This window comes from Gordonia sp. ALPHA1B1, assembly GCF_005502615.1.
Taxonomy (GTDB): Bacteria; Actinomycetota; Actinomycetes; order Mycobacteriales; family Mycobacteriaceae; genus Gordonia; species Gordonia hongkongensis.
The window spans coordinates 1-115343 of sequence record NZ_SCOC01000006.1 but is presented as its reverse complement, the minus strand read 5'-3'; the positions used below and the strand labels follow the sequence as shown (position 1 = coordinate 115343).

The 115343-nt window shown below is 65.9% G+C and carries 100 protein-coding genes, 3 tRNA genes and 3 pseudogenes (1 of these 106 running past the window's edge); 55 read left to right on the top strand and 51 right to left on the bottom strand.

Translation table 11 applies throughout. The features are described 5' to 3' along the window. A protein-coding gene (locus FFS52_RS05925) for an N-acetylmuramoyl-L-alanine amidase (RefSeq protein WP_137809139.1) crosses the window boundary here: on the top strand, positions 1 to 344 show its 3' portion. It extends 835 nt beyond the left edge of the window; the window shows 344 of its 1179 coding nt (coding positions 836–1179); the start codon falls outside the window, past its left edge; its stop codon occupies positions 342 to 344. On the opposite strand, the gene FFS52_RS05920 is transcribed toward FFS52_RS05925, so the two are convergent. The 10 genes from FFS52_RS05920 to rpmH form a co-directional block, all read right to left on the bottom strand. After that, positions 289 to 1143 (bottom strand): hypothetical protein, encoded by an 855-nt coding sequence (locus tag FFS52_RS05920; protein ID WP_137809138.1) that lies wholly within the window; start codon positions 1141 to 1143, stop codon positions 289 to 291. The genes FFS52_RS05925 and FFS52_RS05920 overlap by 56 nt on opposite strands. Before the next feature lie 148 nt (positions 1144 to 1291). Continuing rightward, positions 1292 to 2344 (bottom strand): ParB/RepB/Spo0J family partition protein, encoded by a 1053-nt coding sequence (locus tag FFS52_RS05915; protein WP_058252987.1) that lies wholly within the window; start codon positions 2342 to 2344, stop codon positions 1292 to 1294. A gap of 64 nt (positions 2345 to 2408) precedes the next feature. After that, the gene (locus tag FFS52_RS05910) at positions 2409 to 3362 is read right to left on the bottom strand and encodes a ParA family protein (RefSeq protein ID WP_065630845.1); all 954 of its coding nucleotides are present in this window, start codon (positions 3360 to 3362) and stop codon (positions 2409 to 2411) included. 169 nt (positions 3363 to 3531) lie between these two features. Further along, complete coding sequence (gene rsmG / locus FFS52_RS05905) at positions 3532 to 4239, bottom strand: 16S rRNA (guanine(527)-N(7))-methyltransferase RsmG (RefSeq protein WP_065630844.1); 708 nt, start codon at positions 4237 to 4239, stop codon at positions 3532 to 3534. Positions 4240 to 4603: 364 nt separating this feature from the next. Continuing rightward, positions 4604 to 4861 (bottom strand): hypothetical protein, encoded by a 258-nt coding sequence (locus FFS52_RS05900; RefSeq protein ID WP_137809137.1) that lies wholly within the window; start codon positions 4859 to 4861, stop codon positions 4604 to 4606. A 1123-nt stretch (positions 4862 to 5984) separates the two neighbouring features. After that, entirely contained in the window at positions 5985 to 6674 is a 690-nt protein-coding gene (locus tag FFS52_RS05895; protein ID WP_137809136.1) for a R3H domain-containing nucleic acid-binding protein, read from the bottom strand. A 45-nt stretch (positions 6675 to 6719) separates the two neighbouring features. Then, positions 6720 to 7925 carry a membrane protein insertase YidC gene (gene yidC, locus FFS52_RS05890; RefSeq protein ID WP_058252991.1) on the bottom strand — a complete coding sequence of 402 codons (1206 nt, stop codon included), beginning with the start codon at positions 7923 to 7925 and terminating at the stop codon, positions 6720 to 6722. Positions 7926 to 7952: 27 nt separating this feature from the next. After that, the gene (yidD, locus tag FFS52_RS05885; protein ID WP_240199374.1) at positions 7953 to 8375 is read right to left on the bottom strand and encodes a membrane protein insertion efficiency factor YidD; all 423 of its coding nucleotides are present in this window, start codon (positions 8373 to 8375) and stop codon (positions 7953 to 7955) included. After that, positions 8375 to 8803 (bottom strand): ribonuclease P protein component, encoded by a 429-nt coding sequence (gene rnpA, locus FFS52_RS05880; RefSeq protein WP_065630840.1) that lies wholly within the window; start codon positions 8801 to 8803, stop codon positions 8375 to 8377. Before rnpA ends, yidD begins: the two co-directional genes overlap by 1 nt. 46 nt (positions 8804 to 8849) lie before the next feature. Then, positions 8850 to 8993: a 50S ribosomal protein L34 gene (rpmH, locus tag FFS52_RS05875; RefSeq protein WP_004020968.1), complete on the bottom strand. Its 144-nt coding sequence runs from the start codon at positions 8991 to 8993 to the stop codon at positions 8850 to 8852. A gap of 498 nt (positions 8994 to 9491) precedes the next feature. Between rpmH and dnaA the strand changes: the two genes are divergently transcribed. The 9 genes from dnaA to FFS52_RS05830 all read left to right on the top strand — a co-directional run bounded on the left by dnaA (position 9492) and on the right by FFS52_RS05830 (position 20898). After that, complete coding sequence (dnaA, locus tag FFS52_RS05870) at positions 9492 to 11000, top strand: chromosomal replication initiator protein DnaA (protein ID WP_137809135.1); 1509 nt, start codon at positions 9492 to 9494, stop codon at positions 10998 to 11000. Between the two features lie 654 nt (positions 11001 to 11654). Next, entirely contained in the window at positions 11655 to 12824 is a 1170-nt protein-coding gene (dnaN, locus tag FFS52_RS05865) for a DNA polymerase III subunit beta (protein ID WP_058252995.1), read from the top strand. A 42-nt stretch (positions 12825 to 12866) separates the two neighbouring features. Continuing rightward, a complete protein-coding gene (gene recF, locus FFS52_RS05860; protein WP_137809134.1) occupies positions 12867 to 14063 on the top strand; it encodes a DNA replication/repair protein RecF in 1197 nt (398 codons plus the stop codon). Then, positions 14060 to 14644 carry a DUF721 family protein gene (locus FFS52_RS05855; RefSeq protein ID WP_065630837.1) on the top strand — a complete coding sequence of 195 codons (585 nt, stop codon included), beginning with the start codon at positions 14060 to 14062 and terminating at the stop codon, positions 14642 to 14644. The genes recF and FFS52_RS05855 overlap by 4 nt, the downstream gene beginning before the upstream one ends. A 343-nt stretch (positions 14645 to 14987) precedes the next feature. Beyond that, positions 14988 to 17054 carry a DNA topoisomerase (ATP-hydrolyzing) subunit B gene (gene gyrB, locus FFS52_RS05850; protein ID WP_058252998.1) on the top strand — a complete coding sequence of 689 codons (2067 nt, stop codon included), beginning with the start codon at positions 14988 to 14990 and terminating at the stop codon, positions 17052 to 17054. Between the two features lie 44 nt (positions 17055 to 17098). Continuing rightward, positions 17099 to 19588 carry a DNA gyrase subunit A gene (gene gyrA, locus FFS52_RS05845; RefSeq protein ID WP_058252999.1) on the top strand — a complete coding sequence of 830 codons (2490 nt, stop codon included), beginning with the start codon at positions 17099 to 17101 and terminating at the stop codon, positions 19586 to 19588. 118 nt (positions 19589 to 19706) lie between these two features. Beyond that, positions 19707 to 20621: a DUF3566 domain-containing protein gene (locus tag FFS52_RS05840; RefSeq protein ID WP_137809133.1), complete on the top strand. Its 915-nt coding sequence runs from the start codon at positions 19707 to 19709 to the stop codon at positions 20619 to 20621. A 66-nt stretch (positions 20622 to 20687) separates the two neighbouring features. Continuing rightward, positions 20688 to 20761, top strand: a tRNA-Ile gene (locus FFS52_RS05835). Positions 20762 to 20822: 61 nt separating this feature from the next. Then, positions 20823 to 20898, top strand: a tRNA-Ala gene (locus tag FFS52_RS05830). A gap of 130 nt (positions 20899 to 21028) precedes the next feature. Here FFS52_RS05830 and FFS52_RS05825 read toward each other — a convergent pair. After that, on the bottom strand, positions 21029 to 21607 hold the full coding sequence (locus FFS52_RS05825; protein WP_137809132.1) for a helix-turn-helix transcriptional regulator: 579 nt from the start codon (positions 21605 to 21607) through the stop codon (positions 21029 to 21031). A 98-nt stretch (positions 21608 to 21705) separates the two neighbouring features. Here FFS52_RS05825 and FFS52_RS05820 point away from each other — a divergent pair, with 98 nt between their 5' ends. Then, the gene (locus tag FFS52_RS05820) at positions 21706 to 22638 is read left to right on the top strand and encodes a saccharopine dehydrogenase (RefSeq protein WP_137809131.1); all 933 of its coding nucleotides are present in this window, start codon (positions 21706 to 21708) and stop codon (positions 22636 to 22638) included. Positions 22639 to 22646: 8 nt separating this feature from the next. Here FFS52_RS05820 and FFS52_RS05815 read toward each other — a convergent pair whose 3' ends face one another. After that, positions 22647 to 23213, bottom strand: a complete 567-nt coding sequence (locus FFS52_RS05815; protein WP_137809130.1) for a dihydrofolate reductase family protein — start codon at positions 23211 to 23213, stop codon at positions 22647 to 22649. 74 nt (positions 23214 to 23287) lie between these two features. Between FFS52_RS05815 and FFS52_RS05810 the strand changes: the two genes are divergently transcribed. Beyond that, complete coding sequence (locus FFS52_RS05810; RefSeq protein WP_137809129.1) at positions 23288 to 23857, top strand: TetR/AcrR family transcriptional regulator; 570 nt, start codon at positions 23288 to 23290, stop codon at positions 23855 to 23857. A gap of 67 nt (positions 23858 to 23924) precedes the next feature. Further along, positions 23925 to 25205: a serine/threonine-protein kinase gene (locus FFS52_RS05805; RefSeq protein WP_137809128.1), complete on the top strand. Its 1281-nt coding sequence runs from the start codon at positions 23925 to 23927 to the stop codon at positions 25203 to 25205. Positions 25206 to 25224: 19 nt separating this feature from the next. On the opposite strand, the pseudogene FFS52_RS05800 reads toward FFS52_RS05805, so the two are convergent. Together FFS52_RS05800 and FFS52_RS05795 are read right to left on the bottom strand one after the other, a co-directional pair. Then, positions 25225 to 25483, bottom strand: a pseudogene (locus FFS52_RS05800) (type B 50S ribosomal protein L31). Between the two features lie 36 nt (positions 25484 to 25519). Further along, entirely contained in the window at positions 25520 to 26869 is a 1350-nt protein-coding gene (locus FFS52_RS05795) for a GTP-binding protein (RefSeq protein WP_137809127.1), read from the bottom strand. A gap of 104 nt (positions 26870 to 26973) precedes the next feature. On the opposite strand from FFS52_RS05795, the gene rpmB reads away from it, so the two are divergent. From rpmB to rpsR, 4 genes are read left to right on the top strand one after another with little or no spacing between them, the layout of a single operon-like run. Then, positions 26974 to 27210 (top strand): 50S ribosomal protein L28, encoded by a 237-nt coding sequence (rpmB, locus tag FFS52_RS05790; RefSeq protein ID WP_004020952.1) that lies wholly within the window; start codon positions 26974 to 26976, stop codon positions 27208 to 27210. Next, positions 27210 to 27374, top strand: a complete 165-nt coding sequence (gene rpmG / locus FFS52_RS05785) for a 50S ribosomal protein L33 (protein ID WP_058253004.1) — start codon at positions 27210 to 27212, stop codon at positions 27372 to 27374. The genes rpmB and rpmG overlap by 1 nt, the downstream gene beginning before the upstream one ends. Then, on the top strand, positions 27374 to 27679 hold the full coding sequence (gene rpsN / locus FFS52_RS05780) for a 30S ribosomal protein S14 (RefSeq protein WP_058253005.1): 306 nt from the start codon (positions 27374 to 27376) through the stop codon (positions 27677 to 27679). Before rpmG ends, rpsN begins: the two co-directional genes overlap by 1 nt. 28 nt (positions 27680 to 27707) lie before the next feature. Beyond that, positions 27708 to 27971, top strand: a complete 264-nt coding sequence (gene rpsR / locus FFS52_RS05775; RefSeq protein ID WP_137809126.1) for a 30S ribosomal protein S18 — start codon at positions 27708 to 27710, stop codon at positions 27969 to 27971. A 233-nt stretch (positions 27972 to 28204) separates the two neighbouring features. On the opposite strand, the gene FFS52_RS05770 is transcribed toward rpsR, so the two are convergent. The 3 genes from FFS52_RS05770 to FFS52_RS05760 all read right to left on the bottom strand — a co-directional run bounded on the left by FFS52_RS05770 (position 28205) and on the right by FFS52_RS05760 (position 30121). Then, a complete protein-coding gene (locus FFS52_RS05770) occupies positions 28205 to 28924 on the bottom strand; it encodes a type 1 glutamine amidotransferase domain-containing protein (RefSeq protein ID WP_058253007.1) in 720 nt (239 codons plus the stop codon). Between the two features lie 107 nt (positions 28925 to 29031). Beyond that, positions 29032 to 29880 (bottom strand): SDR family NAD(P)-dependent oxidoreductase, encoded by an 849-nt coding sequence (locus FFS52_RS05765; RefSeq protein ID WP_137809125.1) that lies wholly within the window; start codon positions 29878 to 29880, stop codon positions 29032 to 29034. Next, on the bottom strand, positions 29870 to 30121 hold the full coding sequence (locus FFS52_RS05760; RefSeq protein ID WP_137809124.1) for a hypothetical protein: 252 nt from the start codon (positions 30119 to 30121) through the stop codon (positions 29870 to 29872). Before FFS52_RS05760 ends, FFS52_RS05765 begins: the two co-directional genes overlap by 11 nt. A 78-nt stretch (positions 30122 to 30199) precedes the next feature. Here FFS52_RS05760 and FFS52_RS05755 point away from each other — a divergent pair, with 78 nt between their 5' ends. Beyond that, positions 30200 to 31684 (top strand): DHA2 family efflux MFS transporter permease subunit, encoded by a 1485-nt coding sequence (locus FFS52_RS05755; protein WP_137809123.1) that lies wholly within the window; start codon positions 30200 to 30202, stop codon positions 31682 to 31684. 169 nt (positions 31685 to 31853) lie between these two features. On the opposite strand, the gene FFS52_RS05750 is transcribed toward FFS52_RS05755, so the two are convergent. Both FFS52_RS05750 and FFS52_RS23635 read right to left on the bottom strand, forming a co-directional pair. Beyond that, entirely contained in the window at positions 31854 to 32099 is a 246-nt protein-coding gene (locus FFS52_RS05750; RefSeq protein ID WP_137809197.1) for a DUF4190 domain-containing protein, read from the bottom strand. Between the two features lie 920 nt (positions 32100 to 33019). Next, on the bottom strand, positions 33020 to 33199 hold the full coding sequence (locus tag FFS52_RS23635) for a hypothetical protein (protein ID WP_171011560.1): 180 nt from the start codon (positions 33197 to 33199) through the stop codon (positions 33020 to 33022). Between the two features lie 110 nt (positions 33200 to 33309). Between FFS52_RS23635 and FFS52_RS05740 the strand changes: the two genes are divergently transcribed. After that, positions 33310 to 33831, top strand: a complete 522-nt coding sequence (locus FFS52_RS05740; RefSeq protein ID WP_058253011.1) for a peptidylprolyl isomerase — start codon at positions 33310 to 33312, stop codon at positions 33829 to 33831. 209 nt (positions 33832 to 34040) lie between these two features. Further along, positions 34041 to 34754 carry a rhomboid family intramembrane serine protease gene (locus tag FFS52_RS05735; RefSeq protein ID WP_137809122.1) on the top strand — a complete coding sequence of 238 codons (714 nt, stop codon included), beginning with the start codon at positions 34041 to 34043 and terminating at the stop codon, positions 34752 to 34754. A gap of 13 nt (positions 34755 to 34767) precedes the next feature. On the opposite strand, the gene FFS52_RS05730 is transcribed toward FFS52_RS05735, so the two are convergent. Together FFS52_RS05730 and crgA are read right to left on the bottom strand one after the other, a co-directional pair. Beyond that, entirely contained in the window at positions 34768 to 35271 is a 504-nt protein-coding gene (locus FFS52_RS05730) for a PH domain-containing protein (protein WP_137809121.1), read from the bottom strand. A gap of 115 nt (positions 35272 to 35386) precedes the next feature. Then, entirely contained in the window at positions 35387 to 35677 is a 291-nt protein-coding gene (gene crgA / locus FFS52_RS05725; RefSeq protein ID WP_010843022.1) for a cell division protein CrgA, read from the bottom strand. A 149-nt stretch (positions 35678 to 35826) separates the two neighbouring features. On the opposite strand from crgA, the gene FFS52_RS05720 reads away from it, so the two are divergent. Continuing rightward, complete coding sequence (locus tag FFS52_RS05720; RefSeq protein ID WP_078114064.1) at positions 35827 to 36486, top strand: aminodeoxychorismate/anthranilate synthase component II; 660 nt, start codon at positions 35827 to 35829, stop codon at positions 36484 to 36486. A 160-nt stretch (positions 36487 to 36646) separates the two neighbouring features. On the opposite strand, the gene pknB is transcribed toward FFS52_RS05720, so the two are convergent. The 7 genes from pknB to FFS52_RS05685 all read right to left on the bottom strand — a co-directional run bounded on the left by pknB (position 36647) and on the right by FFS52_RS05685 (position 46493). After that, positions 36647 to 38593 carry a Stk1 family PASTA domain-containing Ser/Thr kinase gene (gene pknB, locus FFS52_RS05715; protein ID WP_137809120.1) on the bottom strand — a complete coding sequence of 649 codons (1947 nt, stop codon included), beginning with the start codon at positions 38591 to 38593 and terminating at the stop codon, positions 36647 to 36649. A 92-nt stretch (positions 38594 to 38685) separates the two neighbouring features. Then, the gene (locus tag FFS52_RS05710; RefSeq protein ID WP_137809119.1) at positions 38686 to 40053 is read right to left on the bottom strand and encodes a protein kinase; all 1368 of its coding nucleotides are present in this window, start codon (positions 40051 to 40053) and stop codon (positions 38686 to 38688) included. Continuing rightward, positions 40050 to 41549, bottom strand: a complete 1500-nt coding sequence (locus FFS52_RS05705) for a penicillin-binding protein 2 (RefSeq protein ID WP_137809118.1) — start codon at positions 41547 to 41549, stop codon at positions 40050 to 40052. Before FFS52_RS05705 ends, FFS52_RS05710 begins: the two co-directional genes overlap by 4 nt. Continuing rightward, entirely contained in the window at positions 41546 to 42979 is a 1434-nt protein-coding gene (locus FFS52_RS05700; RefSeq protein WP_065630650.1) for an FtsW/RodA/SpoVE family cell cycle protein, read from the bottom strand. Before FFS52_RS05700 ends, FFS52_RS05705 begins: the two co-directional genes overlap by 4 nt. After that, positions 42976 to 44490 (bottom strand): PP2C family serine/threonine-protein phosphatase, encoded by a 1515-nt coding sequence (locus FFS52_RS05695; protein ID WP_137809117.1) that lies wholly within the window; start codon positions 44488 to 44490, stop codon positions 42976 to 42978. The genes FFS52_RS05700 and FFS52_RS05695 overlap by 4 nt, the downstream gene beginning before the upstream one ends. Beyond that, a complete protein-coding gene (locus FFS52_RS05690; protein ID WP_058253019.1) occupies positions 44487 to 44951 on the bottom strand; it encodes an FHA domain-containing protein in 465 nt (154 codons plus the stop codon). Before FFS52_RS05690 ends, FFS52_RS05695 begins: the two co-directional genes overlap by 4 nt. 222 nt (positions 44952 to 45173) lie before the next feature. Further along, entirely contained in the window at positions 45174 to 46493 is a 1320-nt protein-coding gene (locus FFS52_RS05685) for a DUF3662 and FHA domain-containing protein (protein WP_137809116.1), read from the bottom strand. 277 nt (positions 46494 to 46770) lie between these two features. Between FFS52_RS05685 and FFS52_RS05680 the strand changes: the two genes are divergently transcribed. From FFS52_RS05680 to FFS52_RS05655, 6 genes are all read left to right on the top strand, one after another. Beyond that, positions 46771 to 46856 (top strand) — tRNA-Leu (locus FFS52_RS05680). Positions 46857 to 47072: 216 nt separating this feature from the next. After that, complete coding sequence (locus FFS52_RS05675) at positions 47073 to 49508, top strand: class I SAM-dependent DNA methyltransferase (protein ID WP_137809115.1); 2436 nt, start codon at positions 47073 to 47075, stop codon at positions 49506 to 49508. Further along, positions 49505 to 50749, top strand: coding sequence for a restriction endonuclease subunit S (locus FFS52_RS05670; protein WP_137809114.1), 1245 nt, complete (start codon positions 49505 to 49507; stop codon positions 50747 to 50749). Before FFS52_RS05675 ends, FFS52_RS05670 begins: the two co-directional genes overlap by 4 nt. Then, positions 50746 to 51687: a GIY-YIG nuclease family protein gene (locus FFS52_RS05665; protein WP_137809113.1), complete on the top strand. Its 942-nt coding sequence runs from the start codon at positions 50746 to 50748 to the stop codon at positions 51685 to 51687. Before FFS52_RS05670 ends, FFS52_RS05665 begins: the two co-directional genes overlap by 4 nt. Next, the gene (locus FFS52_RS05660; RefSeq protein WP_137809112.1) at positions 51684 to 54758 is read left to right on the top strand and encodes an HsdR family type I site-specific deoxyribonuclease; all 3075 of its coding nucleotides are present in this window, start codon (positions 51684 to 51686) and stop codon (positions 54756 to 54758) included. The genes FFS52_RS05665 and FFS52_RS05660 overlap by 4 nt, the downstream gene beginning before the upstream one ends. After that, positions 54745 to 55518 (top strand): SprT family zinc-dependent metalloprotease, encoded by a 774-nt coding sequence (locus tag FFS52_RS05655; protein ID WP_137809111.1) that lies wholly within the window; start codon positions 54745 to 54747, stop codon positions 55516 to 55518. Before FFS52_RS05660 ends, FFS52_RS05655 begins: the two co-directional genes overlap by 14 nt. Positions 55519 to 55598: 80 nt before the next feature. Here the strand turns inward: FFS52_RS05655 and FFS52_RS05650 are convergent, their stop codons facing one another. Together FFS52_RS05650 and FFS52_RS05645 are read right to left on the bottom strand one after the other, a co-directional pair. Continuing rightward, positions 55599 to 57764 (bottom strand): AAA family ATPase, encoded by a 2166-nt coding sequence (locus tag FFS52_RS05650; RefSeq protein WP_137809110.1) that lies wholly within the window; start codon positions 57762 to 57764, stop codon positions 55599 to 55601. 89 nt (positions 57765 to 57853) lie between these two features. Then, the gene (locus FFS52_RS05645) at positions 57854 to 61672 is read right to left on the bottom strand and encodes an AAA family ATPase (protein ID WP_137809109.1); all 3819 of its coding nucleotides are present in this window, start codon (positions 61670 to 61672) and stop codon (positions 57854 to 57856) included. A 268-nt stretch (positions 61673 to 61940) separates the two neighbouring features. Between FFS52_RS05645 and FFS52_RS05640 the strand changes: the two genes are divergently transcribed. From FFS52_RS05640 to FFS52_RS05625, 4 genes are all read left to right on the top strand, one after another. Next, positions 61941 to 63857, top strand: coding sequence for an AAA family ATPase (locus FFS52_RS05640; protein WP_137809108.1), 1917 nt, complete (start codon positions 61941 to 61943; stop codon positions 63855 to 63857). A 1003-nt stretch (positions 63858 to 64860) separates the two neighbouring features. Continuing rightward, on the top strand, positions 64861 to 65922 hold the full coding sequence (locus FFS52_RS05635) for a hypothetical protein (RefSeq protein ID WP_137809107.1): 1062 nt from the start codon (positions 64861 to 64863) through the stop codon (positions 65920 to 65922). Next, positions 65919 to 67706, top strand: coding sequence for a hypothetical protein (locus tag FFS52_RS05630; protein WP_137809106.1), 1788 nt, complete (start codon positions 65919 to 65921; stop codon positions 67704 to 67706). The genes FFS52_RS05635 and FFS52_RS05630 overlap by 4 nt, the downstream gene beginning before the upstream one ends. A gap of 482 nt (positions 67707 to 68188) precedes the next feature. Further along, the gene (locus FFS52_RS05625; protein WP_137809105.1) at positions 68189 to 68623 is read left to right on the top strand and encodes a DUF309 domain-containing protein; all 435 of its coding nucleotides are present in this window, start codon (positions 68189 to 68191) and stop codon (positions 68621 to 68623) included. Between the two features lie 6 nt (positions 68624 to 68629). Here the strand turns inward: FFS52_RS05625 and FFS52_RS05620 are convergent, their stop codons facing one another. Beyond that, complete coding sequence (locus tag FFS52_RS05620; RefSeq protein WP_137809104.1) at positions 68630 to 69178, bottom strand: dihydrofolate reductase family protein; 549 nt, start codon at positions 69176 to 69178, stop codon at positions 68630 to 68632. A gap of 72 nt (positions 69179 to 69250) precedes the next feature. Continuing rightward, on the bottom strand, positions 69251 to 69808 hold the full coding sequence (locus FFS52_RS05615; RefSeq protein WP_349291721.1) for a TetR/AcrR family transcriptional regulator: 558 nt from the start codon (positions 69806 to 69808) through the stop codon (positions 69251 to 69253). 37 nt (positions 69809 to 69845) lie between these two features. Between FFS52_RS05615 and FFS52_RS05610 the strand changes: the two genes are divergently transcribed. Beyond that, positions 69846 to 70538, top strand: coding sequence for a lysophospholipid acyltransferase family protein (locus FFS52_RS05610; protein WP_137809102.1), 693 nt, complete (start codon positions 69846 to 69848; stop codon positions 70536 to 70538). 22 nt (positions 70539 to 70560) lie between these two features. Here the strand turns inward: FFS52_RS05610 and FFS52_RS05605 are convergent, their stop codons facing one another. The 3 genes from FFS52_RS05605 to wrbA form a co-directional block, all read right to left on the bottom strand. After that, complete coding sequence (locus tag FFS52_RS05605) at positions 70561 to 70989, bottom strand: nitroreductase family deazaflavin-dependent oxidoreductase (protein ID WP_137809101.1); 429 nt, start codon at positions 70987 to 70989, stop codon at positions 70561 to 70563. A gap of 68 nt (positions 70990 to 71057) precedes the next feature. Next, on the bottom strand, positions 71058 to 71552 hold the full coding sequence (locus tag FFS52_RS05600; protein WP_137809100.1) for an FBP domain-containing protein: 495 nt from the start codon (positions 71550 to 71552) through the stop codon (positions 71058 to 71060). A 214-nt stretch (positions 71553 to 71766) separates the two neighbouring features. Continuing rightward, on the bottom strand, positions 71767 to 72366 hold the full coding sequence (wrbA, locus tag FFS52_RS05595; protein WP_064572107.1) for an NAD(P)H:quinone oxidoreductase: 600 nt from the start codon (positions 72364 to 72366) through the stop codon (positions 71767 to 71769). A 135-nt stretch (positions 72367 to 72501) separates the two neighbouring features. On the opposite strand from wrbA, the gene FFS52_RS05590 reads away from it, so the two are divergent. The 5 genes from FFS52_RS05590 to FFS52_RS05570 all read left to right on the top strand — a co-directional run bounded on the left by FFS52_RS05590 (position 72502) and on the right by FFS52_RS05570 (position 75871). Beyond that, the gene (locus tag FFS52_RS05590) at positions 72502 to 73254 is read left to right on the top strand and encodes a DUF72 domain-containing protein (RefSeq protein ID WP_137809099.1); all 753 of its coding nucleotides are present in this window, start codon (positions 72502 to 72504) and stop codon (positions 73252 to 73254) included. A gap of 119 nt (positions 73255 to 73373) precedes the next feature. Continuing rightward, positions 73374 to 73607 carry a DUF2510 domain-containing protein gene (locus FFS52_RS05585; protein WP_137809098.1) on the top strand — a complete coding sequence of 78 codons (234 nt, stop codon included), beginning with the start codon at positions 73374 to 73376 and terminating at the stop codon, positions 73605 to 73607. Positions 73608 to 73686: 79 nt separating this feature from the next. After that, entirely contained in the window at positions 73687 to 74181 is a 495-nt protein-coding gene (locus FFS52_RS05580) for an Rrf2 family transcriptional regulator (protein WP_137809097.1), read from the top strand. 77 nt (positions 74182 to 74258) lie between these two features. Further along, positions 74259 to 75440 carry an FAD-binding oxidoreductase gene (locus tag FFS52_RS05575; RefSeq protein ID WP_137809096.1) on the top strand — a complete coding sequence of 394 codons (1182 nt, stop codon included), beginning with the start codon at positions 74259 to 74261 and terminating at the stop codon, positions 75438 to 75440. Beyond that, positions 75437 to 75871: a hypothetical protein gene (locus FFS52_RS05570; protein ID WP_137809095.1), complete on the top strand. Its 435-nt coding sequence runs from the start codon at positions 75437 to 75439 to the stop codon at positions 75869 to 75871. Before FFS52_RS05575 ends, FFS52_RS05570 begins: the two co-directional genes overlap by 4 nt. Positions 75872 to 76264: 393 nt before the next feature. Here FFS52_RS05570 and FFS52_RS05565 read toward each other — a convergent pair. Continuing rightward, a pseudogene (locus FFS52_RS05565) lies at positions 76265 to 76477 on the bottom strand (transposase); the annotation flags it as partial. An 18-nt stretch (positions 76478 to 76495) separates the two neighbouring features. Here FFS52_RS05565 and FFS52_RS05560 point away from each other — a divergent pair. The 5 genes from FFS52_RS05560 (at position 76496) to FFS52_RS05540 (ending at position 82672) form a co-directional block, all read left to right on the top strand. Beyond that, on the top strand, positions 76496 to 76816 hold the full coding sequence (locus FFS52_RS05560; protein ID WP_249356543.1) for a hypothetical protein: 321 nt from the start codon (positions 76496 to 76498) through the stop codon (positions 76814 to 76816). A gap of 573 nt (positions 76817 to 77389) precedes the next feature. After that, the gene (locus FFS52_RS05555) at positions 77390 to 78958 is read left to right on the top strand and encodes a hypothetical protein (RefSeq protein ID WP_137809094.1); all 1569 of its coding nucleotides are present in this window, start codon (positions 77390 to 77392) and stop codon (positions 78956 to 78958) included. 50 nt (positions 78959 to 79008) lie between these two features. Next, positions 79009 to 79911, top strand: coding sequence for a prolyl oligopeptidase family serine peptidase (locus FFS52_RS05550; RefSeq protein WP_137809196.1), 903 nt, complete (start codon positions 79009 to 79011; stop codon positions 79909 to 79911). 234 nt (positions 79912 to 80145) lie between these two features. Beyond that, on the top strand, positions 80146 to 81585 hold the full coding sequence (locus tag FFS52_RS05545; protein ID WP_137809093.1) for a cytosine permease: 1440 nt from the start codon (positions 80146 to 80148) through the stop codon (positions 81583 to 81585). Between the two features lie 127 nt (positions 81586 to 81712). Beyond that, a complete protein-coding gene (locus tag FFS52_RS05540; protein ID WP_137809092.1) occupies positions 81713 to 82672 on the top strand; it encodes a phosphotriesterase in 960 nt (319 codons plus the stop codon). Here FFS52_RS05540 and FFS52_RS05535 read toward each other — a convergent pair. Next, on the bottom strand, positions 82660 to 83892 hold the full coding sequence (locus FFS52_RS05535; RefSeq protein WP_277244823.1) for a TetR/AcrR family transcriptional regulator: 1233 nt from the start codon (positions 83890 to 83892) through the stop codon (positions 82660 to 82662). The genes FFS52_RS05540 and FFS52_RS05535 overlap by 13 nt on opposite strands. Before the next feature lie 773 nt (positions 83893 to 84665). Between FFS52_RS05535 and FFS52_RS05530 the strand changes: the two genes are divergently transcribed. From FFS52_RS05530 to FFS52_RS05490, 9 genes are all read left to right on the top strand, one after another. Then, positions 84666 to 85514 carry a glycosyltransferase family 2 protein gene (locus tag FFS52_RS05530; RefSeq protein ID WP_137809090.1) on the top strand — a complete coding sequence of 283 codons (849 nt, stop codon included), beginning with the start codon at positions 84666 to 84668 and terminating at the stop codon, positions 85512 to 85514. Between the two features lie 3 nt (positions 85515 to 85517). After that, positions 85518 to 86624: a glycosyltransferase family 4 protein gene (locus FFS52_RS05525; protein ID WP_065631352.1), complete on the top strand. Its 1107-nt coding sequence runs from the start codon at positions 85518 to 85520 to the stop codon at positions 86622 to 86624. Next, positions 86621 to 87655: an SDR family oxidoreductase gene (locus FFS52_RS05520; RefSeq protein ID WP_065631351.1), complete on the top strand. Its 1035-nt coding sequence runs from the start codon at positions 86621 to 86623 to the stop codon at positions 87653 to 87655. Before FFS52_RS05525 ends, FFS52_RS05520 begins: the two co-directional genes overlap by 4 nt. Next, positions 87652 to 88419 (top strand): glucose-1-phosphate cytidylyltransferase, encoded by a 768-nt coding sequence (gene rfbF / locus FFS52_RS05515; RefSeq protein ID WP_065631350.1) that lies wholly within the window; start codon positions 87652 to 87654, stop codon positions 88417 to 88419. Before FFS52_RS05520 ends, rfbF begins: the two co-directional genes overlap by 4 nt. Continuing rightward, a complete protein-coding gene (locus FFS52_RS05510) occupies positions 88416 to 89600 on the top strand; it encodes a DegT/DnrJ/EryC1/StrS family aminotransferase (RefSeq protein ID WP_137809089.1) in 1185 nt (394 codons plus the stop codon). Before rfbF ends, FFS52_RS05510 begins: the two co-directional genes overlap by 4 nt. 2 nt (positions 89601 to 89602) lie before the next feature. Further along, positions 89603 to 91816 (top strand): hypothetical protein, encoded by a 2214-nt coding sequence (locus tag FFS52_RS05505; RefSeq protein WP_137809088.1) that lies wholly within the window; start codon positions 89603 to 89605, stop codon positions 91814 to 91816. Positions 91817 to 92003: 187 nt separating this feature from the next. Next, positions 92004 to 92834, top strand: a complete 831-nt coding sequence (locus FFS52_RS05500; protein ID WP_240199041.1) for a glycoside hydrolase family 16 protein — start codon at positions 92004 to 92006, stop codon at positions 92832 to 92834. A 42-nt stretch (positions 92835 to 92876) separates the two neighbouring features. After that, entirely contained in the window at positions 92877 to 93863 is a 987-nt protein-coding gene (locus FFS52_RS05495; RefSeq protein WP_137809087.1) for a glycosyltransferase, read from the top strand. 5 nt (positions 93864 to 93868) lie between these two features. Next, positions 93869 to 95143, top strand: a complete 1275-nt coding sequence (locus tag FFS52_RS05490) for a hypothetical protein (RefSeq protein ID WP_137809086.1) — start codon at positions 93869 to 93871, stop codon at positions 95141 to 95143. Here the strand turns inward: FFS52_RS05490 and FFS52_RS05485 are convergent. Beyond that, on the bottom strand, positions 95122 to 95919 hold the full coding sequence (locus FFS52_RS05485; RefSeq protein WP_137809085.1) for an SDR family oxidoreductase: 798 nt from the start codon (positions 95917 to 95919) through the stop codon (positions 95122 to 95124). The genes FFS52_RS05490 and FFS52_RS05485 overlap by 22 nt on opposite strands. 99 nt (positions 95920 to 96018) lie before the next feature. Then, positions 96019 to 97083, bottom strand: a complete 1065-nt coding sequence (locus tag FFS52_RS05480; protein ID WP_212743643.1) for an IS110 family transposase — start codon at positions 97081 to 97083, stop codon at positions 96019 to 96021. A gap of 353 nt (positions 97084 to 97436) precedes the next feature. On the opposite strand from FFS52_RS05480, the pseudogene FFS52_RS05475 reads away from it, so the two are divergent. Beyond that, a pseudogene (locus FFS52_RS05475) lies at positions 97437 to 97978 on the top strand (dihydrofolate reductase family protein). 68 nt (positions 97979 to 98046) lie between these two features. Here FFS52_RS05475 and FFS52_RS05470 read toward each other — a convergent pair. The 6 genes from FFS52_RS05470 to FFS52_RS05445 form a co-directional block, all read right to left on the bottom strand. Beyond that, a complete protein-coding gene (locus FFS52_RS05470) occupies positions 98047 to 99339 on the bottom strand; it encodes a hypothetical protein (protein WP_137809084.1) in 1293 nt (430 codons plus the stop codon). A gap of 87 nt (positions 99340 to 99426) precedes the next feature. Continuing rightward, on the bottom strand, positions 99427 to 100224 hold the full coding sequence (locus FFS52_RS05465) for a hypothetical protein (RefSeq protein WP_137809083.1): 798 nt from the start codon (positions 100222 to 100224) through the stop codon (positions 99427 to 99429). Between the two features lie 143 nt (positions 100225 to 100367). Next, on the bottom strand, positions 100368 to 101537 hold the full coding sequence (locus FFS52_RS05460) for a hypothetical protein (RefSeq protein ID WP_137809082.1): 1170 nt from the start codon (positions 101535 to 101537) through the stop codon (positions 100368 to 100370). Positions 101538 to 101822: 285 nt separating this feature from the next. After that, positions 101823 to 102284: an ATP-binding protein gene (locus tag FFS52_RS05455; RefSeq protein ID WP_137809081.1), complete on the bottom strand. Its 462-nt coding sequence runs from the start codon at positions 102282 to 102284 to the stop codon at positions 101823 to 101825. Positions 102285 to 102290: 6 nt separating this feature from the next. Continuing rightward, positions 102291 to 102722, bottom strand: a complete 432-nt coding sequence (locus FFS52_RS05450) for an STAS domain-containing protein (RefSeq protein ID WP_065631340.1) — start codon at positions 102720 to 102722, stop codon at positions 102291 to 102293. Between the two features lie 147 nt (positions 102723 to 102869). Beyond that, on the bottom strand, positions 102870 to 104069 hold the full coding sequence (locus tag FFS52_RS05445; RefSeq protein WP_137809080.1) for a lipase family protein: 1200 nt from the start codon (positions 104067 to 104069) through the stop codon (positions 102870 to 102872). 137 nt (positions 104070 to 104206) lie between these two features. Here FFS52_RS05445 and FFS52_RS05440 point away from each other — a divergent pair, with 137 nt between their 5' ends. Continuing rightward, complete coding sequence (locus tag FFS52_RS05440; protein WP_137809079.1) at positions 104207 to 104857, top strand: hypothetical protein; 651 nt, start codon at positions 104207 to 104209, stop codon at positions 104855 to 104857. Between the two features lie 30 nt (positions 104858 to 104887). Here the strand turns inward: FFS52_RS05440 and FFS52_RS05435 are convergent, their stop codons facing one another. The 4 genes from FFS52_RS05435 to FFS52_RS05420 form a co-directional block, all read right to left on the bottom strand. Continuing rightward, positions 104888 to 106408: an acyl-CoA synthetase gene (locus FFS52_RS05435; protein ID WP_137809078.1), complete on the bottom strand. Its 1521-nt coding sequence runs from the start codon at positions 106406 to 106408 to the stop codon at positions 104888 to 104890. 69 nt (positions 106409 to 106477) lie between these two features. Next, complete coding sequence (locus tag FFS52_RS05430; RefSeq protein WP_137809194.1) at positions 106478 to 107002, bottom strand: lysozyme; 525 nt, start codon at positions 107000 to 107002, stop codon at positions 106478 to 106480. Positions 107003 to 107181: 179 nt separating this feature from the next. Next, positions 107182 to 108957 (bottom strand): DUF6777 domain-containing protein, encoded by a 1776-nt coding sequence (locus FFS52_RS05425; RefSeq protein ID WP_137809077.1) that lies wholly within the window; start codon positions 108955 to 108957, stop codon positions 107182 to 107184. 203 nt (positions 108958 to 109160) lie between these two features. Continuing rightward, on the bottom strand, positions 109161 to 110639 hold the full coding sequence (locus FFS52_RS05420; protein ID WP_137809076.1) for an NAD(P)/FAD-dependent oxidoreductase: 1479 nt from the start codon (positions 110637 to 110639) through the stop codon (positions 109161 to 109163). Between the two features lie 132 nt (positions 110640 to 110771). On the opposite strand from FFS52_RS05420, the gene FFS52_RS05415 reads away from it, so the two are divergent. Then, on the top strand, positions 110772 to 113012 hold the full coding sequence (locus FFS52_RS05415) for a molybdopterin-dependent oxidoreductase (RefSeq protein WP_137809075.1): 2241 nt from the start codon (positions 110772 to 110774) through the stop codon (positions 113010 to 113012). 230 nt (positions 113013 to 113242) lie between these two features. Here the strand turns inward: FFS52_RS05415 and FFS52_RS05410 are convergent, their stop codons facing one another. Then, entirely contained in the window at positions 113243 to 113908 is a 666-nt protein-coding gene (locus FFS52_RS05410; protein WP_171011559.1) for a fasciclin domain-containing protein, read from the bottom strand. Between the two features lie 136 nt (positions 113909 to 114044). After that, a complete protein-coding gene (locus FFS52_RS05405; protein WP_137809074.1) occupies positions 114045 to 114626 on the bottom strand; it encodes a DinB family protein in 582 nt (193 codons plus the stop codon). Positions 114627 to 114816: 190 nt separating this feature from the next. Here FFS52_RS05405 and FFS52_RS05400 point away from each other — a divergent pair. Next, a partial coding sequence (locus tag FFS52_RS05400; RefSeq protein ID WP_137809073.1) for a pyridoxamine 5'-phosphate oxidase family protein occupies positions 114817 to 115343 on the top strand: 527 nt, incomplete at its 3' end.

Genomic DNA, 115343 nt, shown 5'->3' with positions numbered 1-115343 from the left:
CGTTCTACTTCGGCAACAACGACTCGTACTCGACGATCGGGCGCAACCTTGCCGGCTTCATCCAGCGGGAGATCGCGGCACGCACGCCGTTGTCGGACTGCCGGACCCACGAGCGCACATGGGACGTTCTCCGGCTCACCAAGATGCCCGTGGCCCTCATCGACGTCGGTTACATCACGAACCCGAACGACGCTGCAGTGCTTGCGGATTCGGATTGGCGCAACGTCATCGCCGACGCCATCGTGGTGGCGGTGAAGCGACTGTACCTGCTCGATCAGGACGATCGTCCTACGGGCACTTATACTTTCGCGGATCTGCTGGCCGCGGAGAACAGCTCCCGCTGATCCGCTGCGGCCCGGTTCCCACCGGGACCGCCGTCCGCTGCCGACCGGCCAGATCCATCTCGGCCATCACCACCAGTTTCTGCAGCGCACTTTCGACCTCGACCTTCCAGCCGAGTCCTTCGTCGAGCTCCAGTCGGAAACGCGGGAACCTCTGGTGCGACGACACGACGTCGAACCCGGAATCTTTCAGAAACGACGCGTCATTCATACAGTTCGTGCAGAGATCGGCCTGTGGGTCGTCGAGGATCTCACGCGCGACTTCGACGATCGCCTCATCCGACCAGAGCTCGAGATCGTCGGCCACCCCACCCGCGCTCCCGGCGAGCACAAAGGGATCCGCGCCGGACCCGTTCCGTACCAGACCGAACGATTCGACCGCCCGGACGCCTCGTCGGATCAGGTCGCCCAGCACCGCGTCCAGCAGGATGGTGGCGACTTCGTCGTGGCCGGGCTCGGTACGGATGCTGGTGAGCAGCACGGCGTCGTGGCTGACCGGCGACGTAGGGAAGTGCTGCGACCGCGGAACACGATTGGGCGGCGCGTAGAAGGCTGTACCGATGACAGTGTTCGTGCTCGACTCGATCGCGACCTGCCCGCACGCACCCCAATCGAGGAGAAGACCCGAGATCCACGCCTCCTTGTCGAACTCGCTCTCGTAGGGTTCGAGATCGCCGGGGCCCGGTGCCGTGCCGCGGCTTGTCTGCGCCACGGGCTCGACTTCCCAGAAGACGCAATTGCGGGTGTGGCGGGGGAGCGACGCGAAGGATCCCAGTTCCAACCGAGTGACGGACACACTCATGTCGATGCGCCCCGGTCGAGAATTCCACGGATGCCGAATGTAGCAGCGCAACAACAGCTTTCGCTGTACAAGCGCCCGCTGGCTACGTCAATCGTCACTGTGACATTACTTCCGCGTCTAGGTGGTACCGGAAATCCCGCGTCGAAATTCACTTCTTCGGATCGATGAACTGGACAATGCGTTCCAGGTCGTCGACCGAGCCGAACTCCACCACGATCTTGCCTTTTCTTTTCCCTAGACTGACTGTAACCCTGGTGTCCAGACTGTCGGACAGTCTCTCCGCGAGATCCTGGAGGCCTGGCATCTGCATCGGACGGCGTTTCGGTGCCGACGGAGATTTCGCTTCCGGACCGTCGCCACGATTGGCGAGCGTGACAGCTTCTTCAGTCGCCCGCACCGACAACCCTTCGGCGACGATCCGCGCCGCGAGAGCTTCCTGAGCGTCGCTTCCGGTCTCGAGGGACAGGAGAGCGCGGGCATGGCCGGCCGACAGCACCCCCGCCGCGACCCGGCGTTGCACCGGAATCGGGAGTTTGAGCAACCGGATCATGTTGCTGATCAGCGGGCGAGAACGGCCGAGGCGAGAGGCGAGCTCCTCGTGCGTCACACCGAACTCCTCGAGCAGCTGCTGATAGGCCGCCGCTTCTTCGAGTGGGTTGAGCTGCGCACGGTGGATGTTCTCCAACAACGCATCGCGCAGCATGTCACCGTCAGGCGTCTCCCGCACGATCGCGGGGATGGCCTCGAGCCCTGCCTCCTGGCTTGCCCGCCACCGGCGCTCACCCATGACGATCTGATAGGCGATCCCATCCGCGGTGGGCTGCTTGAGTCGGCGCACCACGATGGGCTGCATCAGCCCGAACTCTCGAATCGAGTGCACGAGCTCCGCCATCGCCTCGTCATCGAAGACGGTTCTGGGCTGACTGGGATTCGGCTGGATCTCCTTCGGGGGCAACTCGCGGTACACCGCGCCCGCCTCTTCCGGGCTGAGAGGTTGCGTCCCGGTCGCCTGCGTAGCGGCAGTCGACGAGGTCTTGACGCCATCATCAGCTGTCGTCGGACCCTTGCCGATGACGACATCCGCTGCGGCGTTGCCGAGGCGCGGGGCGCCCGATTGGTCGTCGGCAGGCCCCGTCGGAATCAGCGCCGCGAGCCCTCGTCCGAGTCCACCCCGGCGCTGAGCGGCGTCTCGTTGACTCATTGGTGCTCCCTTTCGCGATGATGGTCGTGAGTCGGCGTGTCACGTGAACCGAGGCGATACCGGATCACGCCGGCGCCCCCTCGGCAGCCCGCAACGCCAGTTCGCGTGCGGCATCGAGGTAACTCATTGCGCCGCGAGAGCCGGGGTCATACTCGATGATCGTCATCCCGTAGCCGGGGGCCTCGGACACCTTGACGCTCCGCGGGATGATCGTGCTCAGCACCTTGTCGCCGAAGTGACGCCGCACTTCTTCGGCCACCTGGTCGGCCAGTTTCGTCCTGCCGTCGTACATCGTCAGCACGATCGTGGAGACGTGGAGCTCACGGTTGAGGTGCGCCTGTACGAGTTCGATATTGCGCAGCAGCTGTCCGACGCCCTCGAGTGCGTAATACTCGCACTGGATCGGGATGAGAACCTCACGGGCTGCCACCATCGCGTTGACGGTCAGCAGACCCAGTGATGGGGGACAGTCGATGAACACGTAGTCGATCTGGTACTTGGCAAGCACATCGTCGGCGAGCGCATTACGCAACCGATTCTCGCGGGCCACCAGCGACACGAGTTCGATCTCGGCGCCGGCCAGATCGAGAGTCGCAGGCACGCAGAACAGGCCGCGCTGGCTGGGCGACTCCTGGATCGCTTCCTCGAGGGTCACTTCACCGAGCAACAACTCGTACACCGATGCGATGTCCTCTGCGCGATGATCGATGCCGAGCGCGGTACTGGCGTTGCCCTGGGGGTCGAGATCGACAACCAGAACGCGAAGACCGCGCAGCGCGAGTCCCGCCGCAAGGTTGACGGTCGTCGTGGTCTTCCCGACGCCGCCCTTCTGATTGGCGACGGTCATGATCCGTGTATGCGGCGGTTTGGGTAGTTGCCCCGCACCCCCGGGAGTCAGTACCTGACTCGCGCGCTCGGCGGCCATGGCTATTGGGGTGTCGGCGAAGGGCTGGCCGTCAACTCCGGGGTGACCCCCTGCCGCAGTTTCACGTGAAACATTCGGGTCTTGATCGACCACGCGTGGACTCCTTTGACCGACCTCGTACGGACTCGCGTCCGTACCGCCGGCGGCTGTAGCTGCCGACCCTACGGTCGCGGAAGCGTCCATTGCAGCACCTTCGGGGGTGCCGACAGAACGCTTCCTATTCTGCGCCCTCCGCGGACTCCACACCAATCCGATCGCCTCCTCAGCGCCGTCCGGAACGGCCACCGCGCGACCGCTCGGTCTTCGTTCCCACGATCACGGTCGTCGGCGTCTCGAGAACGCGATCGCCACACGTGTGAACCGTCAGTTCTGTGATCCCAGAGCGCCCGACCACCGCCCGATCGCGTTCGATCTCTTCGGCGGCTGACGACCCCTTGATCGCGATCATCTGGCCTCCGGGACGGACCAGGGGAGCGGACCATTTCGCCAACCGTTCGAGCGGCGCGACTGCTCGCGACGTCACCACATCGGCGGGCTCGACGACGGCGCGTACCGCCTTCTCTTCCGCTCGCCCTCGGATCACGATCACGTTGTCCAACGAGAGCGCGGCAGCAGCACGGTCCAGGAAGGTACTGCGCCGGAGTAGCGGTTCGATGAGCGTGATCGAGAGATCCGGACGTGCAATGGCGAGGGGGATGCCGGGGAGGCCGGCACCGCTGCCGATGTCGATCACGCGCGATCCGTCGGAGATGAGCTCACCGAGTACGCCGCAGTTGAGGATGTGACGATCCCACAGTCGCGGGACCTCTCGCGGCCCCATGAGTCCGTGGTCGATCCCGTCGGTGGCGAGGACGCGCCAGTAGTCCACCGCCAGCGCCACCCGCTCACCGAAGACATCAGTCGCGATGTCTGGCGGAACCGCCAACGCATCAAGATCGTGCTCGTGCCCGGGTTGTGCGTCAGACGGCACTTCGCCTCCGTTCGAGTGGGATACCTAGACAGTGTTTCACGTGAAACCCAACCCTCTGGCAGGTCGGTGCACATCGGGTCCTAGCGCGATGTTTCACGTGAAACACATCGATGTGATTCGACGACAAACCGGCGGAACTGAGCGCAACGTCCCGTCGAACCCGCGATCGACATCTGCGTCGCTTTCGCCCCCTCCCGCTCCCTGGTCCGAGAGATCCGCTAGATCTCTGGCCCTGGGGCCAGAAGCACATGCCGCCAGGCCCAACAAGCGACGAAGAAGCGCGGTCGAGATCGACGAGCCTCGATAGATTCGCGACGCATCTCGCCAGGACCCTTCGTGACGGCCTCCGCAAGCTCCGGCCTCCTCAGGGAGCGGTGGTTCCCTCGTAGCCCACGACGGCCGCCAGGCCGCAGATACCGAGGAGCGAGCTCGGGAGCGATACCACCTGCTCCCTGAGGAGCGACCTGGCGAGCGGCACCACCCGCTCCCTGAGGAGCGACCTGGCGAGCGGCACCACCCGCTCCCTGAGGAGCGACCTGGCGAGCGGCACCACCTGCTCCCTGAGGAGCGAGCTTGCGAGCGGCACCACCCGCTCCCTGAGGAGCGAGCTTGCGAGCGGCACGAAGGGTCTTGGTGGGCCGGGTTGCGAAGACCCTTCGTGACGGCCTCCGCAAGCTCCGGCCTCCTCAGGGAGCAGGGGGTGACGCGCCCTCCGCAAGCTCCGGACGCTCCTCAGGGCACGGGAGGCGACGCGCCCTCCGCAAGCTCCGGGCCCTCCTCAAGGAGCGCAGGTTTGCCGCGCCCTCCGCAAGCTCCGGACACTCCGTAGGGGCGGAACTAGACGCGCCCTCCGCAAGCTCCGGACGCCCTCAGGGAGCAGGTCGTTCATTCGGACCAGGGGAGCACGGACTCGGATGTTCACGAGTGTTCTTCCATGGTCCACAACAGTCGCCAGGCTGAAGATAGTGACGTGCGAGCCCTGCGCCACCCAGCTCCCTGAGGTGCGAGCGAAGCGAGCCTCGAAGGGTCTGATGACGACCGTTTCGATTGACACTCCGGTCCCGGAAGGAAGCGTCACGTGACAATTCGACCAGTTTGCGTCCCGGACCGAGCAGCGAGCGGTGTCGTTGGCCAGTGGCGACGCGTGGCGCGGGTATCCCAACCCGCCGGAGAGTCACTGCCGCGGTCCGCGCTGCCAACACCCGGAACTGCCCTGGCGTCACAGCGGCCGCCGAGACTGCAACTCGGCAGCCGCTCGACCGAACGGGCCTCGACCCGGTCCGGGCAATGAACGGCTTTGGGCTCTCTCGTCGCGTCCGGCACACGTGGCCATCCACCGCGCTACGAGGACGTCCATGGTGCGAGTTGGCGCTACCGCCATGTGCACCAACGTCGCCGACTGAGTCGGCCACCGGGCGCGGGGGATCGAGGCATCCGAAGGTGACGGTTACGCATTCCGTCGGCGACATCCCGGGACGTTTGACCGCAACCCGAGTTGCAAGGGGCGCCGACCGTCGACTCGATCGTGCACATCAACGCCCCGCGCGCATCCGTTCTGTGCGCCGCCTCAGCGGACGAGTCGTGTTTCACGTGAAACAACAACCGTGTAAGTAGCCCACAGCGCGCAACGCCGTCGAAACGCCACCCGCTATCGCGGCACACAACCAAGCACTACCCGGAGACGAAGCAGGCCCCGACCGAGACGGTCGGGGCCTGTTCACCTCCGTGGGGGAGGGGAGTACTTGCTACGAGGGGAGGACCACCACGCGACGTTTCGGCTCTGCACCCTCGCTCTCGCTGACGACGCCGTCGACGACCGCGACCGCATCGTGCACGATCTTCCGCTCGAACGGAGTCATCGGATCCAGCGCTTCGCGCTCGCCGGACGACAGGACTCGCTCGGCGACCTCACGACCGAGGCGAGCCAGTCGATCGCGGCGATCAGCCCGCCAACGGGCGATGTCGAGCATCAGGCGGCTGCGTTCACCTGTCGCCTGCTGGACCGCAAGGCGGGTCAGCTCCTGGAGCGCGTCGAGGACCTCACCCTTGCGCCCGACGAGCTTCGTCAGGTCGTCGCCGCCATCGATGCTGACGACTGCTCGGTCGCCATCCACATCCAGGTCGATGTCACCATCGAAGTCGAGGACGTCGAGCAGCTGCTCGAGGTAGTCGCCGGCGATCTCGCCTTCTTCGACCAGACGGTCTTCGTCGTCTTCGTCCTCATCCGAGTCGTCGTCATCGGAGTCGTCGTCGACGTCGGTCTCGTCCGCGGCGTCATCATCGGCGTCGCTATGCACCGCTTCCGTGACGGCGTTCTCCGCCACCGCACCGTCGTCGCCGGCGGCCGACGAAGACGTGTCGGCCTGGTCCTCGGTCTGGGATCCCGCCGTGGTCTCGGCGTCCGTACCGGCTTGAGTTGCAGTCTCTGCTGTCATCTCATTCACCTAACTTCTGTGCTTCATCGAACAAGTCTGGGGCGGTCATCGTTTGCCACCGCGTTTGTTTCCGCGTTTGGCCGTCGAACGGCTTCCGCGGTTGTGGTTCTGCTTCTTGCCCGGTGCGGCGCCGGCACCGGGGCGTGTGGGCTTCTGACCCGGCTTGGGTTTGGCTCCCGCCCCGGTGTCCGCTGCGGCGGTCGTCGACTCGTCGGGCGATGCATCTGCGTCGACACCGTCGGTCCCGGCCTTGTCCGACGATCCGTCCTTCGAGAGGGAGACGTTCGTCGAGTCGGCGCCGTTGGTGTTCGTCGCCGCGGGCTTCTTCTTCCGGTCGGGTCGCGCGCCCGGCTTCGGCGCATTGGCCTTCAGCTTCTCCTGCTTGAGGAGCTTGGCCTCTTCCTCTTCCTTGGCGATGTGCCCGAAGACGATGTGCTGCTGACCGTAGGTCCAGATGTTGTTGCTCATCCAGTACAGGAGGATGGCGACCGGGAAGAACGGACCGGTCACGAGGATGCCGATCGGGAAGACGTACAGCGCGAGGTTGTTCATCATCCGGGTCTGCGGATTCTCCAGCGCCGCTTCGGGCTGACGGGCAACCGACGCACGCGAGTTCAGGTGCGTCGCGATGGAGGCGACGATCATCATGGGGATGACGACGAACGCGATCTGCGGGCGCGTGAAGTCGATGGGGGAGCCGGGCTCGACGAAGGCCTGGAACTCGGTCGCCGGCTCGACGAGGTAGGACGACAGCGGGACACCGAAGAGGCGGGCGTCGAGGAAGTTCTGCACCTGTTCGGCGCTGAACACGTAGTTGCCCTGGGACCGGGTCTCTGCCGCACTCATGCCGAGCTGACCCATGCCGGTGCCCATACGGTTGAACGAGCGCAGCACGTGGAACAGACCGATGAAGACCGGGATCTGGAGCAGCATCGGCAGGCAGCCGAGCATCGGGTTGAACCCGTGCTCCTTCTGCAGCTTCTGCATCTCCTCGGTCATCTTGACCCGATCCTTGGCGTACTTCTTACGGATCGCCTGGAGCTGCGGGTTGATCTCCTGCATCTTCTTCGTGGTGCGGATCTGCTTCACGAAGGGCTTGTAGAGAATCGCACGCAGGGTGAACACGAGGAACACCACCGACAGGGCCCAGGCGATGCCGTCGCCACCGGGGGAGTTCGGTGTGACATGGCTGAAGAGCCAATGCCAGACCCACATGATCCCGGAGACCGGGTAATAGATGAAGTCGAGCACGGGTCAGTTACCCCTCACTTGTTGTACTCACAGAGCACGCGTCTCGCCGGACGCGTGCTGATGGTTTCGAGGTCGGTGTGTGCCGGTCGCCGAGCGCCACAGGTCGCGGCACAGTTCGCCGAAGCCGCGTTCGGGAACCGGGTCGTAACCGGGTTTGTGCCAGGGCCCGCACTTCGCGAGCCGGATGACCGACAGCACCGAGCCGTAGAGGAAGCCGTGCCGGTCCAGTGCCTCGACCGCATATCCCGAGCAGGTGGGTTCGAACCGGCAGGACGGCAGACGCATCGGCGACACCCAGGTGCGGTACAGCTCGATGAGGAAGATGACGGTGCGGCGGGGGAGGAGGCGGAGTCCGCGCCACAGGCGCGCGCCGGTTCCGCTCGAGGCCGCGTGCGGAGTCGTCGAATCCGCCTCGGTCTCAAGTGACGGCGTGGTGTCGGTGTTGCCCATCACCGCGGTCCCGCTCCGTCGGCCGACGCCGCGACGGCCTCGGACAGGGCGAGGACACGACGACTGGTGAACGCGTCGCGGAGCTGGTCGGCGAGCTCGTCGCTGGATCGCTCGGCCGCGCTTCGGCGGGCACGGACGACCACATAGGTCTCGTCGGGAAGCAGATGCGATGCGCCGGCGAATGCCGCGCGCAGTCGGCGGGCGACGAGATGGCGCGTCACCGCATTGCCGACGGATTTGCTGACCACGAGACCGAACCAGGGACCACCGGACATCGCCACGTCCCGTCGAAGGCTGCGGGGGTCGGGCCATTCACGACCGACCATCGCGAGATGGACGACGAAGTCACGACTGTTCACCCGCGCACCGGACTTGAGGGTGCGAGAGAAGTCGGATCCCCGTGAGATCCGATGAAGGGGCGCAGTCATCGAACAGCTGACCGGGCCCCGTACGGGACCCGGTGAGAGCCGACGATCAGGCGGTGAGCTTCGCGCGGCCCTTGGAACGACGGCCGCTGACGATCGCACGTCCGGCGCGGGTCCGCATGCGCAGACGGAATCCGTGCACGCGCGCGCGACGACGATTGTTCGGCTGGAAAGTACGCTTGCCCTTGGCCACGGTGACTCCTTGTGCTCCCTGTGGGCACGCCGGTTACCCGGGCATGACCCACATGTTGTCGTTGGTCTGTTGATCCAGGACGGTGCCGAACTGGTGTCGGTGATGACTCGGCGAACACGGAAGTTCGCCGCGCAAATCCGCAACCTGGATGACCAGTCGAGACTACTGACACCGGGCGTCCAAATCAAACGGCGACGTCCGTTCTCGGTGACCGTTCGCGACCAGTGTGTTCTGGGCCACGAACGCAAGATTGTCAGCAGAATCGAGTCAAACGTCCCGATCGCTTTGTGGCCCTCCCCGACCTCTGTTACGTTCACTCACAGCGTCGGCCACCCCTCCCGTCGAGGTAGATCCTCGAGGACCTGGCTCCGACCGAAGTCCCCAGTTCGTCACCTTTGTACACAGGTGTGGATAACCCTGTGGAGAGACGGGGACTCCGGCGCAGATGCCACCGCGCTCGTGAACGCTGGTAGTTTTCCGGACCAGGAGGCCAGCCCCGTGACTTCAGACCGAGACACTTTCGGCGAAGTGTGGCAACAGGTCGTCGCCGAACTCAACGACGACGAAGCCGCACGCGACCACGAACCACTGACACGCCAGCAGAAGGCGTGGCTGTCACTGGTTCGACCCCTGACCCTCACCGAAGGCTTCGCCCTGCTGACCGTGCCGACGGCGCTGGTCCAGGAACAGATCGAACGCAATCTCCGCGAGACCATCCGCTCGGTTCTCAGCCGTCACCTCGACGAACCCGTCGATCTCGGCGTCCGTATCGCCACCCCGCGCAACGACGAGCCGGTGGCGGAAACATCGGTTCCCGACGTACGGCCCATCGCCGGAGCGGCCGCAGCAGTCGACTACACGGCCGCCCCCGTGGGCGCGGGCCGCGCGCCGTCCCACATGCCGGAGTCGACGCGCCCGTCCGGCGACTGGGCGTCGTACTTCGCCGAGCGGCCCACCTCGACGCCGCCGGCCACCGGCGCAAACCTCAACCCCAAGTACACCTTTGACACCTTCGTCATCGGCGCGTCGAACCGGTTCGCGCACGCATCGGCGGTGGCGGTCTCGGAAGCCCCCGCCCGGGCCTACAACCCACTGTTCATCTGGGGAGAGTCCGGACTCGGCAAGACGCACCTGCTGCACGCCGCGGGCCATTACGCGCAGCGCCTCTTCCCGGGCATGCGGGTCAAGTACGTGTCCACCGAGGAATTCACCAACGACTTCATCAACTCGCTCCGCGACGACCGGCGGGTGGCGTTCAAGCGCCGGTATCGCGACGTCGATGTGCTGCTGGTCGATGACATCCAGTTCCTCGTGGGCAAAGAAGGTATCCAGGAAGAGTTCTTCCACACCTTCAACACCCTGCACAACGCGAGCAAGCAGATCGTCATCTCCTCTGATCGACCGCCGAAACAGCTTGCGACACTGGAAGATCGGCTTCGTACACGGTTCGAGTGGGGCTTGATCACCGATGTCCAGCCGCCCGATCTGGAGACCCGGATCGCGATTCTGCGCAAGAAGGCGCAGATGGACAACATCGCGGTTCCCGACGATGTACTCGAACTCATCGCGTCGAAGATCGAGCGCAACATCCGCGAACTCGAGGGTGCACTCATCCGCGTGACGGCGTTCGCGTCGCTCAACGACGCTGCTCTCGACAAGTCCCTGGCCGACGTCGTCCTGCAGGCCCTGCTGCCCAACTCGGGGACCCTGGAGGTCAGCGCGGCGAGCATCCTCGCGATCACCGCCGAGTACTTCGACATCTCTGTCGAGGAACTACGAGGTCCCGGTAAGACACGGTCGATCGCCCAGGCCCGCCAGATCTCCATGTACCTGTGTCGTGAGCTCACCGACCTCTCGCTGCCGAAGATCGGCGAGACCTTCGACCGCGATCACACGACGGTCATGTACGCCGAGCGGAAGATCCGCAAGGAGATGGCCGAGCGCCGCCGGGTGTACGACCACGTCCAGGAACTCACCGCCCGCATCAAGCAGCGCGCCGTGGGCTGACACGCGCACACCTATAGCTCTCCGCACCCCCGAGGCCACGACGGCCCGGGGGTGCGGTCGTCCGGGGGTGTTCCGCCGCCCGCAGTGGCATCCGATGGCGACTGCGATGGCCCCTCCGAATGCCAAGTCTGGTCCTCGGGTCGAGAGTCTTCGACACCGTGGACCGCCTTCCCGCAGTCGGATTCGGCCGACATCGACCCTGCTCACGATCGATCACCAGCTGTGCACAATCCTTGGGATAAGCGGGGTCGGCATGTGCATCGCCGGTGGACGCCGCGCGAACAACATGAGAACTCCACATCCCCGGACGGATCCGCTCGACGTTGCTCCACCGGTCATGCACACGTCCACACCCGCCCGGACTGGCCCGATGTCATGGTTGTCCACAGATTGCACAACTCCTATTACTGAGATGGATCCCTCTAGAAAGAGATTCTTTTGTAAGAAGGTCTGTACACAGACCGTCGCCGATCGGGTCGCCCGCAGCCGGCTCCGACGACGGTGTGACTTGGCCCCAACCACTCCGGCTCGGGCGGCGGCGTTCTACAGTGGGATTCCCGGATGCGGGATCCCACTCCAGGCCGGCCGACCCACTGCGGCGCCGACCCGGCGATCCAGGCGGGAACGAGAACGAGAGAAGGGCAACCTCCCAGCATGAAGTTTCGTGTCGCGCGTGACGAGTTCGCTGATTCCGTCGCCTGGGTGGCCCGCAGTCTCCCGTCTCGTCCGCCCGTCCCGGTTCTCGGCTGTGTGGTGCTCAACGTCGGCGAAACCGGCCTGACCGTCTCGGGTTTCGACTACGAAGTCTCGGCCCAGGAAAATCTGGGCGCGGAGGTCGCCGAGCCCGGACAGGTCCTGGTCTCCGGCCGGCTCCTCGCCGACATCACCAAGGCCCTGCCGAACAAGCCGGTCGACGTGACCCTCGACGGTGCACGCGTCGCGATCACCTGCGGCAGCGCGAAGTTCTCGCTCCCGACGATGCCGGTCGAGGACTACCCGCAGTTGCCCGACGTGCCCTCCGTCACCGGAACGATCCCGTCGCAGCTCTTCGCCGAGGCGATCTCGCAGGTGGCCGTGGCGGCCGGCAAGGACGACACCCTGCCCATGCTCACCGGTGTCCGCGTCGAGATCGAGGGCAACTCCGTCGTCCTCGCCGCGACCGACCGTTTCCGCCTCGCGGTGCGTGAATTGCAGTGGGAGCCTTCCGATCCCGACACCAAGGGGGCCGTCCTGGTGCCCGCGAAGACGCTCTCGGAGAGCGCCAAGACCGCAGGTGCCGAGGGCACCGGCGTCGTCTCACTGGCGTTCGGTGGTGGCGCGGCCATCGGATCCGACGGCATTCTCGGCATCCTCGGCGAGACCAAGAAGACCACCACCCGCCTTCTCGACGCGGAGTTCCCGAAGTTCCGTCAGCTGCTCCCGGCCAGCCACACCGCCGTCGCCACCATCGACAGCGGCCCGCTGATCGAGGCGATCCGGCGTGTGGCCCTGGTCGCCGAGCGCGGCGCGCAGGTCCGGATGGAGTTCTCCGAGGGATCCGTGCTACTCACCGCGGGCGGCGACGAGGCCGGCAAGGCCGAGGAAGAGCTGCCCGTGTCGTTCCAGGGTGAGCCCCTCACGATCGCGTTCAACCCCGGGTACCTGCAGGACGGATTGTCGGCGATCAACGCCGACGCGGTGGACTTCGGATTCACCACCCCCAGCCGGCCTGCCGTCCTCCGCCCGGCCAGCGGAGAGGATCCGGTCGCGGACGAGTCCGGCGCCTTCGTCGCTCCCGAGAGCGCATTCAGCTACCTGTTGATGCCCGTCCGCCTCCCGGGCTGACGGCCGCCACGGCCTCACCGTCCTCAGGATCGACGCCGACTCGTGTTCGTCCGTGAGCTGCATCTGCGCGATTTCCGATCGTGGCGGTCCGTCGACCTCGATCTGGCACCCGGGCCGACGGTCTTCACTGGCCGCAACGGCTTCGGCAAGACCAATCTGCTCGAGGCGCTGTTCTATCTCTCGACGCTGCGCTCACACCGGGTGAGTTCCGATGCACCGCTCGTACACGCGGGCTCCGCGTCGGCGTCGGTCACCGCGACGGTTGAGAACGACGGCCGTGAGCTGACCGCCGAGCTGCGGATCAATGCCGAGGGCGCCAACAAGGCGACCATCAACCGGAGCCCGGCGCGGCGGCCCCGCGACCTGCTCGGCATCCTCCGTACGGTGCTGTTCGCGCCCGAGGACCTGTCCCTGGTGCGTGGTGACCCGAGCGACCGCCGACGCTTCGTCGACGAACTGGTCGCCCAGCGGGGTCCCCGTTACGCCGCCGCCCGCGCGGACTACGACCGGGTCCTGCGTCAGCGGTCGGCCTTGCTCAAGACTGCCGCCGCGGCGCTGAGACGCGGTGGGCAACAGGCAGATTCGGTGGTCAGCACACTTGATGTCTGGGATGGTCAGCTCGCGGATCTCGGCGGTCAGGTGATCGCCGCACGGTTGTCGGTGCTCGCCGAGCTCGAGCCGCACTTCACCGGCTCATACGCCTCGATCGCGCCGCATTCACGGCCGGCCGTGCTCCGGTATCGTCCCGCCGGCGGTGTCGAGATCGAGGAGCACACACCCGAGGCGATCGCCGACGTGCTGGCACTACGCCTGACGGAGTTGCGCGACAAGGAGATCGAGCGGGGCCTGTGTCTCGTCGGTCCGCATCGCGACGACATCGACATCGTGCTCGGCAGCGATATCGCGAAAGGCTTTGCTTCACACGGGGAATCCTGGTCGTTGGCACTGGCTCTGCGCCTCGGCTCCGTCGAGCTCACCCGCGCCGAAGGTGTCGAGCCGGTGATCATGCTCGATGACGTGTTCGCCGAACTCGACGCCAAGCGGCGCGCGCAACTCGTCGATTTCACCGCCGACGCCGAGCAACTCCTCATCACCGCCGCCGTCGCCGAGGACATCCCCGGGCGGATTGGTGGCCGGCGGATCGGCGTCGATGTGGTCGACGACGACGCGGGCCGGCGGTCGCACATCGTCGACGAAGCGCTCGACGATGTGACGGCAGCGGGGGGAGGACACCCATGAGTGACGATCGCCCGTCCGGGTCCCCGGATCCCGCCGACCCCGCACCACGGCCGACACCGCCCGGCGAACTCGGCGGGTACGAGCGTGCCCGCAAGGCGCTCGAGGAGGCCCGGGCACAGGCCCGTGCCGCGGGTAAGTCGGTCGGCCGGGGCCGGGCGTCGCCCGTCCGTCGGGTCCCGCGCGGATCCCAGGGGCGTCGACGCTGGTCCGGCTCCGGTCCGGATCCGCGGGATCCGCAGCCGTTCGGCCGGCTCGTCGGAGGTCTGGCGAAGGATCGCGGGTGGCAGGAGAAGATCGGCGAAGGCACGCTGTTCGGGATGTGGGAGCAGATCGTGGGTTCGGACATCGCCGCTCATGCGAAGCCGGTTGCGTTGCGCGACAACGTCCTCCACGTGCAGGCCGAGTCGACGGCGTGGGCGACGCAACTTCGCTACATCCAGTCCCAGATCCTCGCCAAGATCGCGGCCGCCATCGGCAACGGCCAGGTCACCTCGTTGCGGATCAGTGGTCCGAAGGGCCCGTCGTGGCGTAAGGGTGAACGGCATGTGCGCGGGCGCGGCCCACGCGACACCTACGGCTGACGCGCCGCTAGCAGACTCGACCGCACTTTACTAGTTGCAGAGCCTCGTGGGCCGTTTTACATCCCCAAGCCACGATCGAACCGGGATCGAGGCAAAAAAATCGTTCTGAGGGCCTGTTAGCGGCCCTGGATGCGCGTTCCAGGGCGAGTCAGGCAGTACACTGTGGAGAGTTGTCCCGACAGGGGTGCACAACAGCAGACAGACAGCGCCTCCAGGCTACCCGGATGTACCCACCGGGTATTCCTGTGCGCGCAACCGCCGTGTGCCCCCGTCGAGAAGGATCGACGACGGATCCGGAGACCACCTGATCCGTCGATGAGCAGAACAGGAGCGGACGCACCTCGTGGCCGACACCAACGACACCGGACCGAAGAAGAACAAGAAGAAGCCGTCAGAGTATGGCGCCGATTCGATCAACATCCTCGAAGGTCTGGAAGCCGTCCGCAAACGGCCCGGCATGTACATCGGATCCACCGGTGAGCGAGGGCTGCACCACCTGATCTGGGAGGTCGTCGACAACTCGGTCGACGAGGCGATGGCCGGCTTCGCCTCGCGCGTCGACGTGACCTTACTGGCCGACGGGGGTGTCCAGGTCGTCGACGACGGCCGCGGCATCCCCACCGGCATGCACCGCACGGGCGTGCCGACCGTCGAGGTCGTCATGACCCAGCTGCACGCCGGCGGCAAGTTCGACTCCGACGCCTACGCGGTGTCCGGTGGCCTGCATGGCGTCGGCATCTCGGTGGTCAACGCGTTGTCCACCAAGGTGGAGCTGGAGATCCAGAACGACGGATTCAACTGGGAGCAGACCTACACCTACGCGACACCCGGCGCCCTCGAGAAGGGGACCCCGACGCGCAAGACCGGCACCACGGTGCGGTTCTGGCCGGACCCCGAGATCTTCACCGAGACCACACGATTCAACGCCGAAACCGTGGCGCGTCGTCTGCAGGAGATGGCCTTCCTGAACAAGGGCCTCACCATCACGCTGACCGATCAGCGACCGCAGGCCATCGAGCCGCCGGGTGACGCCGACGGTGACGAGGAGAGCGGCACCACCGAGGCCGCCGAGGCGGTGAAGTCCGAGGAAGAGAAGGCCGCCGCCGCGGCCAAGCCGAAGACCCGGACCTATCACTACCCCGACGGGCTCGTCGACTACATCAAACACCTCAACCGGACCAAGCAGTCGATCCACACGACGGTCGTCGGCTTCACCGGCCAGGGCACCGGCCACGAGGTCGAGGTCGCGATGCAGTGGAACGCAGGCTATTCCGAATCGGTCCACACCTTCGCCAACACCATCAACACTCACGAGGGCGGTACCCACGAAGAGGGTTTCCGCGCCGCGCTGACCCTCACCGTGAACAAGTACGCGGTGGACAAGAAGCTCATCAAGGACAAGAAGGAAGACCGCCTCTCGGGTGACGACATCCGCGAGGGCCTCGCCGCGGTGATCTCGGTGAAGGTCGGGGATCCGCAGTTCGAGGGTCAGACCAAGACGAAGCTGGGCAACACCGAGGTCAAGGGATTCGTCCAGCGGGTCTGCAGTGAGCACCTCGGACACTGGCTGGAGGCCAACCCGGCCGAGGCGAAGACGATCATCAAGAAGATCGTCGAGTCGCAGCGGGCCCGGATGGCAGCGCGCAACGCCCGCGATCTGGTGCGCCGCAAGACCGCCACCGACATCGGTGGTCTCCCCGGCAAGCTCGCCGACTGCCGCAGCAACGACCCGAGCAAGTGCGAGGTCTACATCGTGGAGGGCGACTCGGCCGGCGGCAGCGCCAAGTCGGGCCGCGACTCGATGTACCAGGCGATCCTGCCGCTGCGCGGCAAGATCATCAACGTCGAGAAGGCGCGCATCGACCGTGTGCTCAAGAACACCGAGGTCCAGTCGATCATCACCGCCTTCGGCACGGGCATCCACGACGAGTTCGACATCAGCAAGCTCCGCTATCACAAGATCGTGCTGATGGCCGACGCCGACGTCGACGGTCAGCACATCTCGACCCTCCTGCTCACCCTGCTGTTCCGCTTCATGCGGCCGCTCATCGAGCACGGTCACGTGTTCCTCGCGATGCCGCCGCTGTACAAGCTCAAGTGGCAGAAGTCGGCTCCAGAGTTCGCCTATTCCGACCGCGAGCGGGACGGACTGCTCGAGGCCGGTCGTGCGGCGGGCAAGAAGATCAACACCGACGACGGCATCCAGCGGTACAAGGGCCTCGGCGAGATGAACGCCAAGGAATTGTGGGAGACCACGATGGACCCGGCCGTGCGTGTCCTGCGCCAGGTCACCCTCGACGATGCCGCGGCCGCCGACGAACTGTTCTCCATCCTGATGGGTGAGGACGTCGCCGCCCGACGCAGCTTCATCGCCCGCAACGCGAAAGACGTTCGCTTCCTCGATGTCTGATCGCGGGTTCCTGCGATTCCGCTCCGATCGGAGAAAGTACACACATGACTGACACCACCCTGCCGCCCGCCGGCGGTGAAGGCGATCGCATCGAGCCCGTCGATCTCGGGCAGGAGATGCAGAAGAGCTACATCGACTACGCGATGAGCGTCATCGTGGGCCGTGCGCTCCCCGAGGTCCGCGACGGTCTCAAGCCGGTGCACCGCCGCCTCCTCTACGCGTCCTTCGACGCCGGGTTCCGCCCGGACCGCAGCTACGTCAAATCGGCGAAACCCGTTGCGGAGACGATGGGTAACTACCATCCGCACGGCGACACCGCGATCTACGACGCCCTGGTGCGCCTCGCCCAGCCGTGGTCGATGCGGTACCCGCTCATCGACGGTCAGGGCAACTTCGGCTCGCGAGGCAACGACGGTGCCGCGGCGATGCGTTACACCGAGGCCCGGCTCACCCCGCTGGCCATGGAGATGCTGCGCGACATCGGCGAGGAGACAGTCGATTTCGTCCCCAACTACGACGGCAAGACGAATGAACCGACGGTCCTGCCGTCGCGTATCCCGAACCTGCTGATCAATGGTTCCGGCGGTATCGCCGTCGGTATGGCGACGAACATGCCCCCGCACAACCTCAACGAGGTTGCCGATGCGGTGTTCTGGGCGCTGGAGAACCACGACGCCGACGACGAGACCACCCTCGCCGCGTGCATGGAGTGCATCAAGGGACCCGACTTCCCCACGGCCGGACTGATCGTCGGCAGCCAGGGGATCAAGGACGCCTACACCACCGGGCGCGGCAGCATCCGGATGCGCAGTGTCGTCGACATCGAGGAGAACAAGGGATCCACCACGCTGGTGGTCACCGAGTTGCCCTACCAGGTCAACCCGGACAACCTGATCCAATCGATCGCCGAGCAGGTCAACGAGGGAAAGCTGAAGGGCATCAGCCGGATCGAGGATCAGTCCTCGGACCGCGTCGGCATGCGGATCGTGGTGACGCTGCGTCGCGACGCCGTCGCGAAGGTCGTCCTGAACAACCTGTACAAGCACAGCCAGTTGCAGACCAGCTTCGGTGCGAACATGCTGTCCATCGTCGACGGCGTGCCCCGCACGCTGCGTCTGGACCAGATGATCCGCTACTACGTGGCGCATCAGATCGACGTCATCGTGCGACGGACGCGGTACCGGTTGCGCAAGGCCGAGGAGCGCGCACACATTCTGCGCGGTCTGGTGAAAGCCCTTGACGCGCTTGACGAAGTGATCGCGCTGATCCGCCGCTCGGCCAACACCGAGACCGCGCGTACCGGCCTGATCGACCTCCTCGACATCGACGAGATCCAGGCCGATGCCATCCTCGCGATGCAGTTGCGCCGTCTGTCGGCCCTGGAACGCCAGAAGATCGTCGACGAACTCGCCGAGATCGAACTCGAGATCGCCGATTACAAGGACATCCTCGACCGGCCCGAGCGTCAGCGCGCCATCGTGCGCGACGAGCTCAAGGAGGTCGTCGAGAAGTACGGTGACGAGCGTCGGACCAAGATCATCGCGGCCGACGGCGATGTCAGCGACGAGGATCTGATCGCCCGCGAGGACGTCGTCGTCACGATCACCGAGACCGGATACGCCAAGCGCACGAAAACCGACCTGTACCGCAGTCAGCGTCGCGGCGGCAAGGGTGTGCAGGGTGCCGGGCTCAAGCAGGACGACATCGTCAAACACTTCTTCGTGTGCTCGACCCACGACTGGATCCTGTTCTTCACCACCAAGGGTCGCGTCTACCGCGCCAAGGCCTACGAGCTGCCCGAGGCGAACCGCACCGCCCGTGGTCAGCATGTCGCTAACCTCCTGGCCTTCCAGCCGGAGGAGCGGATCGCCCAGGTCATCCAGCTGAAGACCTACGAGGATGCGCCGTATCTGGTGCTCGCCACCCGCAACGGCCTGGTGAAGAAGTCGCGACTGGTCGACTTCGACTCCAACCGCTCCGGCGGCATCGCGGCGATCAACCTGCGTGGCGAGGACGAGTTGGTCGGCGCCCAATTGTGCAGCGCCGACGACGATCTGCTCCTGGTGTCGCAGAAGGGACAGTCGATCCGGTTCCACGCCGACGACGAAGCCCTGCGGCCGATGGGCCGGCAGACCTCCGGCGTCCAGGGCATGCGGTTCAACACCGACGACACGCTGTTGTCACTGAACGTCGTCCGCGAGGGCACCTACCTGCTGGTCGCCACGTCCGGCGGGTACGCCAAGCGGACCGGTATGGACGACTACCCGGTGCAGGGTCGCGGCGGCAAGGGTGTGCTGACGATCGCCCACGATCGTCGACGCGGTGAACTGATCGGCGCGCTCATCGTCGACGACGACTCCGAGCTCTACGCCATCACCTCGGGGGGCGGCGTCATCCGCACCACGGCGAAATCGGTGCGCAAGGCCGGACGCCAGACCAAGGGTGTCCGTCTGATGAACATCGACGAGGGCACCACGGTCATCGCCATCGCCCGCAACGCCGACGAGCCGGACGAGACAGAGGTCTCTTCCTAGGCGTTAGGGTGAAGGCCACTGTTGCTCGACCCGTCGCGAGTCGACGGGTCGGGGAACGGCGGGCTCGGACCCGGCGCCGAGCGAGCAACGTCAGGAACGCCTGAGTGAGGGAATGTCTGTGAGCACACCGAACGAGCCGCATCAGGACCAGAACGGGCGCCCCGCCGGGGGACCGGCGGGACCCGGAACGGGAACCCCGACCGGGGGACTGGTGCCGCCGTGGCAGCGGGGGCCGGCCGACGATCCGTCAGCCGCCCCGACCGAGACGTTCAACCGCGACGCCGCCCAGCGTTCGAGCACCGGCGAGGGCCCAGCCGGCCCGCCGCTGAACAACCCGGGCGGCCCGCCGCTGAGTAACCCGGGCGGCCCGCCGCCGCGTGGCGTCGTGACGAACAGCGGCACCGCTGCCGCCAGCATGAGCGGCCAGCAGGCCCCGGTGACCAAGCTGGAGAGTCCGCGCCGATCGGGTACGGCGACGGCGACCGAGGAACCCGGCTTCGTCGAGTCACCCACCAGCACGATCGACCGCGGACACCTTCCGGATAACGATCTGCCCGACCTCGATCAGATCCACCACACGGCGGACCTGAAGCGACCCGAGACGGCACAGACGCCGGGATCCAAGCCCTCCGCACCGCGGTCGGCGCCTCGCCAGGTACTCGCCGCCGGGACCGCGCTGCGCGCCTCGGTGCAGGTGCGTCGGATCGACCCGTGGGCGACGTTCAAGGTCGCGGCCGTGCTGTCGGTGGTCGGGTTCTTCATCTGGATGATCTCCGTCGCCGTGCTGTACCTCATCCTCGACGGCATGGGCGTGTGGGATCAGGTGAACAACAGCTTCGGAACGCTCATGGCGGAGGAATCGGCCGCGAGTAACGACGTGATCGGGGCGGGCACCGTCTTCGGCGCCGCGGCGCTCCTGGGCGCCATCAACGCGATCCTGCTGACCGCGCTCGCGACGATCGGCAGCTACATCTACAACATCTGTGCCGACCTCGTCGGCGGCGCCGAGGTGACTCTCGCCGACCTCGATTGAGCGAGCCCCTGACCAGCCGTTTTGTTTGTTGGGGCATCGGTCGGGTAATCTCACTCCTCGGTTCAAGGGCCTATAGCTCAGGCGGTTAGAGCGCTTCGCTGATAACGAAGAGGTCGGAGGTTCAAGTCCTCCTAGGCCCACTGCGACAGATGTTTTCGGACATCGGAATCTCGCATCCCGCCGAACCGATCGGTACGGCACGGGGCCTTAGCTCAGTTGGTAGAGCGCTGCCTTTGCAAGGCAGATGTCAGGAGTTCGAATCTCCTAGGCTCCACCAATCCACCACTTCACCTCGAAGGCGACGAGCGGCTCGACGAGCCCCTTGTCGCCTTTCGTATTGCCGCGGTCTTCGTACGTCGGTCGGGCGACGCCACACGGTGCGGTCCGGGACGTCAACGCGGTCGCCGTCATTGCGGGCTGACGTCGTCCAGGCGCGACACCGGCCGGTCACCGTGTGGACCGAACAGATGCAGGATCTCCACCGGGTTGTCATCGGCCGGCCCGAACCAGTGCGGCGTCGTCGGATCGAACTGGGCCGTCTCGCCGGGTTCGAGGATGTGCTCGGCGTCGGCCAGGAGCAACCGCAGTCTGCCGGCGAGAACGTAGAGCCACGCGTGTCCGTCGTGGGTCGCCAGGCGCGGTTCGCGCGGCCCGAGGACGTGCTTGAACGCCCGCACACGTCCGGGGTAATCGGTGAGGGGAACGATGACACCCCCGGACGCCATCGACCGCGGTTCGAGGTGTACGCGAGGATCACCCGTGGGCGGTGCGTCGACGAGTTGATCGAGGGACACCCGATAGACGCGCGCCAGGGGGAGCAGGACGTCGAGGGTCGGCTGCCGTTTACCGGTCTCCACCCGGGACAGCGTGCTGACCGAGAGGCCCGACTCCTCGGCCACAGCTGTCAGGGTCATTGCCCGCGTGAGACGGAGAGCGCGCAGCCGCGGACCGATCGCGCCGATCAGGTCCCCCAGGTCAGCGATCATGGCGCCATCTTTGCAGATCCCGCAAAAGTCCTCGCCGGTCGCGACCGCCGTCCCCGAGCATGGTCCCGAAGAAACCGGGAACGAGGAAAGTGGAGTAGATGAACGAATCGAACAAGGGTGAGCACCTCCGAGTCCTGCTTCTCGGCGGACGGGGAGCGGTGGGCACCGTCGTTGCCCGCGAACTCGAGGAGGACGGTCACGTCGTGACCGTGACGAGCCGCACGGCGAGCGGGGACGCCCGGATCGATCTGCGCGGCGACCTCGCGACCCTGCGCGACCTCGCTGCCGAAAACGATGTCGTCGTCAACGCCTCCGGCATCGAACGCCCGGAGCTGGGAGCCGCGATCGTGCAGACGCCGCTGGTCGACATCTCGGCCTCCGGCGCCTATCTCGACCGACTACGCGCCACCGCCACCGGACCCGTCGTCCTGGGGGCAGGCCTCGCGCCCGGGCTCAGCACGATCCTGACCGCCGCACTCGACTCGCGCCCGGACGACGACCTCGATGTGCTCGTGATGCTCGGAGCCGGGGAGAAACACGGTCCCGCCGCGGTCGCGTGGACCGTCGGACTGGTCGGCTCCGACGTCCACTGCCCGCCGGAGACTCGGCCGGTGCGGAATCTCCGGGAAAGCCGGCAAGCGACCGGACCCGACGGCCGGACCCGGCGCTACCTACGCGCGGACTTCCCCGACCATGTCCTTCTCGACAACCGGCCGGGTCACATCCGCTCGTATCTCACTCTCAGCTCGGCCCCGATGACCGCGGCGCTCGGCCTGATCGGGCGGGTGCCGGCGTTGCGCAGCACGCTGACGTGGGCGCCTCCCCTTGGTTCCGATGCCTGGCACGTCATCGCCGAGAATCGGCGCACCGGTGAGCGTCGGGAGGCCTCCGGGACGGGGCAGTCCGACGCCACGGGCCGACTGACGGCGCTGGCCGCCATCCGCGCCGCGACGGAACTCCATGGCGCCAAGAGAATAGTGACGATGGCCGACCTGGTCTCACTCGACGACGCGCTCACGGTGCTGAGGTAGGTCCGCTCCTACGCTGCGGCGTATTCGACGATCGACACGCCGGTGTCGAAGTCGTGTGCGCTGACGCGTCGAAACCTCCTGGGCGCGTACCGGCCGGGCGCCATCAGCGGAATGCCGCTCCCGAACATCACCGGCTGACGCTTGAGGACGAACCGGTCGATCTCGTCGGCCAGTTGAGTCGCGAGATCGCCGCCTCCGCAGAGCCAGATGTCTTTTCCCTTGCGCTGTTTGAGCTCGCGCACCACCTCGACCGGGTCGCGATCCGTGAACGTCACGCCGTCGACCTGTTCGCGTTGCTGATGGGTGAAGACGTACTGGTCGAGGTGGCGATACGGACTTGTCACCTCTGGCAACCCGGCGGCATAGGTACCGGCTCCCATCAGGACGGTGTCGAAAATCCCTGTGCTCTGGTCGATCCCGAGTGCGGCGGCGTAGTCCGTCGGGATGGTGTCGGCAAACCGCTCGTTGATGCCGTCCATTTGATCGCCTTCGAAGAGGAAGGCGTCGTACTGGCCGTCCGGACCGGCGATGTACCCGTCGAGACTCACGGCCACGTAGTACACGAGTTCGCGCATGCTGTTCCCCAATCACTTCAGATGTAGTGGTTGAGAAACTACATCACATGTAGTGGTTGCGCTATCGTTTTTCCATGGCTCGCAACGATGACCGCCGACGTGCGCTGGCCGACGCGGGTCTCGAAGTGCTCGCCGACGCCGGCGCGCGTGGACTCACCCACCGCGCGGTGGACCGTGCCGCCGGCGTGCCCCTCGGTACGACGACGAACTACTTCCGTTCTCGCTCAGCACTTCTCACCGGATTGGTGGAGCGCATCTACGAGCGACTGGCACCGAGCGACGAGTTCATCGCCGAGCGGGCCGGACGCACACCGACGCGGGAGCTCTTCGCCGAGTATCTCCGCAACATCGTCGAGCGTCTGATGGCAAACCGGACTGTCACCATCGCACTGATCGAACTTCGGTTGGAAGGAATTCGACGCCCTGAGGTCGCGGAGATCATCGGCGAATGGCGTCGGACCGGGTTCACCGGGGACGTGGCGTTCAACGAACAAGCCGGCCTGCCGGGGACGGCCCGGGAGATCGCCCTCTTCCACTACGCCGTCGACGGCCTCCTGCTGGACCAGCTGACCGGTCCGCTGCTCCCGGATGTGCCGGTCGACGACATCGTCGATGCGCTGGTCGACGGGTTGCTGCCGGGCTGAGATCACGCCGTCCGACTTCGGTTCCGGGTCGACGATGGCCGGGAATGGCACCCGCTACCGTGAACAAGTGGACCGAATCCTGCTCGACGGACGCTACGAGATCCGGGGAGTTCTCGGACGCGGTGGCATGGCGGTGGTCCACGACGGGTGGGACCGGCGACTCCACCGGTCGGTCGCCATCAAACTACTGCGCTCAGAGACGGAGACCCCGACGGTCGCACGTGACCGGTTCATCGCAGAGGCGCGGGCGGCCGCCGCGCTCAACCACCCCAACATCGTCGCCGTCCATGATTTCGGCGAGCACGACGGGACGCCGTACATCGTGATGGAACGGCTGAGTGGCACAACGGTCGGCGATCTCATGGTCGGCGGGCCGTTGCCGCCCCACCGCGTCGCCGCGATCCTCGAGGACGTCCTGGCCGCCCTGCACGCCGCCCATTCCGCCGGGGTGCTGCACCGCGACATCAAACCCGCGAACTTGCTGATGTCCGGCGACCGTGTGAAGGTGGCCGATCTCGGCATCGCCAAGACGGCCGGGACGGCGCACACGGCGACGGGAGAAGTGGTCGGAACCATCTGTTACCTCAGTCCCGGTCGCGTGTTGGGCCGGGCGGCGACACCGGCCGACGATCTCTACGCGGCTGCGGTCGTCGCGTATGAGGCCCTGACGGGTCGCCGAGCGTACGACCACGACAACCCTGCCGCCGTCGCGCACGCGATCCTGCACGCGCCGCCGCCTCTGCTGGCCGACATCCGGCCGGATGTCGCCCCGACACTGCGCGAGACGATCGACCGGGCCATGCGTCCGGGTGGCACCGTGCCGTTTCCGAGTGCTGCGGCGATGAGTGCGGCGCTGGCCGGACATACCGACAACACGGGCCCGGAAGCGGGGACGAGTCGGCTCACGGCGCCGATGCCGACACTGATCCCACCACCTCGGAACGCCTCGGAAACGGCTCCGCTTCCGGGAGGGCCGAACCGGTCCCGACGTCGAACGTCGATGGCCGTGCTGGGTGGCGCCGCCGCTCTGCTGACCGCCCTGCTCGTCGCGGTCGTCGTCATCGCCACCGGATCCGACGAGGACACACCTGTTCCGGCGAACCCGACCTCCCTGCCGGCCGCCGAGTCCTTGACCACTGAATCCCGGCCGACTCCGCCGCCGAGCACGGTCGACGTGCCCGCGCCGATCCCTGTCCCCACGGGCGCGACGGAGACCGACACGCCCCAGCCCGAGGAGGGACCGGCCGGAAGCGGCGGAAACGGGCGGGGCAACAGCGGTGGTGGCAACGGCGGTGGTGGCAAGAGCGAGAACAAGGGGAACGGGAAACCGAAGGACGACAAGAACTGACGTCGCCCATCGACGTCCCTCAGTCGTCCTTGTTCAGGTGCGCGTAGCGCCGGCGGAACTTCTCGACCCGGCCGGCGACGTCGGGGATCGTGTTCACCCCGGTGTAGAACGGGTGCGAGTCGCTGGTGACATCGACGGTGATGAGCGGGTACTCGTTGCCGTCGGACCAGGTGACGGTCGTCGACGATGTCGCCGTCGATCGGGTGAGGAACTCCTTGCCCGTCGAACCGTCGCGGATGACGACGGGGTGGTAATTGGGGGTGGATGCCCTTCTTCATGTGGGTGCCTCCGGTGAGATGTGGGTCGGTGCGGGTTCAGTTGTCCCGGGGATCAGCGTCGACGCCGGGGAATGCGTCCACGGTCGACTCGCCGACGTCGAGGTCATCGCACGGGTCGGCGTGGAACTGCCCGAACGGATCGTCGAAGGTCGACCAGAACTGTTCTCCGGCAGCGAATTCGACCTCGTTCAGGCAGGCGCCGCGGAGGGCCTCCTCGATCTCGGCGGGGTCGCCCTGATGGACGAGCGCGACGAGCGAGGTGTGCCGGTCGCCGAAGGTCTCGTCCCAGCGCAGTGCACCGAGAGCCCGACGCTCGTCGGGTACCTGCGCGAGTTCGTCATCGGTCATCGAGGCGAGCCAGGGACCTCCGTGCGCGACGCGCAGTCCGCCGCCGGCCGACTCGAGCCAGAGCGCCTCGTCGGGCTGGGTGGCGATCCAGAGTCGCCCGCGGGCACAGACGACCCCGTCGAGGAGGGCGTCGATCGCCTCGTGGAAGCGACCCGGGTGCAGCGGTCGATCGCTGTGGAACTCGACCCACGTGACCCCGCAGTCGGAGTCCAGTGGCGGTTCGCCCGCGAGGAGAGGGTCGTGCGGACCGTCGATGCGTCCGCGACGTGAACGGGGCGGTACCGCGGCGAGCAGTTGCTCGGCCAGGACGGGAGTGATCGGGCGCTGCGGCAACTCGAACATCATCGGGACGTTCGGCGCGAGCCGTTTGAGGACGGCGACGAGTCGCGCGGACGCCCAGGCGTCGCGGACGGTCGGGTCGCATGCTGCGACCACCAGTGCGTCGGCAAAAACGACCTGACCGACCGCCACCTGGGCAAGGGTGCGGTCGTCGTCGAGCGCGACATGCCCACCCTCGGCGAGTGAGAGATCGCCGGTCGCCGACGTCAGCCAATCCTCCTCGGCCACACAGGCAACGGTGAGATCGACGCGGACGTCGGCCGCCGCCGGGGCGTCGTCGAACCCCGGCATGTCCGAGACGATGACGTTCTCGATCGACCAGGCGACCTGCTCGGGTTCGAGGACGGGATCGAGTGTGAGGACGATCCGGTTCACCGACGGTCGACGATGCAGCCGCCGCAACAGAGGGAGCAGATCTTCGCGAAGGGTGCACGAGATGCAACCGTGGGCCAGTTCCACGATGCAGACGTCATGGTGGCTGCGACCGTCGGGGCCCCGCCAGCTGAGGGTCCGGACGACGCGGCCGTCCTCGACCTGTGTCAGGTCGTGGTGGACCTGGACGCTGCCGACGCCGCCGCACTCCAACGCGTCGCCCACCCGGTGGATCGACGACGCGTCGAGCCCGGTGACCAGCACGACCGGGGTCCGTTGGTCGCCCGGGGCGTCCTGCGGGTGGTTCGCGGGTTGATCGTCGAGCACGACTCCACTCCGTTCTATTGAGAATGATTTCCATTTGTGCTTCGACGACGGTACCGTGGCCGCACAGTTAATGCCAATCATTGTCGATAAGAACAGGAGGCAGCATGTCCAAGAGGTGCCAGGTCACCGGTCGGGTACCCGGCTTCGGCAAGCAGGTGTCGCATTCGCACAAGCGGACGTCGCGCCGGTGGGACCCGAACATCCAGCGCCGTCGCTACTACGTGCCCAGCGAGGGGCGGTACGTGACGCTGCGCGTGAGCGCCAAGGGGATCTCGACGATCGACAAGCACGGCATCGAGTCGGTGCTGCGCAAGATCCGCGCCCGAGGGGAGAAGGTCTGATGGCGCGCAACGAGATCCGGCCGATCGTCAAACTACGTTCCACCGCCGGGACCGGATACACCTATGTGACCCGGAAGAACCGCCGCAACGATCCCGACCGGATGGTGCTGCGCAAGTACGACCCGATCGCCCGCGCCCACGTCGACTTCCGAGAGGACCGCTGATGGCCAAGAAGTCCAAGATCGTCCGTAACGAACAGCGCCGCGAGGTCGTCGCGCGGTATGCCGACCTCCGCGCCGAACTGAAGCGCGCGAGCGTCGCAGCCAGTTCGACGCCCGAGGAGCGTTCGGAAGCGCTACGACGCCTACAACGGCTGCCGCGCAACGCCAGTCCGACTCGACTGCGCAACCGGGACGCCGTCGACGGCCGGCCCCGCGGGTACATCGGCAAGGCGGGCCTGTCCCGCGTGCGGTTCCGCGAACTCGCGCACCGCGGGGAACTACCCGGAATCCAGAAGTCCAGCTGGTGATCCGGACCCACGAGAACGAGGAAGAGTGATGGCCAACGGAAGACAACGTCAGCGCGAGGAAGTGCCGGCGAAGCGCAAACGGAACCTGCTCATCGCACAGGGCGTGCGGGTCGACGGGCGGAATCCCGTGGACTACAAGGATGTCGCATTGCTGCGTCAGTTCCTTTCCGACAAGGGCCGAATCCGCAGCCGACGCCTCACGGGGCTGAGCCCGCAGGAGCAGCGACAGGTCGCCACCGCGATCCGTAACGCGCGAGAGATGGCGTTGCTGCCGTACGACTCTCGGCATTGAGAATTTAGGGTATCTCGGCCCGGCGGCCGTCGTTGGCCACGAAGAAACTCGTGTGCGTCGATTTTTGCTCCCTGAGGTGCGAGCGGAGCGAGCCACGAAGGGTGTGGCAACGTACGTCGTCAGCCCTTCGTGGCTCGTCGCTTGCGCTCCTCGCACCTCAGGGAGCAGGGGTGTGCTCCTCGCACCTGAGGGAGCAGAGGGTGTGCTCCTCGAACCTCGAGGGGCAAGAGGTGCTACTTGGAACCCTGCGGCACGTTCTCGAGGCGATCCAGCAGGGTGCGTGCCAAGGATTCCGACGACGCGGGATTCTGGCCGGTCAGCAGGTTGCCGTCGGTCTCGATGTGGACCGTCCACGGTTCGGCGAGGGTGACCTTGAAACCTGCCTGGGTGAGCCGATCCTGGAGGAGCCAGGGAGCCTTGTCGGCAAGCCCGGCCTGTTCCTCCTCGGCGTTGCTGAAGCCGGTCACCGTGCGGCCGGCGAACGCGTTGACGCCGTCGGAGTTGTTCGCCGCCAACAGGATCGCCGGACCGTGACAGACGATTCCGAGCGGCAGTTGCGCCTCGTCGGCCGCTATCAGCAGAGCTCCGGCGTCCGCGTCGACGGCCAGGTCCTCCATGGGTCCGTGGCCGCCCGGGACGAACACGGCGTCGTAGTCGGCGATGCGAACGTCGGTGAGCGCGATCGGCTTCTGCAGCTCCGGAGCGGTCTCCACGACGTGGCGGATCTCCGCGGCGCGCTCAGGTGTGCCGATGCTCTCGACCGCGAGGCTCGTCTCGTCGACGGGTGGTTTCGCGCCGTTCGGAGTGGCTACGGTCACCTTGTAGCCGGCTGCGCGGAACACTTCCAGCGGCGCGACGGCCTCCTCGGCCCAGAACCCGGTCTTGTGGCTCGAGCCGTCATTCAGCGTCCAGCTGCCGGCGCCGGTCATGATGAAGAGGATGTTGCGTGTCATCTGAACCTCCTGTGTCCAGGTAGACGGTGTCGGTCTCCGACCGCCAACGTAGAGAACATCCGCGGTCTCGGCCACGGCCCAGGTCAGGCCAGGGGAGACGGGTCAGGTCACGTGAGACCGGTGAGTTCCGCCGATCGCTGCCACAACCCGTCGATCAGCTTCTGGTCATGGGCCTGACGGTTCTCCCGACCATTGGCCTTGTGGCGATCGAAGTACACGCCGTTGACCGTCGGGTCGGCGCCGCGCTCGGCCAGGGCGATGAGCGGGGCGGCTCCCTGCTCGGGGGTGATGGTCACCAGGCGCGTCAGCGGAGACCGGTAGGCGAGCCCGACGAAGCGCGAGTCGCGGCCGAAGCTCGTCGCCGCCGGTCCGGGATGCACTGCGGCGGAATAGATCTTGTCACCGGTCCAGCGCTGCGCGATCCCGCGTGTGAACAGGATGTTCATCAGCTTGGCCGTACCGTAGGGCCGCATCGCGAGGGTCCGGCGCTTCTCGAAATCCAGGTCGTCGAGGTCGACCTTCCCGAAGAGGTTGCCGACGCTGGACGTGTTCAGGACGAGCGATTGCGGGGCCGCGGCCAGTCGATCCCGCAGAAGGTGGGTCAGCAGGAACGGCGCGAGGTGGTTGATCTGGAAGTTCGGTTCGTGTCCGTCGGAAGTCCGCTGCGACGCGTCGAACGTCCCGCCCGCGTTGTTCATCAGGACGTCGATGGTCCCGACGGCGGAATTGATCTCGGCGGCTAGATCCCGCACCTCCGAGAGCGCGGAGAAGTCGGCGGTGAACTGCCGCGCACCGGTCTCGGCGGCGATCGGCGCCAGCTTCTTCGCCGAGCGTCCGACGAGGACGAGGTCGGTGTCGGGTCCGGCCAGGGAACGCGCGGCGATCGCGCCGATCCCGTCGCTGGCGCCGGTGAGGACGATGGTGCGTTTCTGTCCGGAGGGGGTGTCACTGGCCATCGGTCGTGCCCTCCGATCCGCCGACCGCGTGACCCTCGTCAGTGTGGTCGGCCGGTGGCTGTGCTCCGTCGTAAGACGCCTTGTCTTCCCGGATTCGGTCGGTCTCGCCGATCTCGGTGTCCCGTGCGGTGGGCAGTGCCGAGGCCGGCCCGTCATTCTCGTCGGGGTCGCTCCGCATGTCGGGGTCGGCCTTCACTTCATCGTCGGTCGTGGTCCAGGTGGGCTTCTCGTTGTCCGGCATCTCTCCACCTTGCCCCAAGACGCAGGATTTCACACCGCCCTTGACTTCAACTGAACTTGAGGTTGTGTGCTCGTCGTCGTGACCACACTCGACCCGGCGAGCCGGCGTATCGGCCTCATCCTCGTCGTCCCGACCCTCATGGCGATGCTCGACGTGACGGTCGTGACCGTCGCGCTGCCGCAACTGACCACCGAATTCGACGCGCCGCTGTCCAGCGTGCAGTGGGTGACCACCGCGTATGCACTGGCCCTTGTCGCGGTCATGCCGCTGTCGGCCTACGCCAGCAACCGCTTCGGCGGCCGACGGGTCTACTGCGCCGCCCTCCTGGTCTTCGTTCTCGGTTCGCTCCTCACCGCCCTGTCCTGGAACATCGGCAGTCTCATCGTCTTTCGTGCACTCCAGGGGCTCGGTGGTGGGATGCTGCAACCCGTCGGCATGGCCATTGCGCTGCAGACCGTGCCGGAGGCGCTGCGCGGTCGGATGATGGCCATCCTGGGACTACCCACCCTCGTCGGTCCCGTGCTCGGTCCGGTGCTGGGCGGCGTACTCGTCGACCACGGCAGCTGGCGTGTCGTCTTCGCGGTGAACGTACCCCTCGGCCTGATCGCGGCGGTCCTGGCGTGGCGGTTCTTCCCCCGAACCGCCACGCGCGGCATGCCGCGAATCGACCTGCGAGCCGTGGCGGCGCTGTCACCGGGCGGGGCGTTCCTGGTTCTCGGCCTGGCCCGCGCCGGGGACACCGGGTCGCTGCTCGCGGCATCGATACTTGTCCCGGTCGGTATCGGCCTGGTCCTGCTGGGCTACTTCGTCCGACGATCGCTGCGCAGCCGCACGCCCGTCCTGGATCTCCGGTTGCTGGCGCACGCGCGTCTGCGCGGTGGCGTCGTGGTGATGATCTTCTTCGCCGGGGCGTACTTCGGATCGATGACGATCCTGCCCATCTACGTCCAGTCGGTCCGGTCCGATTCGGCCACGACCGCCGGCATGCTGTTCGTCCTCCCCGCGCTCCTGAGCGGCATCACTCTCCAGATCGCCACGCGGGTCGCCGATTTCGTGGACCCGCGACGGGTTGCGATCTGCGGCATCGTGCTGTCGACGACGGCGATGATCCTGATGGCCACGCTGCTCGACGAGTCGCTGCCCTACCCGGTCGTCGTCGCGATCCTCGCTCTCATGGGGATCGGAGTCGGCGCGACGATGCTGCCCACCATGACGGCCGCCACCCGCGACCTCGAGGGCGCAGACACCCCCGGCGGCACGACCATCCTCACGACCTCGAACCAGTTCGCCGTCGCGCTGGCGTCGGCCGCGATTACGGCCACCATTGCGGCCCTGATGAATTCGCGCAGCCCGGCGGTCGACGGTCGGGGAGTGGCGGGTGCGATGTCGTTGAGTCCCGCCGAACGCATCGACGCTGCGCCCGAGTTGGCCTCGGCGATCGCCGACACGTACCTCCTCACGGCAGGTCTTCTCGTGTGTGCCCTCCTCGCGACCGTGTTCGTGATGCCGGCGCGGCGGACCCTTCGAGACGCTCGCAAGCTCGCTCCTCAGGGGGCGGGGTGATGTGCTCGCACGCTCGCTCCTCAGGGGGCGGGGTGAGGTGCTTGCACGCTCGCTCCTCAGGGGACGGGGTGAGGTGCTCGGAAGCTCGCTCCTCAGGGGACGGGGTGAGGTGCTCGGAAGCTCGCTCCTCAGGAAGCGGATGGGCGACTCACCGCTCGTCAGTCCGGCCTCAGGCGATGAAGAGTATCCATCCGTAGACGAGCAGTCCGAAGACGAAGACCCCGAGGTAGGCCCAGCCGACCCAGATGGCGGCGGTGGCGAACGGGAGGCCCACCTCGCGACGCTGCCGGATCTGGGTGCGCGCACGGTATCCGAGGACCAGTCCCACGATGAAAGTGATCCCGAGGATCGACAACGCCAAGGCCCACAACGCCATCCGATTGACGCGCGGACCGGCACCGGACTGGGGAGCCACGCTGTCCTCCGAACTTCTGGCGGGTTCGACTGCTGAATAGGCCGGGGTCGCCGGGGAGGCAGGGCCCGAGGTCCCGGTGTCCGGGCGGTCGGCGGCGGCAGGTGCGCCGGCCGTGCCGGGACCGTCCACGACGCGGGTATTAGGGGACGGATCGCCGGACAGACCGACTGCCAGTCCGCCCGCACCCACCACCTGTGTCGCGTGATCGTCCCGGTCGGAATCCCGACCGGAGGAGTCCGGTCGTCCGCCCGGGGCTGCACCCGGCCGGGGTCCGGCGAAGGGTGGACGGGAGCCATCTGTGGGCCTATTGCCTTGCGGCGGAGTGCCTTTGGCGAACGGCGCTCCTCCCGGGCCCGGACGTTGACCGGGCGGGGGTCGGCGTCCGGGCGGACCGGATGGCATCGGCGGTCGCGGACCCGGGCCGGACGGATTGCCGCCTGGGCGCTGCACGGTGGGGTTGGCGCCCGCCACCGGCCCGGCCGGCATGGGCCCGGGGCCATTCGGCCGCGGACCCGGCGCACCGGACGGGTGCGGTCCCCCGGAGGGACCTGACGTCCCGAACGAGTCACCGCGCGGCGGGGCCGGTCGCCGGCCCGGCGGGGGCCCGGATCTGGTGGGCGGTCGACCCCCCGGCGGCGGCGCGAAGTCACCGCGGGGCGCCGGCCGGCCGTCGGAACGGTCGGGAGCGTCGGTTCCCTGCGACGAGGGCGGCGAGCCCGCAGGTCGTGCGGGGGACCGTTCCCACGGCGCAGGGTTGCTCGTCGGTGCGGAGCTCTCGGGCGCCGACCAGGACTCGCGGGTCCGGTCGTCTGCGCCGCCGGACCCCGGCGGCGGGTTCGGGGAGCGCTCGTCGTCTGAGGTCACGAGACCAAATTACCCGTGCGTGGCGAGCGGCCCGGTGTCGCGTCGGCCGCGGCGGGTCACGAAGCCTGCGTCTCGGTGCTCTCGGCGAGGGCCTCGCGGACCTCTTCGATCCGCGGGACGGTCGGGGACACCGGGGCCACCACGCGTCGGGCGCGACGCAGCGAGCCGACAACGACGGCGGCGGTGACGGACGCGGCGACCACACCCAGCGCGGTCAAGAGGTAGTTCTTGGACATGGGCTCAAGAGTGCCAGCCGGTGTGCGGCGCTGCCACCCCGCCCGGTGCATCTGCGCACCTCGGGGCCATGTCCCGACCAGCGGATCCGGGTGAGTGGTTGGATAGAGGGATGACTACACCGAAAAGCTCCGCAGTCATCCACACCAATCGCGGCGACATCAAGGTCGACCTGTTCCCGAACCACGCACCCAAGACGGTCGAGAACTTCGTCGGGCTGGCCGACGGCAGCAAGGAATACAGCAAGCCCAACGCCTCCGGCGGCAACTCCGGCCCGTTCTTCGACGGCTCGGTCTTCCACCGCGTCATCTCCGGCTTCATGATCCAGGGCGGCGACCCGACCGGAACCGGCATGGGCGGCCCCGGCTACCAGTTCGGCGACGAGTTCCACCCGGAGCTGCAGTTCGACCGTCCGTACCTGCTCGCGATGGCCAACGCCGGCCCGGGTACCAACGGCTCGCAGTTCTTCATCACCGTCGGCCCGACCCCGCACCTCAACCGTCGCCACACCATCTTCGGTGAGGTCACCGATCCGGCTTCGCAGCAGGTCGTCGACGCGATCGCCACGACGTCGACCGACCGCAGCGACCGTCCGCTCGACGAGGTCGTCATCGAGAAGATCGAGGTCAACTGACCTCTCCGGAACACACCGCCCCGCAGCGGGCGGTGTGTTACCGGCATCCCGACCGTCCCACCGGCCTGTCCTGCAGCCGGTGCGGACGGCCGGCGTGTCCCGAGTGCCTGCGTCCGGCATCGGTCGGCCAGCACTGTCTCGAATGCCTCCGCAACGACGGCGTGCAACGGTCGCCGTCGCTCGGCGGCCCACGCCGCGGTGTCCCCGTGATGGCGCGCACCCGCACGGCCCCGACGCAGCCCTACGCCACCTACGCCCTGATCGCGGTCAACCTGCTGATCTTTGCCCTGTGTGTACTCCAGGCCGGAGTGGGCGATCCCGGCGGGGCGGCGATCTTCGGCGCCGGCGACCTCCTCAAGAGCGACGTCGCGACCGGCGAGTACTGGCGACTCCTCACCGCGGGCTTCCTGCATTTCAGCGTCATGCACGTGGCCGTGAACATGCTGTCGCTCTACATCCTCGGCCGCGATCTCGAACTCGCCCTCGGTATCGGCCGATACCTGGCCGTCTACCTGATCGCACTGCTCGGCGGCAGCGCTGCCGTCATGCTCTTCGAGGACGACCGCGCCCTGACCGCCGGAGCCTCCGGAGCCATCTACGGACTCATGGGCGCGATGCTCGTGATCATCCTCAAGGCCCGCGTGTCCCCGGTCCCGGTTCTGCTCATCATCGGCTTCAACGTGGTGCTGTCGTTCTCACTGCCGGGCATCTCGGTCCTCGGGCATCTCGGCGGGCTCGCCTTGGGAGCGGCCGCCACCGCGGCGATCGTGTACCTCCCCGACGCCGTGCTGCCCGCGGGTCGTCGGACTCCCCAGGCCGCGAGTCGCGTCGGCTGGATCGCGCTCGCCGCACTGTTCCTCGTGGCGCTGGGGCTGGGCATCGGCGCGGGCGTCGCGTACGACGGGCTCGTCTACATCCGCTGAGCTGCGGCGCGACCTACCCCTCGTCGACGACGAAGCCGGCGTCGCGCAGCGCGTCGACCACGGTCGGCAGGTCGGTCCCGAGGTCCCAGCGGCTGAAGACCACGAGTCGGGTGTCGTCGCGAGGGCCGACGCCGCGGTCGTGCGCGGTCGTGCCGGCTGCGTCGTCGTCGAGAACGTCGATCTCCAACTGTCCGACCCGCCGGCCGACCCGACGGATCGACAGCGTCCGAATCCGTTCGATGCGTTCTGGGGGGTACGTCCGTTGGCCTCGCAAGGTCCCGAGGACCAGAGCGGGGTTCGGACCCGATGTGATGGCCAGTCGGGGACGCACCAGCAGGGTGTAGGCGCCGAGCACGAGAAGGAGAATCCCGGCGACGCCCATCAGGACCATGCCGGCCGGATCGGCAGCGGCGACGACCGCCGCCACCACCAACGCGACGCCGCCGAGGCAGCCGGCCAGACCGGCGCCGACGGGGGTCGCCCACGCATGTGTGTAAGAGACCTCGGGGTTATCCACAGGAGTTACTCACAGTGGGGATGACTTACACACATGTGATTTCCACAGTGTGGATAACTTACACGCGTGTGTTTCAGCAGCTCAGCGCATTCGACACGCGAACGACCGCCGGCGTCTACCGCCAACGCATCGTCATCAACAGGCCCGCCACCATCAGCGAGAAACCGATCAGGAAGTTCCACGAGTTGAGCTCGGCCATCCAATGCAGGACCTGGCCCTCGCCGCCGTACGCGGTGGGCGTGGCGGCCAGGTAGTAGACGACGAGCCAGGCGAGACCCAGCACCATCAGGCCGAGCATGACGCCTACATAGATGGTGCTCGAAGGGCCGGCCTTGACCTTGACCGGCGTCCGGCTGGCCGGGTTGATGGTGTAATCGGTCTTCTTCCGGACTTTTGACTTCGGCATGACTTCCTCCGTTGTGCGGCACCGTCGGGGCGGTCGTACGCGGGCGGGAGAAGGTGAGCTCGTCCCCGCCACTGGCAAACACTCGAGATCTACGGTATCTCACCAGGTCGCCGACGCCGACCACCCGCTTCGGCGGTAGCCTTTCTCGCGTGAGTCGCATTCTGGTGGTCGACAACTACGACAGCTTCGTCTACAACCTGGTTCAGTACTTGGGCCAGCTGGGCGTCGAGGCCGTCGTGTGGCGCAACGACGACCCGCAACTCTCCCCGGCCGATCCCGACCATCTGCGCGAGGCCGTTGCCGGATTCGACGGCGTCCTCCTCAGCCCCGGTCCCGGCACGCCGCAGCGGGCCGGCGCGACGATGCCGATGGTCCGTGTCGCCGCCGAACGGGAACTGCCGCTGCTGGGTGTGTGCCTGGGACACCAGGCGATCGGTGCGGCGTTCGGCGGCACCGTCGACCGCGCACCCGAACTCCTGCACGGCAAGACCTCACTGGTCTTCCACGACGACGCCGGCGTGCTCGAAGGACTGCCGGATCCGTTCACCGCCACGCGCTATCACTCGCTGACGGTGCTGCCCGAGACGATCCCCGACGAACTCGTCGTCACCGGACGCACCGAGTCGGGCATCGTGATGGCGATGGCCCACCGTGAACTGCCCATCCACGGCGTGCAGTTCCACCCGGAGAGCGTCCTGACCCAGGGCGGTCACCGGATGCTCGCCAACTGGCTCAAGACATGTGGGATCGAGATCGACGAGACCCGCGTGGCCGCCCTCGAAGCCGAGATGGCGACCGCGGTCGGCTGACTTCGGTGGCGAGGTCACCGAAGTGGTTTCGACTCGGCTCCTCGCTCCGCTCGGTGCCGGCTCAACCAGCGGAGACTCGGCTCCTAGACCTCGGCGCGCTCCGTCGTCGCTTGCTCGGTCCGGCGGCTCCGCTCGGTGCCGGCTCAACCAGCAGAGAAGCTCAGTTGGGCAGCAGGCTCGCCTGGCCGACGATGATCGTGATCGAACCGCTCTTGCGGGCCTGGGACCCGGGATTCGGCTCCTGACCGACGACGCGACCGTCGTCGGGGCTGCCGAGCGGCACGTTGCGGGTCTGCCGCGTCAGCGTCGACCGCTCCCAGCCGGCCCGCTCGAGATCGGCCTGGGCCTCGGCGGGTGTCTTGCCCCGGAGATTCGGGACGGTGAAGAGGTTGCCCCGCGACACGCTGATCTGCACAGTGCTGCCCTGCTCGGCGGTCGAGCCGGGGCCCGGCGAGGTGCTGATGACCTCGCCCGCCGGCCGCTCGGAGTCGGCCGCGACCACGACGACCATCATGCCGAGCTCTTCCAGCACGGCCCGTGCCTGGCTCTGGGACATGCCGACGACATCGCGGACCGTGACCTCGCGCGGGCCGTTGCCCACATTGACGACGACCGCACCGTTGACCGGGACCTCGGCGCCGACGGCCGGTGCCGTCGAGACCACCTTGTCCTTCATCTCGGTCGTCGAATCCACGCGGTCGGTTCGCACGTTGGTGAACCCGAGCACCTTGAGCTGGTCCAGCGCCTCAGCCGGCGTCCTGCCCACGAGATCCGACGGCAATCGAACACGCTGAGGACCCGTCGAGACATAGAGCGCGACCTCGGATCCCTCGGCCGCCATCACGCCCTCACCCGGGGTCGACCGCGTGGCGAGACCGACACCGACGTCGAGGCTCGGTTCCTCCAGCACGCGGACTTCGAAGCCGGCCCGTTCCAGCGAGGCCTGCGCGTCGTCGGAGCTGAGTCCCGAGACCGCCGGCACCGACACCTCCGCCGCCGAGCCCGAACCCCACGGCGACCACAGGAAGAGACCTCCGACGAGCACCACGACGGCGAGCAGCGCACCGGCCATGAGGAGACGTGACCGGCGCCGGGGTGTCTCTTCGGTGTCCTCGTCACGGCGGTGGTTCCCTCCGTTGCCGTTCGATGCACGGCCTGTGATCGGCCGACGCGGACCGGTCGTCTCCGTCCGGGTGGGCCGGCGCGGCCCGGTGTCGATGAACTCGGTGCGTTCCTCATCCGAGAGCAGCATCGGCGCCGACGGTTTGCCACCGGCCAGCACTCGGATCAGATCGGCACGCAGGTCGGCCGCCGACTGATACCTATTGTCCTTGTTCTTGCTCATCGCCTTCAGGACGACGGAATCGAGTTCGCGTGGGATCTCCGGCCGGACGTGCGACGGCCACGGGGGATCCTCGTGCACGTGCTGGTGTGCCACCGCCACCGGCGAGTCCCCGGTGAACGGCGGCTCGCCGGTGAGCAGCTCGAAGAGCACGCACCCCATCGAGTAGATGTCGCTGCGCGGGTCGACCTTGATGCCACGGGCCTGTTCGGGCGACAGGTACTGCGCCGTACCCATGACCGCGGACGTCTGGGTCATCGTCGACGTCGAGTCGCTCATCGCGCGGGCGATGCCGAAGTCCATGACCTTGACGGCGCCGGACTTGTCGATCATCACGTTCGCCGGCTTCATGTCCCGGTGGACGATCCCGTTGCGGTGCGAGAAGTCCATCGCCGCGGCGACATCGGCCATCCACGTCATCGCCTGCCGCGGCGAGATCGGGCCGTTGGCGCGCAACACATCTCGCAGGGTGTCGCCGTCGACGTACTCCATGACGATGAACGGCAGCGGGCCGTCCTCGGTTTCGGCCTCGCCGGTGTCGAAGACCTGCACGATGGTGGGGTGATTTAGCTTCGCCGCGTTCTGGGCCTCGCGGCGGAACCGGAGATAGAACGACGGGTCACGGGCGAGGTCGGCACGCAGCACCTTCACCGCGACGTCGCGGTGCAGCAACAGGTCGCGCGCGTAGTGCACCTCGGACATGCCACCGAAACCCAGCGTTTCGCCGAGTTCGTAGCGGTCGGAGAGGTGGTGTGGTGTCGACATCGGCCTCGGTGGTTCGCCCCTCAGGATCTCTGGTCAGAACGGGTCAATCGGAAACTATCGGCTCATACCCACGGCTCGCACTCGGTGAGCCATCAGCACAGCGGTGAGAACGGTACGCCGGGGAAACACGGGGTCCCGGTGGCGGCGCCGGGGTCCGGCGGCGGCTCGGAGGTGTCGGTCTGCTGACGCGGCGTGGTCGTCTCCGTCGTCGTTTCTTCGCTGGACGTCTCTTCGCTGGTGGTCGTACGGGTCGTGCGTCGAGTCGTGGTCGGCTCGTCGGGCTCCTCGGTCGGTTCCACCGCGGTCGTGGTCTCGACGACCGTCGTCGACGGCGGCGGCGGTGTCGCCGCGTCCCCGTTCCCGCTGTTCACCAGGTAGAACCCGATGAGCCCGATGGCACCGACGAGAAGGGCGGCCGCGATGCCGGCCAGGACCTTCTGACCGGTGGTCCAGCTGTTGTCCGGCGGCGGTGGCGCCACCGCGGTCCGCGACGTCGGCCGAGGGGTGACCGGCCGCGAGGCCGCACCCGTCGCGGTGGCCCCACGAGCGACTGCGGCGCCGAGCGCGGCGGCTCCCGCTGCGCCTGCCGCGGCACCGGCGATCGCGCCCGGTCGCGGCGGACGACGCCCGGCACGCACGGCGGCGACCGCGTCGGCGAACTCGCCACCGTTGGCGTAACGCTGCCGCGGATCTTTGGCCATCGTGATCTCGATGAGCTCGCGGACCCCGGACGGCAGGTTCGTCGGCAGGGGTGGCGGTGCCTCCCGGATGTGCTTCATCGCGACGGTGATCGCACCGTCGCCGAGGAACGGACGACGCCCGGTGAGGGCCTCGTAGCCGACGACGCCGAGCGAGTAGACGTCCGACGCCGCGGTCGCCTCGTCGCCGGTGGCCTGCTCGGGGGAGATGTACTGCGCGGTACCCATGACCATCCCGGTCTTGGTGACCGGGGCGGAGTCGACGGCCTTGGCGATGCCGAAGTCGGTGATCTTCACCTGGCCGACGGGGGTGATCAGGATGTTGCCGGGTTTGACGTCGCGGTGGACGAGTCCCTGGCTGTGCGCGGCCTGCAGGGCGCGGCCGGTCTGCTCGAGCATGTCGAGGGTGTTGGTCAGCGACAACCGCCCGAGGCGGGAGATCACCGAGTTCAGGGGCTCACCGTCGACGAGTTCCATCACCAGGTACGCGAGCGGGTCGCCGCCGTTGTAATCCGGGGTCTCGCCGTAGTCGAAGACGTTCGCGATCCCGGGGTTGTTCAGCTTCGCGGTGGTCTGGGCCTCCGCGCGGAACCGCGCGATGAACTCCGGATCGCTGGTGTACTCGGCCTTGAGGACCTTCACCGCGACGCGACGATTCAGGCGCGTGTCGAGCGCCTCCCACACCTGGCCCATGCCGCCCGTGGCGATCAGGCGGATGAGTCGATACCGGTCGCCGATGGTGGTGCCGTTCTGCAGGCTCATCGACTGCCACCTCCCACCAGTGAGTTGATCACTTCTCGTCCGATCGGCGCCGCGACGGTCCCTCCGACCGAGTCCGCGCCGAATTGTCCATTCTCCACCACGACGGCCACCGCGATCTGTGCGTTCGACGACGGTCCGAAGGCGATGTACCACGAGAACGGGGTGTCCGTGCTCGATCCGCTCTCCGCCGTACCGGTCTTCGACGCGATCGACACCGGGCCGCCCGCGCCGGCCGTCGACCGCTCCGACTCGATCATCATCGACGTCAGCTCGGCGGCCTGCTCGGGCGTGATCGGCTTGTTGGCCGTCGTCGGCGGTGTGGTCTGCAGGGTCCGCAGGTCCGCGGCCTGCAACTTGTCGACCAGGTACGGCTGCATGCGCACACCTCCGTTGGCCACCGTCGCGGCGATCATCGCGTTCTGTAGCGGGGTGAGCCGGACGTCACGCTGGCCGATGGACGCCTGCGCGAGGACGTCGAGGGACGGGATCTGCCCGACCGTCGAGTCGACGACGGGCATCGGGATGTCGGGGCCGGGCTGGTCGAGGCCGAACAGGCTCGCGGTCTCGGTGAACTTGGGGATCGCGTCGGACATCTTCTCGGTCACCAGTTCGGCGAAGGCGGTGTTGCACGAGTACTTGAACGCCGTCTCGAGCGACACGGTTCCGCCCGACGACCCGGGGCAGGTCTCGCCGCCGTAGTTCGGGAGGGAGACGTCGGTGCCCGGCAACGGGAAGGTCGGAGCTGCGGTGAGGCGGATGCCCGGGGTGATGTTGTCGCGCAGGGCCGCGGCCGAGGTGACGACCTTGAAGGTCGAGCCGGGCGGGTAGAGCTGGCTGATCGCGCGATTGAGCATCGGCTGCGCGGTGTCGCCGGGCCGGTTCCACGCCTCCCAGCTGCTCTCGCGGACCTCCTGGTCGTGGCTCGCGAGCCGATTGGGGTCATAGCTCGGCGTCGAGACCATCGCCAGGATCTTGCCGGTGTTCGGCTGCAGCGCCACGACCGCCCCGCGGCACGGACCGTCGCACGGCCCGTTGAGCATGGCCTGGTACGCGGCCTGCTGCACCTTGGGGTTGATCGTCGTGACGACGTTGCCGCCGCGCGGGTCGCGCCCGGAGAACATGTCCATGAACCGCTGACCGAAGAGTCGGTCGTCGGAGCCGTTGAGGATGCTGTTCTCGTAGTGCTCGATCTGGCTGGCCAGGTACTGGAACGAGTAGAAACCGGTGACCGGGGCGAACGCCTCGGCGCCCTCCCGGGGGTACTGCCGAAGGAACTTCAGCCGGCTCTCGATCGGCACCGACAGTGCGATCACCGTGCCGTCGGCGGTCGTGATCAGCCCGCGCTGCCGGGAGTACTCGTCAAGCAGCACCCGATTGTTGCGGGTGTCGGTCTTGAGGGCGTCGGCCTTGAACACCTGCACGTAGGTGGCGTTGGCGAGCAGGGCGATGATCATCACGATCACCGCCATCGACACATTGCGGATGGGCTTGTTCATCGGCGCTTCACCACCTGCGTCGGCAGTGCCTCGACGGGCTTGGCCGCGGGACGCTTCTTCCCGGGATCGGGTTCCCGCGCGGCGTTCGAGATCCGGATGAGCAACGCGACCAGGATGTAGTTGGCCAGCAGCGACGATCCGCCGTAGGACAGGAACGGCGTCGTGAGACCCGTCAGCGGGATCAACTTGGTGACGCCGCCGACGACGACGAAGATCTGCATCGCGATGGTGAATGCCAGACCGGTCGCCAGGAGTTTGCCGAAGCTGTCGCGGACGGCGATGCCGGTCCGCAGCCCGCGGTGGATGAAGATCATGTACAGCAGCAGGATCGCGGTGAGGCCGGCCAGGCCGAGTTCCTCGCCGATGGTCGAGATGATGAAGTCGGTGTTGGCGAACGGCACGATGTTGGGCCGGCCCGAACCGAGTCCGGTGCCGAACAGTCCGCCCGTGGCCAGACCGAACAGGCTCTGCCCGATCTGGTAGCCCGAGCCGTCGAAGTCCTCGAAGGGGTTCAGCCACACCGAGACCCGGGTCTGCAGGTGCGAGAAGATCGACCACGCGAAGACCGCGCCGATCGCGAAGAGCCCGATGCCCAGCACCAGCCACTCGACGCGCGAGGTGGCCACGTAGAGCATCGTCAGGATGGTCGCGAAGATCAGCAGCGACGTACCCAGGTCTTTCTGGACCACCATGACGGCGATGGCGATGGCCCAGGCAGCCAGCAGCGGACCGAGGTCACGGGCGCGCGGGAGGTCGACACCGAGCACGTGCGGACCGGCGGTGATGAACAGATCACGCTTGGAGACCAGCACCGCGGCCGCGAAGATGATGATCAGGATCTTGGAGAACTCACTGGGCTGGATCGAGAAGAACGGCGTGATGATCCAGTTCTTCGACCCGTTGATCTCCGAGAACGCGCTGGGCAGGATCGCCGGGATGATCAAGAAGACCAGTCCGCCGAGGCCGAGCGTGTAGGCGTACCGCGAGAGTGTCCGGTGGTCGCGGATCAGGATGAGCACCGCGGAGAACGCCACGATGCCCAGCACTGCCCACAGCAACTGCTGATCGGCGTTGCGGGTCGCCTCGGTGGCGTTCACCGACTCCCCGGTGTTGCCCGTGCCGAGGTCGAGACGATGGATCAGGACCAGGCCGAGACCGTTCAGGACGGCCACGACGGGCAGCATGATCGGATCGGCGTGGGGTGCGTAGCGGCGAACCACCAGATGGGCGACCCCGAACAGTGCGGTGTACGCGGCGACGTACTTGAGGATGTCCCAGGTCAGGTTCTGGCCCTGGGCGGCTTGGACGATGAGCAGCGCCACCGTCACCAGGCCGATGGCGAATCCCAGGAGCAGCAGTTCGGCGTTGCGGCCGGTGCTCGTGGCGGGTTGGCGTGGCGGGGCGTGCGGGGCGGGCGCGGCTTGAGTCATCTCACCTGCTGCCGGCAGCTCGTGACGGCGTCCTGGTCAGGTGCGGGCGTGTCGGCCGGCCCGGCGTTGCCGGTGGACGGTGCCACCGATTCGGTGGCGCCCTGCTGCGGGATGCCCGGTGCCGGCGCCGCGGTGGCGCGGGGTGCCGGGGCGGACGGATCGGTGCTCGGCGTCGACTCCGACGGTGCCGGTGCCGGGGGAGTCGGCGCGGGGGAGGGCGACGAGGGTGCGTTGTCGCAGCGGAAGGTGAGCTCGTCGGTGACGACGCCTTGGATCTGTTCTTCGCTCTTGTTCCGGATCATCACGTTCTTGACCGACTGGGCAGGTCCCGACACCAGGTCGTCGACGTTGAGCGGGAACTCGCAGGAGGCGTCGTAGGAGATGAACGTGTAGCTCGGTTCCGCCTGGTCGAGATCTTCGACGCAGACGCGCTGGACCGGGTTGCTCATCGACAGGAAGAACACCTTCTCCGGTGAACCCTGGTAGATGAGCACATCGCCGGTGTCGTCGGCGGCCACGTAGTAGTTGCTGCGCACGATGGCGCGGACGACGAAGATGCCGACGACGAGCGCGGCGATCACGGCCAGCGCGACTCCGGCGACGATCCAGCGGCGGTACTTGCTCTTCGGCTTGGCGGGGGGCTCGTCCTCGGTCAGCACCGTCGGACGCTGCGGTTCGGCAGGCGGCGGGCGTAGTGCCGCGGCGCGTCCAGCGGCGGTGGCGGGATCGGGGGTGTAGATCTCCTCGTTGCCACCGGCCGCTCCGCCGACGATCGGTCGCGAGTCGCCGTACTGGGTGTCGACGACGTCGGCGAGGACGACGGTCACGTTGTCGGGGCCGCCGCCGCGCAGTGCGAGCTCGATGAGGCGGTCCGCGCACTCCTTGGGGTCGGCGATCGAGCCCAGGGTCTCGGCGAGCGTGTCCTCGGTCACGACGTCGGACAGCCCGTCGCTGCAGAGCATGTACCGGTCGCCCGCGCGTGCCTCCCGCACGGTGAGGGTCGGTTCGACCTCGGTGCCGGTCAGCGCGCGCATGATCAGCGAACGCTGCGGGTGGGTGTGTGCCTGTTCGGCGGTGATCCGACCTTCGTCGACGAGGGTCTGGACGAACGTGTCGTCGCGGGTGATCTGGGTCAGGGCACCGTCGCGATACATGTAGCCGCGAGAATCGCCGATGTGGCACAACCCGATTCGGCTACCGGCGAAGAGGATCGCGGTGAGCGTGGTGCCCATGCCGTCGAGTTCGGGTGACTCCTGCACCTGCGCGGCGATCGCCTCGTTGCCGGCTCGGGTGGCGCTGTCGAGCTGGGTGAGCAGGTCGCCGCCGGGCTCGTCGTCGTCGAGCGTGCTCAGCGCGCGGATGACCAGTTGGCTGGCGACTTCGCCGGCCGCGTGGCCGCCCATGCCGTCGGCGAGTGCGAGCAGGCGCGGACCCGCGTAGAAGGAGTCCTCGTTGTTGGACCGAACGAGACCGCGGTCGCTGCGCGCGATGTAGCGCAACACAAGTGTCACGGGCGCAACTCGATCACGGTCTTGCCGATGCGGATCGGCGTGTTCAGCGGCACCTTGACCGCGGTTGTCACCTTGGAACGATCGAGGTAGGTGCCGTTGGTGGAGCCGAGGTCTTCGACGTACCAGTCGTCGCCGCGTCGCGAGAGCCGCGCGTGCCGTTCGGAGGCGTAGTCGTCGGTGAGCACGAGCGTCGAGTCGTCCGCGCGTCCGAGCAGGACCGGTTGCTGGCCGAGGCTGATCCGTGTGTTCGCCAGTGCACCGTGGGTCACCACGAGGTAGCGGGCCGCGCCGCGGACGCCACCACCGCGGCGTCGTTTCTCCGAGCCGCCCGAGTACCGGGGCATACGCAGACCGCCGGCCGACGCGATGTCGGCGCGCAGGGTGCGGATCACGGCGAAGACGAACAACCAGAGCAACAACAGGAACCCGATGCGGGTCAGTTGCAGCACCAAGCCCTGCATGTCGTGTTCACCTCCAGCGCGTTCCGTCTCGGTCGGGTCGTACCCGCGGCAGCAGTCGTCGGACCGCCGATCGAAAGGAGCGGACCCGACTGCATCTTATGGGCAGATCCGCCGAACCCGGTCATTCGGATATGACAGTTCAGTATCAACCGGCCGGAGAGGTTTCTGGCCGGTGTCGACTGCCGCGCGCCCGCGGTGGGCGTGCGCTCGGCGTATGCGGGTCTACTGGAACCGGACGGTGATGTCGGAGTGTCCGACGCGGATGCGGTCGCCGTCGGCGAGTTCCCAGGTGTTCACCTGGAGATCGTTGACGGTGGTGCCGTTGGTCGAGTTGAGGTCGGTGAGCATGGCGGTCGCACCGTCCCAGCGGATCTCCACGTGACGGCGCGAGACGCCGGTGTCGGGCAGACGAAACTGTGCGTCCTGTCCGCGGCCGATCACATTGGATCCCTCGTGCAGCTGGAAGGTGCGGTTGCTGCCGTCCTCGAGCAGCAGCGTGATCGACGACGGGGCGTACCCGGCTGCCGGCCGGCCCGCGCCGTAACCCTGGTCGTACCCGCCCTGGTAGTCGTACCCGGCGGGCTGCTGACCGTAGGCCTGCTGGCCGTAGCCCTGCTGCTCATAGCCCTGCTGACCGTAACCCTGGTCGTAGGCGGGCTGCTGGCCGTAGCCCTGCTGGTCGTATCCCTGCTGTCCGTAGCCGGGCTGTTGACCGTAACCCTGGTCGTAGCCTTGCTGGCCGTAACCCTGCTGCTCATAGCTCTGCTGGCCGTACCCGGGCTGCTGGCCATAGGCCTGCTGGTCGTAGCCCTGCTGGCTGTAACCCTGCTGTCCGTAGCCGGGCTGCTGGCCGTAACCCTGGTCGTAGCCTTGCTGGCCGTAACCCTGCTGGTCGTATCCCTGGTCGTAACCGGGCTGCTGACCGTACTGGTCGTAGCCCTGCTGGCCGTAACCCTGGTCGCCCTGCTGTCCCGATCCCTGGCCGTACTGGTCGTACGCGGGATCGGCGCCCCTGCGCTGGTCGTATCCGGGATTCTGAGTCATCTTGGGGGCTCCTTGGTCGGGGGCGTCGGTAGGTGGGGGAACAGGGGCCGGGCGTCCGACCGGCGGGCCGGGGACCGGTGCACCGTGCGGTTGTTCCGAACGTGCTGCCACCGGGCGGGGCCGCGCGTCCGGGTTGACCGTGCCGCGTGCGCGGAAGATCCCCGTGTGCAAGGACGGCGATTGCTCGAACTCTACGACGACCTTGCCGTAGGTCTGCCACCCGTTGTCCTTGATGAAGTTTTCCAAATGCTTCGAGAAAGTCTTGCGGTTCAGCTCGTATTCCGCAGCGATGTGCTGATGATCGGTGGGGCTGAACAGCAACGTGTAGCTGTTGGCCGCAAGGACCGTACCGTCACCGAGGTTCTCGAGCGACTCCTCGGCTTCTCGCTGTAGCCCGTTCTCGATCTCCTGCGGGGCCACCTGACCACCGAAGACACGGGCAAAACCGTCGTCAACTGCACCTTCGAGCTTGCGTTCCAGTCGTTGCAGGATCCCCACCGAGACCTCCTTTCGCGGCAATAGAGCGTGTCGCCGTGCATCTGGCCTTGTTTGATGATAGCGACATCAACGGCCAACTGTGCCACCAAGGCAACTGGTGCACCGTCTGCAACACCTGTCCCAATGGTGTGTATTCGGCATCTGACGTAACCCGACGTAGTGCGCAAATGCAACGTCGGAGATCGAGTTTTGTTTCGGTGGCGGCGTGCTGCTATCGTCGTCCAGTCGCCGGACACACCCAGTTCGACGACATGCCCACCGGAACTCCGGTGGCCACGGGCGAGTGGCGGAATGGCAGACGCGCTGGCTTCAGGTGCCAGTGTCCTTCGGGACGTGGGGGTTCAAGTCCCCCTTCGCCCACCAGAGCAGTTCACCACAGTTTCACATTCGAGGTCACAGTCTTTCCGAGGCTGTGACCTCGCTCTTTATCGTTGGTCTTCTCCGCGGGGTGGCAGCCTTTGATTCTGGGGACTCGGGCTGATGCCGTCCCCCTGAGCTGCCCGTGAACCGCTCCTGAACGCACTAGGGTTGGGCCTTGTTTGCAAGGCAACACCCTAGTGTTTGTGGAAGGCCGGTGTCGTGGCACTGAAGAAGTCGGATCTGTACTCATCGCTATGGGCGAGCTGCGATCAGCTGCGCGGAAGCATGGACGCAAGTCAGTACAAGGACTACATCCTGACGCTGCTATTCGTGAAGTACGTCTCCGACAAAGCCAAGGCCGACCCGAATAGCCTCATCGACGTACCGCGCGGCGGCTCTTTCGACGATCTCCTCAAGGCGAAGGGGTCGGTCGAGATTGGTGACCGCTTCAACAAGGTCATCGCCAAACTGGCCGAAGCCAACGAACTACGCAACGTCATCGACCTCGCCGACTTTAACGACGAGGAGAAGCTCGGCAAGGGCAAGGAGATGCAAGACCGGCTCTCAAAGCTGGTCGAGATCTTCAACGGTCTCGACTTTCGCGGTTCCCGAGCCGAGGGCGATGACCTGCTTGGCGATGCCTACGAGTATCTGATGCGGCACTTCGCCACAGAGTCGGGCAAGAGCAAGGGGCAGTTCTATACGCCGGCCGAGGTGTCGCGAGTCATCGCGCAGGTCGTCGGGATCGGGCCACACACCAGACGCGGTGACACCGTTTTCGACCCCGCATGCGGCTCCGGATCGCTGCTACTCAAAGCCGCCGCCGAGTCACCGCATGGCATGAGCATCTACGGGCAGGAGAAGGACTTCTCCACCTGGGCGTTGGCCAAGATGAACATGATCCTGCATGGCAATGAGATTGCCGATCTCGCCAAGGGCGACACCATCACCAACCCGCAGTTCCTCAAGGGCAACCGCCTCGAACGATTCGACTATGTGGTGATGAACCCGCCGTTCTCGACGAAGTCATGGAGCAACGGCCTCGAGAACGAGTACGGGCGCTTTGAATACGGTCGTCCTCCAGAAAAGAACGGCGACTACGCCTTCTTACTCCATGCTCTCGCGTCCCTGACGAGCACGGGCAAGGCGGCCATCATCATGCCGCACGGCGTCCTTTTTCGCGGCCACGCCGAAGCTGTAATCCGCGAGCGTCTACTTCGACACGGGTTCGTCAAGGGGATCATCGGGCTTCCTGCAAATCTGTTCTACGGCACAGGAATACCGGCCTGCATCGTTGTCCTCGACAAGGAGAATGCCAGCGCACGCACCGGCGTCTTCATAATCGACGCGTCCAAGGGGTTCATGAAAGACGGGCCCAAGAACCGTCTGCGCAGCCAGGACATCCACAAGATTGTCGACACCTTCACCAATCAGCCTGAGATTCCCCGATACTCGCGGATGGTGCCGTTGCGCGAAATCGCCGACGCCAAGAACGACTACAACCTCAACATTCCCCGCTACATCGACTCGTCCGAACCCGAAGACCTGCAGGATCTCGACGCCCACATCAACGGCGGTATTCCTAACAGGGATCTCGATGCCCTCAGTGACTACTGGGGGGCGTTCCCGAGCTTGCGTAAGCAGCTCTTCAAACGTAACCGGGCTAGTTACAGCGACCTACGCATCGACGTCGGCGACGTGCAGCAAGCGATCCTCGATTCCGACGAGTTCAAAGCGTTCGCAGAACGTGCGCAGGCCATTACGACGGACTGGTTCACCTCGCATCGCGCCCGACTCAGCCACATCACCGCCAACACCAACCCGAACCACCTAATCACCGAGATCGGTGACGATCTTCTGCGTAGCTTCGCTGACGTGCCGCTGGTGGACGAGTACGACATCTACGAGCAACTCATGACTTACTGGCACGGGGTCGTGCACGACGATGTCTTCCTCATCATGAGCGACGGTTGGCTTGACGCGGCCAAGCCCCGCCAGACCATCGACGACAAGGTCAGGAAGCTATCCGAGACACCCGATCTCGTGGTTGGCAAAGGGCGAGGTGCCGCCAAGTACAAGATGGACCTCATCCCGCCGGCACTGATCGTCGCCCGGTACTTCGCTGCCGAGCAAGCTGAGGTCGACGAACTGAATGCGGCTGCCGATGACGCGACTCGAGCCGTCGAAGAGTACATCGAAGAGAACGGTAACGAAGAGGGCCCGCTCGCCGAAGCAATGGAGGACGGCAAGGTCACGAGGGCGCTCGCGAGTGCGCGCTTGCGGAAAGCCAAACGCGAAGGGGCGGAACCCGACGAAGTGGTGGCCTTGCAACAAGCGCTAAAGCTGTACGACGCCGAGGCGGACGCGAAAAGGGCATCCAAAGATGCGCAAGCTGAGTTGGATCAGGTGACGCTGAACAAATACGGGGACCTGACCACCGGTGATGTCAAAGCCCTTGTACTTGATGACAAGTGGCGGGCTACGGTGGCCTCACGAGTCATCGGCGAGGTCGAAAAGCTAACCCTCGATCTTGTTGCTCGAATTCAGAAGCTAGGCGAACGTTACGAGGAGACTGCCGAGAAATTAGACGCGGAGTTCGGAGATCTCGATGCTCGAGTCATCGCTCACCTCGCTGATCTTGGGGTAACGAGGTGAACCTGCGGTTCAACACCACTATTGGTGAAGTACTCGAGGGGCTGGGTGGCTCGTTGAAGACTGGTCCGTTTGGTACCACCCTCAAAGCCTCTGAGTATGCCGAGATTGGCGGAGTCCCTGTCGTGTCAGTCGGGGAGGTGGGGATGGGCTCGCTCAGAATCGGTCCGGCCACGCCAAGAGTTGGGGAAGAGGTATTGCGACGTCTCCCCGAGTACGTTCTTCAGAAGGGCGACATCGTATTTGGGCGTAAAGGCGCCGTGGATCGGTGCGCCCTTGTCCGTGAAAACGAGTCTGGGTACTTTCTGGGTTCTGACGGAATTCGGCTAAGGCTGCCCCCCAGTATCGATTCTGAATATCTTGCATCCGAGCTGCAGTCAGCGCAGGTCTGTAATTGGCTCCGGGCCAATTCGCTGGGCACCACTATGCCATCCTTGAACCAGGAGATCCTGAGGCGAGTACCAATTCGGTTGCCTGCGTTGGTGGAGCAGCGGCAGATTGCCGAGACCCTTCAAGATGCGGACAATCTGATCTCCTCCATCGAACGCCTCATCGCCAAGAAGCAGGCGATCAAGCAGGGCATGATGCAGCAACTCCTGACCGGCCGTACACGGCTATCGACGTACTGTCGGCAGTGGGAGGACAGAGCGGCAGGCGATATCGGGGAATTCAAGGGTGGTAGCGGTTTTCCGATTCGCTTCCAAGGGGAGACATCGGGCGAGTATCCGTTCTACAAGGTGTCCGATATGAACAGCGCACACAACGGACTCTTCATGACGGTCGCTAGCAACTATATATCTGAACACCAACGGAAGCAGATTAGTGCTGTCGTCATGCCGGCGAACGCGATAATTTTCGCGAAAGTCGGCGCCGCTGTATTTCTTGAACGAAAGCGCATTCTAACGCGCCCAAGTTGCGTAGATAACAATATGGCCGCATTCACGGTAGACGAGACTCGCGCTGATGTCCGTTTCATTTACTACCTGCTCGAATTGTTTCCAATGAGTTCGCTGGTTGCAACCGGCGCCTTACCATCGCTGAATGGTCGCCAGTTGCGGTCGATTCCTCTTTCACTACCGTCTGATCTCGCAGAGCAACGGGCCATCTCCAGTGTTCTGACAGATGTCGACGCTGAGCTGGAAGTGTTGAGGGCTCGGGCAGCGAAGGCCCGCGACATCAAGACCGGGATGATGCAGCAGTTGCTGACTGGCCGCACCCGCCTGCCCGTGGAGGCTGGATCGTGAGCGCTGGCAAGTCGGCCCGGCTGTTCCTTGCTGACGGCACGCCAGGAGGGTTGCTGACGGCAGAGATCATGAACTGGACCGGTCACGTCGTGGCGGCCCCGCGTTCAGATCTGGCGGCGCTGTTGAAGCGACCCGAAGCGTCGCGCACGGGCATCTACATACTGCTGGGCGATGATCCGGACAGCCTTGGTGGGCAGGCCGCTTATATCGGTGAAGGTGATGACGTCAGCAAACGCCTGTACCAGCATGCGCGGCCAGAAGGTCAGAACGGCAAGGACTTCTGGGATCGAGCCATCGTCCTCACGAGTAAGGACGCGAACCTGACCAAGGCGCACGCCCGGTACCTGGAGAGTCGTTTCATCACTCTCGCGATGAGGGCCAGTCGAGCACGGCTGACGAACGGGACCGCTCCGGCGCCGATTGTGTTGCCCGAGGCTGATGTGTCGGATATGGAGTACTTCATCGAGCAGGCCAAGATCGTGCTGCCGATCTTGGGGGTGAACATCTTTCGGTCCCCGCGGACATCCGCAGCATCGGCTTCTGCATCTTCTGGGGGTGGTCGCACGGACTCGCCGCTGTTCGAGATGACGATGAAGAAATCTGGCATTAGCGCGACCGCACAAGAGGTAGATGGGGAGTTCACCGTGCTCGAAGGCTCCCAGGCGCGTTCCGCGTGGATAGGGGCTGCGGGTCACAACTACGTCGGGTTGCGCACAAAGCTAGAGAACGATGGCACGCTCGTATCGTCGCCAGACAGCGCCACGACGGTTTTCACTCGGGACCACGCCTTCTCCAGTCCGAGTGCAGCGGCCGCTGTTGTCGCCGGCCGGAACGCCAACGGCCGTCTCGAATGGAAGGTGCAGGGCACACAGACAACCTATGGCGAATGGGAGTCCGAGGGGCTTGAGGAGGCCATGAGCGAGGGGGGCCGGTCATGAGTGATGTTGGTCAGAGGGAACGAATCACGCAGAAACGCGTGGTAAACCTCCTCGACAAGAAGCTTGGCTACGACTACCTCGGCAACTGGGCTGCCAGGACCGGCAACTCCAATATCGACGAGGCGATGCTCATCGCGAATCTCCGAGCACGAGGTTACGGGAAGAACCTCATCACTCGTGCACTCGATCGACTCGGGAAGGCGGCAGCGGTCGGCGCCGGCCACGACCTGTACGAAGCGAATCGTGAAGTCTACGGTCTGCTGCGCTACGGCGTGAAGGTCAAGCCTGGCGTCGGGGAGCAGTACGAGACCGTCTGGCTGATCGACTGGGATGAGCTTGAGGCAAATGACTTCGCCGTCGCGGAGGAGGTGACTGTCCTCGGTCAGCACACCAAGCGCCCGGATATCGTGCTCTACGTCAACGGCATCGCTCTGGCCACCCTCGAACTCAAGCGGTCCAAAGTTGCCGTGTCCGAAGGTATTCGACAGACAATCGGAAACCAGTCACCGGACTTCATTCGACCGTTCTTCTCCACCGTCCAGTTCGTGTTCGCAGGCAATGACGTCGAAGGACTTCGGTACGGTCTGATCGACACGCCCGAAAAGTACTGGCTCACATGGAAAGAAGCCACTCGCCGCAAGGTCGGACCCCTCGATAGGGCGCTCCTGCAGATGTGCGAAAAGCACCGCTTCCTGGAACTCATCCACGACTTCATCGTCTTCGACTCGGGCGTGAAGAAGGGCCCCCGCCACAACCAATACTTCGGGGTGAAGGCCGCCCAAGAGCGCATCGCACAGCGCGAGGGCGGCATCATCTGGCACACCCAAGGATCCGGCAAGAGCCTCACCATGGTCTGGCTGGCCAAATGGATACGCGAGAACCAACCCGACGCACGAGTGCTCCTCATCACCGACCGCACCGAACTCGACGAACAGATCGAGAAGGTCTTCCACGGTGTCAACGAGGACATCTACCGCACCCGCAGCGGCGCCGACCTCATCGCCACACTCAACAACTCCGAAGAGTGGCTGATCTGCTCACTGGTGCACAAGTTCCGTGCCCCTGACTCCGACCGCGAGGACGACGAGGCCACCGCCGAGTTCATCCGGGAACTCAACGCGAAGATCCCGAGGAACTTCAAGGCCAAGGGCAACATCTTCGTCTTCGTCGACGAAGCCCACCGCACCCAGTCCGGCACAATGCACGACGCCATGAAAGAACTGCTGCCAGAGGCAATGTTCATAGGTTTCACCGGCACCCCGCTGCTCAAGGCCGACAAGGCCACCAGCCTCGAAACCTTCGGGTCTTTCATCCACACTTACAAGTTCGACGAAGCCGTCGCAGACGGCGTTGTCCTCGATCTCCGGTACGAAGCGCGCAACATCGAGCAGCACCTCACCTCTCCGGAGCGGGTCGACCAGTGGTTCGAGGCCAAGACCCAGAACATGACGGATCTGTCCAAGGCCGAGTTGAAGAAACGCTGGATGACGATGCAGAAGATCGCCTCCAGCGAGCCACGATCTCGCCAGATCGTCAACGACATCCTCCTCGACATGGAACTCAAACCGCGCCTCAAGAACTCACGCGGCAACGCCATGCTCGTCGGCGAGAGCATCTACCAGGCCTGCCGCCTGTACGAACTGTTCTGCAACGCCGGCTTCCAAGGCAAGTGCGCCATCGTCACCAGCTACATCCCCAACACCGGTGACATCGCGAAGGAACGCTCCGGGGAAGGAAAGACCGAGAAGCTGCGGCAGTACGAGATCTACCGCCGCATGCTCGCCGACTACTTCAACGAACCGGCCGACAAAGCGATGAGCAAAGTCGAGCAGTTCGAACGCGAGGTCAAACGACAGTTCGTCGAGAACCCCGGCCAGATGAAGCTCCTCATCGTCGTCGACAAGCTCCTCACCGGGTTCGACGCACCATCGGCCACCTACCTCTACATCGACAAGAAGATGCAGAATCACGGCCTGTTCCAGGCGATCTGCCGCGTCAACCGACTCGACGGCGACGACAAAGATTACGGCTACATCGTTGACTACCGCGACCTGTTCAAGTCACTGGAATCAGCGATCCACGACTACACCGCGGAAGCGCTCGACGGCTATGAGAAAGATGACATCGAGGGACTCCTCACCGATCGGATCAAGAAGGCACGCGAAGATCTCGACGAGGCGCTCGAGCACATCCGAGCACTCGTCGAACCCGTGAAGCCACCCAAGGGCACCTACGAGTACCAGCAGTACTTCTGCGCCAAGGATCAAGGCGACGCGAAGCAACTCAAGGACAACGAACCTAAGCGGATCATGCTTTACAAAGCAGTGTCGGCGGTCACCAGCGCCTATGCGAACATCGCCGGCGACATGGCCGAGGCTGGGTACACGAAAACCCAAGCAGCGCAGATCAAGAAAGAAGTCGCCAGCTACATCAGCATCCGCACCGAGGTCAAACTCGGCGCCGGCGAGAACGTCGACTTCAAACAGTACGAAGCCGGAATGCGCTACCTCCTCGACACCTACATCCAGGCAGACACATCCAAGGTCGTTGCGACCTTTGAGGACAAGGGTCTCATCGAACTCATCGTCGAGCTTGGCCCGGACGCACTCGGCCTCCTTCCAGCCGGTGTGCGAAGTGATCCGCAGGCTGTGTCCGAGACGATCGTCAACAATGTGCGCAAGATCCTCACCGACGAACGCATGATGAACCCCAAGTACTACGACCACGTCAGTGACCTCCTTACCGCGCTCATCGAACAGCGGCGGAGGGAGGCGATCGACTACGAGAACTACCTCGCCGAACTCATCGAACTCGCGCGCAAGGCACGGCCCGAGCGCGAGAGCCCGATCCACACGGGACTCCAGGCACTGATCGACAACCTCGGCGACGACCAACTCGCCAGACGAATCGATATCGTCATCCACGAGGTGAAGCCTCACGGTTGGATCGACAGCAAGCTCAAGCAGCGACTCGTACGAAATGCGATCAGAGCCGAGTTGTCAGCCGACTTCGGAGAGGACGAGTTCGACGAACTCATGGCAGTGGTGAAGGCTCACGATGAGTACCACTGACCAGTCGACAGATCCCTCTGTTTCTCCCGGCTACCTCACCGTCCGAGACATCGAGGTAGACGTCGAGTTCAAAGACGTCAAGAATCTCCACATCGCAGTCGAACCACCGCTTGGCCGGGTACGCGTAGCCGCACCCTTGAGTCTCACCGAGGACCAAGTCAGACTGGCTGTGCTTCAGCGATACTCGTGGATTCGCAAGCAGCAGGATCAATTTCGGAACGCACCTCGTCAATCTGAGCGGGAGATGACAACCGGCGAATCCCACTATGTATGGGGCCGTCGGCTGCGCCTCGCTGTGATTGAGCGACCGGGGCGGCCACACTTCGAGATCAGCGGTGATCGGTTGTTGCTCTACACCAATGGTGAGATGTCGCCCGATCAACATCGTCAGCTACTCGACCAGTGGTACCGACAACAACTCCGACACGCTCTGCCTCCGTTGATCGATACGTGGGAGAAGCGTCTCGATGTCGCCGTCCCCAGATGGAGCGTGCGACGGATGAAGACCAAGTGGGGCTCCTGCAACCGCGAGACTCGCCACATCTGGTTCAATGTTGAACTTGCGAAGAAGCCACCAGAGTGCCTGGAGTACATCGTCGTTCACGAGATGACCCACTATTTCGAGCGTGGGCACGGACATCGATTCATCGAGCTCATGGACGCTGAATTGCCCGAATGGCGTAGCCGCAGAGCCTCGCTTAACGCAGCCCCGCTTGCGGATGAGGAGTGGCTGCCCGGTGTGAAGTCCAGTCAGACTTGACGCCGGGCACTCCGGGCCGCATGCTGCTGCGTACTCGTGCGAGGTCCGCTTGGAGGTTAAACCAGTGGTCCAGCAAGCCACTAGTCATGCTTGGCGAAGAATCCGGGCGGCATCGAAGCCCGTAACGAGCGGTATCGTGATGCCGTTCGCTCGACCTCCTCGCCGAAGCTAATGAGTTCCGGATGCACGGGAATCGCCGACCTCGCGGCTTCGTCCGCAGATCGTTGGATCTCGGCGATTCTCTTAGTCTCGTCCTTGGGGAACAACCCCCGGGACGTCAGATAGTCCTTGATGCTGTTGCCGGAGACGGCTGGGTCATCATGTTTGCGCCACTCGTGAATGAGGTTGTCCCACTTGGGCAGCTTCTTGCGTGGTGGAAACAGCTTTTCCTCGGGCAGGTAGCAAACGATGTCGGGGCGCGTGAGGCCGATGATGCGAAGACGGTTTAGGCAGCCGTTGGACAGGGCAAGGTCACCGAGTTGGTGTAGGTACTTGCGTTCGCTGTTCTTGCCACCCGTGCGAAGCACCGTCAAGTTTCTTTGTGCGTCTTCGATTGCGCCGATTTCAGCAAGATCGACTGCCTGTTGCCAGAGGGGGGCGATTCGCTCATGGTCGAGGTTGTCCAATACGACCAGGATATCGACATCCGTGCCGTCGAGCAGGAGCCGTGCTTCCGCGAGAGAATGCGCTGCTTTGGCACCATGCATCGGGAATAGGCCGGCGATCGCTCGGTCCAGCGAATCCCGCAGCAGGCTCCGGAAAACGATCTCGTCATGGGTCCCTTCGACCACTACGGCGACGTTCATGAGCGTATTGAGTTCCGGTGCAGACAAAGACAGTTCAAGTTGAGTACGCTGTCGGGATTCCGAGTCGAGCACGCTGAGTGTTGTCGGACGTATTGCGGTGGTGCCACCACTGCGGTCGGCGTGGACGGCGTGTACGCGAGGGTTGGCGAGCATGTAATGGGAGTGAGTCGAGACGACGAAGGCCATCCCCTCGCGTCGACCGATCCTTGAGAGGATTTCAGGCAGATTTCGAGCAACTTGGACGTGGAGGCCCCGCTCAGGTTCATCGCACAGGAACAGCATTGGCGCATTGGACGACCGCAGTAGTGCTACGTCAGTGACCAGCGACGCCCAGCGGTGCTGTGTGTCTGAGAGCGCGGAGAGGGGCAGGGTCCGCTGGCCGTCGGTCGTGCCGCTCACCCATTGAGGAGTCTGTCCGGTGAACCAGTCCGGTGGACTGCCAACGTGGAACTGGAGGTTGATCCCGGGAAAGAAATCCCCCATGTCGGTGCGTGCGCGATCCTCGATCCGGGCAAATTCTTCAAGAAGGTCTTCGGCGACACTGCCTTGCTCGTCGATGGCAGGTCGGGATTCGGGTATTCGTTGGGCGAGTACTGTTTGGATAGCGGCGCCTGGGGACTTTGGGGCGTCGTGTAAGCCACCGCCCACTATGTCGACTACCGGAATCGAGATGCTACAACCCAACGGAAATAAGGGAAATGGTAGCCACTCGGGGACGTGCTGGCGGTCGAGGTCGACACGCTGCGCGTAGTCATGTGCGATTAGAAGGGCTTGTGGGTAAGTGAACTCCGTAAGGTCGAGCTTCTCACCGCGCGCGGTATCCTCGATCGCCCAACGCATTTCGGTATCCAGGATGCTGGATATCCAGACGTCCCAGGCGGGGTTTTCGGCTGTTCCGGTGGCGACTAGTGTGTACACACCCTCGTCGCACACGGCGACCAACTGATCTACGAATTTCTTGCCGGCCGGGCTGCTGAGCCGACCCGCACGCAATCGAACGTAGCGCTTGGCCAGTTCCGATAGCCAGGCGGTCTCAAGCGCGTCCTGGTCGGGATCGAACAATTCCTCGACGGGTGCATCTTGCGATGCGAGTTGTTCGCCGCGTTCCGCCGCCAAAGCAGCCATGAGTCCTTCCCATATCGCTCTCGTGAGCGCGCAGCGGAACACGTCGTCATCATCAAGGTCCGTCAAGTAGAAGTGTGTATGTGCAACGGGGAGGGGCATCAGCTTTCCCAGTGCAGTGTCGGGCTCGTGGGTGTCGAGCCGGACCCCTGTGAGCGCCGACTGGATCAACTTCAGTATCCACGTTTTGCCAGCGCCATTGAGACCGTACACAGCCTGGACACCTTCATTGAGTTCGATGTGAACGGTGTTCTCCACAGGTCCGGCATGTCCAACGCTTACCCCGAGTACTTCATAGTGTTGATTCCTGATGGACATTGCTGCTTTCTCCTTCTCGGCCTGGGATCTGGCCAATGTGGCCCACAAATAATGGACAGTTGTCAGGGCCGGCCTGCTGCGGCCCGCGGCTAGGTCTCGCGACTTCTCCGCTTGCCCGCGACCTTTTTCGTGGCCCGCCGTCCACCGGAGCGGCGTCCGTCCGTTGTTGCTGATTCTGAAGCGGGTTGGACCCGGAGCACAGAAGAAGCGAAGATCAACCACGCTTCGGCGTTGGCACCTTCGAGATCGTCAGTCCACATGAGGGTGCCCCGTGGTCCGCCGCCTTGGTCGTGGGGGAGGATGCCGTTCTCGGCGTACCACGTCTTCTTGAGCTCCCACTTGCGTGCGTAATCGGGCATGTCGAGCATGCCGGCGTGCTCCCAGTACACGACCTGTCCGTTGCCGAGCGCGATGGTGAAATCTGGGTGGATGACGCGGCCGTCGCTTCCCGAAAGGGGCTCCTCGTAGACCCACCGCCCAGGGACAAGTCGGTCGAGCAGGCTCGCGATGATCACCTCGTTCTTCGAGGCCATCGGTATCCCGTTGGCCGAGATATGCATTAGTTTGCGATCGAAACGGCGCTTCTCACCGCGTAATTCGAGCTGAATCGGTTCGGGTGCCGTGAAGAGATCAGTGAGTCGGCGCGCGGTCTCCGACCGCGACGGGTGGGTGAGTTGGCGGAGGTCGTCGAGGGTCCCGTTATGGATGATCACGACGCGGTCCTTTTGTCGTGTCAGCGCAGTGTAGAGCAACTCGCGTGAGACGTTGGCGCGGGCGGGAAGCACGAGGAAGGTGGTGCCGAATTCGGAGCCCTGCGACTTGTGAACTGTTACTGCCCAGGCGAGTTCGAGCATAGGGTCGTCGCTCTTGGAGGGCCAGTAGGAGTAGTGGAAACCCGGCTGCGAGGAAAACTCGACGTTCAGAGGCAGCTTGTCCTTTGGGACTGTCGACGCGGGCACTGTGCGGCCGATTCCAACCCCGATCTCACCGTTGGCTACGTAGTTCAGCGCTCCTTCCTTCGGCCGAGCGGACAGCTTCCGGTTGATGGTCTGCATCACTTTGTCGCCGCGGACGATCAGTTCAGGGCCGATCGGTTTCGGTATATTGCCGCGCTTGGTATAACGGTGGGCCCAGGCAACGTCCTCGGCCCGGTAGGTCCGCTTGATGTGTCGGTTCAGTTCGACTGAGCCGAACGCCCTTGACCGCGTGGGTGAGAGAATCTGCCAGTTTTCACACCGCGCGCCGGCTCCTGGCTCCCAGTTGAGGTATTTCCCGTTGAGTACGGCGCCGTAGGTGAGGGCGAACGCTCGGGCGGGGTCGGGGTCGCCTGTGAGATCAAGGTTGCGTTCCAACTCGTCAGTGAGCGCCTGGATCGGTGTCCGTTCGCCCCATTGAACGTAGCGCACTGTGGGAAGGTCGGGTTGCTTGCTGAGTTGCGTCCAGATGGACTCGTCGGCTGCTCCCTTGGTGTTACCGCCGAACCAGGCAGCGAGTTCGAGGTCATGGCGGTCGCCGTGGCTGCCGTCTGGGAGTTGTCGACGCGGCACCTGAAGCTCGACGTAGCCGGCCGCGACATGTACCCAAGATGCAAAGCTCTCGGGCCGGATCTTGGTAACTAGGTCGACGAACGGTCTTCCTGCCCCGATGGGCGGAAGTTGGCGGGGATCGCCGACGAGGATGAGGCGGTCTACATGTGCCAGTGAGTCCAGGGTTGCCGCGAGCATCTCCTCCGTCAGCATGGAAGCTTCGTCGATCACGACGAGACTGTGGTGATGCCGCGGTTGGTCGTCACCGCGCACTATGTACTGGCCAGTGTCGGGGTCGTAGCGGTGTGTGGGGAGTAGGTGCGATGCCAGGGTCTTGGCGGTTAGGCCCACCTTCGACGCGAGTTGGACCTTCGCCTTGCCGGTAGGGGCAAGCAGGAGAACGCTTCCCGGTGCCGGGTTGAGGTGCTCGACAAGGGCACGCAGGAGTGTCGTCTTTCCAGTACCCGCAGGACCGATTAGCACCGACAGCGGTGAGTCATGCAGAGTCGATAGACCCTCCGACTTCTCCGTCCGCGCGCGTTCTTCGAGGCTGTCAATCGCGCCGGAGACGGTCGAATTGCGATCGAGGGCCCGGTCGAGGGCCGCACGGGCGTCGGCGATCGGGCCCAGCGCTGCGTGCCCCTGCTGCTCGGTGATGCGGTCGCGGATCAGGTTTGCGGTCGCTTCGAATCGAACGAGCTTGAAGGCGGACGTACCGTCGCCCAGTTCGGTGGTGGTCAATGGTGACCAGATGCCCTGATCAGCATGATCATCGATGCCGTCGGCGTCGAGATCCAGCCCTGGCAGGATCGTGGTCGTCAGGTTCGGTGGCTGGGACAACTCTTCCGCGTTCGCCAGGTCAAGCGTCTCACCTTCTGGAAGAAGTGTGTCGCCTTGCGCTCCGGCCCGTTCGAGGACATCGGTGAGCAGAGCTTCGATGCGTCGGCGATCGAGATGGTCAGCGATCGAGACGCTGTCTGGGAGTGCCGGTGTCCAGGTGACGTGTGTGGGTGGGAAGAGTGCGCGGTCGATGGTCGTGAATGCGATGTGATCGGGTTGGCTGTAGGTGCAGATTGCCGCGAAGTATGGGTTGTCGAGCAATTCGGGAAGAGTCAGCTCGATGTCGGTGTCGCCAGCGAGCAGCATTTTCGCCTGGCCGGTGGAGATATCGAGCGCTGCCAGCAACTGGAGCGTGTCTCGGCGATCGCGTGGCAGCTTCTGCCAGATGCGAGCTTGCGTCTGACCGATGTGGCGGCGGACCGCTGCGCTGGTCGACTGGGGGTCGAGGAGGACCTCGTGGAGGACCTGCCAGGTGTCAACGCGGTCTCCTGCTTCGTCGAGCACGGCGCGTGCCCCCGCGTAGGGCTGCTGCACTCCGAGAATTGACAGCAGAGCAGGCAGGCCCGGGGTGGGCCCGCGCATCTGCCATAGTCGTTCGATTTGTTCGTCGAGCCACTGCAATCCCGACTCGGGCAGTTCAATGCCGAGTTCACGCATTCCTTGTGTCGCGGCCCGCAATGAGGACAGAGCTTCGATCGCTGCGTCATCGGATAGGTGCTCTGTGACGTAGGAAAATTCAGTGAGACGGCCCGCCGGTGCCCAGGCTAGTGCGGACTCGATGTTGACGCCATTGTCGTCGAGCGCCACGAGCTGCTGGTAGGGCAGCAGGATCCCGTCGGCCATCTCTGGGCGCAGGGAGTGTTCGACGATGGTCTCCCACATGGTTGAGGTGAACGGCGGCTGGCCGGCGCTTTGCCACATGCGCGGCGGTTTGACCGCGGTGACCCGGGCTGCGCCAACAAGTAGGCGGTCGGTGCGCTGGTCTTGGAGCGGAGAGTGCTTGAGGTAGGTGAACACCAGCGAGTCCCCGGGATTAACAGGTTCGAAGAACGCGTCGATGATCGCGCGCTGGTTGTTGCCGTCCATCACCCACACCGGCGAGCGGCCCAACGCGCGGTCTGCAGCGTCCTCGGCTTCCGGACTGAACCTCGGCACTCGTTCATGCCCGATCTCCTGGGCAAGGGACTCACGGCTCAGCCACCGGAACGGGACTGCCTCGAAGGCGTATCCGGGCAGGGAGACAGGGGTGTCGAGGAGTGTGCCCTTGAGGGGGCCGCTGTTGCGGTAGGGGTGTTGCTTGACGACGGTATAGCCGTCGGGGGACATGAACATGGCGCGTTCACTCAGGCACGGCAATCGTCGCGTGTCGAGCCTTCCAATGTCGATTCCGGCATTGCCCCGCTCGTAGGCATCGTTTCGTTCGGCGCCGATCGACGTGAGCAATACACATGACGAGTTGTCCAGCGGATCGTCACACACAAACTGATCCCACGGCCGGTCGCGCCAGGGCACACGCATGGACAAGTGCTCAGTTCCTGCCATGCTGCTGTCTTTACCACGTCGAATCGGACTGTGTGGGGGTTCGGTGGTGCCCTCGGTAGTGGCAGGGGCGAAGTCGTCGTGCGGCGCCACGATTCGGATTCCCGGGGCTGGCGGGACGACGGTGACGCGAGCACTGTCTGCTAGTCGCAGATGTCCACACCGAAGTACTGCCACCAGTACTTCTTCTCGCCGTGGGTCGATAGATGTCGTAGGGCAAAGCTAACCTGACTCAGTCTCAGCTTCTGCCGATCCGCCATTGGAGTCCACAGTGCAACTCACCCGGTTCCGTGTCCGGAAGTTCCGCAACATCGTCGACAGCGACGACATTGTGGTCGATCCGCACGTCACGTGCCTCGTGGGTATGAACGAGGCAGGCAAGACCGCGATCCTCACAGCGCTACATCTCCTCAACCCCGTCTCAGACCAGACATTCTCGGTGCAGCGCGACTATCCTCGTTGGCTCAAGGCCAAGGATCAGCGATCTGGTGAGCTGGCGAATGTGCGGCCCATCGTTGCTGACTTCACGCTGACAGATGACGAACTCGCCGAGGTGGATGCGCGCTTCGGGGCCGGAGCCCTCGCGAGTAAGACCATCACTTTGTCCCGGGCCTACGACGATGGCAACCTCTATTACGTAGTCCAAGCGGAGGAATCCGCAGTGGTGCGCGCCCTGGTGGAGCGGCTCCAACTATCGAACCAAGTGACGAAGGCGAGCAAGAAAGCCGATACGTTTGATTCTCTACGAAGCGCCCTCGACGGTGTGGATAGCGAAGACGAGACCGTCGTAGCTGAGGTAGCTAGATTTCGCGATGAAATCACTGCGCTCGTCGGAGACGGTACAGCTGCGAAGGCGATCTGGAAGCACCTGTCGGCACTGGTCCCCAGCTTTTTCTACTTCGGTGAGTACAACCTGCTCGAAGGGCGAATCGACCTCGTGAAACTCGCCGGGGACGAGGAGACTGCGTCGAGCCCAGACCAGACCGCCCGTGCCCTTCTCGCTCTAGCCGACACCACGCCAGACGCACTCAGCGGAGACGACTACGAGGATCGGAAGGCTGAGCTTGAGTCCGTCAGTAATGAGCTGACGGACCAGGTCTTCGAGTACTGGAAACAGAACCCGCACCTGCGGGTGCGGTTCGACATCGACCGCACGATCGGAATGAACGTTCAAGGCAATCCGGTCGTGACCCAGAACTGTCTCGACATCCGCGTCGAGGACACGCGACATCACTTCACGAACAACTTCTCGCAGCGTTCGAGCGGGTTCCGGTGGTTCTTCTCGTTCCTCGCTGCGTTCTCGGAGTTCGAGCAGCGGGCGGACAGCCTCGTCGTCCTTCTCGACGAGCCGGGCCTGACATTGCACGGCCGGGCGCAGGCCGACTTCCTCAGATTCATAGACGAGAGGCTCGCACCGGCAGCCCCCGTCATCTACACCACGCACTCGCCGTTCATGGTCAAGACCGACCAGTTGGAGCGCGTGAGGATCGTCGAAGACAAGGGTCCGGAAGACGGGGCTGTGGTGAGTCAGGAAGTTTTGAACGTGGGCGCGAGCAGCCTGTTTCCCCTCCAGGCCGCCCTCGGCTATGACATCGCCCAGCACCTATTCATCGGCGGCGTCAACCTGTTGGTCGAGGGACCGAGCGATTTCCTGTATCTGGATCTGATCGGTAGGCATCTCGCGAGCCAAGACCGGCCCGCGCTGGACGAGCACCTACGCATCCTCACGGCTGGCGGCTCCTCGAACATCCCCGCGTTCGTAGCGCTGATTGGCCGCGAACTTGAGGTATCTATCCTCATCGACTCTGGTACCGAGGGTGCCGGCAAGTTGGACGCAGCTCTTGAAGCCGGCCACATTTCCAAGGGCCGGCTGGTGCGCGTCGGCGACGTTACCGCTTCGAAGCACGCCGACATCGAGGACCTATTCGCCATTGACGACTACCTCTCGCTGTACAACAAGGCATTCGGCAAGCGGGTCAAGGCAACCAACCTCGGCAACGGGGACCGCATCATCTACCGGCTGGAGCAGCTGCACGGCAAGTTCGACCACTACAAACCCGCTGAGGCACTGCTGCGTAACCCGGCGCTCCTCGATGAACTCAGCGCTGAGACGCTCGAAAACTTCGAGAAACTCATCCAGCGGATCAACGCGACCCTTCAGACGCAGACTCCGATCCCGCCATCGTGACTTCTCTTGACCGGGCCATCGGGGGACCTGACACAGCCGCAGGTACCTCTTAGGCTTCTCCGCCATACCTTGCAAGATGCCAACGAACAAGCGACAGTTGCTCTCTCAGAATGTATCCCATCTTGTTGTAACGTCCGGAGTGCTCGATTGCACGCTCCACTAGCTGGAGTCGGTTGAGAAGTTCTGAACGGGTTGCGGAGTATCGTTTCGCGCATCGATCTGAGCAATAAAGGCGTGGCCGGCCGACTTTGCCGCCCTTGTACGTGCAGAGTTCGTGGCAGTCGGGGTGTAGGCAGGTCGCGGGGGTATCGATGAGGTCTTGACTTGCGAGCAGGTCATCGACGGTGTGAGCAGGACTGACGCGAAGAAACGGCATGATGCATCCCTATCCCCGTCCACCGACAAGATGCGGAGTGGTGGACGATTCAACAAGTGGGCTTCGATGTGTGTCTCAGACTCTACCGGAAGTCTGTGAGCTATCGGCATCGTGAAAGTGCTGCTGATCGCGGGGACACGCCGAAGCAATCAGGATGCTTTGCGAGCGAAATATGCAGCGATAGGTTGACGGCAGTGCCCAAGCTGCAAAGCGTCGGGGCGGAGGCAGACGCTGCGCCAACAGCGCCCGCCCCCTTCGGGCACCCGACTAGGAGGGAGCCCGCGTGGCTCATCGTAGTGCCGTCATGGCGCGCGTCCGCCCTGTGTTGGCGGTGACACCTGTAGGTGTGGCGTGGTGGTGCCCGCAACTGGGCATTCCCCCACCCATTCAAGTCGCGTCGAGTGATCGCGTTCAAACCCGACATTCGTCTGCATCACCTCTGTTCTGTGTCAGAACCGAGAGGTGTGTGCCGTGGGAGGGCCGGGGCCTAATCCGGCCCCCCACGGAGCGGCAGTAGCCGCCACCAAAAACCCTTTACTTGGAAGCTAGGAGACTTGGCATGTCTATTTCATCGTGCGCTCAGCACGAAAGCAATCCCATCCCGGTTGTGTCTCGGGGGTGGTGGTGATGGCGCGCAACGCCGGTGGGCCCATTCGGCCGCATCGCAACGACGGGGACAGCACACGGTCTCGTCGCAGTACCCGGACGGCGAGAACCGGTGAGGGCGAGGTCGTCGTGGCGGCGCTTTCCGCTGATCACCTCGATCAGGACCGGCTCCAGCGTTTGCGTGGGCTGGGGATCAAGGTCCGCCAGGCCGAGATCGGGGAGTTGGTGCGAGAGGACGCGGCACGCGCTCAAGCATCGGTCCCGTTTCGATCGGAGATCGTCGACCGCGACGCGTTCGGCTCGATTGTCCACCTGTTGGTGGCCTACTTCTACGACAATGGCCGGGTCGATCCGTTGCGCGCGCTTCGACGCAGCAATATCGACAGCTACCTGAGCACACGGGCCCGTCCGACCCGGAGAACGGTGCGATACCTGCTGTACGCGGCGGGACGCAGATTTCATCCGAATGAGTTCCCGCCGGCGTTGACTCTCGATGCGCCGCGCCAGAACCGAACGTCGCCCGCAACAAAAGAAGATATCGCAGCGTTGTATCGGGTGGCTCTCACGCTCGGTGAGAAGTGGGGCCCCGCACTGACCGTCCTTTTGGATCTGATGGTCGGGGCCGGAGCGCGACCCGAAGAACTCAAGCACCTGCGTCGCAGCGATGTTCGGATCGAACGGCACCACGGCCAGCGTTGGGTCATTGTCACTCTCCAAACGCCACGGACCGATCCCAGGGACGTTCCGATCATCGACGCAGAGATCGGCTACCGACTAGAGCGGTACGTCGCAGACGCACGTCATGACCATCTGCTCGCGTTCGGCAGCAATCCCACGGTGGAAAGAAACGGGATCAACCGCGTCAACGACCGTCTCGCAGAACGAGACCAACCCGAACGTGTAAACAGCAAGGCCTTGCGCCACGCCTGGATGCGGGAGGCCGCCGGGGTCTTTCCGGTGGACCAGTTCTGCTACTTGGCGGGTATCAGGAGCCTCAGCCACGTAGACGAACTGGACCTTGTCACGGGCAGCACCGGCGCCATCGACGAGATCACCTCCTACCTTGTGGACGGTGTGCAGTGAGCGTCCACCCGAGCATCAACCACCCCGAAGTCCATACCGGGGAGCGAATCTTCCTGCTGGCGGTGGGGATCGTCGAACGATCCGGAGTTGCCGGCATGATTGAGCAGTGGCGACTCGAACGGATCGCAGCGCCGCGAGGGACGTTTCGCGGCGCACTGCCGTACACAATCACATCGCTGCTCGTTGCATTGGCGTGCGTCCTGCTCAGAGGAGGTGCACCGACGATCCGCACGACATTTCGGACGCTTCTGGATTTCAACTCAGCGCAACTCGCTCGAGTCGGAATCGACGAGACGGATCTGGTGGCGATCAGATCCGACGCCGACCGCGCGTTGAAGAGCTTTCGCAACTGGGTCGATCGAACCGTGACGTGCCTGGATTCCGCTCCCGATCAACCCGCCGAACGAATCCCTGTGGCAGAGCACAAGGCTATCGTTCGAGCCCGCACACCCGAACAAGTGAACCTCTACTCCACCGCGGCTCAGCGACTATCAACCGTCGTCAACCGCATCCTCGCCGGCTCAATCCCCGCCGAGTACCGACAGAGCGGCCGCGGTGACGTAGTTGTCGACGAAACGATCATCGACACCGCCTCAGACTCATACGACCTTGGAGTCACCGACGATCGCTACCGGGCAGCTGTGTACTTCGGCGGGTTCTATCGGAGGGACTACCAAAACCGCGTCGACGCAGAAGGCAACTCCCTTCCCAAGAAGCAGGCATGGGGGATCGGGGTCACCGCCGTCAGCAGCGTCGGTCCACCGGAAGCGCTGCACAATCGCCCAATCCTTTTCACGGGCCTGGCTATTCATCCTCCCACCTCCGGTTCCCTCGAAGGACTCGAAGAAGCGATCAAGCATCACCAGGCCAACGGATTCGACGGACGCCCGGCTGGACGCAACGCGCGGTGGCCCCTGTTGACCTTCGATATGGGATATCTGAAAGAGGGGCTCGATCGTTGGCAGTTCGAGCGCAAATATGCGGCGGTGTACAGGTATCCCGAACATTGGAGACGCGACTATGAAGCGGTGCCCGCCGTTCGGGGCGGTGTGAAGCCCGGCCCGGTGCAACTGTCCGGGGCGTGGTACTGCCCGACAGCCGCGGATATCTCTCTGGATAAGAAATACGTCATTCCTCTCCGCGACGTGCTGACCCGAGATGACTGGGAGGCCCGGGAACGGAGACTGCGCCAGCTGCTTCCCCGCCTCATGGGGGTAGATCGCCGAATCGTCGAGCGCAATACCCGGTCCGGCCGGCCGGCCGAAGGTGAAGAGCCTGAGCGGTCGATCAAGTTGATTGTGACCTGCCCGGCGAGCCTCGGCAATGTCCGCTGTGCCCGATGGAACAACCCGGCGACCGAGGACCGCCTCGACCTGCTCTACATCGAACCTCCAGAGGACATGCCTGACTACCCGTGCTGTAACCAACGCAGCGTGACAATCACACTGACCGATGACCAGCGCAAACGGCAACAGCTGAGTCAGTTTGCGCCAGGGTCCAACGACCACGCCATCTACTTCGAGGCGGCCAGGGCGCTCACCGAGCAACGGTTCAGCCTCATCAAATCGCGGACCATGGTCGGACTTGTTCACCTCAAGTACGGAGCGAGACGCGAACCCTTCGTCAAACTCGTGCTCGCCATGGCATTTGCGGTCGTCAACGTACGCGAAATCGAACGGTTCGAAGCCAGCAACCGCAACCGACCCGAGTCCATCGCCGCGAAGTGGCGCAGACTCGAACGCGATATCGGGCAGTCGCCGATCCGAATGCCCAACCGGACATAGCTCGCACAACCGCATTGGCATGAAGAGGGGTGACCGCATTGGGGTCACCCCTCTACATGTGCACGCACGCCTGAAAGCAATCGAACTTCAGCCAGTGCAAACAGCACGATTTCGCTCTGACCCGCTGTAACCAGGTAGCAGTCGGATCTCCAATCTGATGCACCTCGGCGGCGCACTCGGTGCCGCGTTCCTCCCAGCCCCAACCGCACTGCTCCTGGTTCGCCTCGACGACGTTCGGAAACCAGTCGGAGAATCGACAAGAACTAATCGGACATCGGACACTGTTAGACTGCCTGAGCAGGCAAGGTGAACTTGTCACCACGAGCGAAGACAAGGTCAGGTTGCACAGGGCAACCTGGCCTTTCTCGTTTCCGGACCCGATGGACGGGTACCGTCCTGCTGCCGCTCGTACCGCTCCCCGGTCGCAGGCAGGGACGCCGAACGACAATACGGTTCGCGACCATTCGATCAGGAGGTGCTCGGTGTCCGACGACCGCGATCGCGACCCCGACGGTCGCGCGCGTCAGGCACGGCCACGTGACGAGCTGGGACGGCCGCTGCCCTATGGCGAGCGCGGCGTCGAGCCCGTGTCCGAGGAGCCGTTGCCGCCCGACGAGACGATCGCGCTCGCGTGGCAACTGCTCGAAGACGGGCGGCCGTTCTCGGCGCACGAGGTGTTCGAGACCCGCTGGAAGTCGTGTCCGCCGGCGGAGCGTCCGCTGTGGCAGGGACTGGCCCAGCTCTGCGTCGGACTGACCCACCATCGTCGTGGCAACGCCGTCGGCGCGCGACGCCTCTACGACCGCGCGGTTGCGCGATTGACGGAGTACGAGCAGTCGCACGGACCGACGTACGGGATGGACCTCGCCGCGATCCGCGCCCGTGCTCTCGAGGAGATCGACTCCGATCCGACCTGAACCGCGTCACACCGTCCGATAGCGCAGCAGCGAGACGCCCAGCTCGAACGCCTTGGTGTCGACGAGCCGCAGGGTCGGGATCTCCAGACCGGCCGGGAACAGGCGCCGCCCCGATCCCTGGACGGTCGGGTAGACGAACAGCCGGTACTCGTCGACGAGACCGGCGCTGATCAGGGTGTGGCACAGGCTGATGCTGCCGGTCACGACGATGTCCTTGCCATCGGCGTTCTTCAGCGCGGTGACCTCATCCACGACATCGCCGGACAGCACCGTCGAGTTCTGCCAGTCCGGGTCGGTCATCGTGCTCGACACCACGTATTTGTCGACGGTGTTCAGGTAGTCGGTGATCCCGGTGGCGTCCTCGGTCTGGCGCGGCCAGAAGCTGTGGAAGTCCTCGAAAGTCTGCCTTCCGACGAGCAGACCGTCGGCCTCGGCGTCCTGCCGGTGCGACTCGGCCATGAGGTCCGGCGCCTCGACGGTCGGGTCGAACCAGTCGGTCAACATCTCGATCGAGCCGTCTAGCGTCATGTTCTGGGTGATCGCCAGCGTTCGCATGCTTCTCCTGAAGAGTCGTCGCGGTGTTCTCCCAGATACCGACCGGCGGGGCGGGCGATAGTCATCGGGGGATCAGCGCGACGGCCGCAGACAGTTCTCGACGATTCGGTCGACGAGTTCGTTGTCGTCGATCCCGGGCGCGGCCAGTCCCAACGATCCCGTCGAGGACAGCATCGCGATCCCGTGTACGCCGACCCACAGCTCGGCTGCGCGCAGCTCCGGAGCGTCGACCGTGCCGCTGTTCTCGATCAGCGAGACCAGCCAGGCGAACAGTGGCCGTGAGGTGGTGCGGAGGTCGGCCCCTCCGCCCTCGAGCAGGTCGTGCCGAAAGATCAGGGCGAACATCGCAGGTCGACGACGGGCAAACGCGACGTACGCGAATGCGACGTGCCGGATGCTCTGGGGTACCTCGCCCGCCGCACGCATCAGTTCCGACGACAGGTCCTCCAGGCCTTCGCGGGCGATGGCCGCCAGAAGCGCGCGGTGCGTCGGGAACCATCTGCGGGGAGCGCCGTGGGAGACGCCCGCGCGGCGCGCGATCTCGCGCAATCCCACATCTGGTGAACCGGTCTCCTCCAGCAGTTCGACGCCGGCACGAACCAACGCGATCCTGGTCTTCGCTGACTCCACGTAGACAGTGTCACCCATGCTCGGGTAGACACTGTCTATGCGCGTGAGAACCAGGCTGTCGTACGCCCTGTGTCGGTACGTCCTCGTCGGTCCGGCACTCGTCCTCTGGGGGAGACCCCGGATAGCGGGCCGCGAGCATCTACCCACCACCGGGCCGGTCATCGTGGCTGCGAATCATTTGTCCGTGCTCGATTCCTTCTACCTGGCTCTGGCCGCGCGTCGACCGGTGACGTTCCTCGCCAAGCGCGAGTACTTCGAGCGGCCTGGTCCCGTCGGTCGCCTGCAACGCTGGTTCTTTCTCACCCTGGGGCAGATCCCGGTCGATCGTCGTGGCGGCACGGAAGCGTCGTCGGCGCTCCGACGAGCGGTGGAAATCCTGGAGGACGGGGGAGCCTGGGGAATTCACCCCGAGGGCACCCGATCCCCGGACGGGCGGATGTATCGCGGACGGACCGGGGCCGTGCGGGTGGCGCTGATCACGGGTGCGCCGCTCGTACCCGTTGCGATCTCCGGGACCGGGCGAGCGGATGGCCGGTTGCCAGGCAGACGCAGGGTCACGATCGACATCCTCCCGCCGATCGACCTCGGATGCGGAGACGTCGCCGAGGGCCGAATCCGCGTCCTCACAGACGAACTGATGGCGACGATCTGCGAGCGGTCCGGACAGAACTACATCGACGAGTACGCGCGGCGGTGGACCAGCGGCGAAGGGCGGCCCGGCGCTGCGTGAATCATCGAACGGGCGGGACCCTTTACCGCGGTGTCAGCTCGACGATTGCCAGCGGACGCGTCGTCTTCTTCTGGTAGCCCGCGTAGCGACCGCGGTTCACCTCGTCGACGAGGACGAAGCGCCGGGCGTAGTCCGGGTCGTCGGGGTAGGTCGCCCGCGCGGTGACCTGGATCCGGCGCCGACCCACCTGGACCTCGACATTCGGATGGGCCTTGAGGTTGGCGAGCCACCCCGGTGGTCGCGGCGACCCGCCGTTCGACGCGACCACCAGGTAGGCCTCGCCGTCGCGGGCATAGGTCAGTGCGTTGCACCTCGCCTCACCCGTGCGGCGCGCGATCGTCCGCAGCAGCAGCGTGGGATTGCCCATGAGCAGGCGGTGGCCGATGAGACCGCCCGAATGCTCGTACAGCCACTGGTGGGTCTGAAGTGCTCGGATGAACAGCGAGGTCATTGGTCCACTATCGCCGAACCGCGATCGGCGAACCGGCTGAAACACCGGTTCGCCGATCGACGCTCCGCTCAGCTGTCCCCGCTCGCCACGCGCTGTGCGAATCCCGCGAGGTGGGTGCGCAGCGCGGCAATGCGTTGCTGCCGCACGGTTTCGGGGTCGTCGGTGGCAAAGATGGCCGACGGCTTGGCGCGGACGTTCGTCGAACATTCGAAGTTCGCGCAGATCAGCGTGCCGACGGTGTTGCCCTTGCGTCCCGCGGCGCCGGCGAACTTCGCGCTGAAGAAGGCGACCTCGTTGGGCAGCTGGACATCTTCGCAGAACGAGCACAGCGGACGGTTGCGCGGCTGGCGGCCGCCGAGTCGCAGCATGATCCCGACGACGTCGTCGTCGGTCGGGATGACCACGTATCCGACCATCGGGAGCTTCGGATCCCGCCAACCGGCGAAATCCAGCTTCTCCCAGTAGAACTCGTCGAAGTCGGGTGGGAGGGTCATGCTCTTGCGTTCGCGCAACGAGGCGTTGACGAACGACGAGCGAATCTGGGCCTCGGTCAAGGAATGCATGGTTGTGTACACCTCAGGTGTCGGAGGATGGAGGAGAGCACGATTCGACCGGCGCGGTCCACAACAAGGGACGCGCGCCGGTCGGGGCGGGGTGCTCAACCGTCGGCGCGCACGACGCCGACGACCTCCTCACGCCCGAAGGGCGCCACTCGGACAGACACGAGGACCGATGGTGGACCTCCTGGTGATCGCTGTCAACCCGTTTCGCGGTGACTCAGCCGGCGAGGAGTTTCGCGATGCGCACCACGCGTTGCGCCATGTGTGCCAGGGCCGCCTTCGTCGCGTCGTCGAGGTCGTTCTTGTTCTCCGGACCCGTGACGTGGGAGACGCCGTACGGGTTGCCGTCGGCGAACTTCAGCCCGTCGGTGTAACCGGGCGGGACGAGGATGCCGCCGAAATGCATCAGCGACGTGTAGAGCCCGGTGAGCGTGGTCTCCTGGCCGCCGTGCGCGGTCTGGCTCGAGGTGAAGGCGGCGTAGGCCTTGTCGGCCAACTTGCCCTCGGCCCAGAGTCCGCCGAGCGAGTCGATGAACGACTGGAACGGCGAGGCCGTGCTACCGAACCGCGTCGGGCTCCCGAAGATCACCCCGTCGGCCCAGACGATGTCGTCACCGCTTGCCGCGGGCAGGTCCTTGGTGGCCTCGTAGTTGGCCGACCACGCCGGATTCTCGGCGAACGTCTCCGGATCCCGCGTCTCGGCGATGTGTCGGACACGAACCTCGGCTCCGGCGGACTCGCCGGCGTCTGACAACGTCTGCGCCATCGCGGTGCCGTGCCCGGTGGCCGAGTAATAGATGATCGCCAGCTTGGTCAATGTGTCGCTCCCGTCTCGGTGATTGGCATATGCCGCCGACGGGTACCCGGAGCACGTGAATCGACACCCACGCGCATGCCGACTACTCGTCGTGGACGGGATTCGTAGCCCCGTCCCCAACGGATAGGCACGACGGTGCTGTTCATCGGCACCTCCGGGTGGCAGTACCGCGACTGGCGGGGTGCGTTCTACCCCCAGAAGCTTCCGCAGCGTCTGTGGTTGGACTACTACGCCCAGCGGTTTCCGACCGCAGAGGTCAACAACACCTTCTATCGGCTGCCGGAGAGGAAGGCGTTCGAGAACTGGGCCGAGACCGTTCCCGCCGACTTCCGGATGGCGGCGAAGATGAGTCGCTACCTGACCCACATCAAGCGCCTCCAGGAGCCGGCCGAACCGGTCCAGCGCTTCCTCGACCGGTCGGCGGGACTCGACGGTCGGCTTGGGCCGGTGCTCCTCCAGTTGCCTCCCAACCTCCGCGCCGCGCCCGACGCCCTCGACGAGACGCTCGCGCTGTTCCCGAAGACGATTCAGGTCGCGGTCGAGTCCCGGCACGATTCGTGGTGGACCGACGAGACCCGGTCGATCCTCGAACGGCACAACGCGGCGTTGTGCTGGGCCGACCGGAAGAACCGCATCCTCAATCCACCCTGGCGCACAGCCGATTTCGGATACTTGCGACTTCACGACGGCACGTCGCGACGACCGATGAGTTACGGGACCCGTGCGATCGACAGCTGGCTGCGCCGCCTCTCGGAGTACTACGACGACTCGTGCGATGTGTACGTCTACTTCAACAACGACCCGGGTTGCGCCGCTATCGACAACGCGTCCACCATGATTCGCCGTGCGCAGCGGCTGGGGTTCGCGGTCAAGACCGTCGAGAATTGATCCGGTGAGAATCGGGCCGGTCCGGTGTGCGGCACGGGCGGGTCCATCGTTCGACGTAATCGGAGCACAGTTGCCGCCGACGACGTGGCAGCCCGCCCGGCGCTCGGTACGGTGCGAGCATGTCGATCCTGCTGATGCTCGTCGTCCTGCTCGCGCTGCTGGGCGTTCTCGGTGCCGGCATCACCGGCATCGTCGTACTGGTGTCCCGGAGGTCGGCGGGTTCGGTTGTGGACGGCTCACGGAATGTCGTGGCCGGCTGGTACCCGGACCCGCAGGACCCGGTCGCAGATCGGTACCACGACGGTCAGACCTGGACCCCTTACATCCGGCCCCGCATCGCCGACGGCGGATAGGCAGCCCGTAGGCGTCGGGTGACCGGCATCACCGGTTATAATTGGTATTTCTCGTACCAATTTATGGTCTACTTGCATCATGCAATTGACACGCTTCACCGACATCGGCCTCCGAGTCGTGATGCGGTTGGCGGTCGCAGATCAAGGTGGCTCGGTTGCAACAGCTCTCACCACCAAGGACCTCGGCCGGGAACTCGCGGTCCCGTACACGCATGTCGCCAAGGTCGTCGGCAGGCTGTCGGAGATGGGCGTCGTCCATGCTCGACGCGGTCGAACAGGTGGGCTGACGATCACCGAACTCGGCCGCGATGCCCGCGTCGGGTGGCTCGCACGTTCGCTCGAAGGCGATGGCGAGGTCGTGGAATGCGAGGGCGCCCAACCCTGTCCGCTGCGGAATGCGTGTCGGCTCCGGGGCTCGCTGGCCCGCGCGGTGACGGCCTTCTACGAGAGCCTGGACACCGAGACGGTCGCCGACCTCGCCCGCGAGCCGACGAGCGCGGTGTTGTTGTCGCTGACGCCGCGTCCGGCCGGCCATGAATCGTCCGCATCGATGCCCCGACGCCTCGGCTCCTGACCCGATCTCCGATCGGCTCGTTCCGACCCAAGATTTCCTGCGCACCAACCGATGAGCAGATGAACAAAGGAGTTCTCATGCTGTCTGACACCCAGCGCGCCACGATCGCCGCCACGCTTCCCGCTGTCGAGGGGTCGCTCGCGGAGATCACCCCGCTCTTCTACCGCGGACTCTTCGCCGCGCACCCGGACCTGCTCGACAACCTCTTCAACCGCACGCACCAGAAGTCGGGTGAGCAACCGCAGGCGCTCGCCGGGTCGATCGCCGCGTTCGCGCGGCTGCAGCTCGAACCCGACATCCGGCGCCAACGCTTCATTCTCGACCGCATCGCGCACAAGCACGCTTCACTCGGAGTCACCGCCGAGCAGTATGCCGTGGTGCACGAACATCTCTTCGCGGCTATCGTCGATGTGCTCGGTGCCGCGGTCACGCCCGAGGTCGCCGACGCCTGGGATCAGCTCTACTGGGACATGGCCGACCTGCTCATCGCCTCCGAGGCAGAGCTCTATGCCGACGCTCACGTCGATCCCGGGCACGTCTGGCGCGAAGTCCGGGTCACCGAGCGCGTGCAGGTCTCGCCCGACACGATCGCGCTGACGGTGGCGGCGGTCGACGGACAGCTGCCCGGATTCCGTCCCGGACAATACATCTCGGTGCAGGTACCGCTTCTCGACGGTGCTCGACAGATCCGTCAGTACAGTCTGACCGGTTCCCCCGCCGAGTCGCGGTGGCGGTTCAGCGTCAAACTCGCCGGCGAGGTGTCGGCGCATCTGCACGAGCAGGTCTTCGAGGGGGATCTCCTCGACGTCAGCACGCCCTTCGGTGACCTGGTCCTGCCCGACGACGAGGCGCCGCTTCTGCTCGCCTCGGCGGGTATCGGCTGCACACCCGTCATCGGCTTGCTCACCGCATTGTCGGAGCAGAGCGACACCCGGCCGGTGACCGTGCTCCATGCGGACCGTTCGCGAGACCGGCAACCGCACCGCGGAATGCTGGCCGCCCTTGTCGATTCACTGCCGTCTGGCCGATTGATCCAGTGGTATGAGAGCACGTCACCCCACGTGGTGTCGGACGCGATTCGGGTCGGGCAGATGACACTCGACGACGTCGACGTCGATCGGGACTCGCACGTCATGCTGTGCGGGCCCACCGTATTTCTCTCGTCGATGCGCGAGGCATTCATCGGTCGCGAGATCGACGAAAGCCGGATCCATTACGAGACGTTCGGACCGGAGCTGTTGCGGACCGGCGCGCGATGAGCGCTGCCGGCGCGGTCGTCACCGCGCTGACGTTCCTGTGGCTCGGCATGGTGTTCGCCATCTCGTTCATCGAGGCACCGCTCAAGTTCCGCGCACCCGGGGTGACCCTGCCCATCGGACTCGGGATAGGTCGGTTGGTGTTCCGCGCGCTCAATATCGCCGAGATCACCTGGGCGGTGGGCATTCTCGTGGCCATTGTCCTCGGTGAGTGGGGTGGTCTCGCGGAACCGATCGCGGCCGGCGTGGCAATTGCCGCCCTCATCGTTCAGCTGGTGGCGGTGCGGCCCGCACTGACCAAGCGGTCCGACGCGGTGCTCGCCGGGCATGAGGGACCCCGCAGTCACGCCCACTTCGTATACGTCGGATTCGAGGTGGTCAAGGTCGTCGCACTCGTCTGGCTCGGCGTCGCCGTGCTGGTCGGTGCGACCTGACCGGTGGCCGCGGGGTGGTGGTCGGCCGGCGCCACCGAGCAGCGAGCGTGCGAGCGTCGTTCTCTGTTCCCTGAATCGAATGAACCACAGCAGGGCGGGCCCGCGACCGGCAGACTTCAACTCGACCGATGGACTTCGATTGAGGTCTAGGAGTCGAGTTGAAGTCTGTCGGTCACGGAATGGGGCATCGGGGCGGGTCTTTGTGGACTACGAAAGAACACTCGTGAGCGTCAGTATTCTCCCTCCCTGAGCCTGGATCTTTCATGTGGGGTTGTGTTTGGTGGGGTTGTGGTGTGGGCGTGCGGGTTTTCCGGCGTTGTGTCGCCGGTTCTTCGTTGTCCTGGGTTGTCGGGTGGGGGGTGCGGTGACCGGGTGCGTGATGGTTAACGGTGTTCAGGTGGTGTGCAGGGCGGTCCAGCCGGTGGTGATGGCTTTGAGGTGGGGCCAGTTGCGGGGTAGTCGTAGGAGGTGGCGGCGTCCGGTTCGGATGATGCGGCCGGCCACGGCGAGGATGCGTAGGCGTAGTTGTTTGGGTTCCCATCGGCGGATCGGTGAGTGGGGGTCCTAGCACAGGGTTTGGGTCCATACGAGTAGTTCTGTTGCCAGACAATACGTTCGCAAGTGGTGGCGGCGTCAGCCGCCGCGAAGATCCGTCCGCCCCTGGCGGCGGCGTCGCCCTCGATCGGTGATGACGCCGCGTTCGAGGTCGAGACCAGGCAGCTGATCGGTCTCGGGTTCTTCGGACGGGCCTGCATCCATCCGCGTCAGATCTCGCCCGCGCGATCCGGCATGGCGCCATCCGAGTCCGAGGTGGCCACGGCTCGGGATGTCCTGTCCGCTTTCGACGCGGCCGGTGGTGGCGCGGCGACCGACAGCGCCGGCCACCTCATCGATGAAGCCGTCGCGCGGATCGCCCGGAGAACTCTCGCCCGGCAGCCAACGTAATATCGGTGACGCCGGGTCGGGGGACTCCGCGGTTCCCGCTCGGCGTGCCGGACCCGACACCTCACGCGACATCGAAACGGAGACAGACATGGTGGACACCATCTTGTGGCAGGCGATTCAGGACAACGAGCTGGCACTGGCGGTCCTGCAGTACGTGTTCTCGGGCGTCAAGTAGGCCACCTGCGGTCATCCGGGGCAGATTCCGGCGAACTCCGGCGGGCCCGGGGTTGACGCGCAGGGATCACCGACGAACCCCGGGTGAAGGCTCGGTGAAGTCTGCTCGAGGGGACACCCAGTACCGGGCCGTCATCCGCGGTTACTGGGGTGAGCCCGGGACGACCGAGACCAAGACCGTCACGTTCTACAGCTGACCCGACCCATCCGTACCGAGCCGCCGGTCGCTCTCCCGAGCGGCCGGCGGTGTGCTGTGAGGGGAGTCGACCTCTTGTACACACATTCCCGGTGCGATTTCGGAAAGAGCTGAGCGACGATTTCGGGACGCATTTACCGGGATCATTTCGCGAATTGGTCAGCTCGTCCGGCGACGCCGGAAATGTCCGCTAATGTTTAGCAATGCTCACTGGCGCGCGCGGAAATCGATGGCAGGTCCGACTCGCCGCGGCAGCACTTGTGCTGGTCGTGGCCGCAGGTCTGTCCATCGTCTCGTCCGGCCCGTCCGCGGCGGCGCCGGTGGTGAATCCTCAGGCCGGAAAGGTCGTCGCGCACGCCGATTTCCAGGTCCGGCGGGACGGTTTCTCGTTCGAGAACTGGGGACAGAATGATGCGCTGCACACCCGCGGCCTGAGCATCGAGGGCATGCGTGCCGTCTTCGGTGACGAGGTCTGCGCCCGCATCGTGCTCGGGGTGTGTTCGCCGACGACGGTGGCCGAACTCGTGCAGCAGGAATTCAACGAGTCGATGTCGGGCGGGCACTGCTTCGGAATGGCCGCACTCGCCGGACTGTATGCCACCAAGCGACTGAACCCGTTCCCGTTGGCGATGCCGTGGCAGTCCGTCTACAGCATCCGCCCGTCGGCACCGCTCGACGAACTCATCGCCCGGATGTTCATCACCCAGGGGTTCCCGCCCACCGACCTGGCGCAGTCCGAGTTCACGGTCACCCAGGCACTGTCCCGTCTGCGGTCGGCGTGGGCGCGCAACGACAACTACGTCTTGGCGATCTACACCGACGAGGAACAGAGCGCCGGACACGCCATCAACCCGATCGCGATCCGCGACCTCGGGCAGGGCAAGCGCGGCATCGTCGTGTACGACAACAACTTCCCCGGTGTCGAGAAGATGATCGTCGCCGACCCCGCCGCGAACAGCTGGTACTACTCGACCGCGACCAATCCGTCGGAGCCGACCCTGCTGTTCCAGGGCTCCCCGCTCAACAAGATGATGCTCGTCCCGTTGGCGCCGATCCTGGCACGTCATCAGGATCCGGAACTGCGCAGTGACGAGACCGTGGTCATCGTCTCGGACAACAACGGTGGCGCGCGCGGCGCAGGCGACGTCGACTGGGACGTGCGGGTCACCGACCCCGCCGGTCGTGCGATCCCGGGCGTCGACAAGAAGATCCTCTTCAACAACGACAACTCCGCGACCTTCACGGTGCCTGCCAACCGCACGTTCCGAATCATCGTGGACGGGGTGGAAGCGGGTCGTACCGCGGACATCGACGCCACGGTGCTCAGTGCGGGCGGCGTGGTCGCGATGGGCGATCTCGAGGTGCCCGCAGGCGCCGTCGCCGTGATCGACGCCGATCCGGCGCGTCACGGGATGAGGGTGACCTCGTCTGCGCCGTCGACCGCGGAGTTCGGGGTCGCGACCGAGGATTCGCTGCGCTCGTTGTCGACCGAGACGTCGCAGCTGGCAGTCGGCCCGGGTTCGGCGGTGTCGGTCGGAACCGCGAGTACCGGTGTCACCATCCGGTCGGAGGGACGGGCGCAGCGACTGCGTCTGAAGGTCGAACGAAGTGACACCTTCACCGATCGGATCGCCGTCAGCCCGACGTCGATCTCGCTGCCCGCGGGCGCGACGGTCACGGTGCCGGTGAATCTGTGGCCGGGATTCGGACCGGTCCCGGCGACCGTTCGTAGCGGTCCGTCGATCACCCCCGTGCCCCTGAGCGCGCGGTGAGGATCACGTCGGGCGGTGGCCGCCTCGCACTGGCCGTCCTGGCCGCGACTGTGGTGGCGCTGTCCGCGTGTGCGGACGGAACGACGCCCGTCTCGACCTCGAGCAGCAGCGCCACGGCGGCCCCGGCCGAGTACCTCGACGAGGTGACCGTCCAAAGGGTCGACTACCCGACCCCGGATGACGGTGACACGGACCAGAATTGGGCCGAGCTGTATCTACCCGCGGGCGAGCAGCGGGTCGATTCGATACCGCTCGTGGTCCTCATCCACGGCGGTGCGTGGCAGAGCGCTCTCGGCGCGGACATCTTCGAGCCGCTGGCGCAAGACCTCGCCGGCCGCGGGATGGCCGTCTACAACATCGAGTACCGCCGAGTCGGTTCGGGCGGCGGATGGCCGACGACGTTCCGCGACGTCGCGGCGGCCCTCGATCACGTCGTCGTCGTGGACCGGCAGTTCCCGCAGATCGACACCGACGACGAGCTGATCGTCGGGCACAGCGCGGGTGCACAACTCGCGGTGTGGGGTGGCACCCGGCACAAGCTGGAGGACGACGAGGTCGGTGCACGACCATTGTTCCGCCCGACGCGCGTCGTCTCCCTCGCCGGTCCGCTCGACATGACCTACGCCGCAACGCACGGCGATGACCGCATCGTGACCGCCCTCGGCGGCAGCCCGACGCAGGTTCCGCAGCGGTACACGATGGTCGATCCCATCCAGAACATCGATCCCGACACCCCGGTGGTCGCCGTCCACGGCACCGCCGACCGAACGGTCTCGCCGGCGAACTCACAGCGGTACGCCGCCGCCGTCGTGAAGGCCGGCGGCGACGCGGAGGCGGTACTCATCCCGGGCGGCAACCACGGTTCGGTGGTCACCTCGAACGCACCCGAGTACCCCCGTGTCCTCGACATCATCACCGGCGCGTCGGCCGCCGACGTGCAGGACGTGGCCTGACAGTTCGGATCTCGTTGTGATTGCGCCCGGTTCCCGGGACAAAGCGCAACCTGATCCCCGCGTGACCATTCGCGCGCGGCGGTGGGACAGACTGTCGGTGTCAGGCGGACAGAATGTGGGCGTTCTGTAGCTGTCGCGTCCGGATGCGGCGGACCACGATGGACGCACTGCGCATCGTCGCGCGCCCTGCCCGACCACGCCCGAACTAGGGGCCGAGATCTCTGGACGGACTTCATGACCGCACTCGACGCCGCGTCCCCATCGGCACCCGGACCGAACCATTCGATCCCGCAGGCCGAGGCCGAACTCGAACTCATCCCCGAATCCGCCAAGACCCACGACGTGCGCGGACAGTTCTGGATCTGGGCCGGTGCGAACATCGCACCCATCAACTGGGTCCTGGGCGCGCTTGGGGTCACCATGGGCCTCGGCTTATGGGAGACGGTGGCGGTCCTCGTCGTCGGCAACGCCATCGGCATGACGATCTTCGGCATCTTCGTCGTCATCGGTCAACGCACCGGGGTCACCGGAATGGTGCTGTCGCGGGCCGTCTTCGGGCGCCGGGGTGCCTACGTCCCGGCCGCCGTGCAGGCCCTGGTCTGTATGGGCTGGTGCGCGGTCAACACCTGGATCGTCCTCGATCTGGTGATGGCGCTGCTCGGCGAGCTGGGGCTCGTCGACCCTGAGCTCGACAACAACGGCGCACGCATCGTCGTGGCGGCGGTCATCATGGCGATGCAGGTGACGATCGCGTGGTTCGGCTATCGGGTGATCTCCGCCTTCGAGCGGTGGACGGTGCCCCCGACGGTCGCGATCCTGCTCGTCATGACCGTCGTCGCGTGGGTCGGCCTGGACGTGAACTGGGGGCAGACGACCGCGCCGGAGCTGACCGGGTCGGCCCACGTCGGCGCGATCACCGCGGTGATGACCGCGATCGGGATCGGCTGGGGCCTGACGTGGATCGGTTACGCCGGCGACTACTCGCGCTTCGTGTCCCGGGACGTCCCGTCGCGCAAGCTGTTTCTCGCGAGCGCACTCGGACAGTTCATCCCGGTCGTCTGGCTCGGTGTGCTGGGCGCGTCCCTGGCGACATTGAGCGACTCCGCCGATCCGGGCGAGATCATCGTCGACGCCTATGGCGTACTCGCACTGCCGGTTCTGTTGCTGGTGATCCACGGACCGCTCGCGACCAACATCCTCAACATCTACACGTGCACGGTGTCGACGCAGGCGCTCGACATCCGCATCGACCGGCGCCTGCTGAACATCATCATCGGCGTCGTGGCCATGGCGATCGTCGTCTACTTCGTGCTCAACAGCGACTTCGCGACCACGATCGACTTCTGGCTGGTGTCGATCGTCGGCTGGTTGAGCCCCTGGGGCAGCGTCGTTCTCGTGCACTGGTTCCTGATCGCTCGGCAACAGATCGACGCCGAGAGTCTGTTCGCCACACCGGCGGACAGCGTCCTGCCGATGGTCCGGCCGACCGCCCTCGTCGCGCTCGCTCTCGGCGTCACCGCGACCGGGATGTTCATGTACGGGATGCTGCCCGTGCTGCAGGGCCCCGTCGCCGTCGCCCTCGGTGGGATCGATCTGTCGTGGCTCGCCGGGGCGGTCGTCGCCGGCACGTCGTACTGGGCCATGGAGAAACTCGCCGCGCCACGTGCTGCCTGAGGCCCGACCGGTGAGGACCGTGGCGGTCGCCGGCGACAACGAACGGCGAAAGCCGCCTGCCACATCAGGGCGTCGACTAGGGTTCGGCGGAGTGGGAGGCAACGCGGCCTCTCGGTGAGGAGGTTCCATGGCCACCGTCCACACCGCGACCGGCCCGACCGATTCCGCAGACCTCGGAAACGTGTTGGTGCACGAGCACGTGTTCGTCCTCGGCGAGGAGTTCCGGCAGAACTACCAGGATGACTGGGACGAGGACGACAAGGTCGCCGAAGCGGTCCGCGACCTGACCGAACTGAAGGAGCTCGGGATCGACACGATCCTGGACCCGACGGTTCTCGGTCTCGGCCGGTACATCCCACGCATCCAACGGATCGCCGAACAAATCGACCTCAACATCGTCGTGGCGACCGGCCTCTACACCTACAACGACATCCCGTTCCAGTTCCACTATGCCGGACCGGGAATGCTGTTCGACGTCCCGGAACCGTTGGTCACCCTGTTCACGAAGGACCTGACCGAGGGGATCGCGGACACCGGTGTGCGAGCGGCCTTCCTGAAGTGCGCCATCGAATCACAAGGATTGACACCGGGAGTTGAGCGCGTGATGCGCGCGGTGGGACAGACGAGCGCCCAGACGGGGGCGCCCATCACCGTCCACACCGATCCGCACAGTCAGTCGGGTCTGGTCGCCCAGCGGGTCCTCGCCGAGGAGGGAGCCGACCTGACGAAGGTGGTCATCGGCCACTCCGGTGACAGCGTCGACCTCGACTACCTGATGAAGCTCGCCGACGCCGGTTCCATCCTCGGCATGGATCGTTTCGGGCTCGACCTCCTCCTGCCATTCGACGAACGGGTGAACACCGTCGCCGAACTGTGCAAGCGCGGCTATGCCGACCGCATGGCCCTCGCGCACGACGCCGCCTGCTTCATCGACTGGTTCGACCACGAGGCCAAGAAGCAAGCACTCCCGAAGTGGAACTACCGGCACGTCAGTGAAGAGGTGTTGCCCGCCCTGCGCGAACGCGGGGTGAGCGAGGCCGACATCACGACCATGCTCGTCGACGTGCCGCGCCGCTACTTCGAGTAGGGCCGCGATGCACGGACCACTTGGCTTCGCGGAATGTCCGCGAGCCGGCGCGGACTCAGGCCCTGGGTACCGGGACCGCCACAGAGTTCGACCGGGCTCAGGATGGCGGATGCCAGCGCGCGGAACTCGCCTTCGATGCCCGGCCGCGAGCGGAGCTCTGGCGACGAGATGACCTGGTAGACGAATCCGGCAAGTGCCTGCGTGAGCGCGTTGGCATCGGCGTGCGCCAGGGTCGGTGAACGGGCCAGGATCGCGGCAGTCCACTCAGCGGTGTAGTCCGACGCGGTCCGGCGAAGTGAGACCTGGTCTGCTTCCGGCAGATACACGATGTCCTGGAGGGCGATGACCAACACTCGACCGTTCGGGCCGAGCGAGTAGTCGAGGAACACACCTACGAGGACGTCCAGCGCTTCAACCGCCGAGGACTCCGCCAGTGCGTCGACGGATATCCAGTGCAGATTCTCGAGACCTCGACGCATGATGGTCATCAGGATGTCGGTCTTTCCCGCGTACTCCTGGTAGACCGTCGCCGGCGACACATCCGCTTCGGCGGCGATCTCGTGGATTCGGACGTTGGGAAATCCGCGCGCGAAGAACATCCGGGTCGCGGCGGCGAGTATCCGATCACGCCGCGCAGCGGGCCGTCGGCTGGATCCATCGGCGAACCGCGCGCGGGACTGTGCCCCGCGGGGAAGCGGACAGCTCAGGATCGAGTCCACGACCGCCCGCTGGATCTGCGTGAGCCGCCGTGGGGTGAGCGAACCCCGCATCGCGGCGGTGCTCGAGAACACGCTGACCGCCGCGGTCGCGAGGAGTTTCGCGGTCTGGGCGTCGATGCCGGCCTCGGTGGCGTCGAACTTCGACGCCAATGCGTCGATCAGCGTGCGGTGGTGCCCGTCCATGTCGTCGAGATCGGATCGGTCGAGATGCCGTCGCTCGCGGGTCCACAGTGTCGAGACGTCGCCGTGCGCCGCCCTGGTCGCAAGCAGGTCGAAGAACACGCCGAGCTGTTCGGCCGGCGATTCGCTGCGCTCCTCGGCTTGGGTCAGGAGTGCGCGTACCCCCTCCACCTGCGTCGCCAGCGCTTTCGCGAGAATGTCCTGCTTGGACGGAAAATACCGGTACACCGCCGGCCCGGTCAGTCCGACGGCGGCGCCGATCTCCTCGACGCTCACATTCCGGTAGCCGGCGTCCTGAAAGAGCGAGGTCGCTTCCGCGATGAGCTGCTCGACCCGCGGTTCCGGGGGTCGCCCCGGCCTCTCGTCTCGAGGCGCGGGAGCCGGCGCCGACCGTGACGGGGACCGAGGTGTGGGTGAGTTCATCGCGCGCCGGCAGCCTTTCCTGCTCGAGGTCTGACGACCTCGGGGTCACTTTCCATTCGTTGGAGCCCGCCGGGTGGATCCCAACAGTGCCGCGAATCACACTCGCGATTCTGAGATCGAAACCGAACGACTCTTGACCACGCGGCGTAGGCGTGTGTTTCCGGCTCGGGGCCGCAGACCGCGGTCGTCGGACGACGCTTCGAACCCAGCTGTGAATCGCAGGTCGACGACGCAGCGCGTGTAACGGCGACTCACTGAATCCGCCGACCGCGTGTGGAGGCCGGCCGCTGTGCTGGGCTTTCAACCCGTGTTCGCGCCCGGAAGGCAGTGCGTTACCGCGTGTATCGGCCATTAACCCTGGATGCGCATTCAGGGCCGAGAGGACGGCTGACCATACCGCCCGGTACGTGGTCTGGCACGAGTTTGGTTGCGCTGCCACGCGTTCCGAGTTCGGAATCCGTTCGCCTCGCGAAGCTCAACAGGCGCGCTGTACGCCTCCCCATCTCGCCGATCCTCTGCTACTGTCCGAATCGGGTCGTCGGGGAGGACGGCCCTGTCTCTCTACTTCAGAACGCGCACTCGCTCGACTCGTTCAGTCGATGCTTCCGGGGGGAAGTCTCGTACACACACGTGTGGTTGGACCGTGCGCGGGATTGGACACAGTGATCGAAATGACCGGGCAGAACAACGGGACCGCAACTGTTGCGGCGCAACCAGATGCCCAGCATCGACTCAGCAACACTCAATTCGTCACTCACCGAGATCGTGGCCCCACGACATCCACGGTGAGCCTCATCATTCCGGTTCGCAACGAAGCACGGAACATCGGGTGGGTGCTGGAACAGATCCCCAAGCGGATCGACGAGATCATCCTCATCGACGGAAACTCCACCGACGCAACACTCATCACCGCGCGGAGTTACCGCCCCGACATCAAGATCGTGCAACAGAGCGGACCCGGCAAGGGCAGTGCGTTGCGTACCGGTTTCGCCGCCGCGACGTCCGACATGATCGTCATGATGGACGCCGATGGCAGTATGGCTCCGCAGGAGATCACGCATTTCCTGCACTTCCTCGAGAACGGTTACGACTTCGTCAAGGGGTCGAGGTTCATGGGCGGGGGCGGGTCACTCGACATCACCCGGTTCCGGCGGTTGGGCAACTACGGGTTGCTCGCGTTCTTCAACAGCTTGTACCGAACCGAGCTGACCGATCTGTGTTACGGCTTCTGCGCTTTCCATCGGCGATACCTGGATCTTCTGGATCTGCAGGCGACCGGCTTCGAGATCGAGGCCGAGATGACTGTACGCGCGGTGCAGGCCGGCCTGCGGATCGCCGAGGTTCCGAGCCTGGAAATGCCGCGTCGCACAGGTAATTCCAATCTCAACGCGATCTCCGACGGCCGACGGGTGCTGCGCACCGTGTGGCAGGCGCGAGGTGGCAGGCGGCCGGCGACGATACGTCCTGATGACAATCATCGAGGCGCCGCCCAGGTCTCCTCGGGTCACCCGGCCGGCTGAGCCGTGACCTCCGTCAAGGTCGACGACGCCGGTGAGCGGCGTGGTCGGATCGTGGTGATGACGGATCGGATGAGTCCCGGCGGGGTGAGTCATTTCATCCTGCAGGTCGCGACCCACTTCGCGGGCGAGGGACATCAGGTCGACGTGCTGTCGCTGGCGGCCGGTGAATGGGACCATCGGCTCGCCGATGCCGGCATCCGACGGCTTCGTCTCACGGACTCCGCAGCACTCCGCGCACTGCGATCCGCCGACGTGATCCATTGTCAGCAACGATTTCTCGGACTGATCGCCGCTGCGCTCGGGCGTGGTTCCCGCACAGTCGAACACGTACACAACGTGCTCACCGACCATCGCGGCCTGTCGTATCGCACGCAGCGGATCGTCGCGGTGTCGGGCGCCGTCCGGGCGTCACTACTCGCGAACTTCCCGCACGTGACTGCTGAGCGGGTCTCGGTCGTGCACAACGGAGTACGGAAGCTGGGCGCCACCATTGCGGCCTATGAAGACAGGCCATACGACCTCGTGAACGTCGCGCGGTTCGACGAGCAGAAGGACCCGCTGCTGTTCCTCGAACTGGTGAAGGAGCTCTCGGAACGGCGGGAGAGTCTTCGTTGCCTGTGGATCTCTCCCGGTACGGGACCGCTACAGGACGACTTCCTCCGAAGACGCCAGGAACTGCTCCTCGAGGACGTGGTCCAGATCAGCGTCGGGGACACCCACGCGCACACACGCGCACAGGTTGCCCGGTCCCGGATGTTCCTGCTCACATCGCGGTGGGAGGGCCTACCGCTGTCGGCGCTGGAGGCGCTGGCCAGCGGCACGCCGGTGGCGACAACCCCGTGCGGCGAGATCGCACACATCGTGAACGAGAGGTCGTGCGGTGTCGCCATCGACCCGCAGGCAGACGACCGTGCCGACCGGATCAACGACGTGCTGACCAATCGGACGTCATGGAATCGGCTCGCGCACAGAGCTTTCGCCGTAGCGGATGACTTCAGCGAAGTCCGCATGACGGAACAGATCAGACACATCTACGCCGGGATCGCCCCGGTATTCAGCAAGGTGCCCAGTCGGCACCTCGACAGCCAACGAACAGGAGGACGGGGATGAGGGTTCTCGTCACCGGACATCTCGGATACATCGGAGCCGAGTTGGTCCCCATGCTCGTCGACGCCGGACACGACGTCGTCGGGCTCGACACCGATTACTATCGGGACCGCGACTTCCGCACGGAACCGCTGCGCGTACCCACGCTCGACATGGACATCCGTGACGTCGAGCAGCGTCATCTGGCGGGGTTCGACGCCGTCGTACACCTGGCGGCACTGTCCAATGATCCGGTCAGCGAGCTGAACCCGGAGCTCACCTACGACATCAATCTCGATGCCAGCGTGGGCATCGCCCGAGCCGCGAAGGCGGCCGGCGTTGCCCGCTTCGTCTTCTCGTCGTCGTGCAGCCTCTACGGGGCGGGCGCGGAGGGTGCGCTCACCGAGGATGCCGAGATGGAGGCCGTCACTCCGTACGGCGAATCCAAAGTCCGCGCCGAACAAGCGATCAGCGAGCTGGCCGACGACGCCTTCTGCCCCACCTTTCTCCGGAACGCCACCGCGTACGGGATCTCCCGTCGCCTCCGCACGGATGTCGTGGTGAACAACCTCGTCGGGCATGCGGTCACGTCCGGAAAGGTGCTGTTGATGAGCAATGGCGCCGCCTGGCGACCGCTCGTCCATGTCCGCGACATCTCGCACGCGATCGTCACGGTCCTGCAGGCGCCACCGGCGACCGTGCACAACGAGGTGTTCAACGTCGGTCGCAACAGTGACAACCATCAGATCCGGGATGTCGCGAAGATGGTCGCCGACATCGTGCCCGAGTGCGAGGTGGCCTTCGCCGACGACGTCGTCGTCGACATCCGGAACTACGTCGTCGACTTCACCAAGATCGAGACGTCGCTACCGGGCTATGCGCCGCAGTGGACCCTGGCCACCGGCATCGCGGAGATCCACGCCGCCTACGTCGACGCGGGCCTGAGCGCGGACCGGTTCAACGGAAACGACTTCGTCCGGCTGCGAGTCCTGCGCGAGCTCCTCGACGCCGACGTGCTCGACGCCGATCTGCGATGGACGGGTGATCGGTCATGAAAGCGGTGATCCTCGCAGGAGGCAGAGGCACCCGGATCAGTGAGGAGTCCGTCGACCGGCCGAAACCCATGGTCGAGATCGGCGGACGCCCGATCATCTGGCACATCATGCAGATCTACGCGGCCGCCGGCGTCACGGATTTCGTTGTGCTGCTGGGCTACAAGGGCTACATGATCAAAGAGTTCTTCGCCAACTACTTCCTGCACGCCAGCGATGTCACCGTGGATCTGGGCACCGGCGCGATCGAGAACCACTCGTCGAACGGTGTGCCGTGGCGCGTCACCCTCCTCGACACCGGTCTGGACACGATGACCGGCGGCCGCCTCCTGCGCGCTCGCGAACACATCGGCAACGAGACCTTCTCGTTCACTTACGGTGACGGTGTCGCCGACATCGACATCCGAAAGGTGCTGGCGCACCACGAGATGTCGGGCAGCATCGCGACGGTGACGGCCGTGCAACCACCCGGGCGGTTCGGCACGCTCGACGTCTCTTCGCCGCAGACCAGATTCGTCGAGAAGCCGGAAGGCAGCAGCGGCTGGATCAACGGCGGGTTCTTCGTCTCGTCGCCGAAGATCCTCGACTACATCGCCGGCGACGCCACCCTGCTGGAGAAGGAGCCGCTGGAGACCCTGTCCGCTGAGGGGCAGCTGTCGGCATACCAGCACGACGGATTCTGGCGCGGGATGGACACCATCTGGGACAAGGTCTTCCTCAATGATCTCTGGGATCGCGGAGAGGCGCCGTGGAGGTGCTGGTCATGACGACCTCGATGGAACGAGCCACCTCGACGGTGCCCGTCTACCGCCCCTACCTGGGCGAGGATGTCCAGCAGGCTGCAGTCGATGCCCTCGCGGCCGGATGGCTGGGCATGGGTGCACTCAGCAAGCAGTTCGAGGAGGAGGTCGGAACCTACCTCGGCGCATCCGAAAGAACTGTCGTGTCGACGAATTCGTGTACCGAAGCGCTTCATCTGGCGGCCCGGCTGATCGGACTCGGCCCGTCCGATGAAGTGATCTGCCCGTCGTTCACCTACGTCGCGGGTCATCAGGCGTTGACACGAACCGGGGCTGAGGTCGTCTTCTGTGACGTCGAACCGCGGTACCTCAACATCGACCCGCAGCGTGTGCGCGAGCTGATCACGCCTCGCACCAAGGCGATTCTGGTGGTCGACTATCTCGGCTTCCCGTGCGATCTCGACGAGCTCATGGCCATCGCGCGCGAGCACGGGTTGCGGGTGATCGAGGACGCCGCCCACGCCTTCGGCAGCGTCCGGGCTGGACGCCGCGTCGGATCACACGGTGACATCACATGTTTCAGCTTCGGACCGGTGAAAATGATCACGACGCTCGAGGGTGGGGCGATCGTCACCTCCGATCCCGCTGATCTGCAGGTGCTTCGGGAACTTCGGCATCTCGGCATCGACTCCGACACCGACGCGCGATATCGGAACCAGCGCAACTGGGACTTCGACGTCGTCCGGCAGGGCTACCGGTGCCACCTGGGCTCGGTGCCCGCCGCGATCGGACTGTCGCAATTGGCCAGGGTCGACGAGTTCATCGCCAATCGCCAAAGCTACTGTCGGTTCTACGATTCGGCATTCTCCGACATCCCCGAGCTCGAGCTGTTCGACACGGACTGGTCTGACGTAGCTCCGTACATCTATGTGATCAGGACCGGGGGTCGCTCCGAACGCGCCCGGTTGGTCGAACACTTGAAGTCCGCCGGAGTCGCCACCGGGATTCACTTTCAGGGGGCGCATGAATTCAGCTACTACCGAAACAGCCGACGCGGCGATTTGTCCGTGACCCACGCCGCTGCCGACCGGGTTCTGACCCTTCCGCTGCACTCATATATGAGCGAAGCGGATCTCGACCGGGTTGTCTCCGCGGTGACATCCTTCTACCGCCCCGCGATCGGTTCGGGCCGGGCCACGGAAGTATAGCCGTGGTTCACCGACTCGAGGACGCGATCGCGCGGGCGGTACCGAACCCGCCGACCGCGCACTCGATTCCTGACCGCGCACCGGCCGTCGTCGCGCTCCTGTCGATCATGGCGATCGCGGTCTCGGCGCTGATGTGCGTTCTGACGGCGTCCGGGGTGGCTCCGCTCCTGCCCGAGGGGCTCCGTGCCGTGGCGGTGGTGAGTGTGACCCTGGTTCTCCCCGGGCTACCGATCGCGGGGCTGTTCGGCTGGCCGCGCAACGGACTTCTGCCGAGCGTCGCCATCGCCTTGTCGTTGAGCACGACCGCCATCATCGGGCTGGCCTCGCTCCTCGCCGGCTTCTGGCATCCGCTGCTCGCGCAGGCGGTCATCCTCGTGATCGCTGCCGTCGCAACCGGTGTACTCATCAGAGCACGATGTCCGCGTCCGTCGTCCGACCTGCGCGCGGGCGCCGGAGCGGCGGCGTCGGCGGTGATCACGTCGGTCCGGACGTTCGATCGGGTCACCGCGGCGCTGCTGGGCGGATCCCTCGTCCTGTTTCTGATCGCGGTCGCCCGATTGCATCCCGAGCAGGCGGGCGTGTACGGGCTCGTGCCGATCCTCGGGGTCTCCTACTTCGTCGGATTGGCTGCGCTCTGTGTGGCCCTGTTCCGGGAGTATCGTCGACGCCGTCTGCACCGGACGGGGCTCGCCGCGAGCAACGTGATGCTCATCGTCTACATGAGCATGCCGGTCGCATGGTCCAGTGGCACACCGCCTTTCCCGACCGCCTACGTGCACCGGTTCCTGACCGATTGGTACTCCGAGCTCGGCGCGCTGCCGCCCGCGGTCGACGGCCGGATCAGCTGGAGCGGCTTCTTCGCGGGCGCGGCGCATGTGATGAGGACGGGTGGGCTCGACGACAGCACGGTCTTCCTCACCAGCGCGTCGCTGATCTTCGGCACTCTGCTGATGTTTCCGCTGTACGCACTCGGACACAGCGTGTCCGGAAGCGCGCGCGTCGGATGGGGGACCATCACCATCTACATTCTCTTCAACTGGTACCAGCAGGATTACTTTGCGCCCCAGGCGCTCGCGATGCAGTTGTACGTGACGATCGTGGCTGTGCTGATCTGGCAGCTGAGGGTCTCACCCCTCCCGCCCGTCGGCTTCTGGCGCGCATGGCGACGCGTGCCAGGACGACCACGTGGTCGTGGACCGGGATTCTCATACGCGGTCGAGGGAGTTGTGATCGTCCTCGTCGCCGCGATGGTGGTCAGTCACCAGTTGACCCCGATGGTGACCATTGCCGCCCTGGCGGGGCTCGCCCTCGTCGGGTCCACACGACACAAACTGCTCTGGCTGGCCGGACTGCTCCTGTTCAGTGCGTGGTTCACCTTCGGTGCGAGCGGGTATTGGCTCGGGCACCTCGATCAGATCCTGACCGAGATCGGCGACGTCACCGCGAGTGTCAGCTCCGGGCTGTCTGACAGAATCACCGGGGATCCGGTCTACGGTCGGATGCAGTACCTCAGGATCGGTGGCACCGCCCTGCTCCTCCTGGTGGCCACGATCAGCTGGTTCCGTCTCGGCAAGAGCCGATTCCGATCACCCCTCGCCATCCTCTCCATGGTCCCGTTCGCACTCGTCGTGGTGCAGAGCTACGGCGGCGAGGTGCTCGTACGGTGCTTTCTGTATGCGTCACCCGCGCTGGCCGCACTGGCCGCGCTCGCCGTGGTCGGTGCGGCGCGTCGAATCCGAGGTTCCGCGCGCATGCCCGCCACCGTGTTCGCGATCGGTGCAGTCGCACTCACTCTCGTGGTCGCGGTGTTGGGGGTCTCCAATCGCGCGCTCAACACCTCGTTCGAGTATTCGCGGCCGGCCACCGTGCGGGTTTCCGACGAGCTGGTGGCCCAGGCGCCGTCTTCCGCGATCGCCTATTGGGGGCAGGGCTCGACGATCGGACTGCCGCGGGCCTACGACATCGGGGCCTCGTGCATCGCCGAACAGCGCGAGTTGGCGGAATGCACTGCGGCTGAGGACATCGACTATCTGCTGGTATCCGAGGAGGACGAGAAGCTGTTGCAGTACCGGTACGGGATCAGCCCGGACGAGGTCGCCCGACAACTCGCGCTGATGGTGCAACGGGACGGTTTCGTCTCCGCCTACGACGACGGAGAGGTCCACGTGCTGAAGCGCCTGGGGGCTCCCGACATCGATCTGGAGGCCGCGCCGTGATCGCGACCGTCCTACTGTTCGTCACGGCCGCAGCTCTTTTCGTAGCCGCCGCCGTTCGGCGCGAGCATCGGGTCCCTCCATGGGGAGCGGTGTCCACCGATCGCGTGTCACAGGTCCTCACCGTCGTGGCGATCACGACCACGGCGATCGCCTGCGCTTCCGCCCTGCTCTACATGGTGGGCCGGATATGACGCGTGCGCGAGGTGGTTGGTTCCGTACATTCCTGCAACTGCTGACGGTGGTTCTCCTCGCCCCGATCGTCGGATGTGGGATGACACCGGCGCGGGGGTTTCCTCGCGGAGACCTCCCCGGCTGGAAGCAGGTGTTCTTCGACGATTTCGATCGTGATGCGCCGGTGGGCAGTTGGGCCAACGAGTGCTCCCCGTACGACGTCGTGTACACCGGCGCGGAAGGTCAGCAGTGGTTGACCTATCCGCGGTGTTTCCCGGACACCTTCGACCGTCGGCCGTATCGAGCGGACGAGGTACTGAGTGTGGACAACGGGTACCTCGTCTTCGATCTGCACAACGTCGACGGGGTTCCGGCGGGGGCGAGTGCATCACCGATACTCGACACCGGTAGCCAATACCAGACCTACGGGCGTTACTCGGTCCGGATGCGGGTCGACACACCAGACCTCGACGAGTACTACGTCGCATGGCTCCTGTGGCCGCAATCGGAACAGTGGCCGCGGGACGGCGAACTCGACTTTCCCGAAGGCTGGCTGTCGAGAACCGTTGGTGGATGGCAGCATTTCGCGGGCGAGGGTTCCTGCGACGGGTGCAAGATCCCGTCCCGGGACATCGGGGCGCGCTTCACCGACTGGCACACCTACACCATCGAATGGTCGCCGGGGCGTGTGCGGTACCTGCTCGACGACACCGTGGTCCTGGACAGCACGCAGTGGGTCCCGACGACACCGATGCGCTGGCAACTGCAGACCGAGACCCGAGGCGACGGGAACAACCGCGGCCGGGTTCTCGTGGACTGGGCTGCGGTGTGGTCGTACGAGGAATGACCTTGCACGAGCGAAGACTTCGACCGGAACTGAAGAGGACTGATGGAAAAGAGTGACATCGGCAAGTTGTCGGTGGTGATCTGTGCGTACACCACCGACCGATGGGCTGACCTGATCCGATCGGTCGACGCCGCCGAACGCGAACTGACCGACGACGATGAACTGATCGTGGTGATCGACCACAACGACGAGCTGTTCGACCTGGCGAGGCGGGAGTTCGCCTCGTCGCTCAAGCCGCTGATCTGGGTGGTGGCCAACGACGAGAAGCGCGGTCTCTCCGGTGCCCGCAACTGCGGCACCCGTCTCGCCTCCGGTCAGATCGTCGGGTTCGTCGATGACGATGCCGCCGTCGAAGCCGGTTGGCGTCGGCGACTTTCCGGGCAGTTCACCGACTCCGATGTTGCGGCGGTGGGCGGATACGCAGAGCCGGTGTGGCCCGGCGACCGACCCCGTTGGTTTCCCCGGGAATGTGACTGGACAGTGGGATGCAGTTACGCGGGTTTGCCGACCGCGCCGGCGCCGGTCCGCAATCTGATGGGGTGCAACATGGCGTTCCGTCGCCGGACCTTGCTCGACGTCGGGGGATTCGACACCGACCTCGGACGGGTGGGCACGCTGCCGGTGGGCTGCGAAGAGACCGAGTTGTGTATCCGGATCGCCCGTCAAGACCCGGCTGCGAAGATCATCTTCGACCCGGATGTCCGTGTGCGACACCATGTGAGCCGCGCCAGGACAAACGTCCGCTACGTCTTGCGGCGGTCGTTCGGCGAGGGCGTCTCCAAAAGACAGATCAGTGGCCTCGTCGGGGCGGCGGACGCTACGAGCTCGGAGCGTTCGTATCTCGCCAGGACGGTCCCGGCGGCCGTCCTGCGTTACCTTCGTGACAGTGTGACGGTCGAGCAGCGCCGGACGGATCCCGGAGGACTCGGACGTTGCACCGTTCTCGCCGGGACCGTCGTCGCAGCAGCTCTGGGCTACCTCTTCGCGATGATGACCGAGGCGCGAAGCGCGTTGAGTCCACAGACGTGAGCATCGTGAGCAGGACGGTGATGCTCGGTTCGAGGGCGATGACGGTGGACTCCGTCGCCGTGGTGGCGAGCTTCTTCGTCACGGCTGGGGCGGGAATGCTCTTCTGGGTGGTCTCGGCCCGGGTCATCCCTCCACATGCGCTCGGCATCCAGACCGCGCTGTTGTCACTTGTCACGACGGTCGGCACCATCACCGCGTACGGGGTGGGAAGTGCCTACAAGGCGATGCTGTCGACGCTCGACTGCCCACGTCGCGAACGGTTGCTCGAGGGCCTGCTCATCACCATCGGCTCGGCCGCTGTCTTCGGCGTGATGGGCGGGATGATCGCGGGCGACATGCTCGAGAACCGGGTGGCGACCGTCGTGCTGGTGGCCTGCGGGTCCGTCGTCATGGCGCTGTTCGTACTCAAGGACGCCGCTCTGATCGGACTGCACGCCTCGCGCTGGCTTCCGATCGTCAATGTGGCCGCCGTGGTTCTGAAAGTGGCCCTCGTCTGCGTGTTGGCGAGTGTCGTATCGCTCGCTGCGGTGTGGGCCACGATCGTGCCCGCCGCGCTCGGGGCGTGCGTGGTGTTCGTCGTCCTCGTGCCGCGGATTCTGCAGCGCCCCGAGAACCGCCCAAGCCCGCACCGTGTCGTGGTGGTGGATCGCGCCCAGATGCCGATGTTCGCTCTTCGCGATGGCATCGGAAGCGCGACCTCGTTCGGACTCATCCTCGTGCTGCCGTTCCTCACCACGCTCGTCGCCGGACCGGTCGCGGGTGCGACTCTGGCCTTGGCGCTCGCGGTGGCACAGGTGCTCGACTTCGTGCCGGATGGCATCGGAGCAGCCCTCACCGCGCATCTCGCGCGCGATCCGGCGGCACTGGCCGGGCAGATCCGTCGGATTTGGGCCATCTCGCAATGTCTGGTCGTCGTCGGAGCAGGGGTTCTGATCGCAGCCTCGCCGATCGTCGGGAAGATCTTCGGCCCGGCCTACTCGGGCTCGGAGTTCACGACTTCGTTGTGCCTGCTCGCGGCCGCCTCGGTCCTGCGCGTCCCCTATTCGATCTGGATGTCAGTACTCCGGGCGGAGTTGGACACCAAGTCGATCCTGCGATGCAACACGTTGGTGTTCGTCATCACCTTTCCGGTCACCCTCGTGCTGGCGGGCACCTGGGGCAGCATCGGTGCGGGCTCGGGTCTGCTCGTCAGCTCGCTCCTGCTGGGCGCTGTCGGCACTTGGGACCTGAGACGACGATGGTTGTCGAACGTAGAGGGTCACCGCAAGCTCGTCTGGTAGCGGCGCATCCCACGCAGCCACCGGTCGTAGTCGGCGCCCTTCTGGCGGTACATGTCGAGGACCTCCGGGTGCGGGAGGATGAGGAAGCGTTCGTCGGCGACGGCTTCCAGGACGATCGCGGCCACCGTCCCGGGGGTGAGGACCGCGCCGGCGCTCTCCACCGCCCGCTGCATCAACCGCTGGTCAGCGGTGGCGGAATCACCTTCGGGCCGTAGCAGTTTGGTGTCGACACCCATCGGGCAGAGGCAGCTGGCGCGGACCCCGTCGTCGCCGTGGGTGATGTTGAGCCATTCCGCGAAGCCGACCGCGGCATGTTTGGTGACCGAGTACGGCGCGTTGCCGATCTGGGTGAGCAGACCCGCGGCCGACGCCGTGCTGACGAAGTAACCGCTCCCTCGTTCCACCCAGCCCGGGATCAGGCGTCGAGCCGCCCGGATGTGGGCGCGGAGGTTGACGTCGAAGGCGAAATCCCACACGTCCTCCTCGGTGTCGACCCCGCCGCCCAATCCGATGCCGGCGTTGGCGAAGTAGAGGTCGACCGGACCGAAGGTGTTCTCCGCCAGCCGAACCGCGGCGTCGATGTGTTCGTCGGACGAGGCATCACCGGCGAGCGCGGCCGCCGAATCGCCCAGCTCCTCGGCGACGGCCCGGGCACCGGACTCGTCGAGATCGGTGACGACGACCCGCGCGCCCGCGTCGACCAGGGCGTGCGCCATCGCCGCGCCGATACCTCCACCGCCACCCGTGACGATGGCAACCTTGCCTGCGACGTCCATGGATCTCCTTCGATCGCCGATGTGTGGGTCCAGAGTTACCAGACGGAGGGGCGAAATCCCGCTCCCTGAGGTGCGAGGAGCGTAAGCGACGAGATGGTCCTATAGATTGTCAAGCGCTCCGAGGTCGGTGGTGAAGGCTTTGTAGAGTTCGCGGGCGACGTAGCGTTTGAGGCATCGGATGATTTCTTTCTTCGTTTTCTCGTTCTCGCGGCGGGTGAGGTAGGCGCGGGTGGGGGCGTGGGATTTGATGCGTCCGACGACGATCATGTGCAGCGCGCTGTTGGCGCCACGGTCACCGCCACGGTTGAGGCGGTGACGCACGGTTTTGCCAGAGGAGGCCGGCAACGGCGCGACACCGACGAGCTTGGCGAACGTCGCTTCGGTACGCATCCGCTGCGCGTTCTGCCCGATCGTGATCAGCAACCGCGCGGCAGTGATCGGACCGACCTGAGGGAGCGCCAGCACCGTCGGCACCAACGACTTCAGCAACGTCTTCAGTTCCCGGGTCAACGTGGTGACCTCCCGGTGAGTCTGCCGATACCGCTGCGTGATGGACTTCGCGGTGAACACGAACGCCGCACGCGGGTCGGTCAACGACGCCGGGGCCGTCAACGATTCGACCAAGGCGAGTCGTTGCGGGGTGGTGGTGCGGGCTTTGAGTTGATCAGCGAACTCATCGGGCGCGGTGGTGCACAGATCACGCAGCTGGTCACCGAGTTGGGTGCGGTGATCGACCGCCATTCTCCTTGCCACGTAAAGCATTCGGATCGATTCGGTGACACCTGAGGTGTCTTTGGCGTGGCCGCTGGCCCGCCCGGTGAGCACCGCCATCGCTGCGGCGTAGGCATCGAGTTGATCGGACTTGCCCTGGGCTCGGCGGGCCCGCACATCCGGAGCGTTGACCTCGATCACCTCGACACCAGCCGCGGTCAACTCCCGGGCGAGTCCGGCACCGTAGGAGGCACTGGATTCGACCCCGGCCTGCTCGAGGCGGCCGTGGGTGCGGGCCCACGCCAGCAGCTGCCGGTAGCCGTCGGCGGTGGCCGAGAATTCCTGATCGGCCAATGGCTGGCCGAGGGTGTCGATGATCGCTGCGTGATGGGTTTGTTGGTGGGTGTCGACTCCGAGTACGACCACTTGCATATCCACTGCGGTCTCGGTCATTCTGGCGATGTCTCCTTCACTGCGGTGTTGGATGACCTCGCCGGGGCGGGTGGACACGACAGTGAGGAGTCACGGGCTCACGCCCGAACACGGCCCTTATTAGGTCACACCCGCCCCGGTCTCCCAAGGTCGTTTACTGCGGTGATCGCCCGCGGAATGAGGTCGACAGATCTCGTCCATGACACAAGGTCAGCCTCGAAGCAGGTCAGACCTCACCCCGGACAACCACCACACCCATTCTCACTGCCTCGAAGGGCCCCGACAGAGGTCACGAGACTCTCGACGCCGATGACTTTCCCGCCGCCCCACGGTCTGACATCGTGACGTTCACCGAAGTGACTAGAGGCAGCGCAATGGGAAAGATCCACGTCCACGAGTTCATCACCCTCGACGGCAGCTACGAGGACCCGAGTTTCACGATGCCGTACGGTTTCCCCGACGCGCTCGGCGAGACGCTCAGTTCGTTCATGACCGACTGCACCGGAATCCTGCTCGGACGCAACACCTTCGAGATGTTCGGCCCGGCATGGTCGGACCGAACCGTCGACGACGATCCCGGCGCCCCGTTCTTCAACGACACCACCAAGTACGTGGTGTCCGCGACCCTCGACGAGGCGACCGGGTGGCAGAACTCCGAGGTCATCGGGGCCTACGACGCCGACCGGATCCGCGACCTCAAGAAGACCGTGACCTGTACATCAGCGGCAGCGGCACCCTCGTGCGGGCGCTGCTGCGCGACAAGCTGATCGACGAGTTGCACCTGCTGGTGTATCCGGTCGTGCTCGGCAGCGGTGCCCGCCTGTTCGACCGTCTGGCCGACCTGCCGCTCACGCTCGTCGGCACCGACGTGTTCGACAACGGCGTCGTGCACCTGTCGTACAGCTCCACCGACTGAGCGGTTGCTGCCGGCTTCGACTCAGAGGTGCGAGCGTCTCCGCTCTCTGAAGAGCGCGGAGCGATACCTCAGGGAGCGGAAGAAGGCCCGTCGGCGAGGTCCATCGCGGTGAGGAGCAACCGGGCGACGCGGGCGTAGGCCTGGTGCTCGGCCTCGCAGAGCGCGATCTCCTCGTCGCCGAGTTCGGCCTTGCGGGCGGTCGTGAGATTGTCCATCCACTCCCGCATCTCGGCCGCGCAGATGTCGAAGAACTCGTGGACGCGCTCACGGTCCTGACGGCACATGGCCAGCACGGTCGTCGGGGAGAGCTTGTTGTCGAGCTTCTGGTTGACCCGTAGGAGCCCCTGCAGCGCCACGGGAAGGCGATCGCCACGGCGGCGGTGCTCCAGTTTGGGGCCGCTCTCGAGGCGTCGGATCATCTCCCCGCGCGCCGACCGGGCGAAGTCGTCCCAACGTCGGAGTGCGGCATCGAGATTGGCTGGACTGAAGACCGCGACGTCGATGCGGCGCTGGGCGAAGACGAGCCCGTTGCGCACGACCAGCGCGACTTCGGGCCACCGCGGCGAGAACTCGGCGACGACCATTCCGAGCAGCGAGGGTGCGGGCACCGACGAGCTGAGGATGGTCACGATCTCCAGGGAGCGGGCGTCTCGGGTCGGTCGGAGCAGTGAGGTGCCCGTCGACCGCAGGAAGATGGCCTTGCGTGGGCTCACCACGGCGGGACGTCCGGCCGCGCTCATCGCGGCGCGGGCCAATTCGACGAGATGGTCTTTCGACTGCGGCACCACCCCGCCCTCGACGGGGGCGTCGAGGAAACGGGCCGGGGCGGTGAAGCGCAGGGTATCGGCGTCCGTGCTGCCGGCTCGATCCGAGTCGGCCGGCCGGCCGGCGTCGGTCTCGTCGGCGTCGTCGGTGTCGAGACCGTCAGCCGGGGAGTGGTGTCGGGCGAAGGACGGGTCGCCGATGCTCACGAACGACGGGTGGATGACACCCCACACCTCGCGCAACGCCCGCACGGCGGCGCCGGCGAGGTCGCCGGACCGAACGGCATCGACTTCGAAGCAGAAGGCGCTGCGACCCTCGAGCCGGCACCAGCCTCGGTCGACGATGTAGGTGGCCTGGCGCATCCACCGGTCCTTGTCGGTCCAGGTGAGGTCCCCCGCCGAGATGGTGCAGCGCAGGCGGTCTGCCGACTCGGGACTCCCGGCCACCGCGAAGGTCATCCGTCGTCGCCATCCTCCGGCGGCCGCCTCGACGATCGACAGCGTCTGACCCGGCAGGAGACGTGGCACCCGAACCGCGAGAGTGTCGGCGAAGTCCCGCCAGGCCGCCTCGAGGTCGGCGTCGAAATCGGGGGACATGCAGGCTCCTCGTGGGCGGGACGTACGCGGACCGGATCCGAATAGTACGACGCCGCGCAGACACCCGTGGCGACACCCGCAACAGAACTACAGGGGGGCGGAGTGCTCGACCGTCTCGTCGTAGACCGGGTCCCACGGGAGATCGCGGTCGGCGTAGTCGGTGCTCGTCAGCGCCACGTGGGGTACCGGTTCCCCGGTGAGCGATTTCCACGTGATCGAGTTGACGATGCGGACCGCGGCGGCGTCGAACATCGTCGGATGCCAGGTGTCCGCGGACTCCAGCGGACCCATCACGCGCGGCGCGGGGAGCCGGGGATGCGCACCGGACTGCCCGGCTCGCGACATGTCGCAGAGCACACAGGTCCCCGACGCCGACGGCAGATGACGGCGGCGTCCGGCCCACGCTTCGGCGCGCATCGGGATGACCGTCAACTGCACGAGCGTCCCGGCGGCGCTTCCGACGGCGTGCGTCGACGGTGCGACGAACTGACGGTTGTCGCCGGCAAGGCTCCGATACGAGGCGAGGGACGGCTGTGTGGGCACCTCGAGGTAATCGCCGGCGTCGAAGTCCGGCACGCCCGTGAACGCACTGCCGCTGACGACGTTGACACCGTCGACGCCGATCATCACCAGGAACGGGTGCAGGTGCGGCGAGGAGAAGTCGAGCCAGGTGGCCTCCGACTGCCACATCGGGATGGTCGCGTGCGCGTCGCCGTCGGGTGAACCCTGCGCCAGGCGGAGGGCGCCATGGCCGCCGACCGCGCCGGGCCGTCCGACCGGGTCCGGGGTGCGCAGAGCCCGCTGGAACGTGACGTGCAACCGCGCGTCGCGACCCAGTTCGGGAAAGGTGATCGTGAGTGCGCCGCGATCCGTGGTGATGGCCATGTGAGGGCTCCGATCGATGACTGGAACCGCTGAGGGTTGCCTAACCGATTGAACGCCTCATCTGGCCGCGGTGCGATGCTCCGCGTCGAAAATCGTCCGCGCAGACTACGTGCAGAGGTGTTGCCGGTACCGATTTGCCTGAGTCACTTGGCCGGTGAGCTGCGATCCGCGGCGTCGTCGTCGGACAGCACGACGACGCGCAGCGCCGCCCGCAGGTTGTGCGTGGTCGCCTTCCAGGCCTCGGCTTCATGGCGACACGCGTCGGCCTCGGCCGGGTCCGACGCGGCGGCCGCGTCGACCGCCGACCGCCGCCAGGTGAGGTGCTGCTCCTCGCTGGTGTTGATGTACGAGAGGATGTCGGCCTGGCTGTACCGGCAGATCTTGGCGACCTCACGGGCGGACAGCGACCGGCCGTCGGGGTCGAGTTCGAGCAGTGTCTGCAGAGCGTCGGGGAAACGCCCGTCGTTCCTCGCGGTCAGCGGTGCGTCCTCACCGACCTTGGCGATGACCGACGGAGCGCAGTCGGCCAGGAACGTGAACCACTCGGCCAGAGCGGAGCTCAGGTTGTGCGGATGGAACACGGCGCACTCGACGGTCAGCGTTGCGAACACCTCGTCCTCGAGGAGATGCACACGTACCGCGGACCCCATGGTCGGCTGGGCGGCGACGATGTCGGCGGCGCGCCGGCGGTCGGTGATGTCACCGGCGAGGCGCGCGAAGAACTCGAAGCGGGGTGCGTCGCTGCGCGGACTCAGCCACGACGAGACGGGCTTGGTGGGCAGGGCGATGTCGCCGTCGGCGTCGGTCTGGATACGGCAGCCGGTGAGGTCCTCGAGCGAGCCGACGAGCAAGGCCCGCAGATGGTCGGCGTCGAACGGCTGGACCGCGACCTCGATCTGGGGTTCGGGGCGCGCGGCGGGGGAATGGTCCAGGAACGCGGGGTGCACGACCTCCCAGACCTGCCGGAGCGTCAGCACCGTCGTGTGCGCGAGCTGATCGACGCGGCGCCGCCCGACTTCGAAGATGTGGGTGCCGTTGCGCAGACGTCGCCACCCGAGGGCGGCGAGGAGGTCGAGATGCTCGGCGAAGTACTCCGGCGTGGGATGCAGGTCGGTGTCCTCGATGGTGCAGCGCAGCCGGCGCGAACCGGTGACCGAGAATCGCATCGTCCCGTGCGGACCCTCCGGGATGGCGGGGTCCTGCTGGATCGTGAGGGTCTCGCCCGGCTCGAGATGCGACAGACGATCTCCGACGTGCAACGCGAACGTGCGCCACGCGTCGTCGATGTTCGAGTCCACGGTGAAGTCGGTCATCTCGACTCCCTTCCTCGTGCGCTGACGTGCATGCGCATTGTGCAGCGATGTCAGGATCGGGAGCACGCTCCACCGAGCTGTTCGACGGCCGGCCCCGAACCCGCCTTCGGACTTCAGGTTATGTGACTCGGCCGACAGACTTGGTCACTTGAACAGACCCGTCGACGAAGCCTTGCCCGAACCGTACCCCTAGGTCGGCGGCCCGGCTGACTCAGGCATCGGTTGTTAACCGACAAGAAGTACTTGTGTCCCCAGCCCGGGGGACACCCGTCTCACGGGCGGTTCTCAGACGCTCTGTCGTTGACGCCAGCTCAGGGTCACCGAGGTCCCGTGCGGTCCGCTGGTGACGTCGGATGCGTCGCAGAGTGCCGAGATCAGGGCGAGTCCGCGACCGCGGTACGGCGACGACGACGCATCTGTCTTCCACTGCCCCGTGTCGGTGACGATGACCTCCAGGGACTCGTCGCGCGTCTTCCGCGCCCGGACATCGATGGCACCGGGCCGGGTGCCGGGCGATGGGGTGGCGTAGGCGTGCTCGGCCGCGTTGGCGACCGCCTCGTAGACCGCGAGGACGATGTCGCTGCGACGCTCGGCGTCCACGCTGATCGTCGCGTCCAGCCACTGCGCGAACTGCTGCCGGAAGCGGTAGGCGGACTCGGGAGAGGCCGTGACCGAGAATGCGAGACCGGTCGCGTCCGTCCCGTCCGAGTCGCCGGGGTCTCGGTGAGCCGATGAGATCCGAACCATCTGTGACTAACCAGCCGGACGGTCGGCCAGCCCCTCTGTGGTGGTCATGGCCGTGATCGCATGGTTCAGCGTCGGGTAGAGCACCATCGTCTGGTCGAGGCCCATGATGGTGAGGGGGCGGGCGGTCGCCGGTCCGGCGGCCACGACGCCGAACATGCCGGTGGGTGCGATGGCCTCGTGTGCCGCGACGAGCGCCGCCATCCCGGCGGAGGCCAGGAACTCGGTGGTTGTCAGGTCGATGATCAGACCGTCGGGTTGTCCGCTCAGCGCCTGCGACACGGCGTCGGACAATTGCGGGGCGGTGAGCACGTCGATGCTGCCCTCCACGGTCAGGATCACCAGTTGCTCATGTGCTGCGGACACCACCGACATCAGCGCGCGTCCGGCACTCAGGCCACTGTCGTCGACGATCACAGCATCAGGATTCTCTGCCTGCATCGGGTGGCCCTCTCTACGGGGGACGGCGGCAGCCCGACTTGCGGCCCCGTCCCGGGAGATGTACGACGGCAGCTGCTCAACCGGTGATCCCATCGTGCCACGGCATGACGCCACGCCGGTACCGGGGTGCGCGAACGCCCTCGGCGGTTACTTTCCGAAGAGCCGGCCGAGGAAGGGGATGGTGTCGGCTTGCGACCGGACCAGCGTGCCGCTGTGGTCGCTCGGATAGGTCCGGAAGGTCACCGGCTGGCGGTTGGCGGTCAGCGTCGCCGCATAGGCCGCGGTGGTGGGATACGGCACGTCGGTGTCGAACAGGCCGTGGCCCATGAAAAATGGCTTGTCGAAACCCTTTTCGGGCATGCCCAGGTAATTCGCCAGGGTCGCGGAGAAAGTCGGCAGACTGGTCAGCGGGGCGGTGAAGTAGTCGCCGAGCGAGACGCCCCGGAGCTGCTCCTCGAATTCGCCGACGCAGCGGGTCTCGGCGAGGGCCACATACTTCCGGCCGGTCGGCGTGAGGATGCGATCGATGCCGACCTCGGGGTGTGCGTATCGGAGTCCGGCGAGGATGTAGCTGAGGTAGGCGGTCAGCGCCGGGGTGATCGCCACCGGCGGGACACCCGGACCCGCGATCTGGACCAGTCGTTCGATGTAGGCCGGCGTGCCGGTGCCGACGGCACCCCGGTAGTCGAGCTCTTCACCGCCGAACTCGGTCGCGTAGCGCGCGGTGTAGATGGCCGCGCCGCCGCCCTGTGACTGGCCGACCGCCGCCCAGGAGCGCGACAACCGTTGTGCGACAGGTCGAGTCGAAGAGAACTCCCGGCCCGCTCGCACCATGTCGACGACGTTGTGGGCCGTCGTGCGGCCGTCGAGGTAGGCGTGCAGACCCGGGGTGCCCAGGCCGGCGTAGTCGCTGGCCACGATGGCGTAGCCCTGCTGCATCCACTTGGCGAGGTACGGCAGGTCGCGCTCGGGCAGGCCCGGACCCCGGACCGAGGGGGCGCAGTCGTCGCCGATCCCCGACGTCCCGTGGGCCCACGAGATCACCGGCCAACCGCCCGGCGGTGCCGTCCCCCGTGGGGTGAACACGGTCCCGGTGCTGAGCGCCTTCTTGCCGAAAGCGTCGGTCGTGACATAGGTCAGGACGGTGGCGTCGGCGGAGCCGGGCACCCAGAACTGCGGGGCGAGCGGCCTGGCGGAGACGACCGTGCCGGCGTCGCCGAGGTTCGACGGCGAGGGGCTCGCCGGGCCGGCGGCGAGGGTCCCGGCCGCTCCGGAACCGCCGATCGCGACCGCCGCACACACGGCCAGTGTCGGAACCTTGCGGTGCCATCGCGTCACGTTCCACACCGTACTGCGAACGGGTGCCGGTCGTCGATTCCTCGCCTGTTCCGTTATCGCTCAGTTCCTTTCGGTGCGCCGGGAGCGGGACCGTCGGCCACGGCAATACCCTGGTTCGGACAAACCCGGCAGAGAGGTGTCACGGCATGGCGTTGCGGACGGTCGGGTTGCCGACCCCGGGGGAGATGAAACCGAGGTGGGCTGCGTACGCGGCACTGCTGGCCGTGCGGGGTGAGCGCTGGGCGCAGGGGGCGCATGCGACCGCTCACGGGTGGCATTACGACGACGGCGGAGGCAACTGGGCCGACGTGGTGTCGGCCGGATCCGGCCGCGCGGTGCTCGTCGGGCACGACCATGAGTACTCCGAGACGTATTTCCGCGAGGGGGCGACGTACTTCGGCGAGGAGGAGACCGACCTGCTCGCCGATGCGCCCGGCTGGTGGGAAGCGGCGATCGTGCCGTACCTCGACCGGCAGCGCACCGAGGGGATGTGGATCGGGTTCATCTACGGCTTCGACGGCCGGTGGATGCGGTCCGACTACGACGCCGACGACGGCTTCACCAGCGTCGGTCTGCCGTTCACCGACGACGAGACAACCGGCGACGCACTCGTCGATCTACTCGGCAACTGGTTCGGCGAGCTGGGACTCACGTCGCAGGCCGACCTCGGCACCCGGCTCCGGGCGATGGTCGCCGCCGGTGATGCGCCGACGGCGGCAGACCTGCGGCGGATACTCGGACCGGCGGCCGCGCACGCCGACATCGACGCGGCAGTGGCTGCGGCACAACGTTTCTGACGATGTCAGGTCCGTCGCGCCGCGCGTCCGTCACCGCGAGCGCAGTTCCCGCTTGAGCAGTTTGCCGCTCTGGTTGCGGGGGAGCTCGTCGACGAACCGCACCTTCTTCGGGACCTTGAACGGCGCGATCCGGGTCCGGACGTGCTCGATCAGTTCCTGTTCGGTCACCGACCGGCCGTCCCGCACCACGACGACCGCGGTGATGGCCTCGATCCACTTCGCGTCCGGCTCGCCGATGACGGCCACCTCCGAGACCGCCTCGTGGGCGTAGATCGCGTCCTCCACCTCGCGGGAGGCGACCAGGATGCCGCCGGTGTTGATCACGTCCTTGATGCGGTCGACCACCGTGATGAAACCCTCCGCGTCGCGGGTGACGAGATCGCCGGAGTGGAACCAGCCGTCACGGAACGCGTCCTCGGTGGCGGCCGGGTTCTCCCAGTAACCGCGGCACAGTTGCGGCGAACGATAGAGGATCTCGCCGGGAACCCCGGGTTCGACGTCGTTGCCGTCGGAGTCGACGACCCGGGTCTCGACGAAGAACACCGGCCGACCGCACGAGGACGGCCGGTCCTCGTGCTCCTCCGGGCGCAGAACCGTTGCCAGCGGCCCGATCTCGGACTGTCCGAAGCAGTTGTAGAACTGCATGCCGGGGAACTGCTCGCGGAGCCGGTTCAGCACGGTCACCGGCATGATCGACGCGCCGTACTGGGCCTTGCGCAGCGAGGACAGATCCCTGGTCGCCAGATCCGGGTGACCGGCGAGCGGAACCCAGACGGTCGGCGCGAGGAACAGCGACCCGATGCGGTCCGCCTCGACGCGACGCAGGATCTCCGGGATGTCCGGGGTCGCCATCAGCCGGACGGTCGCGCCCACGGAGAGGTACGGAAGCATGAAGACGTGCATCCCCGCCGAGTGGTAGAGCGGCATGGCGATCAGCGGGTTGTCGTCCGCGGTGAAGTCGAGGGCGATCACCGACGACACGTACTCGCTGATGAGTGCCGCGTGGGACATCATGGCGCCCTTGGGCTTCGAGGTGGTTCCGGAGGTGTAGAGGAGCTGGGCGAGATCGTCGCCGTCGGCCGCAGAGGTGAACTGGCCGGCCGGTCTGGTCGCCGTCTCGAGAAGCGAATCGTCGGCGTCGCGCAGCGGGACGATCTCCTCGACCTCGGCGAGATCGCCGCGGATCTCGTCGATCCGTTCGGACAGGGCGGGGTCGACGAGGACGGCACGTGCGCCGGACTGCACGACGAGATAGCGGAGTTCCTCACCCCGCAGCGCGTAGTTGATCGGGACGTGGACGAGTCCCGCGCGGCAGCACGCCAGGAAACCGATGACATACGCGTCCGAGTTCGTGCCGTATGCCGCCACCCGGTCGCCCTGCTGCAGTCCGCGGGCCACCAGCCCGGCGGCGGCAGCGGACACCGCGTCGTCGAGTTGTCGATAGGTGAAGGAACGGTCGTCGAAGACCAACGCGGTGCGGTCGGGATGCCGCGCCGCGGACCTGCGGAGGATGCCGTCGATGGTGTTGGCGGAAGAAGGTCGCGAAGCCATGCCGTCGACGATACTTGGACGTCCTAGTGAACCGTGGCGGATCCGCCCATCAGTTCCCGGGTCTGCCCGTCAGGGCCAGAAGATGGTGCCGTTCAGGAAGTCCTGGGCGAATCGGTTGCCGGTTCGGTACTCGCCGCCGAGCGGGACCCCGAAGTACCCGCCCGCTCCGCCGGTCTCCTCCCACTTGCGCCGGATCTGGCCCCAGACGATCTGCGCGCCACCGGTTTTCGACCATGTGACCACACCGCCCTGGAAGTCGTTGCTCCGTCCGCTGCCCGACCGGTACTCGTTGCTGACCGGATAACCCATCGCACCGCGCTCGGCCCCGGCCTTCTGCCACCGGCTCCGGATCGCGCCGCCGACCTGGTGTGCCGTACCGCCGTCGGCGGCGGGGTGCCAGTAGAACGACGTGTCGCGTGAGAACACCTGGAATCTGCCACGCTTGGCTCCCGCGCGTTCGGGGCCGGTCGGGACGCCCCACTTGAAGAAGCCGCCCGTCGACGAGTAGGCCTCGCCGATCTTGCCGCCGACGAGGTGACCGTTGATGATCCGATCGGCCTGCGCACTCGGCGCGAGCATCACCAGCGACACCATCGTCGCCACGACCGCGACGCTCGCCACCCGCCGTCGGACGCGTCTGCGAACGGACTCCGGACGGAGGTCACGGGCGGGGCTCGGCGTCGACGTCGTGAGGGCAGAGATGCGCGCGATGGTACGGACGTCCCACGACGCCTGCTGTTGGACAGCTCACATCAGGGGTGAAACCGCAGGTGTCAGGGGCCCGCGGGAGCCTCGGGTGGGGGTGAGTTCTCCGTGGTGGTCGTGGTGGTCGTCTCGTCCGGGGCCTCTCCGGCGGGCGGCGCGGCATGTGTGGAGGGGTCCGGCGCCGGCGGGTCCGTCGTCAGGGGGCCCGGCGCAGACGGTTCGGGAGCCGGGGCGGCGGGCGGTACGACGATCCAGTTCGCCGACCGGACGGTCACCGTCTTCGACGCGCCGACCGCCGTCAGCGTCAACGTCCACACTCCGGTGCTGGTGGTGGACCCGGACACCGAGGTGCGCTGTAGGGCCGAACCGGCGACCGACCGCGTCACGCCGTCGGTGCACGAGAGGGCGACCGTACCCGCCGAAGAGCTGCCGGGGGTCGTGCAGCCCACCGACAGCCCCGCGTCGTCGAAGCTGAAACTGCCGATGAATTCCCCCGAACCGCTGAACGAGGTCGGCGTCGCGGGGGCCTCGGCCGGGGCTTCCGGTGCCGGCGCGCCGGGGACGCCCGGCTCCGACCCGGGCTCGGGCGCCTCCGGACCCGGCGCCTCGTACCCGGGCGCCTCGGGGGCCGGGGCGTCGGAGGCGGGCACCGATGCATCCGGAGGCGGCGCGTCCGAGGCCGGTCCCGGGCTGTCCGGCGCGGCGGGCGTGACCGCGGAGTCCGATTCGGACGAGTCCGGTCCAGCGGAGTCCGGAGCCGCCGAGTCCGAGTCCGGTGCTCCTTCCGGCAGACCGCCGTGCTCCTCGGCCCGCTCCTCGAGGGCCGGGGCGGCCGCGGGGTTGCCCGGCGCGATCAGTCCGTTGTGCTCGGCGTCCTCCTCGGTGTCCGCCTCGAACGGCGTGTTCAGCGCGGCCGGTGTGGGCAGGGGACCCGACGGTGGCGGGAAGCGGCTCAGATCGAGCAGTCCGCCGAGCGGTTGCGAGAAGATCTGTCCGGTCAGGTAATTCAGCAGCTGGAGCGCGTCGCCGACCGGGGTGCCGGGGGCAGCCGGGACCGACGGCGCGGGCGCGATGGTCGTCGACTTGCCGACCGCGGTGACGTTCTGGTTGTTGTACGCGATGCGGGTGACCGATCGACTCTTGTACCCCTCCCACGTCCGGCCCTCCAGCCGGTACCCGCCGAGCGGGGCGGCGGCCGGCGGAGCGAGCGGATTGCCGCACGAGCACATGGCGCGCGGGACGCCGGCGGAGTCGACGTAGACCGCCGTCCCACGCTGCAGGACGGACTGGAACGGGACCGCTCGGCCGGAGGTGTACGAGTGGTTGGTCACCCAGGTGTCGGTGGTCAGCACCACGGGGGTGAGGGTGTTCAGATAGTGCGGGATGTCGGCGGTGCCGATGCCGTAGACGCCGGCCCAGGCGCGAGCCGCCGGGGGATCGGCGAGCAACCGGTTGCTGAGTGCCGCGGTGTCGCAGGCGGCGGTGTCTCCCGCGGCATACAGCCCGGCGTCGGTGCCGTTGACCGCGCGGCCACCGAGGTCGGCTGCGCCCGCGGTACCGGTGAGTGCCACGTTCGCCGGGAGGTCGCCGGCCCCGGACACGAGGACCGGATCGGTGAACGGATCGATCCCGGGGTCGTTCGCCGCGGTCAGGGTGAGGCCGGGGACGTAGATGTCCCCGTCGCGGGCCTTGACGACGAAGACGATGCCCGCGGCGAGGACGAGCGCGAGGACGACCACGACGGCGCTCAGTACGAGGGTCAGTGCGCGACGACCTTCGGGCTGCGGCGGGATCGCGCCGTACGGGGTCGACGGGTGGGTCGGGGGACCGGGTGGATAGGTCATCGCGCAGCTCCTACTGGTCCACTCCTGCCCGGGCGGGCAATCGTTCGACCCGAGCCCAGTATCGGCGCGTCACAGAACGGGGAGCAAGGCTTGACCAGCATTTTCACGTCGTCGATGGCAAATCTCGACCGTTTGGACCACACCGCCGTAACGCCGCGCGGCGGGGCACCGACACCAGTCCGGGCCCCGCGCGCGGAGCCGGGTCAGGCCCGGCCGAACACCATCGATTCCTCGACCTTGTTGATGCGGTGGTCGATGGCGTCGCGGTAGTAGTTGTGCCGCACCTGCCAGTGACCGCGGGTGCCCGACTTCGGCAGTGCATCCGGGGACCGTTCGACGTACCCCGCCTTGAGATCCCACAGCGGCCGCGAACCCATGACCTCCGAACCCAGATGCGGGTAGGCGTGGGTGTAGCCGTTGGTGCGCATGTGCTTGATCAGGTCCGCGACCGCGCGCGCGGTCATGTCTGCTCGCAGGGTCCAAGAGGCGTTCGTGTAGCCGACCGACCAGGCGAGATTCGGGACGTCTTCGATGAGATAGCTCTTGAAGACGAAACGGTCGTGCGGTTTGACCTCGGCGCCGTCGACGCGGAGCCGGGTACCTCCGAAGCCGAGCAGTTGCAGTCCGGTCGCGGTGACGATGATGTCGGCGTCGAGGTGCTTGCCCGAGGTGAGGGTGACCCCCGAGGCGTCGAGCCGGTCGATGTGGTCGGTGACCATCTCGACCTTGCCCTCGGTGATATCGGCGAAGAGGTCGGCATCGGGGACCATGCACATCCGCTGGTCCCACGGGTTGTACGTCGGATTGAAGTGGACGTCGACCGGATAGTCGTCGGGCAGGTTCGCGACGACATTGTTCCGGATCATCTTGCGTCCGAGCTTCGGGAACCGGTGGGTCAGGTGCACGATCGCGGCCGTCTGGGCCGCGTACCTGGTGCGGATGACCTTGTGCGCCGCCTGCGGGGGCAACAACTTCTGCACGACTGGTGCCAGGTACTGCTTCTGCTTGGACGAGAAGATGTACGACGGCGAGCGCTGCAGCATCGTGACGTGCTCGGCCTGCTCGGCCAGGCTCGGGATGAGACTCACCGCCGTCGCACCGCTGCCGATCACCACGACGCGCTTGCCCCGGTAGTCGAGGTCTTCGGGCCAGTGCTGCGGGTGCACGATCTGGCCGGTGAAGTCGTCGGCACCGGCGAACCGCGGTGTGTAGGGGTTGTCGTAGTCGTAGTAACCGGTCGCGAAGATGACGAACCTCGCCCGGTGGGTCTCGCGGCGCCGGTCCTCGCCGACCTCGACCCCCAGTGTCCAGGTGTCGGTCGCCGAGTCCCAGTCGGCGGTCAGGACGTGCTGACCGAACCGGATGTTATCGGCGATGGCGAACTTGTGGGCGGTGTCCTCGATGTACTCCCGGATGTCGTTTCCGTGCGCCAGCGCCCGCGGCTTGCGCCACGGCTCGAACGGGTAGCTCAGTGAGTAGATGTCGCTGTCCGACCGCACGCCGGGATACCGGAACAGGTCCCACGTCCCGCCCATGCGTTCGCGGCGTTCGAGGATCAGATAGTCGGCGTCGGGATTCTGCTCCTTCAGCCGATAGGCGCAATCGATGCCGGACAAGCCGGCGCCGATGATGATCACGTCGCGCACGGTTGGCTGTGTGGCGTTCGGTTCGCTGTCGGTCACGGGGACCTCCTCGGTGGGGATGCCTCAGGTGCTGCCATCATGCAACACTTGTCTTCAGATGTGAACGGAATCACACCAACCGTAGGCCTGCCCGCCTGCGGTGAGTCATCGCGCGAGGTCAGGGGACGCAAGATGCCGATGGAAAAACACACCTACTGCCGAATCTGTGAGCCGCTGTGCGGCATGATCGCGACCGTCGAGGGCGATCGGCTGGTCTCGCTCAGACCGGACAAGGAGCACCCGCTGTCGCGGGGCTTCGCGTGTCCGAAAGGGATCGCGTTCACCGAGATCGTCAACGATCCCGACCGTCTCCGGCACCCGCTCCGACGACGCCCCGATGGCCAGTTCGAGCAGATCTCATGGGACACGGCGCTGGAGGAGATCGGCCGCCGGCTCGTCGAGGTGCACCAGAAATCCGGCAGCCATTCGATCGGCTGGTACTTCGGTAACCCGGCGACGTTCTCGACCGGGCACACGCTGTGGACCGCGATCTTCATGAACCTCCTCGGGACGCCGCACGTGTACTCGGCGGGATCCCAGGACGTGAACAACCGCTTCGTCGCCAGTCACTTCCTGTACGGCAACCCGCTGACCGCGCCGATTCCCGACATCAACCGGGTCGACTACCTCGTGATCATCGGGGCGAATCCGGTCGTGTCGCATGGCAGCGTGATGAGTTCGCCGCGGATCCGTGAGGGTCTGAACGCGATCACCGCGCGTGGCGGGTCCGTCGTCGTCGTCGATCCCCGGCACACCGAGACGGCCCGAGAGTTCGACTGGCTGCCGATCACGCCCGACACCGACGCGCTGTTCCTGCTGTCGCTGTTGCACGTGCTGTTCGACGAGAACCTCGCCGACCGCGACCGGCTCCGGCGGCAGGCGCGCGGCGTGGCGGAACTCGAGACGCTCGTCGCGGCCTACGCGCCGGAGGCGACCGCGGGCCGTACGGACATCGATCCGGAGCGTGTGCGCGCTGTCGCCCGCTCGCTCGCCCGCACGGAGCGGGCCGCGGTGTACGGACGGGTGGGTACCTCACTGGGGCGCACCGGCACGCTGACGACCGCCCTGCTCGACATGGTGAACCTCGTCGCGGGCAACCTGGACGTGCCGGGCGGGTCGATGTTCGGTGATCTGGGGATTCCGGGTCAGCGCCTGGGCGTCACCGCGCTGCAACGGATTTCGAGCTTTCGCTGGGCGGGGCGCCGAAGCCGCGTCGGCGGCCTGCCGCAGGTCCTCGGGACCGCGCCGGCGTCGTTGATGGCCAAGGAGATCACCACCCCGGGCCGCGGGCAGCTGCGCGCGCTGTTCGTCAGCGCGGGCAATCCGGTGCTGTCGGTTCCGAACGGCGACGAATTACGTTCGGCACTGGACGAACTCGACCTCATGGTGTCCCTGGACATCTACCGAAACGAAACCAACGCCCGGGCCGACTACATCCTGCCGGCCACCACGATGTACGAACGCGAGGACTTCCTGCTCCCGTTCCAGGCCCTGTTCACCACTCCGTTCAAACAGGCCACCGAGGCGGTGATCCCACCGCAGGGCGAGGCGCGGGAGGAGTGGACGGTGATCAACGAACTGATCGGCTTCCTGTCGTCGGAGAGCCTGCTGATCCGCTCGCTGCACGTCGGCAACCAGCTGGCGCGACGCGTGGGCAGGCCGGTCACCCCGCGCCGGGTCTCGGACCTGGTGATCCGAATGGGATTGGGAGGAGACCGATTCGGCCTTCGACGCGGTGGACTCACCTACCGCCGTCTCGTCGAGGACCACCCGCACGGTGTCGTGGTCGCCGACGACCTCGCGCCCGGGCAGCTGGCCAAGAACGTCACGTACCTCGACGGCCGGATCCGGTTGGCCGCACCGGAGTTGATGGCCGAGATCGAGCGACTCGGTGTCGCTGACGACGCAGGGTATCCGTTGCGGCTCATCGGGATGCGCGAGATCCGGTCGGAGAACAGCTGGCAGCACAACGCGCCGATGTTGTTGCGCGGCGGACGGTCCCACGCGGCCCGGATGCACCCCGACGATGCCACGGCACGCGGACTGGCCGAAGGCGACCTCGCGACGGTGGAGTCCCGGCACGGTCGGATCTCGTTGCCCGTGACCGTCACCGAAGATATCAAGCCCGGTGTCGTCGCGATCCCGCATGGTTGGGGCCACAACGGCTCCGGCGGTTGGACGCAGGCCAACGCGGCTGCGCAGAACGACCTGGGCGCCGGCGGCGTGAACGTCAACGCACTCATCTCGTCCGACCCGGCCGACCTCGAGCGACTCGCCGGTATGGCGAACATGACCGGGGTGCCGATCCAGGTGTCGGCGTTGACCGATAACCGGGTGCGGTCCGAGACGGATGCCCAACCCGCTCGAACCTGAACGCACACACCGGTTCCCCAGACAAGCAGTGATGCTCGGTAGGCAACCGGTGTGTGTTCAGGGTTTGGCGCGGTGTCCCGTGCGTCCGTACGTCATCCCGCCCGCGGAGTCCGGACTCTTCCGTGTTCGAGGCGAACGGGTCGCACCCGGGTCACGCAGCACGATTCTCACCGACGGATCGCGTCGGTGAGAATCGTGGAAAGCGCTCTCGCGCAGTGCTTACGGAGAGATCACATGCCGGCCGGGGGCATGAGCACGCTGTCGATGAGGTACACCTGAGCGTTCGAAGTGGTGACGCCACCGCAGACGACGCCGGCCTCATTGACCTTCAGGTTGTCGCCCGATCCGGTCACATTGACCTGCTGACCCTCGAGAGTGGTGTGCTCCCCGACGATCTGGTCGGGGGTCGCCTGGCCCTCGACCACGTGGTAGGTCAGGATCTTGTTGAGCAGATCAGCGTCGGTCTTGAGCTGCTCGACGGTCTCCGGGGGCAGCTTCGCGAATGCGTCGTCGGTCGGCGCGAACACGGTGTACTCACCTTCGTTGAGGGTCTTCACGAGGTTGACCTCGGGGTTCAGCTGACCCGAAAGTGCTTGTGTGAGAGTCGTGAGCTCGGGGTTGGTGGCCGCAGCGGTGGCAACGGGCACGGTCGACATCCCGTTCACCGACGCCGGTCCCGAGGGGTTGGCCTCGGCGTAGGCGGCACAACCCGGCCCGACGAGGTTGGCGGCCGGATCGGCCATCGCGCTCTCGCTCATCATGGCGCTGGATTCGGTTGCCGCTCCGGTCGTTTCGCTCGAGGTGTCCGAATCGTCGCTGGAGCAGCCGGCCATCACGCCGACGGCGAGGACCAGTCCGGTCAACGCTCCTGCTACACGGGGAATTCGCTTGATCATCGTCGGTCCAATCTGTGTTGGGGTGTCGACTGCGCCTGGCCGGCAGCCTCACAACGTCTTCGGTGCCCGGGGGCCCGCGGATTGGTCGGAGATGAGAGTGATCGTCGAGTGCCCGGGATAACTCACCCGGCAGGCGTCACTTCGCCCAGTCGGCGTCCGCCCACTGCTCGGCCCATTCCTGCCCCTCGGAGATGGCGCCCATCGTGGTCTGGCCGTCGAGCGCCTCTCGGATGATGTCGGCGTGGCCGCAGTGGTGTGCGGTCTCCCGGATGAGATGAATGATCATGACCCGGATGGACAGCCACTCGCGTTCCGGCTGCCACGGAGCGGTGGGCTGGGGGATCAGCTCGTCCAGGCTCTCGGCGTCGGCGATCACGCGGTCGAACTCGGCGGCCCCACGGTCGTACTCGGCCAGCCAGCCGGCAAGGGTCTCGTCGTCGGTCATCTCGTACTCGGTCATGGCCTGGCTCATGTCGAACTCGGCGTTCTCGTCCCGCTCGGTGATGACACGGGCCGCATTCTCCTCACCGTGCGCGAGATGCTTGATCAGCGCGCCGATCGTGAGGGTGCTGACCGTCGACTGCTTGCGGGCCTCGTCGTCGGAGAGGTTGCGTGCGGTGATCTTGAGCATGTTGCGCTGATCCTGCAGCAGGATGAGCAGGTCGCGCTTCTCGCCGGTGACGTCGACGCTGAGTTCGGTGGAGGTGTAGGTGCTCATGATGTGTCCTCTCGGTTGGTGTGAGGACCACGCTATGAGCGACGGAGGACAACTCCGGTCCTCGTTCTTCCGTTGCTTGGAAGGCAAGTCTGGAAGCGTCATCCTGCTCCCTGGGTGGATCCCCCTGCGGTCGCCGCCACCGGCGAGCAAATCTGTTGAGCCCGGAGCCTTCGGAGGCGACCATGTCCGCATGACTTCGACCGGCAGTACCCCGTCCGACGCGACTTCGCGGCTGGCGTCGTTGACGCGCAAGCCCGATCGGGCAGCCGACCGCGAGCTGCTCGACGCCCTGCTCGACGAGACCAAGGTGGGGACCCTCAGCACCGTCGTCGACGGTCTGCCATGGTCGGTGCCGATGCTCTTCGCCCGGGACGGCGACTCGATCCTGCTGCACGGATCGACCGGGGCGGGTGCGCTCCGGCACGTCGCCGCGGGTGCGCCGGTGACGTTCACGGTGTTCGCGCTGGACGGGCTCGTCGTCGCCGACACCCTCTTCGACCATTCGGCGAACTACCGGTCGGTGGTCGTACGCGGAGTCCTCGAAGTCGCCGACGACGCGCAGTTGGCTTTGGAAGTGTTGTCCGACAAGCTGATTCCGGGGAGGGTGGCCGAGGTCCGGCCGACAACGCGCAAAGAGTTGGCAGCGACGGTGGCCCTGCGACTGCCGATCGTCGACGGCCAGTGGATCGCCAAGGCGCGGACGGGCGGGCCGGGTGG

Coding starts and splice junctions, on each gene's coding strand:
- FFS52_RS05920 (WP_137809138.1), bottom strand. CDS start 1,143: ATGAGTGTGTCCGTCACTCGGTTGGAACTGGGATCCTTCGCGTCGCTC.
- FFS52_RS05915 (WP_058252987.1), bottom strand. CDS start 2,344: ATGAGTCAACGAGACGCCGCTCAGCGCCGGGGTGGACTCGGACGAGGG.
- FFS52_RS05895 (WP_137809136.1), bottom strand. CDS start 6,674: ATGACAGCAGAGACTGCAACTCAAGCCGGTACGGACGCCGAGACCACG.
- yidD (WP_240199374.1), bottom strand. CDS start 8,375: ATGGGCAACACCGACACCACGCCGTCACTTGAGACCGAGGCGGATTCG.
- rnpA (WP_065630840.1), bottom strand. CDS start 8,803: ATGACTGCGCCCCTTCATCGGATCTCACGGGGATCCGACTTCTCTCGC.
- dnaN (WP_058252995.1), top strand. CDS start 11,655: ATGAAGTTTCGTGTCGCGCGTGACGAGTTCGCTGATTCCGTCGCCTGG.
- FFS52_RS05855 (WP_065630837.1), top strand. CDS start 14,060: ATGAGTGACGATCGCCCGTCCGGGTCCCCGGATCCCGCCGACCCCGCA.
- gyrA (WP_058252999.1), top strand. CDS start 17,099: ATGACTGACACCACCCTGCCGCCCGCCGGCGGTGAAGGCGATCGCATC.
- FFS52_RS05825 (WP_137809132.1), bottom strand. CDS start 21,607: ATGATCGCTGACCTGGGGGACCTGATCGGCGCGATCGGTCCGCGGCTG.
- FFS52_RS05820 (WP_137809131.1), top strand. CDS start 21,706: ATGAACGAATCGAACAAGGGTGAGCACCTCCGAGTCCTGCTTCTCGGC.
- FFS52_RS05815 (WP_137809130.1), bottom strand. CDS start 23,213: ATGCGCGAACTCGTGTACTACGTGGCCGTGAGTCTCGACGGGTACATC.
- FFS52_RS05810 (WP_137809129.1), top strand. CDS start 23,288: ATGGCTCGCAACGATGACCGCCGACGTGCGCTGGCCGACGCGGGTCTC.
- rpmB (WP_004020952.1), top strand. CDS start 26,974: ATGTCCAAGAGGTGCCAGGTCACCGGTCGGGTACCCGGCTTCGGCAAG.
- rpmG (WP_058253004.1), top strand. CDS start 27,210: ATGGCGCGCAACGAGATCCGGCCGATCGTCAAACTACGTTCCACCGCC.
- rpsN (WP_058253005.1), top strand. CDS start 27,374: ATGGCCAAGAAGTCCAAGATCGTCCGTAACGAACAGCGCCGCGAGGTC.
- rpsR (WP_137809126.1), top strand. CDS start 27,708: ATGGCCAACGGAAGACAACGTCAGCGCGAGGAAGTGCCGGCGAAGCGC.
- FFS52_RS05770 (WP_058253007.1), bottom strand. CDS start 28,924: ATGACACGCAACATCCTCTTCATCATGACCGGCGCCGGCAGCTGGACG.
- FFS52_RS05765 (WP_137809125.1), bottom strand. CDS start 29,880: ATGGCCAGTGACACCCCCTCCGGACAGAAACGCACCATCGTCCTCACC.
- FFS52_RS05760 (WP_137809124.1), bottom strand. CDS start 30,121: ATGCCGGACAACGAGAAGCCCACCTGGACCACGACCGACGATGAAGTG.
- FFS52_RS23635 (WP_171011560.1), bottom strand. CDS start 33,199: ATGTCCAAGAACTACCTCTTGACCGCGCTGGGTGTGGTCGCCGCGTCC.
- FFS52_RS05740 (WP_058253011.1), top strand. CDS start 33,310: ATGACTACACCGAAAAGCTCCGCAGTCATCCACACCAATCGCGGCGAC.
- FFS52_RS05735 (WP_137809122.1), top strand. CDS start 34,041: ATGGCGCGCACCCGCACGGCCCCGACGCAGCCCTACGCCACCTACGCC.
- crgA (WP_010843022.1), bottom strand. CDS start 35,677: ATGCCGAAGTCAAAAGTCCGGAAGAAGACCGATTACACCATCAACCCG.
- pknB (WP_137809120.1), bottom strand. CDS start 38,593: ATGTCGACACCACACCACCTCTCCGACCGCTACGAACTCGGCGAAACG.
- FFS52_RS05710 (WP_137809119.1), bottom strand. CDS start 40,053: ATGAGCCTGCAGAACGGCACCACCATCGGCGACCGGTATCGACTCATC.
- FFS52_RS05705 (WP_137809118.1), bottom strand. CDS start 41,549: ATGAACAAGCCCATCCGCAATGTGTCGATGGCGGTGATCGTGATGATC.
- FFS52_RS05700 (WP_065630650.1), bottom strand. CDS start 42,979: ATGACTCAAGCCGCGCCCGCCCCGCACGCCCCGCCACGCCAACCCGCC.
- FFS52_RS05690 (WP_058253019.1), bottom strand. CDS start 44,951: ATGCAGGGCTTGGTGCTGCAACTGACCCGCATCGGGTTCCTGTTGTTG.
- FFS52_RS05660 (WP_137809112.1), top strand. CDS start 51,684: ATGAGTGATGTTGGTCAGAGGGAACGAATCACGCAGAAACGCGTGGTA.
- FFS52_RS05655 (WP_137809111.1), top strand. CDS start 54,745: ATGAGTACCACTGACCAGTCGACAGATCCCTCTGTTTCTCCCGGCTAC.
- FFS52_RS05650 (WP_137809110.1), bottom strand. CDS start 57,764: ATGTCCATCAGGAATCAACACTATGAAGTACTCGGGGTAAGCGTTGGA.
- FFS52_RS05645 (WP_137809109.1), bottom strand. CDS start 61,672: ATGGCAGGAACTGAGCACTTGTCCATGCGTGTGCCCTGGCGCGACCGG.
- FFS52_RS05635 (WP_137809107.1), top strand. CDS start 64,861: ATGGCGCGCAACGCCGGTGGGCCCATTCGGCCGCATCGCAACGACGGG.
- FFS52_RS05620 (WP_137809104.1), bottom strand. CDS start 69,178: ATGCGAACGCTGGCGATCACCCAGAACATGACGCTAGACGGCTCGATC.
- FFS52_RS05610 (WP_137809102.1), top strand. CDS start 69,846: ATGCGCGTGAGAACCAGGCTGTCGTACGCCCTGTGTCGGTACGTCCTC.
- FFS52_RS05605 (WP_137809101.1), bottom strand. CDS start 70,989: ATGACCTCGCTGTTCATCCGAGCACTTCAGACCCACCAGTGGCTGTAC.
- FFS52_RS05600 (WP_137809100.1), bottom strand. CDS start 71,552: ATGCATTCCTTGACCGAGGCCCAGATTCGCTCGTCGTTCGTCAACGCC.
- FFS52_RS05585 (WP_137809098.1), top strand. CDS start 73,374: ATGTCGATCCTGCTGATGCTCGTCGTCCTGCTCGCGCTGCTGGGCGTT.
- FFS52_RS05580 (WP_137809097.1), top strand. CDS start 73,687: ATGCAATTGACACGCTTCACCGACATCGGCCTCCGAGTCGTGATGCGG.
- FFS52_RS05575 (WP_137809096.1), top strand. CDS start 74,259: ATGCTGTCTGACACCCAGCGCGCCACGATCGCCGCCACGCTTCCCGCT.
- FFS52_RS05570 (WP_137809095.1), top strand. CDS start 75,437: ATGAGCGCTGCCGGCGCGGTCGTCACCGCGCTGACGTTCCTGTGGCTC.
- FFS52_RS05555 (WP_137809094.1), top strand. CDS start 77,390: ATGCTCACTGGCGCGCGCGGAAATCGATGGCAGGTCCGACTCGCCGCG.
- FFS52_RS05545 (WP_137809093.1), top strand. CDS start 80,146: ATGACCGCACTCGACGCCGCGTCCCCATCGGCACCCGGACCGAACCAT.
- FFS52_RS05540 (WP_137809092.1), top strand. CDS start 81,713: ATGGCCACCGTCCACACCGCGACCGGCCCGACCGATTCCGCAGACCTC.
- FFS52_RS05530 (WP_137809090.1), top strand. CDS start 84,666: ATGACCGGGCAGAACAACGGGACCGCAACTGTTGCGGCGCAACCAGAT.
- FFS52_RS05520 (WP_065631351.1), top strand. CDS start 86,621: ATGAGGGTTCTCGTCACCGGACATCTCGGATACATCGGAGCCGAGTTG.
- rfbF (WP_065631350.1), top strand. CDS start 87,652: ATGAAAGCGGTGATCCTCGCAGGAGGCAGAGGCACCCGGATCAGTGAG.
- FFS52_RS05510 (WP_137809089.1), top strand. CDS start 88,416: ATGACGACCTCGATGGAACGAGCCACCTCGACGGTGCCCGTCTACCGC.
- FFS52_RS05500 (WP_240199041.1), top strand. CDS start 92,004: ATGACGCGTGCGCGAGGTGGTTGGTTCCGTACATTCCTGCAACTGCTG.
- FFS52_RS05495 (WP_137809087.1), top strand. CDS start 92,877: ATGGAAAAGAGTGACATCGGCAAGTTGTCGGTGGTGATCTGTGCGTAC.
- FFS52_RS05485 (WP_137809085.1), bottom strand. CDS start 95,919: ATGGACGTCGCAGGCAAGGTTGCCATCGTCACGGGTGGCGGTGGAGGT.
- FFS52_RS05480 (WP_212743643.1), bottom strand. CDS start 97,083: ATGACCGAGACCGCAGTGGATATGCAAGTGGTCGTACTCGGAGTCGAC.
- FFS52_RS05470 (WP_137809084.1), bottom strand. CDS start 99,339: ATGTCCCCCGATTTCGACGCCGACCTCGAGGCGGCCTGGCGGGACTTC.
- FFS52_RS05465 (WP_137809083.1), bottom strand. CDS start 100,224: ATGGCCATCACCACGGATCGCGGCGCACTCACGATCACCTTTCCCGAA.
- FFS52_RS05460 (WP_137809082.1), bottom strand. CDS start 101,537: ATGACCGACTTCACCGTGGACTCGAACATCGACGACGCGTGGCGCACG.
- FFS52_RS05455 (WP_137809081.1), bottom strand. CDS start 102,284: ATGGTTCGGATCTCATCGGCTCACCGAGACCCCGGCGACTCGGACGGG.
- FFS52_RS05450 (WP_065631340.1), bottom strand. CDS start 102,722: ATGCAGGCAGAGAATCCTGATGCTGTGATCGTCGACGACAGTGGCCTG.
- FFS52_RS05440 (WP_137809079.1), top strand. CDS start 104,207: ATGGCGTTGCGGACGGTCGGGTTGCCGACCCCGGGGGAGATGAAACCG.
- FFS52_RS05435 (WP_137809078.1), bottom strand. CDS start 106,408: ATGGCTTCGCGACCTTCTTCCGCCAACACCATCGACGGCATCCTCCGC.
- FFS52_RS05430 (WP_137809194.1), bottom strand. CDS start 107,002: ATGGTGTCGCTGGTGATGCTCGCGCCGAGTGCGCAGGCCGATCGGATC.
- FFS52_RS05425 (WP_137809077.1), bottom strand. CDS start 108,957: ATGACCTATCCACCCGGTCCCCCGACCCACCCGTCGACCCCGTACGGC.
- FFS52_RS05415 (WP_137809075.1), top strand. CDS start 110,772: ATGCCGATGGAAAAACACACCTACTGCCGAATCTGTGAGCCGCTGTGC.
- FFS52_RS05410 (WP_171011559.1), bottom strand. CDS start 113,908: ATGATCAAGCGAATTCCCCGTGTAGCAGGAGCGTTGACCGGACTGGTC.
- FFS52_RS05405 (WP_137809074.1), bottom strand. CDS start 114,626: ATGAGCACCTACACCTCCACCGAACTCAGCGTCGACGTCACCGGCGAG.